The sequence below is a fragment of the Providencia sp. PROV261 genome (assembly GCF_028477945.1).
GTDB classification, from domain to species: domain Bacteria; phylum Pseudomonadota; class Gammaproteobacteria; order Enterobacterales; family Enterobacteriaceae; genus Providencia; species Providencia stuartii.
In genome coordinates, this window is sequence record NZ_JAMPMC010000005.1 from 230687 (window position 1) to 317996 (window position 87310).

The window sequence follows — 87310 nt, forward strand, 5'->3', positions numbered from 1 at the left end:
CATTAAACACACCGGCAGGTAGCCCTGCTTCTGTGTAAATTTCCGCTAATTTGAGTGCGGTCAATGAGGTCACTTCACTTGGCTTAAAGATCATGGCATTACCTGCGGCTAAAGCAGGAGCAGATTTCCAAAGTGCGATTTGGATAGGGTAGTTCCAAGCACCGATACCAGCGACAACACCTAACGGCTCACGGCGCGTATAGGCAAATGAACTATCGCGTAATGGGATCTGTTCGCCTTCTAAAGCGGGGATCAAACCGGCGTAGTATTCGAGAACATCCGCCCCCGTCACAATATCCACATAACGCGTCTCTGAAAGTGGCTTGCCAGTATCTAATGTTTCTAACTGAGCCAACTCGTCATTACGTTCACGTAAAATATCAACTGCTCGACGTAAGATGCGTGAACGCTCTATTGCCGTCATTGATGCCCATATCTTTTGCCCTTGTTTGGCACTTTCCACCGCCCAATCGATGTCTTCATGTGTCGCCGATTGTAAACGAGCGATCACTTCACCGTTCGCTGGGTTAATTGCATCAAACTGCCCACATTCCGGTTGTGAGCTATCTACATAACCACCATGAATATAAAGTTTATGTAATTGTGGTTCGTGCATAATATCTCCCTCCTATTAAAACGTTTCTTTTGGTTTAGCTATCCCGCGACCGACTGAGCTGCATATCGATATACTCATTCGTGATGGTCAACGCATCCTGTAATGGAAAAGCTTCATTACTCAATGCACTACGTAACCATAACCCATCAATTAACGCCGCCAGCCCTTTTGCGGCCATACGCGCGGCGTGCTTATCGAGTACTCGAGCAAACTCATACGTTAGGTTGGAATACAATCGCCTATCATTCACTTGCTGCAACCGATTTAAATTCGGTTGATGCATGCTACTTGCCCAAAAGGCTAACCATGTTTTCATCGCCGCCTCACTGATTTGCGAAGAATCAAAGTTACCTTCAACGATGGCTTGAATGCGCTGTTTAGGTTGGGCATGACTCAGCATTCTTAAACGCATTGCCACGGCGATCCCAAGTTGGTACTGAATATGACGCATGGTGGCTTCTAACAGACCATTTTTATCGCGGAAGTAATGGCTGATGATCCCTGTTGATACACCCGCCTTTCGAGCAATTAACGCGATACTGGCCTCTTGCATGCCCACTTCATTAATCACTTCAAGTGTGGCTTGAATTAACTGCTGCTTACGTATCGATTGCATTCCTATTTTCGGCATAACCTCTAGACCCAAAAAAATACAGTGAACCCTGTTATTAAACTTTTTTTTAATTGAACATTCAATCAATATTAACTATATTTTATCACAATTGTTTTACAAAATTAGGAGAAAGATAGATGTAAAAAAACAACTCTTTGCAATTAATTCAATTAATTAGCAAAGAATGTAACTTTTAACTTTTGAATAAATAAAATTGTGGAAACTGCCGATGACAACTCAAAATAGTCCAAAAAATCAGCAGAAAGACAAATTAAACTCTGTGGTTTTTTTCACTTCTGCTGGTCTAATACTAGCATTTTCATTTTTCACCATACTCATGACAGAAACCGCCAACCAATGGATCGTCGCAACACTCGGATGGGTATCAAAAACGTTTGGTTGGTACTACTTGTTAGCCGCAACACTGTATATTGTCTTTGTGATATTTGTGGCGACATCACGCTTTGGTAATATCAAATTAGGGCCGGAGCAATCAAAACCTGAATTTAGCGTATTAAGTTGGTCTGCCATGCTGTTTGCAGCAGGGATCGGTATCGACCTAATGTTTTTCTCTGTTGCCGAGCCTGTCACGCAATATATGCTGCCACCCACTGGCGAAGGGGAAACATTAGAAGCAGCTCGTCAGTCGATGGTGTGGACTCTCTTCCACTATGGCCTGACGGGCTGGTCTATGTATGCGCTGATGGGGATTGCGCTCGGTTACTTTAGTTACCGATATAATTTGCCTTTAACCATTCGCTCTGCCCTTTACCCTATTTTTGGTAAACGTATCTATGGGCCAATCGGCCATACTGTCGATGTTGCCGCCGTTATTGGTACAATTTTTGGTATTGCGACCACATTAGGTATCGGTGTGGTACAGCTTAACTATGGTTTAAAAGTCCTGTTTGATCTCCCCCAAGGGCTTGGCGTACAAGGTGGCCTGATTTTACTTTCGGTCATTATGGCCGTTATTTCCGCCACATCTGGGGTTAATAAAGGGATCCGTATCTTATCCGAACTGAATGTTTTGCTCGCATTAGGGCTGATTTTATTCATTTTGTTTGTTGGTGATACGGAATTTTTACTCAATGCGTTAGTGCTTAACGTGGGTGATTACATTAATCGCTTTATGGGAATGACGCTTAACAGCTTTGCTTTTGATAGACCAACAGATTGGATGAATAGCTGGACGCTATTTTTCTGGGCTTGGTGGGTTGCATGGTCGCCGTTTGTGGGCTTATTTCTCGCACGAATTTCCCGTGGACGGACAATTCGCCAGTTTGTCATTGGCACGCTGATTATCCCTTTCGTGTTCACTCTACTTTGGTTATCTATTTTTGGTAACAGCGCCTTATACGAAATCATTCATGGCAACAAAGAATTGGCAGAAACGGTGCTTGCCGCCCCTGAAAAAGGCTTTTACTCCTTACTAGAGCTCTATCCCGGGTTTGGTTTGACCGCATCGGTGGCAACGATCACTGGCCTACTATTTTATGTGACCTCTGCGGATTCTGGGTCACTCGTACTCGGGAATTTCACCTCAAACCTAAGCGATATCAATAATGATGCGCCTAACTGGTTACGTATTTTCTGGTCAGTGGCGATTGGTTTATTAACCCTAGGTATGTTGATGACCGATGGGGTTGCCGCACTACAAAATACGACCGTGATCATGGGGTTACCTTTTAGTTTTGTGATCTTTTTTATTATGGCGGGGCTGTATAAATCGCTAAAAGTCGAAGATTTCAGGCGCGTCAGTTCACTCACCACCAATGCACCAGCGCCTTTATATGGCAATGGTAAGTTAAATTGGAAACAGCGGTTGGGCCGTGTGATGAACTTCCCCGGTACCACTTACACTCAACGTATGTTGGATCTAGTGTGTACGCCTGCCATGCAAGAAGTGGCAAAAGAGCTATCACTACGCGGCGCTAATGTGGAATTTAATATTCTGCCCCCTGCCGAAGATGAGCGTTTAAATCACCTAGAGCTCGTGGTTGATTTAGGGGAAGAACAGAACTTTATCTATCAAATTTGGCCGCAACGTTACTCTGTTCCCGCCTTTACCTACCGAGCACGTTCAGGTAAATCCCATTACTATCGCCTAGAAACTTTCCTTTGGGAGGGAACACAAAGCAATGATTTAATGGATTACACCAAAGAACAGGTGATCAGTGATATTTTAGATCAATATGAAAAACATCTTAATTTCATTCACTTAAGCAGAGAAGCGCCAGGGGCAACATTAACCTTTCCTGAAACTAATTAATCGTTTTACTGCAAAGGGGCCATTAGGCCCCTTTTTAAGATGCAACAATACACGTGTTTTTGAAATAAATTTCATGACAAGTGATTAATCTGTTCATCATTTGACCAATAAATATGGCGTATTTTGTTCATTAATGGCGCGATGCCAGATGGCTAAAATTCCCCCTATTCAAGGAGAAATGATGATGAACAAGACACTATTTGCCCCTTATTTGGATGTGACCGTTGATGCGATTTGGAATGACCCGCTTTCTCCTAACGGCAAACCAAACCCTAAATATAGCCAAGCTGCAATTAGTCACAGCGTTGATGGTGTTTACTTGGCTTTTTTAACCGCTGATCCTAATAATAATGCCGCATGGGGAGCATATTCGAGTATGCCTATCGCTTGGGCTAAGCCATTTTGTGATGCGTTAATTGAAGCCAATATCAAAGTGATTGTGTCATTCGGAGGTGCGGCTAACTATGATGTCTCTGCAAGGCAGACTGTTGACCAATTGATTGCAACTTACCAAGAAGTCATTGATATACTTGGTGCCTCACAACTGGATTTTGATTTTGAAAATGATTTATACGATGCCGATAAAACCTTTACCGCACTATCAACCATCGTGAAAAATAACCCTGATATCACCTTGAGCCTAACGTTACCTGTTATGCCATATGGCCTTGTCGAAAAAGGGTTAGCGCTAGTACAAAAATCGGTTAACGCAGGTTTAAAAATGAAAGTGAATGGTATGGCGATGGATTATGGTCAAGGAACGGATAAAAATATGGGGCAGGCCGCCGTAGATGTGGCAACCAGTCTAAAAAATCAATTAAAAACCTACTACCCTACACTGACAGATGCTGAGCTGTATGATTTAGTACAAGTCACACCGATGATCGGCCTTAATGATGATAGGTCTATGTTTAATTTTAACGATATCAATACATTAAGTAATTTTGCAAAAACTAATGGTGTGAACTTAATTTCAATGTGGAGCTTAACCCGCGATAGGGTCGGCGTCGGCGAGTCCGCATCAGCCTCTTATTCAGGTAACCCCGAGCAAACCAAAGATTTTGAATACACGGAACGCTTCACTAACGCACTGAAATAACGGCCCAAGGTGAGGCGATACATTGCCTCACCTTATTTTCCTGCTTGTTCAATCATGTGTTTAAGCTGTTGCGGATCATGCAACCATGCTGGCTCACTAGTGCATCCCATCGTGGTGAAAGAGCGATGACAGACATCATTACCCCAACTATCCCACGCATCATTTTGTTGTTTTTGAGCAAGTAAATCTTCATAGCTGCGCTCCTCTTCAGCGACTTTCTTGTTTGGATCAAACATGAAGCGTTGCTGCTGCTTGATAGCATCAATACCTTGATAATCTTCATCATACACACGGTCAGCAGGCGCTTTTTCTGTGAAGGTATAATCCGTTGCTATGGCTTGGGGAGACATAATAAATAGGCTAAATATCAATAAATTTTTAAGCATCATCATATTTTCATTACAAAATAATGCCAAAATTATAAATATGACAAATGAGATGGCGAGTTTTATCAGTAAAAACTCGCGTGATTGGTCTTTTTATCCGCAAATAAGTGATAGTTTAATCAAGCGTCAAACGATTGATTTAATTAAACTTTAATATCAAATAGTCAATCATATAAAGCTCAATGAAAAATAACTGGTTTAAACCCTGACTATGACGGATAAGCGTGGTATCCCATTTTTTCTGAAATCTGACGTCCGGCAGCCTTGAGCAAACGGATATAATATTCCAACTGCTGTTCATCAAAACGAATTGTAGGAAAGGAGATTGATAGTCCTGCTATCACATGCCCTAAGCGGTCATAAATAGGTACGGCAATGCAACGTAACCCTAACTCTTGCTCTTCCCTATCCTCTGCATAATGTTGCTCTCGCACCACCGCTAATTCAGCCATTAACGCCTCAATACTCAATAATGTTGTATCGGTTTTTTTGACGAATTCAATCTGCGCTAAAATACCTGTTACTGTTGCTTCATCCTGCCATGCTAAAAGCACCTTACCGATCGCAGTACAATACAATGGATTACGCCGTCCAACCCGTGAGTACATGCGCAAGTTGTAGCTAGAATCAATTTTATGAATATAAATAATCGCATTATCATCAAAAGCACCAAGGTGCAGCGCTTCATGGGTTAACTGTCCAATATGGCGCATCTCCTTATCAGCAATTTCAATTAAATCAACATACTCTAGAGATTTAGCCCCCAACTCGAATAGTTTAAGCGTCAATGAATATTTATCCGCTTCCCCTTCCTGTGCCACATAACCTAATTGTTTCATGGTTTGCAAGAAACGATAGGTAGTCGCTTTTGACATCAGCAGTCGTTGTGAAAGCTCAGACACACCAATCTCTTTTTGTTCTCCTAATGCATTGAGAATACTGAATACTTTTACTACTGACGAAACGGCATCCGTTTGCGTGACCTTATCCACCATTCACCTTCCTATTTATTCAAATCAATATGATAGCCATATCAGATGGTTTGATGTGCTGACTTTATGTTTACTCAACAGCATAAAGATCACTTTCATGAAAAACAAGAACGGTGATTTGATATTTTTAAAACGTCGTTTCATTTTTATTTGAACTTGTCTAAAAAATAGGTTTTAATGCTGTTAGCTAATGAGGTTTGACTCAATTCGGTTATAAAAAATAAAAACGATAGGTGGTAAAAATGGCTACAGCTTTGCAAGTTGCCGTGATTGGCGAATGTATGGTTGAGTTACAAAAATCAGGGGAATTATTTAAGCAGACTTTTGGCGGAGACACCTTAAATAGTGCACTCTACCTTGCACGTTTAACCCACAAACAAGGTGTTGTCACTCGCTATTTAACGGGGCTTGGTCAAGACCCCTTTAGCCAACAAATGCGAGAAAGTTGGCAAGCCGAAGGGATCAATACCGACCATGTCGTGATCGCCGAAAAACACCTTCCCGGTATGTATTTAATTGAAACATCAGAGGATGGCGAGCGCCGTTTTTTTTATTGGCGTGATAACTCAGCGGCCAAATTTTGGTTGAATGAGCAAACCGCCGAGCGAACTCAACAATTACTCAATCAACAGCAATATATCTATCTAAGTGGGATTAGCTTAGCCATTTTACCTGAAGCCGCTCGCCAATTACTGTTTACACTGTTAGCAACGGCTCGCCAATCAGGTGCTAAGGTCATTTTTGACAATAATTATCGCCCTGCATTATGGCCTTCTGTCGAGGCGGCACAGCAAGCCTACCAACAAATGTTATCACTGACTGATATTGCATTTTTAACTTTTGATGATGAGCAACTGCTGTATGGTGATCAGCAAGAAAGCCAATCCATTGCACGTGCACAGCAGCAGGGTGTTGAAGAGATCGTTATTAAACGCGGAGCAAAACCCTGCTATATCATCATTCACGATCAACAATTCGAAGTGGCTGCGAATAAAGTGACTCACGTCATTGATACCACCGCCGCTGGCGATTCTTTCAGTGCAGGCTATCTTGCCTGTCGAATTCTAGGTGGCTCTCCTGAAGAAGCGGCTCGCACAGGCCATTTACTTGCAGGAACCGTGATCCAACACCGAGGCGCCATTATTCCGCGTGAAGCGATGCCTATCATAGAGCTAAACAATATCAAAGGGATCTAAACATGAATCAATTAATCGAAAAACTAAAAAAAATCAGTGTGGTGCCAGTAATCACAATCAACAAGGCGGAACATGGCGCGCCTCTCGCACAAGCGCTAATGGAAAATGGTCTACCTTGTGCTGAGGTCACCTTTCGCACTCCCGCCGCAGTACAAGCGATTAAAAATATGCGAGCAGCATACCCCGAAATCCTTATTGGGGCGGGCACGGTATTGACCACGCAACAGGTTGATCAAGCCATTGACGCTGGCGTGGATTTTATCGTAAGTCCAGGTTTTAACCCTAAAATCGTCGCTTATTGCCAACAAAAAAATGTCATTATTATCCCTGGGCTCAATAACCCAAGCTTAGTTGAGCAGGCATTAGAATTTAATTTAACCACAGTGAAGTTTTTCCCAGCAGAAGCTTCTGGTGGCGTAGCGATGCTAAAAGCAATGAGCGCGGTTTATCCTGTTAACTTTATGCCAACGGGTGGGATCAACCCCAAAAATATCAAAGAATATAAAGCACTACCATCTGTATTAGTTTGTGGTGGCTCGTGGATGGTGCCTAATGAGCTGATCGATAATGAAAATTGGCAAGCTTTAGGCCAATTAATTGCTGACGCTGCGAGCCTTTAACCAACGCCTCTGGCGCTCTTTACACTATCTTAAGTCAAGAGCGCCAACTTATAGAAGCGTAGCGATAATACGCAATAAATTACAGTCACATTATTGATACTCTCATCCTTTAGCTAGCCACTTCCCTGTCTGCTCTTTTAATCGTAAATAGCCTACGACTCCGTTAATGATTTTAAGCGACCGCGTAAACGTTTTATGGCTTGGCTATGGAGCTGACTGACTCGCGACTCTCCGACCTCCAAAACCGCACCAATTTCTTTTAAGTTCAATTCTTCTTGATAATAGAGGGTAAGTACCAGTTTCTCCCGCTCTGGTAACTGCTCAATTGCCTCAATGATTTGTGCGCGTAGATTAGACTCCATCAGTAAACTTAATGGATTGCCTCCATCACTTTCATCAATAGCAGGCTCACAGCTTTCGCCATGAATTTCATGCCATTCATCATAGGAATAAAGTTGACTGTTGTTGGTATCAAGTAAGGCTTGACGGTATTCTGTAACGTCAATATTGAGTGCTTGGGCAATTTCACTTTCCGTCGCACTGCGACTCAATGATTGCTCTAATTCTCCAATGACTTTAGCCATTTCACGAGCCTGTCTGCGCACACTACGCGGTGCCCAATCTCGGCTGCGCAATTCATCTAGCATGGAGCCGCGAATACGCTGCACTGCATAAGTGGCAAATGATGCTCCTTGAGAAGCATCGAAGCGCTCTAACGCATGCAATAACCCGATACCGCCAGCTTGAATAAGATCATCAATATCGACGCTCGCAGGCAATCTCACTTGTAATTTTAGGGCCTCATGTCGTATTAAGGGATAATAACGCTCCCATAGGCTATTTTTATTAATTACACCTTCGGCAGTATACAAATCACTCACAACCGGAATCACCCTTTAAAACTTATATAAAGGTATTCATTATGCTAGCTGCACAATAATTCAATCCGTAGAGTAATGAGGTAAATTAGTGCTATTTATCCTAACCTAAATAAATTTAGCGAAGACAATTACACTGTGAGTATATAATGTGATGCCTGAATGATAAACAAAAAGGCCAGAACAACGTCTGGCCTTCAATCACTGATATTAATCCGTGACGAATTAACGTAACAGGCTCAGAACACCTTGTGGAACTTGGTTTGCTTGTGCCAGAACTGAAGTACCTGCTTGTTGCAGGATTTGACCACGGCTCATGTTAGACACTTCTGTTGCAAAGTCAGCGTCTTGGATACGGCTACGTGCTGCACTCAAGTTGTTGACTGAGTTGTTCAGGTTATTGATAGTAGATTGCATACGGTTTTGGAATGCACCCAGTTTAGAACGGTATGAATCCACATTTTTCAGTGCAGTATCTAAAGTATCTAATGCGTCAGATTTTGCAGCAGTACCACCACCTAGACCAGTGATCTCAGCACCTTTCACATACTGAACCGTACCTGATGCTGTTGAATCATCTTTAGTTGCCTTAAACCATTTATTTTCTTTAGTATCATGAATAAAGAATTGGTCAGTACCTGACGTATCCTTATACACTTTGTATTCAGCTACAGACTTTGGTGTTGCTTCTGCTAAATCAACAGCCACATTTTTAGTATCCAAAATAACCTCAGTGCCTTTACTTGCTGGCTCTTTTGGACCAGCTGCAGCCGCAGAAACCTTCTCAACTTTGTCTTTAAAATCTTTGATACCTAATGTATCAAGATCCATTTTTTGCATTTCCATGCTGATAGTTTGACCATCTTTCGCACCCACTTGGTAAGAAACAGTGTCACCATTTAGAATTTGTGTTCCGTTAAATTCAGTGTGTTGATAGATACGGTCGATTTCATCCAGACGTTGTTGTACTTCATCACGAATTGAAGTGATATCGCTGTCAGAGTTACTGCCGTTAGCTGCTTGAACAGTCAGTTCACGGATACGTTGCAAGTTTTCGTTGATTTCGTTAACTGCGCCTTCAGCAACTTGCGCCATTGAAATACCGTCGCTCGCATTACGAGAAGCTTGGGTCAAACCTTTGATGTTAGCAGTGAAACGGTTAGCAATCGCTTGACCTGCTGCGTCGTCTTTTGCGCTATTGATACGTGAACCTGAAGATAGACGCTCAATTGCAGTACCCAGTACGCTTTGTGAACGGTTTAGGTTGTTCTGAGTTGTCAGAGACAGGATGTTAGTGTTGATAACCTGTGCCATAATATATGTCCTTGTTATTCCGTAATAATAAAGTTAGCCAATCTGTTAGGCTTTACAGTTTGTTGCCAGCAATACCATTATCGGCGGCATAAAAAAGGGCTTTAGGGATTTCGACAAAAATTTTTTATCTCAAAGCGAGAAACCCAGCTACCGCCCCGCTCCAAGCGGTAAATTATTTTGTCAAAATAAATTTATAAACCGCAAATTTTAAATTATTGATTATCAATAGAGATAAATACCCTGTTTTGTAGGGTCAACTCCTGCCATCATTATTTATCGACTTAGTCTAAGATTTCCGTTCTTCTCGCCGATAACCCTGTAAATGAGAATAATTTTTTAGGAGAGAACAATGGCTGGTATATCGACACTCGGTATCGGGGCAAACTTAGACTTAAATAACCAAATGGACCAACTTGAAGCGATGGAAAAACGTCGCCTTGAGCCATTAACGGCACAAAAAGCCAGCTATGATGCACAGATTAGCGCTTTTGGTAAGATGCAGTCATCTCTAGAAAAATTAAAAAAAGCGGCGGAAGATCTTAAAAAATACAATGATATCAGCACCACCAAAGTGAACGGTGAATATAAAAGCTTCGACGTTAAAACAGATGGCAAGGCCGTAGCTGGAGTTCATGATGTCCTAGTCACTCAACTTGCGAAAGCACAAACTATTGCGACTAAAGGCCATGATGATAATAAAAAATTATTAGGTAACGGTAACGCAGAGCGAACTATCACTATCACTCAGCCTGCTGAAGAAGATCCCATTATTATCAAACTTGATAATGAACACACCTCTTTGGTTGAAATCGCTGATGCTATCAATAAAACAGATAAAACGGTTACCGCCGCGGTGATCAAAGATAAAAGTAATCGTTATCATCTTGTCGTTACCTCCAAAAAAGAAGGTACTGAACACCGTATTAATATCAAAGTTGAAGGTGATGACGAGCTCGCTAAAATACTGAATGTTGAGTCTGAACTAGACAGTGGTGGAAATGTCGTTTTAAAAGATAAAGAAAACATTGGCATGGAGCAAAAAGTTCCCCCGCAAAATGCCTTGCTAAATATTGATGGTTTTGAACTTGAATCACAAAGCAATGAAGCAAAAGATCTCTTTCCTGGACTCACTTTGACATTGAAAAAAGAGAGTGAAGACAAAAAACCTGACCATTTGATCATTTCTGAAGATATTGAGCCCGCTAAAGCAAAAATTAAAGCGTGGGTAGACGCCTATAACGAATTCCAGAATTTAGCCAAAGAATTGACCAAATATACGCCAACAACGAAAGGAACCGCCCCAGATAAAACCAATGGTCCACTTATCGGTGATTCGACATTACGCACAATTCAAAGCCAATTACGTACTCAAATACGTTCAGCACAAGATAGTGGTGAAATTAATTTATTAAATAAAATGGGGATCACACAAAAAGTTGATGGCACATTAGAGATAGAAGATAAAAAGTTCGAAAAAGCGTTAAAAGAGAATCCTGGTAGCGTCAAAAGTTTCTTTATGGGGGATGGTAAAGAGACAGGCTTTGCAACCGAGAACTTTAATTTCTTAAAAGATACCCTCGATGCCCGCGAAGGCACACTGCATAACGCGACTGATGGCGTACAAAAGAAAAAGAAAAGCCTTGATAAGCGTATTGAACAAACTAATAAGCAGATTGAAAACACCATGGATTTATACCGCCGCCAATTCCAAAATTTAGATAAAATGATGAATTCACTCAATAGCACCAGTAACTCATTAGGCAGACTGTTAGGTTAATAATTATGTATCAGCAAAAAGCAAAACAAGCCTACCAACAAGTCGATTTGGAAAGTGAAATTGCCAATGCGACCCCATACCAACTGATTAGCATTCTCTATCGAGGGGCGTTAAGCGCCCTCAAACGTGCTGAAATTTTTATGCAACAAAATAATATCGCTGCAAAAGGCAAAGAACTTTCTAAAGCAATCGATATTATTGACACAGGTTTGAAACAGGCGCTCAACCATGAGGCCGGAGGTGAAATCGCCGATAATCTTGCAAGTCTTTATGACTATATGATCATGCGCCTATTAAATGCTAATCTTGAAAATAATGTGGCTTATATCCAAGAAGTTTACCAATTACTCTCCGATATCGCGTCAGCTTGGCAACAGATCGGGGCAAATGTGGATGAAAGATAACCAGGTGAATAATAAAAAACCTACCGATTTATATGAAATCTATCGTGATGTCTTAGCATTAAGTGAAAATTTAGTCGCACTCGCAGAAGCACAACAGTGGGAACAGTTAGTTGCCCACGAAACAGAATATGTTTATGCCGTCGAAAATTTAACGCAGCTAACTCATGAGTTTGAAGCACACCAACCCATCACCGATGAGTTGGTTAGGTTATTACATCAAATTATTGAGAACGAGCAGATCACGAAAACGCATTTACAACAGCACTTAGATTTTTTAAGTAAAGAAATGAAGCAACTGGACCAAAAACGAGCACTCAATAATAGCTACGGCCAATTTAATGAGCCAGATACGCCAATAACAATAAAACCCATTGAATAGCCATGTGTGTCAGGCGGCCTACCTGACACTTATGGATCGATTACTGTCTTAAACGCTGCTGTTTCTTTAGTTTTTTCAACAGCATATTGCGTTTTAAAGTCGATAAATGATCAAGAAAAACCTTTCCATGCAAATGGTCAATTTCATGCTGCATTACAATCGCCAAAAATTCATCAGAATCGGTGATAAACGCCTTCCCGTCTCTATCTAGCGCCTTAACTTTTACGCGCTTAAAACGTGCCACATCAGCATAAATTTCAGGCACGGATAAACAACCTTCTTGGTAGCTCGTTTCCCCTTCGCTTTCAATAATTTCAGGGTTAACAAATACCATAGGCTGATCACGGTTTTCAGAAATATCAATCACCATCACCGATAATGTTGCGCCAATTTGCGTCGCTGCTAAGCCAATACCATTATCGGTGCTGTACATGGTATCCAATAAATCATCAATTAATGGCTGTACTGCCGCAATGTCGGTGACTGGGTCACATTTAACGCGTAACCGCTCATCGGGTATCTCAATAATAGCTCTTACTGCCATATCTCAAAAATCCTATCTGTCATACTCTTTATTCAAACTATTACGCATTATCGTCTTTTTAAATTGACGATAAGATGCAAAAAATGGCATTACCCACTAGCTAAAAAAATCACATCAAGATCAACTAGGTTAACCTAAAAATAAAACACCCTATAATTTCACAGAAAAATAACATGTTATCTAGAAAAAAACACTAAAAATAATAGCCGTTTATTTTTATTGCTACATCGTTTATCGTCGCCCCATCGCAGCTTAGCAACCCTAACTATGCTAAGGTTTTAACCATATGATTAATTAATAATATAAATTAATAAAAATCGTTATCTCAGAAAATACATTCAAAATGCTAATATTTTAATCTCCGTTATTTATGATAATAGTAAAATTAAAATATCATGGCATATTGCTTTTATTTTATCATTTATAAAGTGTATAAAACCGCGCTTAATTCATACCAAATCACTTTTTACGATATCATTGAGAGTAATATTAGAATATTCAAAAGTGGCCATTAACTCTAATATAAATTAATGCCTCTTTTTGAATGTAATAAAAGCAAAAATTAGAGGCGTTTATTTCATTAATAAGGATATCAACATGAAAAAAACGTTATTGGCGAGTTCAATGGCGGTATTAGCACTTTCACATTCAGCACAGGCGGCCCCCCTATTTCCGAGCGCAACAGAGGTTGCCTTCGATGTCGCTGAGTCACTAGCTGAGTTCCAAAAAGCCGCTGAATTATTCAAACATTACAGGGCAGAACAAGCAAAAAATATCGAAATACCTACCCTAGAAGAGTTAGTGTATCAACAACTCATCAAACAAGATAAAAAAGTGACGCCGACGATCACGGAGATTGATGAAAAGATCCAACAGTCGATTAATATTAACAATGATTATATTGATAACCGATTGATTGAGCATCACCGTGATTTAGACAATAAGCTTGAGTTACTCGATTCACAACACAGTACAATCCAAGCTGAAAATCAAAATAGGTTTGCCCATTTCCAGCAAAATTTCGATAACACACAAGCCTTCAATAAAGTACGTTTTACCCAGCTAGATAAAAAAATCACTAAAATGGAAAAACAGGCCAACTCAGGTATCGCTTCTGTGGCGGCTATGTCTAATATCCCTTATTCGTTAAATACACGTTTTAGTGCTGGCATTGGCTTGGGTCATTACCGTAATGGCAATGCTATTGCTGCTGGAGCACAATACCAATTAAAAAAGGATCTGAATCTGCGTAGCTCTATCGCATGGAATAATGCCGATAGTGCGATTGTTGGTGCAGGTATCGCCATTGGTTGGTAACTCATCATTTTTGATGATACTTATGCTTAAGTAAAAAATATCCTCCGGCGTAGCCGGAGGTTTTTAATATGCGCCGATAAGGCTTTGTTACCTGCCGCGCCCTAACAGGCGCACAACGGCTCTGACATTCTTCTACTCACATAACTTTCTTAAAATACTGCCTACCGCTCTACGTTTTTCACCGTGAAAAACTTGTCTTCCATATTTGGGTGCAAATTCCATCGTGTATGCGCTAAGCTCTTTTCGTCTCCCATTGGAACCCCCTTTTGATTTCTTGTTTGACTCTTGCCGTTGCCAGACCACAAGATGTTTTAACAAATCAAAAGGGGGTTTTATATCTTATTCAAAGCTGAAAGCTTTACGGCCCCCCAGCCTAGCTGGGGTTTTCTATATACAATGAACTGTTTCCATTTACTGAGCGCCTTCTCAACTTTCTGCTTCAATTGAAAGTAAAAAGAAACAGTTAAAATATTTATTTATCCACCCCAAAAATGTTCAAAACAATTTAATCAACAGAGTAGTTGTCTAAAAAACACGTAAATTAATCCCTCAACCCAATATATGATGACATAGCTTATCTTTAATTTATTAATGTAGCGTTCCATTTAAGTTTTTCACTCGCGGAGCCAATACCTCTGTGCCTTCTTTTGCAAGGTATAATTGACCCAATATCTAGCTCTATGACTTTTGTGCTCCAACAAAGTAATAAAAGAAAGAGACTCTAGAGCATACACAAGTATGTAACGAGGGCGAGCGTCGCCAACACACGAGGGTGCAAACAGTGGCAAGCTAGCGCTATAACATTAGTGTTCCGACAAAATAGCAAAGGCAAGAAACCCTAGGAGCATACATAAGCATGTCACTAGGGCGAACGAGTGTGGACAATACCGTTAGGTGAAAAAGGTGACGAGCGAGGGCGACTGCTAAACAGGAATCGACATCACCTCTTGGTACGCCGCAACCAACTTATTACGCACTTGGATCCCCATTTGTAGGCTCAAGCTGGCTTTTTGCATATCCACCATAACATCATTTAACGAGACATTACTTTTACCTAATGTAAAGTCTTCTATCTGTTTTGCCGATTGGTTTCTCACGGTATTGATTTGATTAACCGCTGAAACCAGATGATCGGCAAATCCAACGGGTTCAACCACCGGTTTTTGATGGTTTGCGGCCTGTAATGCCGTTGTCTGTAGCTGCGACAACACCCCTTCAATTGCTTGGATTGTCATTTTCTTCTCTTCAATGTCTGTGCGAACAACCATCGCTGTTTTATATAGCTGCATACCCTAACACAGCCTTTTTAACTTGAAGCCGATAAATAACACCAAAATGATAGGCTGATTCCGTCATTAGATTTATCAGAGTCATCAATAATAGCAGCGTAAAAAAGTGACGTTACGAAGAGGGAATAACATTGTTTCGCCAAAAGTGTTTTCATCTGTTGATTCTGCAAGGCAGGGAATATCTATGAGTGCCGCATCGAAAGAGACGGGAGAAGCTTCAAAAGGGTTTGCATCTATTGCAACACGCTTCAAAGCATCCCCAAAAATCCCATTAATGATTGCTGGCGCCGCAGCGATTGCCGTCGTTGTCGCCCTACTTCTTTGGCTACGCAGTCCGGATTATCGTGTATTGTTAAGCAATCTCAGCGCAAAAGATGGCGGTGATATTGTCAGCCAATTAACCCAAATGAACGTACCGTATCAAATTGCGGATAACGGCAGTGCAATTTTAGTACCCGCCGAAAAAGTTCATGAACTTCGTCTGAAATTGGCACAATCAGGATTACCTAAAGGTGGCAATACAGGCTTTGAACTATTAGATAAAGAGCAGTTTGGGATTAGCCAATTTAGTGAGCAAGTTAACTATCAACGTGCATTAGAAGGTGAATTATCGCGCACGATTGAATCACTCAGTCCTGTTCAAAATGCACGAGTGCATTTAGCTATCCCCAAACCGACATTATTTGTCCGTGAACAGAAACTCCCCACCGCTTCGGTGACCGTCGGCTTATTGCCCGGACGCATGCTAGACGAAGGACAAATCACGGCAATTGTCCATATGGTATCAAGCAGTGTCTCTGGCCTAACGGCAGCTAACGTGACCATCGTTGATCAAACGGGTCGCTTGCTCACAAATAATGATAATAGCCAACAATCTGCCAACAATGCGCAAATTAAAATGACCAAAGAGATGGAATCCCATCTAAAACAGCGCATTGAAGACATCATTTCGCCTTTAGTGGGGCGCGCTAATGTGCATGCCCAAGTCACGGCACAAATGGATTTTTCGAAGGTTGAACAAACCTCCGAAGAGTATAAGCCTAATCAAACGCCAAATAGCGCAGCCGTACGCTCTCGCCAAAATAGCCAAAGCTCGCAAAACAATACCAGTGGTGTAGGTGGTGTGCCAGGTGCGCTATCTAATCAGCCACCAAGTGCGCCAAGTGCCCCTATTTCTACCGATAATAAAGGTGCAAATTCGGCACAAAATAGCCCTTCTAATAATGGCTCTAGCCTTTCACAAAGTGATGAAACCACAAACTACGAAGTCGATCGCAAAATTAGCCATACCCAACGTCAAATTGGCGTTATCGACAGACTATCCGTAGCTGTGATCATCAACTATTTACCGCAAGATGGTGAAGATGGCACACAACAGATGAAACCATTATCACCAGAAATGATGCAGCAAATTGAGTCGTTAACCCGTGAAGCAATGGGCTATTCCAGCACGCGCGGCGATTCACTGAGTATCACTAACTCATTGTTTACCAACGATACTGTCGTTGAAGAACAACCATCCATGCTTGAAAACCCTCAGTTTATCGCTCAAGTGTTGGATTACGGCAAAATCATCTTGATAGCCATCATTGCTTGGTTGATGTGGCGTTTCGGCGTCAAACCACAATGGGTGAAATATCGTCAAACTCAACAAGCCCAATCGGCGGCAGAAGTGTTTGTGGCGGCTCAGCCTAAAACCCCTCTCGTGGTCGATGAAGAAATTAATGAAGATATGGACGAACAAACCCGTCGTCGCTTAACTCGCCAACGTGTGAGTGCAGAGATCCAAAGTCAGCGTATTCGTGAAATGGCTGAAAAAGATCCACAAGTCGTGGCAATGGTTATCCGTCAGTGGTTAGGAAAAGCACAATAATGTTAAGTGGAACCGAAAAAAGTGCCGTGATGCTAATGACTCTCGGCGAAGATCAGGCCGCTGAGGTCTTTAAGCATTTGAACCCAAAAGAAGTGCAGCAATTAAGTATGGCTGTTTCAAACATGCGCCAAATCTCTAACAATGAGTTAGCAGAAGTGCTCACTGAGTTTGAAGAATCAGCGATTCAATTTGCGGCATTAAATATCAATACCAATGATTATCTCCGTTCGGTACTGGTTAAAGCGCTGGGTGAAGAGCGCGCAGCTAGCCTACTTGAAGATATTTTCGATAAGCAAGAGAGCACATCAGGTATTGAAAGTCTTAACTATATGGAGCCACAAACTGTGGCCGATATTATTCGTGATGAGCATCCACAAATTATCGCAACCATATTAGTTCACCTTAAGCGTAACCTTGCGGCCGATGTTTTAGAGCTGTTCGAAGAGCGTCAACGCAATGACATTATGTTGCGTATCGCAACCTTTGGTGGTGTGCAACCTGCTGCTTTAGCAGAGCTGACGGAAGTCCTCAATAATCTGCTTGATGGACAAAATCTCAAACGCAGCAAAATGGGTGGCGTAAGAACAGCGGCTGAAATTATTAACTTAATGAAAAATCAGCAAGAAGAAAGCGTTATCAACGCAATGCGCGATTACGATGGTGAATTGGCACAACGCATTATTGATGAAATGTTCCTATTTGAAAACCTTATCGAAGTCGACAATCGCAGTATTCAACGCATCCTACAAGAGATCTCCAACGACTCTCTGGTTATTGCGCTCAAAGGCTGCAATCAAGCTCTACGCGACCACTTCCTCAACAATATGGCTGTTCGTGCGGCTGAAATTGTGCGCGATGATTTGGAATCCCGTTCACCAGTACGCATGTCTCAAGTGGAAAACGAGCAGAAAGCTATTCTTATGGTTGTCCGTCGCCTAGCAGAAAAAGGCGAGATCACCATCGGTGGTGGAGACGATGTCTATGTCTAAATCCCCGATTAATCCAGAAGCATGGCAACCTTGGCAGTTGCGCGAACTGAATCAATGGGATCTCAACGCCTCCGGTGTCTCTTCACCGGAGGAACTCCCTGAGCCAACCAAACCAGCAGTACCGTGTCTTGAACCCCAAGAGGTACTCGAACAAATTAATATTCTTGATAACTTAAAAGAAGAAGCTCAACGAACAGGTTTCCAACAAGGTTATGAGCTAGGTAAAAAAGAAGGCTATCAAGCTGGTTTTGAACAAGGTCAACGAGAAGGTACAGAGCAAGGCCGCCAGCAAGCACTGGCTCAAGAGCAACCAATTATTGATACATGGCAAAAGCTGCTATCTGAATTTCATTATTCATTAGATAGTTTCGATACGGTGATCACCACTAAGCTTTTACAAATTGCTTTAACTGCCGCAAAACAAGTGCTCGGTCAATCCACCATTTGTGATGGCACGGCCTTGCTGGAAGAGATCAGCCATTTGTTACAGCAAAAACCGCTGTTTTCTGGGCAACCTGAACTACACGTTAACCCAGCTCACACAGCATTGATCGAGCAACATTTAGGCTCGCTGCTGAATTTGAATGGCTGGCGCTTAGTTGGCGATCCGAAGCTGCATCTTGGTGGTTGTCGTGTCGTCGCTGAAGATGGCGAAATCGATATGACAGTGGCAACGCGCTGGCAAGAGCTATGCCGCCTCTACGCGCCGGAGACACTCTCATGACCGTACGAATGAGTCGCTGGATTGCTGCACTTGAAGGTTTTGAATCCCGAATGAAAGGGATCCCAATGATACGCCGCTATGGACGACTGACAAAAATAACCGGGTTAGTCATGGAGGCAGAAGGGATCAAGATGCCATTAGGCGCCACCTGCTTTGTCGAACGAGCCATTAACGATCGCCATGACGAAGTGGTTTGTGAAGTTGTCGGTTTTAATGGCCCACGCATGCTACTGATGCCACTTGCTGACCTAGAAGGGATTGCGCCGGGCGCGCGCGTCTATGCACAAACTAACGGTGATGATGGACAAACCAGTCGTTTGTTGCCATTAGGGGATGAACTATTAGGACGCATTCTTGATGCGCAAGGTACACCGCTCGATGGAAAAGGCCCATTAGACGCCAAGCAACGGGCGCCATTGATCACGCCTCCTATTAACCCATTAGAACGCACGCCTATCCATAGTGTTTTGGATGTGGGCGTACGCGCCATTAACGCCTTACTGACCGTTGGGCGAGGCCAACGCATGGGGCTATTTGCAGGTTCAGGGGTCGGAAAAAGTGTTTTACTCGGCATGATGGCGCGTTTCACTCAGGCTGACATTATTGTGGTTGGCTTGATTGGTGAGCGTGGTCGTGAGGTCAAAGATTTTATCGAAAATATTTTAGGGGCCGAGGGCTTAAAACGTGCCGTTGTGGTTGCGGCACCTGCCGATGTTTCGCCACTATTACGTATGCAAGGGGCTTCTTATGCGACACGGATTGCCGAGTACTTCCGTGACCTAGGAAAAAACGTATTGCTGATCATGGATTCCCTCACCCGTTACAGTATGGCTCAACGAGAAATTGCCTTAGCCATCGGTGAACCTCCTGCAACAAAAGGCTATCCACCTTCTGTTTTTGCCAAATTACCTGCATTAGTCGAACGGGCGGGTAACGGCAAAAATGGTGGCTCTATTACCGCTTTTTATACCGTATTAACCGAAGGGGATGACCAACAGGATCCTATCGCAGATTCTGCCCGCGCCATTCTCGATGGGCATATCGTGCTATCAAGATCACTGGCGGAATCAGGCCACTATCCGGCTATCGATATTGAGGCATCAATCAGCCGAGCGATGACAGAGTTAATTGATAAACAACATTATCGCCAAATCCAACGCTTCAAGCAGCTCACCTCCAGTTATCAACGCAACCGCGATCTGATTAATGTGGGTGCGTATGCAACAGGCAGTGATCCGCTGTTAGATATGGCAATCCAATATTACCCCCGTATGTCGAAGTTTTTACAACAAGACATTGATGAGCGCTGCGATTATCAAAGTGCTTGCGAACAATTGGTGCATGCTGTTCCAAATGAGTAATGAGGGTTAAATGAGTAAAAACAATGCGTTAGATACATTATTGAGTTTAGCCGTTGAGGCCTCTGAAGAAGCCGCAAAGGTGTTGGCCCAAGTTCGACAAACGCAGGTACAAATGACTCAACAACTCAATATGTTAGAGAACTATCAGGCTGAATATCGGCAAAAATTAAACCAAACACTACACAGTGGGATAGATGCTGATAAATGGCAAAACTACCAGCAGTTTTTAGTCACATTAGAACTCACCATTGAGCAACAGCAGCAACAGCTTTCATTATGGGAGCAACGTGTTAGCGAAGCTAACCGCCATTGGCAAGAAAAACAGCAACGCGTCAATGCATTCGACACTTTAATTCAACGTGCTGAGCAAACTAAAAACCAACGTTTAAACCGCCTAGAGCAAAAGCAGATGGATGAATATGCTCAGCGCGCAATGTTACGGAGAAATCAATAAATGGACGTCAATAATACAGGCTCTCCAGCCATTACGGCAGCAAATGGCGCTAAAAACGGCCATACGCAGCCAAATCAATCACGTGCTGATGATAACCAAGAGGTGGTGGTGCCTTTTCAAGCCGTGTTGGAAAGCCAGCAACCCACGCCACAAAAAGCGTCTACGTCTGAACCAACGATGGACAAGCAGGCTAATCAAAAGCCTACAAGTGCTGATGAGCGTTTAACAACCAAAGGCCATGAGCCATCCACGGGAAAAGAAAAGGAACAAGCAGAGCAGGCAATTGAGCAACTAAATTATAGCCGCCACTTACGCAACGGTAGCGAGCAACCTGCTTTACAATCGCAATTATTGGCGCAATCAGACGCTGTTGAGCAAGTGTGGTTAGCTAACCTGAAAAATGCCGTTGATCAGCAAACCCTGTCGTCAGCAACAACAAAATTTGCTGATGGTCAGCGAGCGGCTTTAGTGCCATTTGCCCAAAAAACTCAACCTTTAAATGACTCGTTGGTGGCGATGGCAACAATGGATGAGCCAATTGACCTAAGTGCTCAAATGCAATTAGCCGGCGAAGAAGAATCGCCATCATTAGGGGCTTTCATTAAAAATGAGCGAGAGCCGCGTAAAGATCAACCACTTTTCTCACTCAATGAAGGCCGCGAGAGCTTAACCAAAAACTTATCCTCAGACTTTATGCCATTAAATAAAAAACTGGCGGATAAAGAGGCACCAAGCTCCATCGTACCTACCTTTGCGACGGCAGATAACGGCGCCCTAATTAAAGGGGCATTTACCCCGACAACGGGCAGTGATGCCATTCAAATGGCACCTTCATCACCCACTCAAACGGTCAGCTTAACGCCGCTGCCTAACAGTTCTCAAATAATTTCGACGAATGTGCCCGTTATCCCCATGCAGCCGGGAGTACCATTAGGCAGTGAAGCCTGGCAACAGCAATTGAACCAACATATGCTGTTTTTCTCACGCCAAGGGGTCTCACATGCACAAATTCGCTTACATCCGGAAGAGCTTGGCTCGTTAAATGTTCACCTACGCATTGAAGATAACCAAGCCGTTATGCATTTTGTGTCGCCTCACAGTCAAGTACGTGCCGCGATGGAAACCATGATGCCAATCTTACGTAATGCGTTACAAGAAAGTGGCATCCATTTGGCTCAAGGCTCGGTTGGGCAAGATAACTTTAGTGGTCAATCGAATGCGGATACGCACTCAGAGCAAGGTCACGAAAAAAATCTGTATGGCGGACAAACGCTTAGCAGCGTGACAAGTACTGAGATGGCGGCAGTGTCACCGACGACTTCCACCATTCGCACACGAGGTGGGATCGATACATTCGCTTAATTTTCAAACGAGAGGTGGTGATTTCGTAATTAAAGCGCCGAGTTACCCCCTTTTTGTTTCGTTTTTCCCCCCTTTAGTCTGGCTCAATCAAGCCATAATGCTAAAGATAACAAAGTAAAAAACCCCGAGGTGGGTTTGGTCTTCATAAATAGGAATTTTGCTAACATGTCGTCTTCAAGCAATACATCTAAGAATTCAAACAAAGGGTTGCTCGTGCTGTTCGCCCTTCTCGCCATTGCCGGTGCGGGTTTTGGTGGTTATACATGGTGGACAACGCAACAGACGGCAAATTCAGTTAATGAGGAAGAGAAATCACCTAAGCTATCCCAACCTATTTTTATGGATTTAGAACCTTTTACCGTCAACCTTCCGGGGCTGAACGAATCCCCCGATCGGGTTCTGTATATCAATATCACGTTACGATTAGCAAATGAGAAATCACGCAAGCAACTACATGATTTTCTACCTGAAGTCCGTAGCCGTTTGTTGTTATTGCTATCAGAGCAGAAGCCGAAAGCACTCAGTACTCATGACGGTAAATTGCAATTAATGCAAGCCATTAAAAAAACTTTGTCTCCAACTGTGATCCCCGGCGAAAACGATCAGGAGATCACCGACGTGTTATTTACGACATTTATTTTGCGGTAATTCAGATGAGCGATAATATTTTATCTCAGGCTGAAATCGATGCGTTGCTCAATGATGACGCACCATCGTCAAATGAATCAGCGACACAACCTAAAGACAAAGAGCAGGTTCGCCCTTACGACCCGAATACCCAACGTCGTGTTATTCGGGAGCGGATGCAATCACTCGAAATTATTAACGAGCGGTTTGCACGCCAATTCCGTATGGGGTTGTTTAATATGTTACGCCGTAGCCCTGACATTACTGTTGGTGGCATAAAAATCGAGCCTTATCATGAATTTGCTCGTAACTTACCTGTTCCTACAAACTTGAACCTTATTCATATGCCACCGTTACGCGGCACGGCATTATTCACATTCGAACCTGCGCTGGTGTATATCGCGGTCGATAACTTATTTGGTGGCGATGGACGTTTTCCTGTTCGCTCAGAAGGCAAGGAATTTACCAATACCGAGCAGCGCATTATTCATCGTATGCTGAAATTGGCTTTAAGCGCTTACCGTGATGCTTGGAGGCCTATCGCTGATATTGATGTGGAATATGTTCGTTCCGAAATGCAGGTGAAGTTTACCAATATTACGACATCGCCTAATGACATCGTGGTCACGACACCTTTCTTAGTCGAGATAGGAAATACCATTGGTGAATTCAGTATCTGTATCCCTATTGCCATGATTGAACCGTTACGTGAACGGTTGATTAACCCACCTGTGGAGCAAGGGCATCAAGAAAATGAAGCTTGGGTGAGTAATTTAGTCACCCAAGTCAAGCGCTCAGAGTTAGAGCTAGTCGCAAATTTTGTCGATATTCCACTGCGGATATCTCGCTTACTGCAATTGCAAAAAGGGGATGTTATCCCTATTGAGAAGCCAGATCGCCTCATCGTTAGTGTTGATGGCGTGCCTGTGTTGACCAGTCAATACGGAACCCAAAATGGCCAATATGCATTGCGTGTAGAACATTTGATTAACCCTGTTTTAAACACTCTAGATGAGGAAAGTACCAATGAGTGAGGCGAAGAATTCTCCTGATGCATCAACCAATCACGACAGTGAGGACTTATGGGCTGAGGCACTGGAGCAACAAAAGAAAGCGGAATCCGCCTCTGCCGGTGCACAGGCGTTTGCAAATCTTGATGGGCAAAATGCACTCAATCAGCTTTCTGATATCAATCTTATTATGGATATCCCCGTTCGCCTCTCTGTCGAACTGGGGCGCACAAAAATGACGATTAAAAAGCTATTAAGTTTGTCACAAGGCTCTGTCGTTTCTCTCGATGGATTAGCCGGTGAGCCATTGGATATTCTCATTAATGGTTACTTAATTGCACAAGGTGAAGTTGTAGTCGTTTCTGATAATTACGGTATCCGTATCACGGACATCATTACACCTTCAGAGCGTATGCGCCGTTTAAGTCGTTAATAAGACAGCGGAGACTAGACTGAAATGAAAACAACACCTTTTATCAGCCAGACCGAACAACCTAGCAGCCAAATATCCCCTGCGATTAGCAATAGCGATAGTTTAGTGCAAGTTTCAGGGGCGTTAGGTGGCATCATTTTGTTGATATTGGCCGGTGCTTGGCTAGTGAAAAAACTTGGTTTTGCGCCTAGAAATTTAGGTAAACCCTCATTAATAAAAGTCAAATCGAGTTGCTCACTAGGCAATAAAGAGCGTGTTGTTGTGGTTGAAATGAATAACGAATGGCTGGTGCTTGGTGTCACGGCACAATCTGTTAATTTACTCCATCAATGCCCAGCTAAAAATGAAACTGCACTCACTTCAGTGACTGAGCCACTCACATTTCAGTCTATCCTAAAGAAAAAACAAGATGCCGCCAACCATGCGGCTTCAAATCTCTCTAATTATAACTAACTGGAAGCGCTCATGTTTTCTGTGAAATCCCCAGCAATGATCGCTTCTTTATTATTGATGCTGCCTATGCAAGCTCTAGCATCATTACCGCCTGTAATCAGTCGAACATTACCCGATGGTGGGCAAAGTTGGTCGTTACCTGTCCAAACCTTACTTTTTCTAACATTGCTGGGTTTTATCCCTGCACTGTTATTGATGATGACAAGTTTTACGCGCATTATCATTGTGCTAGGTTTGCTGCGTAATGCGCTTGGAACCCCTTCTGCACCACCAAACCAAGTATTATTAGGCCTTGCGTTATTTCTCACATTTTTTGTGATGTCGCCTGTTGCCGACCAAGCCTATCGTGAAGCTTATCAGCCATTTAGTGAAGATAAAATCAGTTTAGAAACCGCTTTAGAACGCGGCACAGCCCCCTTTCGTACTTTTATGTTAGGGCAAACTCGAGAAAGTGATTTGGCTCTTTTTGCACGCATTGCCAAAGTCGGTGAGATCCAAGAGGCAAAAGATGTTCCAATGCGGATTTTAGTACCTGCATTTATCACTAGCGAACTAAAAACCGCATTCCAAATTGGTTTCACTATTTTCATTCCATTTCTGATCATTGACTTAGTAGTTGCCAGTGTCTTGATGGCGCTTGGGATGATGATGGTGCCACCCGCCACTGTCTCTTTACCGTTCAAATTAATGCTTTTTGTTCTGGTTGATGGATGGCAATTATTACTTGGCTCTTTATCACAAAGCTTTTTTAATTAAGGGATCACAATGACACCCGAATCGGTTATGGCACTGGGCACTGAAGCAATGAAAATTGCCTTAATGTTAGCGGCCCCACTATTATTGGCGGCACTCGTTGCAGGGTTGACGATCAGTTTGTTGCAGGCTGCAACCCAAGTGAATGAGATGACGCTGTCATTTATCCCTAAAATTTTGTCGGTCATCGCGGTAATTATTATTGCAGGGCCTTGGATGCTCAACCTATTACTGGATTATATGCGTACGCTATTCAGTAATCTGCCCTTTATTATTGGCTAATCATGTTAACGATTACCAGTGAGACACTCACACTCTGGTTAAGCCAAGGTTTCTATCCTTTTATACGCCTTTTAGCGCTGTTTGGTACAGCGCCCTTTTTTAATGAAAAGCAATCCATTACTAAGGTACGAGTTATCTTAGCGTTTTTTATAATCTTAATAGTTTCTCCGCAACTTCCTGTCGTTAACATTCCCTTATTTTCAGCGATGGGGTTATGGGTCATCGTACAACAGATCGTGATTGGCGTGGCTATTGGACTGACCATGCAGATGGCATTTGCGGCTGTGCGCCATGCCGGTGAAGTGATTGGTTTACAGATGGGGTTATCTTTTGCAACGTTCTTCGACCCAACCGGTGGGCCAAATATGCCTATTTTGGGGCGTATTCTAAATTTAATTATGTTGCTGCTTTTTCTCTCATTTGATGGGCATTTATGGTTAATTTATATTCTTATTCACTCATTTGAATTGATCCCAATTCAAGTTTCCCCTCTTAGTCGAGATGGCTTTTGGTCATTGGCTCAATTTGCGAGTAGCATTTTTATTAATGGATTGATGTTGGCATTACCATTTATCACGCTGTTTCTGATACTTAACCTTGCTCTCGGTATTCTTAACCGAATGACTCCGCAGTTATCGGTGTTTGTGGTCGGTTTTCCACTGACTCTAACTATCGGTATCAGTATGCTTGGGTTAATTATTTCGATTCTTCCTCGTTACAGTGAACGACTGATTCATCAAGCTTTTGAGCAGCTATCCTTGATGTTTGGGTTACTTGGAGGGTGATTCAGAAGATGCGAATTATTGAAATATTCATGGTCATAAATAATTAAGTAGGATAGAAACATCCTACTTATGTTCTTTTATTGAGTTATCAAAAAATACATTTTCAAAAGAATGATAACATTATCCGCAATAACATCTCTTTTAAATAAAATATTATAAAAATTTCAATCATCATAATTATCCCTCGTTTTATACACTGCACCAGACAAGGGAAAATAGTAACAGTAAAATTACCGAGGTATTATTCACAAAAAATAACACACAGAGATAAAAATCATAATTGAATTTTAACTAGTCTTAAATACTATTAAGACAATAAAAATCTAATAATGGTTATTCTAAAAGCTGCTCATATAGCAGTGAACATATATAAATAACAGTAAAATTACCGATTTCTAAGCTGACCTACGTCAGTAACTATGTTATTCCCCAATAATTCAACCTAAGCATCAAAATGTATATTTATGGCTATCTCAGTCTATTCTCTAATTTAGTATTAAAAACAAAAAAGTAAAATCTTTATTTAAAAAAAACTCATCAGAGAATTATCATAATTTGTTAATCTATATTTAGGATATATTTAATTTTCAAACCACCTATACAACAATATAGGTAGCCTACTGACTTGTAATCAAAAAAAGTGAAGCGACAGCGTCTCCTTGTCTCCGAGGTCAGTTATCGATGATGGATTTTTAGCCCATTAACTTAGCTAAGCCTGATTAGGTTGGGCTTCTTTTGACGGTACATAAAATATCCCTAGTCCATTGATTGATGCTCTTATCAGGTACACGTTGTAATCTTTCGATACTACGGCGTGATTCAGAGATAGAGCCGAAAAACGCTAATGGCAATATTGAGGTGTTTCGAGTTAATTCGAAAAAAGAGCTCTGCTTAAAAGGTGGAATTTTGCCCTATCCTATTTATGAGCGGCTGTCCGAGGTTGACCAAGGGGCTATTGTTGATAATAAACGCTTAGGCCGCACATTAGAATTGATAAAATTGGTTCAGGATAAATGGTAATACGCGTTCTCAAGGTGTTCCTCCGGATAATGGGCCATCTAACGGACGGAAAAGAAGCCTAAACGCATACTCAATCATGATGATATACTTGAAGCCTTAACTCAACTTCAAACTCGCACTGAGGAAATATTTGTTTTATTTCAGTAGGATGCTTATCTCAGAACTCAATTGATAATCGTTATCAAATTGGTCATAAAGATGAAGTCTAAGTGATTGGGGCTAACTAATATGGTTCTTTTCGTGAGCAAAGTACCTCATATAAACCAGTTGTATTTACAAAGTCGATTAATAAATCCTCGCCTTTATTATCGGTGACTTTGGACGAAAATAAAGAATTAGAAGCTACCTTTGTATTTTATAGAACAAGCCAAAATGGCCACCTTGAAAAATATTATAAAATCAAGTAGATGTTTCATTTTTCTAAGCTGCCTATGCGGCAGTGAACTTTGCAATCAACTTATTGGTTTCAATGATACTTTTCTAAGCTGCCTATACGGCAGTGAACCTAATTCGCCCTTCGCTCATTTTCCATTTCTTTTTCTAAGCTGCCTATGCGGCAGTGAACTACAACGCTGTGCAAGGCTTCTAGTTGCAATCTTTCTAAGCTGCCTATGCGGCAGTGAACATAGCACTGGTGTCTTTTTAGGGATAGGGGTATTTCTAAGCTGCCTATGCGGCAGTGAACCATCAAGGTGGGCTGTGGTGAGTTGATTAATATTTCTAAGCTGCCTATGCGGCAGTGAACGCTGCGATTAGATGGGAGTCTGCTTTCTGATTTTTCTAAGCTGCCTATGCGGCAGTGAACATATCTTTTAAGCTTTTTGTTGATTCAGTGATTTTCTAAGCTGCCTATGCGGCAGTGAACTGCTGAAACTCTCGCTTCAGTGATGAAGCATTTTTCTAAGCTGCCTATGCGGCAGTGAACGTCAGACAAGTAACCATCGAACCTGGTCATGCGTTTCTAAGCTGCCTATGCGGCAGTGAACTTGCCATTTGTGGCAGCTTAAAAATTAGTTACTTTCTAAGCTGCCTATGCGGCAGTGAACTATAGCGTATCAAATAAAAAATAAGTCACAACAAACAGTTAAAGCTATTTTTATCAAAATACCTTCTTTTTTACAGCCTGCTGCAACTTATTGTTTTTATGTTTAATTTTTAAAGAGCAAAAAAACAAGGGTAAAAAAGGTCAAAAATGTGGAACGGTGGCAACCTCTTCGCCTTTCCCCATAGACTGACTTAACCCATAACAATTAAACGTGCCTGCCTTTGCTTCCTTCGCAGCAACACACCGAATAAAGAGTGGAAATGGACGATGCCCATCGCCTTCTGTTTTAGACTTTGTTTGCTGACTTTCCATCCAAATAAAAGGTAAACGACTACGCGTTTGAGGCTCTTTTATTGCGCTTAAACAGACCTCAATAGGCTGCCCTGATTTTACTGAATACAGTTGAGCTTTCTTATACCTATCCAGTTCAAGACGCTTTGCACCTTTTACATGTTGACGCACATAACTAATTGGCGTGGCATGCTCTGGCACCGCTTGAATCGACTTAATATGCACATAATCCGCTAGCCTCATTAGCCAGTGACTGATATTTAACTGAGTCAGCGTTTTTTCAGTCTTTGCGAGCAAACGCAATTTTTTTCCTAACCGGAAGCCAACACTTCCATATTCAGGAAATGCAACCGCAACTTCGCTATCACCGGCCTCAGACTTATTTTCTACCAACGCAATATGTATTTGCTGATAGACCTTTTGCCATAAAAAGTCCAACGGTATCGTCGAATCAGGCAGTAATGTGATCTCCTGATAATAGTCCATAGTTCACCTTATTTGTCACTTTCCCCAAAGACACCACCACGCACCAAGACCGCCATAACATAGTGTTCATCTTCGAGTCGTGCCAATTTTTCACCACGAGCCCATTTATCAAAATGCGTATAAAAGTCCTGTTTATCGCTAGGAGTTCGATATGCACGACCAAGGTTAGTCACGGCCCCATAAGGTTCAATAGCAATTGCCCCCGCACTATTAACTTCATCGTTATAATCAGGATACCAAGTATCGATAGCGCGTAGAGCATTGCCTATTTTTTGTGAATGCATCGCCGCATGACCGTTCACATGATAAAGGATCTTACTTTTATCACCTTTACCTTTATCCAATACCAACTCTTCACTAGGATAAACTTCCTGAGACTGCCCGAGTTGGGCATAGGTGGTAATTTCAAGAAGCAGTGCCCCTTCACTGTTTGCCAGTGCAGCAGCAATTTTAGCACCTAACTCATTCACTTTATCATCTTGCTTTTCAAAACTACGAATGCTGTATTGTGTCGCATCAAATGTCCATTGCTGCTCTTGCCCTTTATTTAATACTTTCACTTCAACTTCAATTTTTTCAGCGCCCACGCGGTTGCGCCATAAGAAGCGTGCATTAGCAATATTATGCGCATAACGGCGACCAAGCTCACGGAAACCTTCCCTAGCAATATATTCTTTTGCCGCTTTAGTATAACTTTCTTTAAAAGAGGCATTATTACAAGCAGATGGCGTCTCTACACCCCCCAAAATTTTGAGTGTAAATTGATGCTTTAACGTATCTTGTTGAGTGCCTAATGCACAAGCATCAACTGTTTGTAAGTTGGCTTTTTCTACTTCAGCGTTCAATTTTAATGGGTCGTTTTTAACCGGACCTTTTAAACGATTTGAAATGGTACCTCGGACTGACTTTTCTTGTAGCACGAGCGGTGTACATTGTGATTTATGATCCCAACTCGTACCATAAAAATAACCATCTGAAGGAACTAATTTTTTTTCAAATGCCAGTACTGATGCTACATCATTATTCTTCGCCATTGTTACTCTCCGCTCGTAAAATATTTTGATTCAACTTGTTGGCATAAATAGAGACTATTTTCTAAGTTATTACTGTATTTCCATAATATTTCATTGGGATGGCCTATCTTATTGACCATGACAAATTGACCAAGCGTCACAAGACTTTCCGCAAACCGATGGGGAACGTTTGGGTCTCGTTGATTTTTAGCCTGACCTAATGGGGAAATACCTTGGTAACCTGTCGCTATTGGTACAATCCAGCCCGCTGTTTTACGCTGAACTTTCCACTCATAGTGTTTGTTTTTTGATTCATTTTGACTGTCTACTTCAACGCATTGATTATGGACAGTCACATAGTCTAAAAGCGCATCCATGGCATCTTGACCATCTTCCATTGCAGATACCATTAAGTCTCTACGCTCAATCAAAGCGTAGCCGGGCATTAAACTATTGAATAAGCTACGTCTATATTTCCCCATATCATCATTGGCAGGCAAATAATGCATCTGAGGCAGATCCACAGACAAAATATCGCCACCAGCCAGTTTCATCATTGGGATTAGCTCATAAATCCAGTCAACGATTGATTTATCCGTTAACACATTACCGTACTCATCATTTCTATCTGAAAATTCAATCAGTAATGAAACGTCTAAATGACACCGGGCTTCTTCAATAAACGCTGAACGGTTACCCTCTTTATCGAGTGGGTTACCCGTACCGACGATTGAACTTACAAAATCACTAGGACCTTTATACGTTTGTAAATTACATTCGTGGCTGATAACCGCGATTGACTCGAGTTGTAATTCTAAAAAGCCTATCTTTCTTAATTTAAGCTCTAGCGCATGCATAAACCCTAGCCATGCTGTCATGGCAGGAAAACCGATAGTGAATGGACTTGATAGTGCATTAGCATTATGAACTTTCAGATGTGAGAGCTTTATTAGATTCATTGAATTGTTCATCTCAATAATTCCTTATATCTCGCAACAACATCAACAATGGCATTAAACTCATCGTTACCTAAAAATAATGCTTTTTTGCCATTAACTACCTTGTAGCCTGCAATAAATTGACGAGCAATTTCTGGAATTAATATTTCGAGCCAGTCATCCGTATTATCTCGTTGTTCTTGATTATCTGGAAATAACCATGTTTTTTGATAGTTGGAAATCTTATTTGGTAATGTGATATTTTCCTGTTCCAAAGCACGGCGAACTTTCCACATCATGACGATAATATAATCCACATATTCTTGAATTCGGTTATCTCGGTATTCAATAAAGCGGTTACCTCGTTTATCTTTCGGTAAGTTAATTAATCCATGGAAAGCTTGAAATGTTTCCTTGGTGTGCCATGGATTTATCGCGTCAGTAAAAAAATTCGTTTTTGGTAAACGTGTTTCTCGAATATTCAACACTGGGGGCAAAGAAAGCAATAAATGGGCTTTCCCTGCATTTTGATTATTTAAAACTGAAATATTTTGTGGTTTAGTGCCACCAAAACCAATGGTTGTGAGCCCATAAATCTCTTTAAAACCTACCTCGCTATATTCCCCTTTACGTTTTAGATCACGTAATGTCTTAGTCTGTTCAGAAAAACGAATATCATCAATGCGGCGGCGCATTTCAAACAACAATCCTGAAGGGGTTAAAATAGACAATAAGTGATAGTCTTCGTCATCAAGCCACACCGGAAAATAGACTTGTTTGATTTTTGAACTCGTCACCACCGAATCATCCGTTGCGCTCATTGCCAAAAAACCATTTCTTATCTCTTGATAAGACTCGTTATTCAGAGTTAATAACGTTTTTGCAAGTTGCGTTTCCGCTTCAATATGCGCTAATAACGTTGCCCCATCTTGCATCTGTAATGTAAGAAATTTATAGACATCTAATGCCGCTGCATTACCTAATGCATCAGGCTCTACAGCAACATTGCTTGAGCGTAAAAAGCCATCATTCGCTTGCTTTGCATTAGCGATAATTGCACTAACATAGCCATTTTTATTTTTACGTGCGCTAGGATGGCTAAAGGTACACGGGTGAGTCGAAAGCGATATTTGCCCTGCTCGTTTTGCCGCATTCGGTAACCATTGCGATAAAGCAAAAGTATCTTCACACTGTTGCTCTATTTGATGCACTTCTGCTTCACTCATAGAAGCTTTTAGATTCTTTTTAAGCCAGCCTTCTTTGCGCTCAGCAAAAAAGGCTTCTATTGCTGGATCTAACATATTTTGGCCCTTGTGACTTAACTTATCTATTAATCTAGCTTATACACAGATAGCTCCCCACTTATCTCAAGCTATATCCTATTTCCCCATCTGATAAACATCACGTTCAAAAATAAGTAGAAATACTCCTTTTTTGCTAAGTGATGCAAACTACCTTTTTATTGGGTATACCCCCATCTGGTCATCATAACGATATCCATCATGTACATTTAAACATTTTAAAAACGTTATCTCGCCATAAAACCGTGAAAGTGAAGTGATTTGCTCTGCTTCCTCTGTCTGGGATTCGAGAGATTTCGCATAATCCCGAACTAACCAAAGCCTCTTTTTCATTGACTCAGGGAACTCTATGAAATGAATTCCATTCTGAGCCCCCACATTAACCCAACCATTTTCGCGATGATATTCACTAAATTGCATTTCCCCTCTTGGTAAGATTTCCAACACCAATCGAAAAGAAGGGGCGCCACTACGAAAAGATGCTATCTGTTGAGATATTGCTGTCATCCACCAATTACCATGGGTATAACCCCAAATATGAGATGCTGCATTACTGGGTATTGTTTGATGATTTGAACGTCGAGTGGTTCTTCTTGATGATGTTGCTGAATTTTCTGCCCGTTTAGGCGGGAAAATATGCTCAATTTTAAATGTATACTTTATAGCTGCATGCTCTAAACAGGCCAAATTAGTGTGTTTTTTACTTTCATAATTTGCTTGCTTTTGTATTCGAGGGATCGCATCAACTGATTTGTTCAATTGTTGTTCATCAACCAGTTCGTAAAGATCATGAGTCGATAACCCTAAATTAATATATCTATTTTCATAGCCGGGTCGAGAAAATGGATTATCATTGCCTTCTTCAAACCCTTTTAAGTTGTATTGCAATAACGCCATATTAGGTTGTGCCACTTCCCCTTCTCGATGACGACGAACACGCCCAGCGATTTGAATAATAGAACGCCAGGATGAAGGCTCTACCACCGCCCAATCAAAATCATGATCGCGCCCTACTTCTTCTACTGGTGTAGCAACTAGAATAAATATCAGATGCTTAGCTTTCCCCTCTGCACTGACTTGTGCGAGATGTTGGCGAATGATCACATCATTTAGCGCATCAGGTTCTTCTCCTGATTTTTCCTTACGTTTTAAAACACTATCTAAATGTTGTTCCTGTTCATGCCGTAGCAATAGAACTTGCTGGCTATGGTAAGCCATAGTGCGGATCTCAACCTCATCAGGGCACTCACACTCAAGTAAGAAACGCGTTAGATCAATACAAGGTAAAATATTGGCAACACGGATTACGCCAAATGAAACTTGGATACCCGTGCGTTTATCAAGAAAAGCATGGTAATGATGTTGGGTTAATACAGCATTGAGGATGTGATTAAAATAACATTGCTGACTCTCTTGCGTATTATCCTTTGGTGTAGGAACTATTAATGCCTTACGGCGTGCAGGTTGCTGCCCTAACACTTTGGCTCTTTTATCAATAAACTTGCCATGGTACTGCTGATAAAAGTAAGGGGTATTTTCATCATTAGCCACAAGCGTAGCAGCTAGCGTTGAAGATTTACATTTCTCTTTTACGGGGTCATATTCCCCCTCATCAATCCACATACAACCAATCTCTAAAGACTGTTGACGGCTTTTTGCATGAGCATGCCACCCAGATTGATAAGCGTGAAAGTAAGCTAAAGCAGTATCTGGGGTTATTGTAGCGGAAGAGATCATCACTTTACGCCCAAGTAACCCAACCATATGGATCAGACGCGCGATGGCTGCCGAGTCAGCCTCAATAAAGTCATCGACCTCATCAATCACAAGATCTGAAGACATTAAACGTAAACAAGGCAGAATATAACGGCCGCCACGAATGGTTTCAGTAGCCCCTATAATATGGTCGATAGTACAAGCTAATACAGGAGCATAGAGTAAAGCCCTATCTTTCTCCCTTGTCAGTACGGTGGATAATACTTCTTCTGGCAGAATACCTAACCATTTATTCTCATCCCATCTGAGCATTTCTTCATTTTCATCAAATAACATTTCTTGTGATTCAGAGCCAGTTTGGTGAGGCTTCAAATCATTTGATTCGCTATTAGTCTGATGTGAAGAGGTGTCATTCGAGGCTTCTGATGCATTTTCATTCTCTTTTGCATTCTGATGCAATTGAGCCACCGCTTTAGAGCCAATTAAAACCGCAAGATCCCTTTCGCCTAGCCCAATCTTGTTTTGATCTTTATACTCATCCCCTGTTTGTAACGTTAATGTGCGTAACCCTAACGCTAAAATATAACGTAGACTCTGTTTATCTTCAGATAATGCTTGCATGATTTTGGCATTAGCCCGCGTTTTACCGCAGCCAGTACTCGCCATATTGACAATAAAATAACCTTTAATGTCATCATTACGCTCTTTGCGGTATTGATAAATTGAATTAACCGCATCTTCTTGCCAACTAAATTTCCCTGTGCTGTTTTTATCATATGCAAGCTTTGGAACATCACTAGCAAACGGCGGTTCACTTTCAAAATAAGGTAATGTTTCTGCAATATCTCGAGCAGTTTCAGCGACCTTGACGAGATGTTCATCAAGTTTCTGTTTAAATGTAACTTGCGGAATATTGTTAATATTGCGGATTTTGTGTGTGTTGGCATAAAGTGCAATATCACTGTGCCATTGTGGGTCATTCCCTTGAGATGAGTAATTATGATCTCCTAGCATTAAGCAAAGGCGAGCATAGTGAGCGATAACTCGCCAACTCCCATCTGCCATTGCTTGTTGGAACAAAGGGAGTTGATTTTTTAAATCAGTTGCCGCTTGTTGAACGGCTTGGACCCACGCTTTGGAGTTACTCAATAAGCCATTAGGGAATTCAAAACACATCTTGATGCGTTGTTGAAATTGAGCATCGTCATTCCCGTTTCTATAGCCCCAACTTTGTTTTATCTTAGCCAATAATTGAGTATGCAAATTAATGGCTTTGTCCTGCCAATTACAAAGCTCTTGCTCATCTAAGAAAGGTAACTTATGGTGAGTTAAAATTAGCCAAGTCAACAACGCTGCCGCATCGGGTAATTCAGCGAGTGGATTTGATGCTAAACAATTATCGTTTACGCATTGCTGTAGCTGTGATTCATCCCATTCTTGGTGAATGAGCGCATCAAGCCATTTTTCCTCACTCCCTTCCGCTGAATGGATTTTAACCAATGAACTAAACAATATTGAGGACACCCACTCATGCCGAACAGGGTCACCTTTAAAAGGCATTTTAACGGCTGGATTCAGTTTATCTTGAAATAAGCGGGATGCTTTCCCCCAGTCATGGAATAAGGCTGCTAACCTAGCAACAGCGGCAATTAAAGAGAGATATTTCCAATCATTTTCAAACTCGCTGCCTAAAAATGATTTTTCAGTACGGTTCACCGGAACATGCCCCTGTGAATTAAATTTATTGCGATTCCCGACGACCCATAAGAGTTGAGAGCGTGATCGAGAGCGTATCCAATGACAGCTTACAGCAGTATTGCGACTGGCGCTTTGCCTCAGCATTTTTTTGACTGTTTGTAAGCCGTCTTCAGTGATGAGGGTTTGCCATGTGTTATCACCAATACGGTTAGCAAATGCATCCAATACACGTCGTGTTCTTTTTAGTGCATGTTTTTCACATTGCGAAACAAAAGTGACCATCATAATTTAGGCTCCTGAATTTGTTGCTCTGAGCCGGTTTGTAACGCAATCGTTTTAACGGTATCAAAAAGAAAGTCTAAGGCGTGATTATCGATGAAAGATTGTAAGATTTGCTGGCGGAACTCTTGCTCTGAGGCTCCCTCTTTAGCGCAAATAAAGGACCAAGGGAGAACGATGGCATCTTTAATTAAATCTGCGACATCAAATACCAGCGCGCCGCGTCGGGTTTTGCCATGCATAACCGCAAAACCGTGAGGGATCCCGAGTACCCATAAGCAACTCGCTGCCAAACCATATGCCAAATAATTACCGTGGTTTAAAAAGGCATTCGCTTTATCCATGGCTTGATGTTGACGTGTGAAATTTTTTTGCCCCGTGTTATTTGCTGCATATTTATAAAGTGCCTTCGTTAATTGGGCTTCTGTGAGTAATAGCGTCTGAGGGTCATCCGCCGCCTCAGTTCGTGTATGAAAGGTTTCTAAGGCATTTTGGATCAACGTATCATTATAAATAAACCCTTCATTCTGCAATTCTCGGGAGCTTTGCCAAGTCTTCTGTAAATAGCTGATGCGAGATCGTTGTAACGTTTTAGCGGCAGCTAAACGCTTTTTATCATCGAACCAAAAACGCATCCAACCTTGCAAATATTCGGTTGGCCGATATTCACTTTGTGGTGTTAACCATTCTACTTCCGTTGACATATATAAAGGTGTGCCACCGCCACCACAAAAACCAACCAGTACCCCAGCCTGTGAAAGCATTCTCATCGCAGCTTGAGTAATAGAGGTGCCAGTGCCTAATAGCAAAACTGTTGTATTCGCAATGGGAATATTGAAATAGAGGTTTTCATTTTTCGCTTCGGTGAAGTAGAGAACTCGACCATCTTTTTGCATAACGCGGCAATGCTCTAAATAGTACATATTAGCGCGCTTGGAATGAAGGATAGTTTTTAAATCAGCGGGAGAAAAGTCATCCATGTTGAATTAGCCTTCCATTGACTTGGTTAAATCATATGACTATTTAAATACAGTTTAACTTAAGTGTTGTCTATAGCTATTCATTGTTTGTAAAGAGTACATGGTGATTTTGGGAAGCTGATCGCAAAGCGTTTTATCAAAAATAACTTATTGCTTGTTTTAGCGTTATATCATTGTACGAACGATGATGACTATCAGGCGATGGGGATTCAGTTAAGCCGAAGTATTGATAATGCAAATGTCAGTCCAATCATCTTTTTTACGGGTAAAAATCAACGGTTGTTAGGTGATGTTTCGATGCTAAAACCGCTTGAGGAAAAGGTGAGCTGACGTTCGTTCTATCTATTATTTTATCCGATTCATGTATAACGGATAGAATCATAGTATTACGAACCTACAACTATAATACTTTCAGCATCAATGCCATTCATTTTCTGGAAGAAAATAAATAACATACGGCTCCGCCCTCTGGCTATTTTCTTCGGCTGAACGCTCATCAGGAGAAAAACAAAAGCCTACCGCCCTCGTTTGACTCGGTTGGTCAAATCGTTTCTTGCCACAAAACAAGTTTGTGCCTTTTAGCGATTTCGCATCGTTTTACCTGTTAGTTTGCATGATGTTAAAAGCGTACTCAGAATCCCGCAAAACCGTTCTAAACTTTCAACGTATATTTGGATGTTTTATAGGGTGAACTGAAGTTTTAGAGGCTAACTTCATATTTTATCGAACAAGTCAGAATGGCTAGCTTGAAAGCATTATGGGGTAAAACTTACAGGAGTATCATTGGTTGATATCTCAGACATATTTCCGGATTCAATAAAAGATAATGACTCTATATGCCATATCAACGAATTCAAATGAAATATGAGTCGATATCACGACGCCATTTAATAGCGAATACATCAAAAGATATATATATTACTTACACATATCTTTTGATATCACATACTCTGTTGGTGCAAATATAGAGCTTTTATAACACTCAGTATAACCTTTTGATGTTAAATTAAATTTGATTTCAAAAGAAAAGAATAAACTAACAAAAACGCCAATTATAACTATACCAGCTAAATAGTTAGCCGCTTTTATAATTTTTTTTGTTGGCTTTTTTTTAAACGCCAAAATAAATCCAAAATATGAAAAATATAAGACTATTGGTGCTCCAAAGCCGAATAGTCCCGTTAAAAACGAAAATAATATTCTATCTTTCATTAAAAAGTAATCAAGATAATGAGATGCTGATACATAAATTCCGTATAATGCCAATAAAAACAATACAATAGAAGATATTAACAACTTTATGTCCGGATTAGAAACCACGACTGCGTAACCCCCAAGTAGTGAACATTTGTTGTGGATGCCCTAATGGTACAGGTTTATTTGGCCTTTTAGATTTCAAAGCTTTAATAATTGATTCACTGATACCAAATTCATCATCCAGTTTATATAAAGCATATGAAATCAATGCACCTGTTACAATACCTCCTGTCACTGCCGTTGTTATTTAAGCAGCGATAGCGAATTTTGTCATATCCATGATTACTGTCCACTCCCCATTAATTAAGACACACCAATTTAGAGTTTTCTAACTGTTTACGATATACCTCTGGAGGGAGGTGATTTAAGCTTTCGTGCGTTCAATTTTGGTTATAATCTTATTGCCAAAACCACACCATTTCACGTAGTTGGCTTAATGACCCAAATAAATATGCATTTAGAAATTCACGGCGGAATGAGCCATTAAAACGTTCGATAAGGCCATTTTGTTGTGGCTTACCGGGTTGAATATGACATAGCTCAATCTGATTATTTGTACAATAATTCAATAGGTTGGTTGAAATAAGCTCAGGTTCATTATCCACGCGTATTTGTTTCGGCACTCCTCTATCGACTTTTAAGCGTTCAAGCACTCTAATAACCCGTTCAGCTGGCAACGATGTATCCACTTCAATCGCCAAACATTCACGTGTTCCTTCATCAATAATATTCAATATTCTGAAACGCTTACCACAATATAAACTGTCATGCACAAAATCCAATGCCGATTGAACATTCGGGACTTTTTCAATCAATAAGAGGTTTTTTTCTCGTTTCGGCAGTATTTTTTCACTCGCCGTTTCAGGTTTAACCCCAAACGGCAATAAACGCGATAAACTCGTTTATGATTAAAGGGATAGCCTTGAAATCTTAACCGAAATAGCATTTCCAAAATCCTGATTGTGGCGATTTAGCTAAAACTGATTGAATAGCATCAATCACTGCACGATCTCTTTCATGCCAATTTAGCGGTCGACGATAAAATGTTGCCCGAGGTAATGATGTTAATTTACAAGCTTTAATGACTGATAAACCTGCCTCTTTTAAAGCCTGATTTTCAAGGCTGACTTCCGAAAATAGTTTTTTAAGTTTCGCGTTTTCAACTTCAAGCTTTTTTTAATCGTTTAACATCATTGGGTTCCATACCACCGTACTTTGATTTCCAATTAATGGGATGAACTACCTCCCCTCCCTCAGAGGTTAACTGAACAAAATATACTCAGCAGGAGTATTATCATGAATGTTATCTATCTCGGTATTGATTTGGCTAAAAATGTTTTTCAACTTTGTGGATTAAATCAGTCGGGTAAACCGGTTTATAAAAAACGCCCTGATCGTAAAACGTTACTACAGACCGTCGCGAATATTCTGGCTTGCCTGATTGGTGTGGAAGCCTCCACGGGCGCATTTTACTGGCAGCGTGAGTTCGAAAAACTGGGACATAAGGTAAAAGTGCTCAGTCCCCAGTATGTAAAACCCTTTGCTCGCGGGCAAAAAAATGACGGTAATGATGCACAGGCTATCGCAATTGCTCTGATGCAGCCAACAATGCAGTTCGTCCCCCCAAAAAGTCCGGAACAGCAGGATATTCAAGCCCTGCACCGGACAAGACAGCGTATTGTTAATCACCGCACTGCGACAGTCTGTCAAATCAGAGGACCACTGCTTGACCGTGGAATAACAATCGGTACGGCAGTCTCAAGGGTTCGTCACGCTATTCCGCTGATTCTGGAGGACACAGAAAATGGTTTTAGTACCAGAATGCGCAGGACGATAGCAGAACTCTATGATCTTTTTAACGATCTTGGTCGTCGTATAAACTTTTTTGATAAAGAAATTGATACTGTTTTCCGACAATCTGAAGCCTGTCAGCGGATTGCCAAAGTTAAAGGTATTGGCCCTAAAACAGCAACTGCAGTTGTTGCTGCGATTGGCAAAGGAACTGAATTCAAAAATGGTCGTCATTTCGCTGCCTAGTTAGGACTTGTACCAAGACAGCACTCCAGTGGCGACAAATGTCTTCCACTTTCATCCCTGAACCAGCGAGTTTTAAGATATTAATAATTTGAGTTTCAGTAAAATGAGCTTTTTTCATCATGACCTCTGCAATTTTTAGGGCAGAAAATCTAATTATAGCTGTCTCATTTTAGGGGAAGTGGACAAGTACTTTATGGTTACTATCAAGATCCGTTTTAACGAAAATAAGAAAAACCATTTACCAATCAGCACATTAGAAGCATTGAAAAATGAAGTAACAAAAAGATTAAGCGCTAAGTATTCTGATCTTAGGGTCGATATTAACTGGGGTACTCAAGATAATATATCTATTGATGGTCTTGGGTAGAATGAGAAGAAAACGTATATTGAAGAAACGCTGGAAGAGATATTCAATGATGGTGATTGGCTTCCTGAAACCCAAGAAGCCAAAGTGGAATATTTTAATAAGTAATATCTTAAATATTCAACCTAATTGTTTACAGATAATTACTCAATCCCTATACTTCTTGACTCTTTACTCTCAAATTTCAGTTAAGGATTAACTAATGAATTGGTATTTGGAAGTTATAAAAAATAATTATGCCAACTTTAATGGTAGAGCTAGACGTAAAGAATATTGGATATTTAGTTTAATCAATTTCATAATCATTATCCCTTTGTATCTTGTAGTTTTAGCCTCTACAAACGACTATACTGGAGATATAAATGGTTTGGGGATCGTAGCTCTAGTCCTCCTGATGATTTATTGCGTAGCTATTTTAATACCTAGCCTTGCAGTAACTGTTAGGCGCTTACATGACATAGATAAGTCAGGTTGGTGGTATTTGCTCACATTTATACCTTTTGGTGGTCTTGTCATTTTTGTGTTTACATGCCTTGATGGAACCCCAGGTAACAACCGATTTGGCTCAAACCCTAAAGAATAAATATACACATGCGCCAACTACTCGAGATGGCGCATTAATTTTTATTGTCCTCTATCTGTGATGCAGCTTCAAGCTTAGCATCTCTCTTTGCTGCTTCTTTTGCTAATCGCTCTGCTTCTGCTTATCGCTGATTGTAGATTAAATTACTTGGCATTTCGATAAGCATATCAATCCAACGTGAATCAGGAACGTCGCAGGGTTCGTAGTTTTCGTAGTAAATTGACTTACTTTCTTCATCAATTTGCTTAATGCGTTTGTTTTGGAAACGTTCATTTCTAAGCTGCCTATACGGCAGTGAACACATTGCCTGATTCCGTGCTGTTGTTGCTACTTTTCTAAGCTGCCTATACGGCAGTGAACGGCAAGACCAAGGTGGCGGGAATGGTGGTGATTTTCTAAGCTGCCTATACGGCAGTGAACAAACAATAGGAACGGTTTTATTGACTATCGGTTTTCTAAGCTGCCTATACGGCAGTGAACACACTGCTCACGTCCAATCAGCAAGCGTTGCTTTTCTAAGCTGCCTATACGGCAGTGAACATCTAGCAGTTCATTTTCAGTTTTTACGCTAGTTTCTAAGCTGCCTATACGGCAGTGAACATGTCAATTGATTCTGATGACTTCTTGGTTATTTTCTAAGCTGCCTATACGGCAGTGAACAAAGAGACAAGGATGAGCCTTGCATCTCGTGTTTTCTAAGCTGCCTATACGGCAGTGAACTTGTTAAGCGTGGTAGGTCGTGTTCGAATGCTTTTCTAAGCTGCCTATACGGCAGTGAACGCAACCATCATCACGTATCACTACGTTACTTTTTTCTAAGCTGCCTATACGGCAGTGAACTTCCGTCGACATGAACGCCATTGCATACCGCTTTTCTAAGCTGCCTATACGGCAGTGAACCATCATCAGTAGTCGATTCTGTATCTGTTGTGTTTCTAAGCTGCCTATACGGCAGTGAACAATTAGCTTACCAAACAAAATCCCTAAATAACAATTCGTTAGCCTATTTTTTAGAAAAATACCTTCTTTTTTATGACGCTTAGTAACTTATTGTTTTATTGGCTAATTTTTTAAAGAGCAAAAACAAAGGGTAAAATAAAGAGTAAATCATCTTAAGAGAAATGCAATATAGGATAAGAGAAAAGAAAATAATTGTAGGGAAAAATAACGATACGGTAATTGCGCCAGCCTCAAATGAGTTGAGACTGGCACACGTCTTAACGACCACCAAATAATGACATGCTATTTAAATCTTTAAAAATATCTTGCGATGCTTGGAACATAGCCATTTCTTTATAATAGTCTGTTGTGACTCCAGTCCAATTTGTATCCAACAACTCACTTATGCGCTGACTATTTTGAATACTTCTTGTATCTGCTAGAAAGTTTAACTGATCAATTTCTTGTAGTTGCAACCCCTGCTTCGACTCAATATTTGAGATTTTATCTAGCGCTGATTTAACCGCTGTATTGGCGCTATCTAATGCTTTTTGAGCTGCCTCTTTTTCGCTTTGTGTTGCTTGGTCTTGAGGCGTTTTCAGCACAGCAATGCCTTCATTTAACGCTTTGAAAACATTCACGACATTATTGCTATCCGTTGCAAACACTTGTGCGCCAGTAAAGTAAGTGGTCATTTCGCGATCGCTGGATACATTCTGCATAATCGCTTTATCGCCGCCTTTGTAAATCACATCGCCCGCAGCATTCACCTCAAATGGTGGTTTGTCAGATTTATAACCTGCAAAAATATAGCGACCATTACCATCTGTCGTATTGCCTAACGCTACCAGCTGATCTTTCAAACCGCTTAATTGCTCCGCAAGAGACATTCTGTCACTATCACTCAAGCTACCTTGGTTTGAAGCTTGAATAATTGTTGTATCAATCTGAGTGGTAACCTCTGTCATCTGGGTCAACACGCTCATCTGTAGCAGCATGCCTGTTTTGGCAAAACCTCGACTTGCCACATATTGCTGGTTGCGGTTTTCAGATTGATTAACACGCACCGCCTGCGATGAAGCTTGGGGGTCATCCGACGGCTTGCTGACACGCTTACCGGATGCCAGTTGGCTACCCGCATCCATCCAACGCGCTTGAGCATTATTCATATCTTGCAAGCGCTGGTGATAAATCATATTCGTACTTAAACGCATAATAGAATCCTTTTAAATGACTAGAATTTAGAACGCTCTCATTAGGGCATTAAAGAGGTCATCTACAGTTTTTAACACTTGCGCATTCGCATTAAAAAACTGTTGGATTTTTTGCATTTGAATGCTTTCTTCGTTCATATTGACGCCCGAAACTGCTTGCTCTTGCTGATAGAAACTTTCTGTCATTTTGTTTTGTGTTTCAGAGTCAATCTGTGCTTGCTTGGTTTGGTTACCCACATCATTGACGATAGTGGCGTAATAATCGGAAAACGTTGATGTGCCCCCAATTAATTTTTGGTCTTGAAGCTTAACCAGCTCTTTTAGGTTATCATTATCACCAGGTCCGCTCCCTTTCTCACCCGCCGCCGCAAAATTTGCCGCATCGCTTATCAAAGATTGCATGCCATTGATGACGCCATTAACTGGTTTGACTAAAAACGAATCACCACTTTGGGCATTGTTTTGGGTAATTTTCAGCTCGATACCATCAAACTTCAATGTATCTGGGGTTGAGCGATCAACGGTAACGGCAAAGCCTTCAGGTAGTCGAGTGACATTCCACTCTTTACCATCAAAACGCATCTCATAATTATTGCCAGTGACTTGAGAGACGTCGCTATAGTTAAAATCAAATTCTGCTTTACCGCGGTTAAAGGTATTACTGACTACATTACCTTTGCCGATTTCGAAAAAGTCCTTACCCGGATTACCATTGGCATCAAAGCCTTTCTTATGTACTTCGTTGAATTTACTTGCGAAGACCAAGGCCAATTTATTGAGTTTTTGGTATGCAGGATCAATGACCTCTTTGCGAGAGCGTAATACACCGCTGAGCTCACCACCACGAAACGCATCGTCTGCAATTTCGCGCACTTGACCATTAGCACCAACAAAACCAATACTAAAGCGGCTGTCATCCTGTGAGGAAGGAACGGCCTCAAGGCGGTTCGCATTTTCTCCAGTCACCAACGGTAAACCATTTGCAAAAGTGACGTTGTAGTTTCCATTTTGCTCAATCACTTTTACGCCAATCAATGAGTTGATCTCACTGACTAGGCGATCACGTACGTCCAGCAAATCATTAGGCTCTGAGCCGCTCACAGAGCGCACCCGCGCTATCTGTTGGTTCAAACCAGCGATTTTCTCTGCGTAGGTATTGATGTCTTTCACCTTAGTTTCAATTTGGCGATTAACATCACGCTCCATTTCTTGTAATCGTCTATCTGCTTCCTTGAACTGCCCTACCAGTGCATTTGATTTACCTAAAAAAACATCGATTAATGTTTTATCACTCGCATCACTGCTTGCGGCATCAAGCGCTGTAAAAAAACTCCCAATATTGCTCGAAATATCTTCAATATCATTAGTGAGTAAGTCATCGACTTGGCTGCTGTTTTTCGCATAAGCTTCATACTCACCACTACGAGCGCGTGATTGACCATATTGCTGGTTAATAAACTCATCAAACTCACGGCGAACATGGCTAAAATAGGTGCCGTTACCAAAATAACCGTTAGGTGTCATTGTGCCGGGATTCTCCCCGAAAACAGCACTTTGGCGATGATAGTAACCCACACCTGCGTTAGCTAAGTTATTTGAAATCACACTTAACCCACCCTGTGCGGCATTCACACCACTAAGTGCATTATTCATTACATTGTTCAGCATAAGCTTTTCCTTTATCTGCTGCTTATCGCCATGGTTCATCGATAATAACCGTCGCAATATCAACCCGAACTTTTTATTTATATTTCAAATAATTCGAGGTGCAGTTAGGTAACAAATCACTGTATCCTTGCAGCACCAATAAGCATCATCAATCGTGCTGTCACTTGAAATATGACGAATATAGTTAGTTATCGGAAAGATGCCGCAAATGTTTAGTGTTTACGGCACCTTTCAAGATGAAAATTTAAAAAATATCACTCAGATCGACGGTATAGGCTTGAACCGCTCGTGACGCCGCTTTGTCTGCCGTCTGATAGCCACGAATTTGATTGATCAGCGTAATTAATTTATCGGCATAATTAGGGTCTGTCGCATAACCTGCTTGGTGTAAGCGACGCGCCGCTACCTCAGGGGATTGCGCGTGTTTAACATCACGATAGCGTGGGTTCTCAGTCAATAAATTAATGTAATCGGCTATCGCTTCTTCATATGAGCCATACACACGGAAATCGTCTCGCATTTTGATGCTTTTGCCATTAATCACTTCCGTTGTCATAATATTGGTTACTGGTCCTTGCCAACTTTTACCCGCTTTAATACCAAACAGGTTATGGCTGGTTTTGCCTTCCGCCGTTAAAATTTCTCGACGTCCCCAACCACTTTCTAATGCCGCCTGAGCAAGGACCAAAAGGTGCGATATACCACTTTTCTGGCTGGCAACTTTTGCAGGCTCTATTAGTCGACTAATAAAGTTTTGACTATTTAAAGAGAGGGATTTGACCTTCTGCATGGATGACGATAGAGCATCTCCTAACGGAGCAAAACGACGGACAATCTGCGCCATTGCTTGGTTAGGTAGAGAATCTATCAATCGATCATCCATGTTAAAGGGCTTCACTGGTACGTCTTCTGAAGATGTATCACCTTGCATTTGAGTTAGCTGCTGATACATCATTTCACCAAAGCCTAACCCTTTTTGTGACAGGTCTTGCGCAATTTGCTGATCATACATACTGGTTAGCATACGCGTCTGATCGGAGGAAAAAAGACCATCTTGCGGTAGTGCATCACGCATGCTTTTTAACATCATTTGTACAAACGTCGCTTCTAATTGCTGGGTGACTTGACGCAACCCTTTATCTGGCGAATCAGTTAAGTCACGCTTTAAATGGCTGAGCGACTGCAAATCAAATGCGGCACCTTGCATTAATTGCATATCATTCATCAGATGATCTCCAGCTTAGCGCGCAAGCATCCAGCGCTTTCCATGGCCTGTAAAATCGACATTAAGTCGGTTGGCGTCGCCCCTAAAGTATTAAGTGCTTGTATCACTTGGTTAAGTTGTACGCTGGCATTGACTTTTTGTAATGCGCCGCCTTGCTCCCTCACCCCAATATTCGTATTACGGGTAACAACGGTTTGCCCGCCTGCAAAAGGCGTGTTCGGCTGACTGACCTGAGTTTGCCTCTCTACCATCACCGATAAACTGCCGTGTGCTACCGCACAGCTTTCTAATGTTACACTGCGATTGATCACAACTGAGCCTGTTCGTGAATTTAAGATCACTTTGGCTTCGGCAATTGGCGTACGTACATTCAATTCTTGAATTTGTGCAAGAAAACGCACCTGATCACTATTGTTCATTGGCACACGTAGCTGAACTGTGCGTGAATCTAATGGTGTTGCGGTGCCTGCACCACGTAATCGGTTAATTGCATCACTAATATCTTGCGCTAATGTGAAGCTATCATCGTTCAGTTGTAAGTTAATGATGCCATTTTGACCAAAGCTAGTAGGTAGCTCACGCTCAATGGTCGCCCCTCCAGTGATCCGCCCACCAGCTAATTGATTGACTTTAATACTGCTTCCCCCCGCACTTGCGCCAGCTCCACCAACTAAAATGTTGCCTTGTGCCATGGCATAAACCTGCCCATCAACGCCTTTAAGTGGGGTCATTAGCAAAGTACCACCTCGTAAGCTTTTCGCATTCCCCATCGAGGAGACCACCACATCCACGGCTTGTCCTGCGCGAGCAAAAGGCGGCAATTTCGCGGTAACCATCACGGCTGCCACGTTTTTCAACTGCATGTTAGTGCCAGGTGGCACGGTGATCCCCATTTGAGATAACATATTGCTCAAGCTTTGAGTGGTAAAGGGTGTTTGCATGGTTTGGTCACCGGTGCCATCCAGCCCTACTACCAATCCATAACCAATTAACGCGTTGTCACGTATACCCTGCACTGTTGTCAAATCCTTGATACGTTCGCTATATGCCGATGTAGCAAATAGACAAAGCAGCGTTAGCAGAAGAGTCACTAATTTATTCATTCGATTATCTCTATGGGTTTACAGCTCAATTTCTACCTAAATTAATAAGGCGAAACGTTTAAGAAAAAGCGTTGCAACCAGCCCATGGTTTGCGATTCATTAATATAACCATCACCAACATATTCAATACGCGCATCCGCCACTTGTGTGGAGCTGACATTGTTATCTGCGCCTATTGTGCGAGGGTTTACCACGCCCGAAAAACGAATCGACTCCGTTCCTTGATTAATCGCTATCCGTTTTTCGCCCACTACATGCAAGTTACCGTTAGCTAAGAGTTGATCGACCGTGACGGTTATGGTGCCTCTAAAGGTATTGTTGGCATTGGCCCCGCCTTTCCCTGAAAAATCACTACTGCCTTTCACATCCAGCTCTGTATTACTGCCGCCCAGCCAACCTTGCATAAAACCAGGCAAGATTGCAGCTAAGAACCCCGTTTTACCGCTGCGATTTGCATTCGCGGATGAGTTCTTACTGGCGCTCACATTCTCTTGCAAATTAATGGTTAAAATATCGCCTACATTGCGAGGTCGCCTATCTTCAAACAGTGGTTGGTAGCCGTAATAGGCGGGCTGAGCACTTTGAAAAATAGCGCCATTGGGTGCGGGGGCTGTGGGTGCTGTCGGTAATGCACTTGTTTGAGTATCCACCAGAGGACGAGGTTTGACATAAGCACAACCACTTGTGGCTAATACCAAAGCAATCACCAAAACCTTACTCGGTGAAAAGAATGAATCGCCCTTAATTTCAGGGGTAAAACCGTTTTTCGTCATCATGGTACTCTTTTGCTGCTGTGTCTGTTTTATCATCACATCAAATGCCTAGTTATCACCAAATGACAACTTACCTTCTCGGGCAAATTGTCATTTGGGATCAGGCCGCGCGTTATGCCATCAAATTACAGTTGCGTTAAGCGTTGTAGCATCTGGTCGGAAGCTGAAACCGCTTTACTGTTAATTTCATAGGCGCGTTGGGTTTGGATCATATTCACCAATTCCTCAGCCACATTGACGTTCGAGGTTTCAAGCATATGCTGATACAGCAAACCAGCACCATTCGTGCCCGGCGCGCTTTCATTTGGCGCTCCTGAGCTAGCGGTTTCCATGTACAGGTTCTCACCCATACTTTCCAAGCCCGCATCATTAATAAATGTTGTTAGCGTAATTTGCCCAATTTGCTGTGGTTGGTTATCCCCATAGACCGTGATTGAGACCGTACCATCACGTGCGATGGTGAGGCTATTGGCATTATCAGGGATGGTGATGGCAGGTACGATTTGGTAACCACTCGAAGTGACTAGCTGACCATCTTGGTTTGGCTGCAAAGCACCGTCGCGTGTATATGCATCCGTACCATCGGGCAACTGCACATGTAGGAAACCTTGTCCTTTGATAGCAATGTCGGTGGTGTTTCCGGTTTTATTCAACGCACCTTGGCTATGAATACGCATTGTCGCCACAGGGCGTGACCCTGTACCCAGTTGTAAACCTGATGGTAAAGAGGTCTGCTCAGAGCTCATTGCCCCCGGTTGACGAATATTTTGATACAGTAAATCTTCAAATACTGCACGTTGACGTTTGAAACCATTTGTACTGACGTTTGCCAAGTTGTTGGAAATAACATCAAGGTTGGTTTGTTGGGTATCAAGCCCAGTTTTAGCAATCCATAATGAACGGATCATCGTTATTCCTTACTGAAAATTAGCTAACGGCAAGCAGTTGGTTGGCTTTTTGTGCATTTTCATCGGCACTACGAACCACTTTCATCTGCATTTCAAAATACCTAGCGTTGGCAATCATCGACACCATTGCTTCTGCGGCATTGACATTACTGCCTTCAATCACCCCAGATGTCACGGAAGCTCGCTCACTTTGTGCAAGCCCATTACCATTCGCCGCCGCGGCTTGTGGTGATAGATGAAATAAGCCATCTTCACCGCGAATTAAATCTTGCGGCTGAGCTTCAACCACTTTTAAGCGCCCTATCTGCCCTAACATTGTTGGCGGGTCGGTCGCCAATAAGGCCGTCACTGTGCCATCTTCACCGATGGTCAGTTCCGCATTCGGCGGCACATTGATCGGGCCACCATCTCCTTGTAGACGGCGCTCACCAATCACCAATTCACCGTCAGGTGAAATTTGAATGTTACCGTTACGGGTATAAGCTTCACTACCATCTGCAAGTTCAACGGCTAGAAAGTGTTTGTCGTTTAATGCCACATCCATTGGCCTGCCCGTATAGTTGAGCGGCCCTTGGCTCATATCCGCTCCGGGCGTTGAAGCAACCACCAACGTTCGTGTTTGCTCGCTATCTCCATGAATAGGAACAGCCCGCATCGCCGCTAATTGCGCTTTAAAACCCGATGTGGAAACATTCGCAATGTTATTAGAAACAATCGCTTGGTTTTCAAGCGCATGTCGTGCGCCTCCCATTGCGGTATAAATGACATGATCCATAGCCACCCTCTACACTTAGCGTAAGTTAACCATCGTTTGCAGCATCTGATCTTGGGTTTTGATCGTCTGTGCGTTCGATTGGTAGTTACGTTGCATCACAATCATGTTGATCAGCTCTTGGCTCATATCTACGTTGGAAGATTCCAGCGCACCGCTCGTTAGCTTACCGAATTGACCGACGCCCGGTACGCCATCCATCGGGTTACCAGAGGCATTAGACGGTGCCCAAACGTTACCACCTTGTGATACTAAGCCATTCGGGTTAGCGAATGCTGAAAGTGCCACTTGCCCAACAACACGTTTTTGTTGGTTTGAGTAATTCGCCACGATCAAGCCGTTATCTTCGACTTTGAAATTGGTGTACTCACCTGCCGGATAACCGTTAACATCAATCGCACTCACCGATGATTCGCTGACTTTTTGCTGGCGTGTTTTATTTAGGTCAATCTGCAACGTACCGTTATTGGCACCATTTAGACCTTGATAATCAAACGCAAAAACGGCATTAGTTGGGCTATTTAGGCGGCCATTTCCATCAAACTCCATATCTCCTAATTTCTTAGCCACTTTATCGCCAGCATCTTTTGCATAAGCCGTCCATTTGTTATCGTCTGTTTTGACAAAGTAAACGGAGATTTCATGGGTATTACCTTGGCTATCAAATGCGGTCATGGTGGTACTGAAGTTATAGCTGCCAGTATCATCTGGGTTATTGATATCAAAAGGTTTGGATTTAACTTTGTCTTCAGAATTCAGGTTGATAGTCAGTTTTGCCAAATCAGAGGCTTGAGCATCCATCATATCTGTTGGGATATTTAGCCCTTGAGGAACACCACCACTTTGAACGACCACATTACCATTCTCATCCAAACCAGCCGGATAACCTGTCACTGTCATTCCTTGGTTGTTGACGAGGTTGCCGCTTTTATCGCGAATAAATTGCCCATCACGGCTATAAAAAATATCACCGTTTTGGTCTTGCACACGGAAAAAACCATTTCCTGAAATGGCCACATCCGTCGGTCTGTCAGTACGAGTGATTGGGCCATCTTTAAAGTTTTGGGTTACCGCGGCAACGTTAACCCCCAGACCTACACCTGAACCGGCAAACATATCGGCAAAAGAGGTGGTTGCACCTTTAAAACCATTAGTTGCGGAGTTGGCAATATTATTACCAATCGAATCAAGCCCCGCTGAGGCAGCATTTAAGCCACTAACTGCTTGTGAAAAAGACATGTTTTCTCCATGACGGTTGGGGAAATAAAATTAAGATGATGGATAGACTTTAAAAATGCTGCTAAGCGGCACACTTTGTCCTATACCAACATCCAATAAAGGAGCATCTGTACCCGGCGTGACACCATTAACTCGGGTATATCCCAATTTGGTGACTTCAATTTCTGCGCCGTTACTGACAGCCCTTACATCAAAGAAGTATTTGCTGTTCGTATCAGCAACGAGTTTTCCATTGTCATCGCGCCCATCCCACGACATGTCATAAATGTCAGGTTTCACTTCTGTGTCGTAAGAGATGGTACGAATAATGGCTCTATTTTTATCGCGTATCGTGATCTCAACGCTGTCAGCCATTTTGGGAAGGAAGAAACCAAACGGCGATGAGATATAATCCCCTTGGGACGCATCATCATCTCCGCCATTGTCATTGGCTGCGGACAACGCACGGCTAGTTTCATCATCAGGTAATGGATTTGTTGGTTTAGAAATAGCCGTATTATCACTGTCATTTTGCGTTTTTAATGGCGCAAGAACGATTTCATTACGCGGTATCAAAACCCCTTTTCCGACCAATTGAGTCGCTTGCAATGATTGACCAGAACCAATTTGGCTTGAAATTCCGCTGACTTTGTCACTCAGCTTATTCATACTTTCAAGGGTCGCGATTTGTGCAAGTTGGCTGGTCAACTCTGCGTTTTCCATCGGCTTAGTGGGGTCTTGATTTTGCATCTGCGTCACAATCATTTTTAAAAACGTGTCACGCATATCATCCGTTTGACTCTTATTTTTATTTGGAATATTACTTTTCAGCGGCTCTGGGCCTGCTGTGGTGTTATCCAAAGAGTCATACATGGTGGCTGCTATGCCCATTTAGCTTCCTCGTTACTGGCCTATGGTTAAGGTTTTCTGAAGCAGCGTTTTAGCTGTATTCATCACTTCTAAGTTTGCTTGGTAGCTACGCGATGCCGAAATGGTATTGATCATTTCACCGACCATATCGACGTTAGGCATACGCACGTACCCCTTCTCATCCGCCAATGGGTGACCGGGTTTGTATTCCATACGTGGTGGCGTGGGATCTTCAATCAACTGGCTCACACGAACACCGCCAACGCCATTACGGCCTTGAGGCGTCATTTGGAAAACTACCTGTTTAGCACGAAACGGTTCGCCATCAGGGCCTACAACACTTTCCGCGTTCGCCATATTGCTAGCGCTCACGTTAAGACGCTGTGATTGCGCGGTCAGTGCGGATGCTGAAATATCAAAAATACTGAGTAACGCCATTTTTATTACCCCTGCTGTAACACGGCCAACATACTTTTGACGCGGCTATTAATAAAAGTGAGATCTGCTTGGTACTTCAATGTGTTATCTGCGAATTGACTGCGCTCTATATCCATATCGACGGTATTACCGTCCATTGAGGTTTGATATGGAACACGATATTTAAGATCCAATTCGGGCTGTTTCATGTTTCGACCTTCGATATGGCCTTTTGATGTCACCGCCAAAGCAACGCCTTTACCTTTTACAACGCCATTTTTCATGGCTTGCTGTAACTGGCGGCTAAAATCAATATCACGCGCCTGATACCCCGGTGTATCCGCATTAGCAATATTTGCAGCCAAAATAGTTTGCCTTGCCTCGCGTATTGATAACGCCTGTTGCTGAAAAGCAAATGTGGCATTTAATTTATCAATCATGTTCAACCCCAATAAATTTTGCTTATCTCTCTCTTATCGTTATCACGATAAAATAAGCACCAATGCGTCACGCCATTCGCTAACTGTAATTTTCAAAGAATAGCAATGCAGAAAACGCTGAAATTTAAAATTCGACGCGCTTATATTAGCCGTATAACAAAAAATCTAATGGCAAGATAAAGGCAAAATTATTGACCTATTTGGCCCATTCATTATTGATGAGATGCGTAAACTGCGAGCAATTAGAAAAGTATCTTTTGATGAGGAGGCAACTCAATGAATGGTTTTCATACAACGCTATTTGGCTCGTTAATTTTACTAACGACAACAGCGCAAGCCTCTTTACCGCAAGACATTAATAACTATTTTCGTAAAATACACACCAAGCCGAATCAAGTCTCTATTGAGATAAAAACACCTATAGAACGTTGGCCTAGTTGTGAAAAGCCCCAAATTCTTCCTCCTGTCGGTAATCGTAATATGGGAAATGTTTCATTACCGGTGCAATGCGGTAAGAAAAAACAGTTTATTCAGTTAACTGTTAATGTCACCGGACAGTATTATGTGGCAACACGTAATATCGCTCGTGGGGAAAAAATTGAATTTGTCGATATTGGCACCCAAAAGGGGTTACTCCATAAGCTACCTACAGGGGCTGCCACCGATAAAGTGGCAATACGCGGCAGCATCGCATTGCGTGATATCAATGCAGGTCAAACATTGACACAATCTATGATGCGTCGACCTTGGGCCGTTAAAGCAGGACAAAACGTTTATGTCTTTGCAAATGGCCATAATTTTTCGGTTAAATATGAAGGACGAGCCATCAACAATGCCGCCACCGGGGAAAACACGCGTGTTCGATTAATCAACGGTCAGGTTGTTAATGGAGAAGCCTTAGAAAATGGCAGTGTGCGGGTAGCGCTAAAGTAGCGAATTTTGATTGAGACTCAATAAGATAATCGATATTATGCGCCTACTCATATCAAAGGGTATCATTATCATTCTCAAGCATTAGAATAGTCTTAAAGATAAGCATTAGATTAAAGAATTGGTAATTAACGCCGATATTCCATTTATAAAAATACTGGAACAGGAAAAACACTATGGCTATCGAGCAAACATCTGCAATTTCAGCGCTAACGCAAGTGACAAACCGTGACCCACAGGATCCCACGGCGCCCCTTCGTGAGAAAAAAGTATCAGCGACTGAATCCGTTAAAGAAAGTACTTTTTCACCAAGTGAACTAAAAAAGAAGTTATTGCAACCTCAAGCCAGTGATATCAACAGTGAAAAAGTTGAACGAATTAAACAGGCCATTAAAGATGGTACATTGCAAATGAATACCGAGAAAGTTGCCGACGGTATTTTACGTGATGCCCATGAATTCATGCTATCAATGAAGTAAGACAATGAATATGAATGATGATTTGTTGACGTTGCTAGAACAACAGCTCACTCATTTACAATCACTGCAAATAGTGATGAAAAATGAGGAGTTACTGTTAGGCTACCATCGTGTTCCCCCATCACCGTTTCAAGAAGCCACCGAGCAAAAGCGTTATTTGGTTGCCGCTATTGGACATGGTGAAACACATCGTCTACGCCTTGAGCAAGAAATGGGAATTGTGGCGCCCTACGATGAAAACCCTGCGCTTCATAGCCTGTGGGGTGAAATCAAAGCGCTGACAACAACATTAAAAGAGTTAAATTACCGTAACCACCAAATGTTGCAGTTACATATTGAACTGAATAACCAGCGTCTTGCTTTTGTCAAAAAACATAATAACCAATCAACTTATGGTGCAGACGGTTTAGAAGAAAAGCGTCCAGTATTAGGTAAGAAAATTTCTATTTAGGCGACGGTGATAAACAAGATCACCGTTCTGTTCGGTAACGTGCAGTCATGCGCTTGTAAGCCATATTGAATATACTCTTTATCTTCTCTTGTTTTTCGACTAAATAAATCACGCCATTTTTATGTCTATAAAAGAAAAGTGGTCACCTATATCCACTATCGCATTAAGTGAACATAGGTGACCGTTATACGAAATGATTAGCTAGCGCTATTCAATATCAGCCTGCCTTTTGTAACCTTAATGAAGTGCTAGCGTAGTTTTATTACCAAGGCAATTTAGCACTCAAACAAGATGAGGCTCTGATTTTTATTCCTGTCATTTTAAGCCAAAAAGCGTAATAACCACAGAAAGTGTGAATTAAACGCTTCATGCCTCCACTACGCTATTAAATCGCCCAAAACAGTAAGTTAAAAAAGATAACCCGCTCTCTTATGCATCAAAGCAGTTGTATAACAACTGCTTTGATATCCGTATCAGGAATGCGTTGACGCTTTGCTTGTACATGATAAAAAGCGCTTCTTACGGCATCGCCCATAAGGCGAGACTTTAACTGTTACTTCTGCAATTTTAAGCAAAATAACGTAATAACTACAGAAAAGTGTGAATTAAGCATTTCATGCTTCCAATACGCTATTAAATCGCCCAAAACGTTAAGTTAAAAAAGATAACCCGCTCTCTTATGCATCAAAGCAGTTGTATAACAACTGCTTTGATATCCGTATCAGGAATGCGTTGACGCTTTGCTTGTGCATGATAAAAAGCGCTTCTTACGGCAAAAGCGATAAAACCTCATTCCTATACTCAGCAACTTAGTTACCACTGATCATCGATGTCATGCGAATTTTCCGGCGATCGTTTAGCTCAAGATTCGACATTACCACCAGTTCAGGTAAGCTTCTGCGTAAAAAGCGAGATAAGATCAAACGTAGTCCATGATTGACCAATAATACCGTCGGTGCGCCCATCGCCTCTTGGTGCTTCACGGCCTCTTCGGCTTGCGTCTGAATAAATTGCGCAAGGTTTGGCTCTAAGCCACCACCATTTTTGGCCGCTTGTAATAAAATCTGCTCAAGCCCCGCATCTAGACCAATGACTTGTATTTCATCCGCATTGCCGAACCATTGCTGAGTGATTGCCCGCCCTAATGCGATACGTACCTGTGATGTTAGATAATCCGTATCTTTTTGCTCACCATTTTCACCCGCCATTTCTGCAAGTGTTTCGATGATTGTGCGCATATCACGGATCACAACATCTTCCATTAATAGATTCTGTAATACCCGATGCAATGTGGTCAAAGAAATGGTATCCGGTATTAAATCATCAGCCAGCTTCGGCATCTCTTTCTTCACTCGGTCATAAAGCATTTGTGCTTCTTGGCGACCAAACAATGTGCTCGAGTTTTGTAGCAAGATCTGATTAAAGTGCGTAGCAACGGCAGTGCTTGCTGAAACCACGGTATACCCTTGGATTTGCGCTTGTTCACGCAAATCATCATCAATCCAAACGGCAGGTAGGCCAAAGGCAGGCTCTTTGGTTGCATCTCCGGGTAGCGTACCTGCGGCATTACCTGGGTCAATCGCCAAGCTTCTTCCTGGTTGCGCCTCACCATGTCCGACAACCGCACCTTTAATAAGGATACGATATTCACAAGGCGCTAACTCTAAGTTGTCACAAATATGCACTACAGGTGGCAAGTAACCTACCTCTTGCGCAAATTTCTTGCGTAAGCCACGAATTCGTCCAAGTAATTCACCTTGTTGGTCATTATCTACCAGTGGAATTAAGCGATAGCCCACCTCCATGGCAAGTAAATCTTCAAGCTGAACATCATCCCAAGTGGCTTCAACGACCTTATTTGCCTCTTGGAACTGTTTCATTTGCCCATCATCTGCCTGACTTTCTGGCTGTTTAGCTTTGCGAATCAAATACCAGCCTAGCCCTGCTAATGCGGCAGTAAACAGTAAAAATACAAAGTTTGGCATACCTGGGATTAAACCGATTAACCCCAACACACCGGCACTTAGCCACATCACCCGTGGGTTATTAAATAGCTGAGTGACCATCTGCTCACCGACATCTTCATCGGTTGCGACTCTGGTCACAATCACCCCTGCCGCCGTTGAGATAATCAAAGCTGGGATCTGAGCGACTAAGCCATCACCAATCGTTAGCAAAGTATATGCACTCGTGGCATCGCCCAATGTCATATTATGTTGGCCAACACCAATAATTAGCCCACCGACAACGTTGATCACCATAATCATGATCCCCGCGATGGCATCCCCACGCACAAATTTACTTGCACCATCCATTGAGCCATAAAAATCGGCTTCTTGGGTCACTTCAGCACGGCGCTTTTTGGCTTCATCATCATTGATAATGCCAGCATTTAAGTCCGCATCAATTGCCATCTGTTTACCTGGCATACCATCAAGGACAAAGCGTGCGCCTACTTCGGCAATACGCCCCGCACCTTTGGTGATCACCATAAAGTTAATTAACACTAAAATGATGAAAACCACTATCCCTATGGCAAAGTTTCCCCCCACCAAAAAGTGACCAAAGGCTTCAACAACACGCCCAGCCGCATCAGGCCCAGTATGCCCCTCCAGCAGAATAATGCGCGTTGACGCAATATTTAGTGATAGACGTAATAGTGTGGCAAACAGCAAAATGGTTGGGAAGGCTGCAAAATCAAGGGTACGCTTAGTGAACATTGCCACTAATAGCACCATGATCGATAAAGCGATATTAAAGGTAAACAGTAAATCTAAGATAAAAGCCGGTAATGGCAGTACCATCATCGACAAGATCAGCAAGATGAGAACAGGCCCAGCAAGAATTTGCCATTGCGTTCCCTGTAAGTTTTTAGGCAATTTTAATAATGCAGCCAAATTAGCCATCGCGATTGTTTTCTCCAGCAAAATCCAGCGCCGGTGGCACTGGTAAATTTTTCGGTTTTCTTGGTTTTAATCCACCCTCACGCCGCCAGCGACGTAGCTGGTAAACCCATGCTAAAACTTCTGCCACCGCAGCATATAGCGCTACAGGAATGCTTTGCCCGATTTCGGCATGGCGATACAGTGCACGCGCTAATGGGGGAGCTTCTAATTGTAAAATTCGATGTTCTTGGCCAATTTCTTTAATGCGTTGAGCTATCACGCCTGCGCCTTTAGCGAGCACTTTCGGTGCTCCCATACGTTTATCATCATATTTCAGTGCAACCGCATAATGAGTTGGGTTCGTCACTATCACATCCGCTTGAGGTACATCAGCCATCATACGATTCCGCGCAATTGCACGCTGCTGTTGGCGGATTTTGGCTTTTATCTGAGGGTCACCTTCTTGTTGTTTAAACTCATCTTTAATTTCTTGGCGACTCATGCGTAATTTCTTCAAATGTGAACGAAATTGATAAAAAACATCAAATGCCACCATTGGGATCAGCAAAAATACGATTAGGTATCCAGCAAAAATCACTTTATGCATTGCATTCCCTAAAGCGGTTACGGGAGATTCAGTCACAAGATGCAAAAGTGATGACCAGTTTTGCCAGAGAAAAATAGCTGCCCCTAGCCCGACAAAGAGCGATTTCAAAATGGCTTTAAATAATTCAGAAAGCGCATTCATCGAAAAAATTCGTTTTAATCCACTGATAGGATTAAGTTTTTTCAAATCAAATTTAATTAATTTGCTATTAAATAATAACCCTCCAACCAGCGACGATGCAGAGATCCCAACTAACGCCAATCCACCAATAACAGGTAATAAAGCAAATAGTGCTTCGCCCACCATGCGCCCAAAGTAGCTCACCATTAACAAGGTGTTTTGTATGTAATGCCCATCGAAAATAAAACCTTGACGAAAAATTTGCCGTAGTTCATCAGCAAGATGCCCACCACTGAGCCACAGGAGACTGACCCCTGCTAACATCATCATGAGTGAACTGAGTTCTTTTGAGCGAACTATCTGCCCATCATCTTTCGCCTTCTGTTTTTTATGGGGCGTGGGTTCTTCTGTTTTTTCTACATCACTTTCATCGGACACGCCGTTTCCTTGCTCGTCAGCAGATTAGAAGTTTGTGCTATAGCATGACAGAGTGTAAAAAAATCAATGCAAGAAAATAGACGAAGTTCACAAGGGTTATTTGCCAATTGAGTAAGATGACATCCGTTTTGCGAACCGTTACGTAACGCCTAGTAATAACACCACGCCGAGGTGGCGGTAGGGGAAAAGATAGGTTATTTTTCCCTGAGAATGAGTCAGAAATAAATACACTAAATCCTATTTTGTTAGGTAATTTCAAAGGGTAAGCTACCTACCCACTCTTTAGCTTAAAGGTCATAAATATATGGATAGTTGTCATCTCGTCGCCCCAGATGTTTCAGCAGAGAATGCAGAAAAAGAAGCGGAACGCATGCTGAACTGGCTCAAGCAACAAGGGATTATCGACCCTGATTACCAACTCATAGAAGATGATGAGGTGATATATCGCCCCACCCCTGAGTATAAACAGCCTATCCTCTATATTATTGATGACAAAATTGTGCCCACTCAGTTACCGGAACATATATTAAAAAACTATCTCACCATTACCACTCAACGTACCGTATTTCATGCAGGTGGAAATGGTCTTGGTATCTACTGCCCTGTTTGTAAAAACGAACAAAGCAACCAAAGTGAAGATTGGAGCGATGCTGTAACTGCATGGTATGAAGGTAATCCGCATGATTTGTCATGTGTTAATTGTGATTATCGTGCGCCAATTGGCGACTGGCATTATGACCCAACCTGGGCATTTGGCGAGCTTGGTTTTAGCTTTCATAGCTGGGATATGAGTAATGCGTTTATTCAACAATTTACCAAAGCATTTGGGGGGAGAATCATTGATGTCTATCAGCATGACTGAGCATCACCGCCTTATTACACTGATTAATTTGCAATTCGCTCTTGACCCCCTGCTTTTTGGCAAGGGGGGAACTTCAACAAAGATTTAAAAACCTAGCTCGTCTAATAAATCATCAACTTGTGATTGTGATGCCATCACATTGACACCTTCCTTGTTAATTTGCGGGCCATTTAGCAAACTGTCATTTTGTTGCTTCACTCGCATCTCTGGTGGCGTATTTTCCATAAGCAGTGCCAACAGCTGTTTTTCTGCCTCTTCAACCACTTCCATCATTTTTTTAATCACTTGCCCAGTTAAATCTTGAAAATCCTGAGCCATCATAATTTCAAGCAACTCGGCTTTCGTCGTACAGCTGTCATTAATCACACGCCCCAAAAAAGCATGGGTTGATTGATGGAGTTCAGGTGTGATTTGATTCGTATTCACCCCTTCCCATTGCTGTTGTAGTTTGATTGCCTCATCATGCATTTCTACTTGAAGTGGCTTGATTATATCAATACCGTTTAGGGTTTTTTCTGCCGCTTGAGCCGTCATTTGGGCGATATAACGCAAACGATCTTTACCATCAGGAATGCTAGCCACCGCCTGCTGAACACTCTTTTCTAAACCGAGTTCACGCATGCTTTCGCGTAGCGTTCTCATCAAGGTGCCAATCCGCGTAATGACCTGTTTTAAATCTTCATTACCTGTAGGATTGCTCGTCGTTACTATTTGCTCTGTCATCACACTCTCCTTTTACAGGTTCGTTTATTGCAATCCCATTTTTTCAAAGACTTTATTCAGTTTCTCTTCCAATATAGCCGCGGTAAATGGCTTCACGACATAACCACTCGCGCCCGCTTGTGCCGCCGCAATGATATTTTCTTTTTTCGCTTCTGCCGTTACCATCAAAACAGGAATGTGCTTCAACGCTTCGTCGCCACGGATCGTTTTCAGTAGTTCTAAACCATCCATGTTTGGCATGTTCCAATCTGCTACGACGAAATCGATATGGCCCGCACGAATTTTTTCTAATGCATCAACGCCATCTTCTGCTTCTTCTATTTTATTAAAACCAAGTTCTTTTAATAAGTTACGGACAATACGTCTCATTGTGGAAAAATCATCAACAACCAAAAAACTGAGATCTTTAGCGGCCATAACCACTCCTTCAAAAATACAATAGTAAATTCTGTAACCGCTAAGCGGAAACAGATGAAAGTCGAGCCAAAACGCTTGGGGCAATTTTGGCGATATCCTGAATTTCGTCCACGGCATCCAGCTCAATAGCGGCACGTGGCATGCCAAATACCACGCAACTACTTTCATTTTGTGCGTAAGTCACCGCACCTTGTTGGCGCAAGTTGAGCATACCTTTGGCCCCATCCATCCCCATTCCGGTCAATAGAATGCCAACACATTTACGCCCCACACATTTCGCAACAGAATCAAATAACACATCGACAGAAGGACGATGGCGATTAACCGGCTCGGTTTGTTGCAAACGAATCTGATACCCTCGCCCGTTATCAACCACCAGCATGTGAGAGTCACCCGGCGCAATATAGGCATAGCCCTTTTGCAAAGGCTCATTGTGCTCCGCTTCTTTTACCGTCAATGAGCATAACTTGTTTAGCCTTTCTGCAAACGAACGCGTAAAACCCGCAGGCATGTGCTGAGTGATCACGACTGGCGGACATTCGCGAGGCAACATTTCTAAAAATTGACGGATGGCTTCTGTTCCTCCCGTCGAAGCGCCCACGGCAATCACTCTGCTATGGCAAACATAAGCAGATAATGGCTTAGCGATATTGGCTGGCTCTGGAGTTGCTTTTTCTGTGCGCGCAAAACGGTTTCGATGTGTTATTTTCGACATGGCGGCAGCACGAATTTTTTCACCAATCACATCTCGATAGCTCATCATCGTTTCACGAATACCAATCTGTGGTTTGGTAACAAAATCAACCGCGCCCAGCTCTAATGCTTTTAATGTGACCTCTGAGCCTTTAGAAGTTAATGTTGATACCATCACGACAGGTAATGGGTGTAAACGCATCAATTTCTCTAAAAAATCAATTCCATCCATACGTGGCATTTCAACATCGAGCGTTAACACATCGGGTTCATGTTGTTTAATTAAGTCACGAGCTACATAAGGATCAGGCGCTGTGTCAACTACCATCATATCGGAGTGACTGTTAATGATTTCACGCATGATTTGACGCATTAGTGCTGAGTCATCGACACAAAGCACTTTAATTTTTTTCATCACCCCCTCCTCGCCGGTTGTAGGCTGTAGACGGTTTGTCCTTTAATTACAAATCGTTGTGATAATTGAGATAAATTTTCTGAATGGCCGATAAATAACAGTCCATCCGGTTTGAGTAACGGTGCAAATCGTTCTAATAATTTGATCTGCGTGTCTTTATCGAAATAGATCATGACATTACGACAAAAGATTGCATCGAAACGGTGTTGAAGCTGCCAATCGCTATCACTGAGATTTAAATAACGAAATTCAATCATCTGCCTAAGCGTTTGTTTCACTCGCGCATAGCCTTCAAAGTCGCCAACGCCTTTCATAAAATAGCGTTGACGTTGCAACGCGCTGAGGGCTTTTAACTCCTCGATACGATAAACACCTTGTTTTGCTTTACTTAACACTTCCGTATCAATATCACTCGCAATAACTTTGGCATTCACCGCTTGTGAACCGAGCACATCACTTAATGTCATCGCAATGGAGTAAGGCTCTTCACCGGTAGAAGAGGCCGCACACCAAATATTGATATTGCTACTTTTACGAGAGCGTACAAAGTCAGCCAATGTCACGAAATGGTGAGGCTCTCGGAAGAAGGCGGTTAAATTTGTCGTCAACGCATTGACAAATGCTTGCCACTCTGGGTGTAAAGGCTCGCGCTCCAGCATACGTAGGTATTCAGAAAAATTATTGACGTTACAATCACGTAGTCGTTTTAGCAGCCTGTTATACACCATGCTTTTTTTATTCATGGTAAGAACGATGCCTGATTTTTTATGAATAAACCGGCAAACCCGACCAAACTCTTCATCGGTCAATGGTTCTATTTGTGGTGCAAAAAGCATCGTACTTTGTCCTATTTGATAAAAACCCAGAAGCAGCCGGTTATCGGCTGCTTAGTCTTAACAATAATAACTAGCTAACCTGTGCGGCTTTTGTTTCTGACACTTCAAAAAAGGCAACTGTATCGACTAAGTTATTTGCCTGATCTTCCAAGGCAGCTGTTGCACTTGTAGATTGCTCCACTAACGCAGCGTTTTGTTGCGTCACTAAATCCATTTGGCTCACTGCGGTTGCGACCTGTTCGATACCACGACTTTGCTCATTAGAGGCAGAGGCGATATTGCCCATCAATTCGGTGACCTGATTAACTGCTGCCACTAATTCATTCATGGTTTGTCCGGCCTCATTAACTAATTGAGATCCTTGATTAACACGACCCACAGATTCATCAATTAGTGTTTTGATCTCTTTTGCCGCTTCTGCGCTACGCTGAGCTAAAGCGCGTACTTCCCCTGCCACCACGGAGAAGCCTCGACCTTGCTCTCCGGCTCTTGCCGCTTCTACTGCCGCGTTTAAAGCCAAAATATTTGTTTGGAAAGCAATGCCATCGATTACGCTAATAATGGCGCTAATTTTTTGCGAGCTATGTGAAATTTCCGTCATGGTATCAATAACATCAACGGTAATATCGCCGCCTTTTGTTGCTGTTTTTGATGCTGATATTGCTAGCTCACTGGCTTGACGTGCGTTATCTGCGTTTTGTTTCACCGTCGCCGTGAGTTGCTCCATGCTAGCCGCTGTTTCTTCTAGCGACGCAGCTTGCTGTTCGGTGCGAGATGATAAATTATTATTACCCAACGCAATTTCACGAATACCGGTATACATTTGGTCGGTATTGGTACGTAAATTAATGACGGAGGTCGCCAGTGATTCTTGCATTAATTTTAGTTGCTCAAAGACCTCACCAATTTCGTCACGTGTCGTCACTCGAATATCTTGGTTCAACTTACCTTTCGCCAATTTCATAAAGTGATCGCTCATGCTCATCAATGGATAAATGAGTTTTCGTTTCATCCAAAAATGGGCTAAGCCAGAAACCGCTAAAATAATAAAAGTCACCGCAAAGAACATGAACCATGCCACTTTGTTATAAAAATTGGCGGAATCTAATGAGTTTTGGCTATCGGTATTCAATAAATTCAGGTATTGATCGATAACTGCGGCCATCTGTTCTTGATGTTGTTGTGCAGGTAATGCGACATAACCAGGAATATCATTTTTATCAATTAACGCTCTTAACTCTTTTAAAATAGCTAGAAACGCTTGATATTTTTCGTCAATAACCGCGATGTTTTCGTGTTCACTCAATAATGGCTGAGCTTTAAATTTTTCGTAGTCGTCAGCAGCTTGTTGTAAAAATTGCTCAAAAACCGCTTTTGCGTTATTAATACTCGCGGTATCCGAGTCCACTTTCATATGCACGACAATTTGAGTCAATGTGCTACGAGCCTGCATCAAATCTTCATAAGTTGTTTCGAGTAAATCACGTTTTTTCGAACCAAGATCGATACGCTCTAAAGAGGAGAGCTCACTTGACACTATCCCTAATGAGAGTGCGCTCGACACAATTTGCATCCCACAAAACATCACGAGAAGCAGATATAAACTGACTGAAATCCGTATACTCTTACCAAACATATTTTATCCCCACATACGCCAGCCAAGATTTCCATGCGTTACAGTCACTATCGCAGTGATGCACAGAAACGCTGCCAGGTGTAAAACTTGGCAGCGCTAAGCTGAGCTGAGTCTTTAGAAAGTTTCCCAATTGTCATCATCTTGATGATTTTTCGATGATATTTTATTTAGATCCGGTGTCTTCACGACATTTGAAATGGTTCTTGCCGCAGGCTCAGTTGTTTGTAACTCTTTTTGTTTCATTGCAGGCAAACGGAAAATAGAGATTAACTGAGCAAGTTTTGCGACTTGTTCTTCCAAGACATTTGCCGCAACCGCTGACTGTTCAACCAATGACGCGTTTTGCTGTGTGACTTTATCCATCTCTTCAACAGCAATGCTGACTTGTGAAATGCCTTTGCTTTGTTCATCTGAGGCCAACGCAATATGCGACATGATGTCGGTAACACGGGTCACTGACTCGACAATTTTAGTCATTGTCTCACCTGCATCTTCTGCTTGGCGCGCGCCTGTATCCGTTCTTGATACAGAATCTTCGATGAGTGCTTTGATCTCTTTGGCAGCATTTGCACTACGTTGTGCCAGATTACGCACTTCATCGGCAACAACTGCAAACCCACGACCATGCTCCCCAGCGCGAGCAGCTTCAACCGCCGCATTTAGGGCTAATATGTTGGTTTGGAAAGCAATACTATCAATGACAGCCGTGATATCTGAGATTTTTTGCGAGCTTTCTGCAATATTCAGCATGGTATTTACCACGTTGGATACCACTTTCCCGCCCTCTTTCGCAATCGCTGAAGCTTGGCTTGCATATTCGCTTGCTTGGTGAGCGTATTCTGTATTTTGCTTAACCGTCGCCGTCAACTCGCTCATACTTGCCGCGGTTTCTTCTAAACAAGCCACCTGTTGTTGAGTGCGAGCAGAGAGATCATTATTACCCGCAGCAATTTCGCTGGTGCCTTGATAAATAGTCTCACTACCATCTCGAACGCCGCGTACGGTGTTGATCAGCTCTTTTTGCATATGCTCTACGCCACGCGCTAATTCACCAATTTCATTTGTTGCTTTAGTATCAACACTTGGGGTCAAATCACCCGCAGCAAAAGTGGTAATTCGTTGAATTAAAGCTCTTAATGGTTCAATGATGCCTTTGCGTACATAGCGATAACTAAAGAAGCCAATCAGTGCTAATACGATTGATAAAACAATAATCATATAAAGTGATTCGCGATAATTTGCTTCTGCACGTTTCACTTCACTTTGGAAATCTTCCGAAATATCCGCAAAGTAAGCATTAAACTGTTCTTCAAATTTAATTTGATACCCAGATGTACGGTGAGCATAGAATTCATCTAACTGCCCTTTTTGAGCATATTTTCCTAGCTGGATCAGAGCGTCCCGATAAGTTTCATAGGTGGAAAAAAGCTGTTCAAATTTCGTTTTATCATGGCTCGTTTCTGCCATCAGGTTGATATATCGCTGATAAGCAGCATCTGCGGCTTTGAAATTACGCTCTGCCGCTTTAATTAAATCTTCGGCAGAAGCATCATCTTGGTAGGTACGCCCTTCCAATAAAAAAGCATTGACCGAGCGATTTAAATTAGAGCGAGCTTGTAATAAATTAACCCAACTTTCGGTTAATACTTGTCTTTGGCGTTGGAGCGAATTCAAATATTTAATACTGTCACTATTATCCCCAAGTTTATTGAACATCAAACCGCTGGATATTAATTGCAACAGAATAAAGATAACAATGACGGACAAAAGTCCTGATACGATTTTAATTCGGCTATGCATGATGTTTTACTAACATAATGTTATTGTAATTTGGATATCGGTCATAAGGCTAAAAACTTTAGCCATAGTAGATAGAATATTTGAGGCCAAGTTATTACTCGGCCATGTTGTCAATCAGTGCCATCTCATCACTGGTTAAAAGCTTTTCTATATCCACTAAAATCAGCATTCTTTCACCGACTGTACCTAGCCCTGTCAGGTACTTAGTAGATAATGTCACCGCAAAATCAGGCGGAGCTGCAATTTGTTCTTCGTTTAAAACCAATACATCGGAAACACCATCAACAACAATTCCAACAACACGATCTTTTAAATTCACCACAATAACGACGGTATTATCGTTATAAGTGACATTTTGATGAGAGAATTTCACACGCAGGTCAATAATAGGGATAATCACACCTCTTAAATTGGTCACCCCTTTAATAAAGTCTGGTGTATTGGCAATACGAGTCACTTGTTCGTAACCTCGGATTTCCTGTACTTTTAATATTTCAATGCCATATTCTTCTTCACCTAAAGTAAAAATGAGATAACCTTCCCCATTTTTTTCTTCATCAAGTTTATTTAAATCATCATCCAACATTGACATGGTGTTTAGCCTCTATTTAGTGCATAACGGGTTGTGCAATTTGCTGCTTCTTTTTGAGCAGAATGCTGTTATTCATTTGTTGTAGCTCGGCAACATCTAAAATCAGAGCGACCGAGCCATCCCCCATAATGGTGGCGGCGGAAATACCGGGGATTTTTCGGTAATTACTTTCAATATTTTTAACAACGACCTGCTGTTGCCCAATTAACTTATCAACCAACAGTGCAAAACGGTGTCCGGCATGTTGAATAATCAGCACAATACTGTTGGTTAAATCACGCTCTGCGCCTGTGATGCTAAACACTTGATGCAACTCAACTAATGGCAAATACTCACCACGAACCAATAACATTTTTTCCTCACCAGCAAGGCGATAAATATCTTCTTGGCGTGGTTGCAACGTACTGATAATGGCACTTAAAGGAACAATAAAAACATCCTCTGCAACTTTAACCGACATACCATCGAGGATAGCCAATGTGAGAGGCAGCAAAATGCGAATAATGGTTCCTTTTCCTTCGGTAAAACCAATCTGAATACGGCCCCCCATATCTTGAATATTGCGTTTCACCACATCCATGCCAACGCCGCGTCCAGAAACATCGGTGACCACTTCGGCTGTAGAAAAACCAGGCGCCATAATTAACATGGCTATCTCTTCATTACTCATGCCATCATGAACATTCATGCCTTGGGAGCGTGCTTTCGCCAAAATGCGTTCACGGTTAAGCCCCGCCCCATCGTCACGAACTTCAATACAGATGTTGCCACTTTGATGTGATGCAGATAAGGTCAAAGTCCCTGTTTCCGGTTTACCATTTGCCACACGAACTTCTGGTTTCTCGATACCATGATCGAGGCTATTACGTACAAGATGGTTAAGTGGATCTACAATCCGTTCAATCAAGCTCTTATCAAGCTCTGTTGCACTTCCTTCCACCTTCAGCTCTATTTTTTTGTTAAGCTTAGTGGCGATATCTCGCACCATTCGAGGGAAACGACTAAATACATAATCCATTGGCATCATGCGGATCGACATAACAGACTCTTGCAACGCTCGCGAGTTGCGCTCTAGCTGCACAATCGAACTCAATAAGTCACCGTATTCGTTATGGTCAAGCTGCTGGCTATGTTGTGTCAGCATGGATTGAATGATCACCAGCTCGCCGACTAAATTAATCAGTTGGTCCACTTTTTCCACGGCAACACGAATACTACTGGAATCCGCTTTCGCTTTTGCCGGAGGCGCCTTACGAGCTGTTGCCGTAGGTTTCGATTTCGTCGTCTCTTCAGCGTCTGTTTGTGGAGCCTTAGGTTTCATCGCCGCTTCAGCTACTGCCGTGGTAGCAACATCTTCGGCAGGTGACTTGGCAGCTGGCGGTAAATGGGCTAAACAAGTTTGAGCATCAACCACTTGATGTGTAATTTGTGATTCATCGACCACAAAACAGAGCACCCCACAAATATCGTCAATCACGGTATTTGTTCCAAGCCAAGCTTTTAAGCTATCTGCCGTTTTTTCGGTGTCATAAAGTGTGCCAAATAAAGCCAATTCTTCTGCTAATAAATCGACTTCATTGGCTTTTAGCTGACTTAGCGTGATAACAAAATAATGGGTATATTCATCACTTGCCGCTGCTTCAGTTACCGTCGGCTGCTCAATCGGAGTCGGTGCTTGGATCGGAAGTGCCTCAGTGACCACTTCTTCTGCTTTTTGTTCAACACGGCCAAGCACCTCACAAATATGTTTAAATGCCTCTTCATCAGGTAACGAGTCATTTTTATAAGCTTCAAGTTGTGATGCCATCACATCTTTAGCGTCTAAAAAAACATCAATAATATCTGGCGTTAAAGTCAGTTCATCGTGACGTGCTTTATCGAGCAGGTTTTCCAATGTATGCGTGGTGTTTTGCAACTGTGTGAAACCAAAGGTCGCAGCGCCCCCTTTTATTGAATGGGCACTACGGAAAATGGCATTTAACTGTTCGCTATCTGGGTCGAAAGGATCGAGCTCAAGTAAATGTTGTTCCATATCCCTAAGTAGCTCATCAGCTTCATCGAAAAACGTTTGATAAAACTCGGTAATATCCATGGTTCTTATCCAATTTAGCTTAGGTTTCACTTAACGTTGTAAGTCTGTTTTTAAGTGTCACAACGAAAATTAATTTGAAGGCGTTAATACTGCTGCTGAATGAGTTGCCCCATCCGCCTTTTTTTCTGCATTCTCTATTGATGATGCCTCAGCGTCTTGCTGCGGTTTGTTCAATAGTTCATTCAGTGGCGTTGCACCATCGTATTCATGCAAGATCTGTTCAGTCTCAGTTTCATTTAATACAATAATGCTAATACGGCGATTGACTGGCGCTAATCCATTGTTTTTATCCAGATGAATACTGGAAGCCATCCCTACAACACGTAAAATTTTGTCTTGGTTTAATCCCCCAGCGATAAGTTCACGACGCGAAGCATTTGCCCTATCAGCTGATAATTCCCAGTTGTTATAGTTGGCTCCATTCGCATACGGCAGATCATCGGTATGACCTGATATGCTAATTTTGTTTGGAACATCATTGAGTAAAGGTGCTATGGCACGCAAAATGTCGCGCATATGTGGCTCAACATAGGCAGAGCCCACCATAAACATTGGGCGATTTTCACTATCAACAATTTGGATGCGTAAGCCATCATCAATCATGTCGATCAGTAGATGAGGCTTCAGTTCATTTAACCGTGGGTCTTTTAGAATCGCTTGCTCAAGCGATTGCTTTAGTTTTTCAAACCGATAATTGGATTGATCTTCTATTTTGTTATTCGGCTCAGGTAAGATATCCCCATCACGAAACACGATATCTTTCCCCCCGCCCGGAATTGGATTGGTGGCATCACCACTTTTAGTGCCTGAATTAATGGCTGTTTTTAATGGGGTACGAAAATATTCGGCAATCTGTGTCAATTCTTGTGGGCTAGATATGGAAATTAGCCACATCACTAAAAAGAACGCCATCATCGCCGTCATAAAGTCTGCATAGGCAATTTTCCAAGAGCCACCATGTCCATTTTGATGGCTTGCAACGCGCTTTTTGACTCGAATAATATGGGCGTTATTTCCTCTCATTGGCTCATTACTCCTCGCTCTGTGCTTGTGAACGATGACTAATTTTGACTTCGCGAACCTTATCTTCTAGTTCCATGAATGAAGGGCGATCAGCGCTGTACAAGACTTTACGACCAAATTCGACAGCAATTTGAGGGGCATACCCTTGTAACGCGGAAAGGAATGTCACTTTTATACATTCCAACATTTTTAATTGTTCATTGGTGCGTAAACGAATCAATGCAGCCAGCGGTAAAATAAACCCATAAGCCACTAAAATACCAAGGAAAGTACCAACCATCGCATGCGCAATTAATGCGCCTAGTTCACCCGCAGGGCGATCGGCTGATCCCAATGCGTTAACCACACCCAGTACGGCGGCAACGATACCAAAAGCCGGCATTGAATCCCCAACCATATTTAAACCAGAGGCAGGCACCTCACTTTCTTGGCGAAAAGTCTCAAGCTCTTCATCCATCAAGGCTTCAATTTCATGACTTTGTAGATTGCTTGTTACCATTAGGCGTAAATAATCCACAACAAACATCAGCGTTGTTTTATCTTTTAATACACGGGGATATTGCGAGAAAATTTCACTCTCTTGAGGGTTTTCAATGTCTTTTTCAAGCGCCAGTAAACCTTCTTGACGTGATTTATTTAATAACTGAAATAGCAATGCCATCAAATCCATGGACATCGCTTTGTTGTATGAAGAACGGCGGAACACGCGGGGTAACACTTTGCATAAGGCGATAATCGACTTACCACTGTTACCAACAACGAATGCACCGAAACCGGCACCTAGAATAATGACAAATTCAGCAGGTTGGTAAAGTGCCCCTAAGTGGCCACCAAGCATCAGATAGCCGCCGATGACTGTACCTGTAACAATGATATATCCGATGAGTATTAACACAATATTCCCTTCAACTCAGTTATGTAACAGATGGCAGTTAAAGGGAATATTAGGAAGGACAGATAATTTATTATCTGTTTACCACATCAATCCAATTACATTACCGCTTTAGTAATGCCATCCTGTCGATATACCGTAATATCGGCGAGATGTTCGGAAAGTTTACGTTTTTTTATTGCCCGTGATGGCGGCTGGCATAAACTGCAAGTAAAACTATTTTCTGGTATATGAGCATAAGTAATAAATGAGCCATGACAGCAGCTACACACCGAGCTTTGCAACATGCCACTCTCAACGAAACGAACTAGTGTCCATGCGCGTGTTAAAGCTAATAATGGTTCTTCTGATTGCGGTGCGCATTGTTCCAAATATAGACGATAAGCTTTCACAATGGCATCAACACCCTTGCAGTGCCCTGTGTTAATTAAAAACTGATAAGCGTTATAAAACATGGAAGAGTGAATATTTTGTTCCCAAGTCATAAACCAATCAGTTGAAAACGGAAGCATACCCTTTGGTGGTGGGCATCCTCTTAACTCTTTATATAAACGGATTAATCTACCTCGGCTAATTTGGGTCTCACTTTCTAACATTTGGAGACGAGCGCCTAAAGAAATCAGTTCCATCGCAAGGCGAATATCGCTAGCTTCTTTAACAATACTTTTTTCAGTAGTGCTACTCATCATTTTCTCGCTGTTTCATTGTCATGTGCCTTGTGCGTTTGCAACAAGTGAGTTGAAAGTAATATACCTGTATGAATTTGTTGTAATTCATCCACCCTTGAGTCACGTGTTAACTTCTCTATCGTGTCACTATTTTCAAATCTAAATTGGCAGATAAGCTGGTTTGTTTCTGCTAATTTAACTAATTGAGGCAAGGAAAGATCTGCTAATGTAGTCGCCATTGATTCAGAAATACCAAGACGAAACATCGCGGAGGCCTTTTCTTGAGAGATAAGTTTTTGAGCAAGCAGCAGATAGGAAAGATTAATATCGTATATATGCTTCAGAAAATCAGTCGTTGAGGTCATTTTTTTTCCTTTTAAATATTATCTACATCTGTGTGCAAATAGGACAAACATGAAGTTTAAACGTACCGCTATAACCTAATTTTTAATAATAAGAAAAATATACTAGGCGACAGTCTCCATTACCGATTCATGCCACTCATTAAGCGAATACCTATTAAGGAGTATAAAATACGTGAAAGTTAAAACTTAAATTAAATCTATTTCCTAAATACTTACAAAAAATAATGAACCAACTAAAATCTTTATCAAATGTAGGAATTTGCCGATATCAATTTTAGTCGTTATTTATTATGCACCACAAAATTAACTATTCAAGATGCTGATGTTTCTTTTTACCCTATTAGAACGATAATCCGTCGATTCATAAACAATTCTTCATTATAACTATATCTTCTACTTCCATATCTCAAATAACCACGACATATAAGTTTGACATAACCTAAATTACAACACCTTAGATAACCTTTCTACTCATATTTGTTTAAAAGTCAACTAAAAAGACCAAGCATAATAGACAAAGCAGGATATTGATCTATATCAAAGAAAGTTATTGGGAAACTCTTATCTATTTTAGGTAAACGTTCAAATTGAATGAGAAACAGATTTAATTTTATCCATTAAATTTCAATTAATTCAATAAAGTAAATATTATTCATTCAAAATTCCTCAACCTCAATTGTTTGTTTTTTATACTGTAATTCAAATGATGCATTATAAATCCCACTTAATATTTAATAAGTTTCATTAATCAATTAAATGATATTGATTATTATTTACTCTTTCGCTTTACTGGTAATTTTTTCTTAACAAAATACAATTTATTTTTTCAAAAACCGCTATTTTTTTATCTGAGAAATAGCAATATCAATTAATGTTTAAAGAGAAATTCATTATTTACCTCATTTATTCTTTATTGGTTGGGCAATAATTTTACTTTTGGCAATTTGTCATTGGCGTCTATTTTTTTTAATAAAATGATCAACCTACATTTCCAACGTCGCAAATAGTGAGATCAAGAAAATAAATTATTCGGGTTATAAACATTATTTTTCTATTAATTTATTGTTTCAATATTTAGAGATTTAGTTGCATAAAAACATAAAAATTCAAGCATTATCTGATTACTAATTTTCTTTCAGAAAGGTAAAATTTTACTCCCTTTTAGGTAACAATTAGTAACATTAAGTTATAGTTTATAGCTGATACTATCTATTTTTATTTTAACAAATTGACTATTTTCAATAATCGATATAAGTAAAATTTCTTAGCAACTGCAAAATGGATCCAGCTATCTCCTCTTTTCATTTCAAAATTTCATTTCAAAAATCAAATAGGATCTAATAGCCAATTTGTTGAATTTATGAGCAAAAATAGAATCTCAAAAATGAGATAAACATCACAATTAGTTTCATACTTTCTGAAAGTTTTCCAATTAATGGGATAGTTTCAAATAATGCCGCTGAATAGAGCTTCATCAGGTTATATAAACTGTTTTAAAAGTAATCACTTAGCTCTTTTCTATCTCACTAGCTTAAAAATTTTTTTTCATTGCCTACCCACCTTGATAAAAAGGCGATAAAGCGCCGAAAAAACCGCCTTAAAACGATAAAAAAGTCCTTGCTTTGACTTTGCTTACAACATTAAACAATTGATTAACTTTATGATAACAAAAATAACAATCGCGACTATTCGAAGATAGTGAGCTATTTTCCATCCCAAAAAAATACCAATATTATCAATAAATTAAATCATTCCTCATATATTAACCATCTCAATAACAAAAAATAACAGATAATAATATTGCTTTTATTCTTTTTATGATGAATTAATTTATACGTTTGCGCTGTCAGAAAGTAAAAATTCAAGATTAATATAACGATAATCCCTACACGAGGTTCCTATGATACCGACAGTGAAGAACGTATTTCTTCTAACTATTGGCTCCTATTCAATGTCATCCAGTCTTAATGCAGCAAACTTAGCAACAACCACTTTTCAAGTTTTAATGACGGTAACCAGCTCCTGCCAAGTGAGTGTTAATTCTGATATCAACTTAGGCTCCGTCAGTTTAAACACTAGCAATCCATCGTCGAAAACCACATTGAGTGTGACCTGCTCGAAAAACATTCCTTTTAGCATTGGGTTGTCACCTTCGGCGCTGAATAGTGGTACGGATGATGGCACAGGCACTTTATCTTCAGTGACTAATTCAATAAGCAACACCGATAAAATTCCTTATCAGCTCAAACAATCATCTGCAACAGGAAGTCATTGGGGAAATACCGCAACATCGTTAACGCAAGGAAATGGAATTTCCGGAACGGGCAATGGAGAGGTGCAAAATTTTACAGTTTATGCGGTAGTGACAAACACTAATTTCACGCCAGATACCTATTCTGACGTTGTCACTGTTAACGTCAATTATTAAGGCTTCGTCATTTCAAAATCACTATAAGGAAGATCAAACGAATGGCATGCAGACTTTCACCATTATTTATCTGTTCATTCATCTGGTTATTCTACTCAAGCCAGCTTTATGGAGGTGGGTTACAAGTCACACCTGTCACACTGACATTTAATCCCCAACAGAATTCCGCAGGAATTTGGCTAAGTAATAATGGAAAAGAGCCGATACAAGCGCAAGTGAGGACATTTCTCTGGTATCAAAAAAATTCAAGCAATGAGCTAGTGGCTACCAGAGACATTATTATCAGTCCTCCTATGATCAAACTGAACCCCAATGAACAACAATTAGTCAGAGTGATCCGGAACAACAATATAATGGGGAGTGAAGAACTAGCCTATCGCCTTTCAATAAATGAGTTGCCTACCGGGCAGAATAGCAGCAATAAATTACAATTTGTTTTGCATTATTCACTGCCTATTTTTGTACAACCCTTAAATATGCCAAGTGCTACCGTTTTCTTAGAATGGCAGCTCATAAAACATCCATCTAAAAACACCCTGATTGTACATAACAATGGCAATAGCCATGCCCAACTATCCAATATTCACTTCATTGACTGCAAAGGAAAACATACGATCATCAATTCCGGCTTGTTAGGATACGTATTGCCGCGCTCAACGATGCAATGGGAAGTAACACTGCCCGAAGTTTGCTCCAAACCAAACAATACAATAAAAGCTTTGATCAATGGTGAACAGCAAACCTACCCTATTTAATATTTGTTACCTGCATTTATTAGCAGAAATTTCCCTGCTATTTGCTGCTTTTTATCCTATTTTGGTTACCGCTCAGCTAAATGCTTACCCTACTTCCTTTGAACATTTGATTGATGATACTTCATCGCTACCCGGCACTGAGCTTTATCTTGAGGTCATCATTAATCAAACGCATTTTGGTATTGCTCGCTTTGGTTATCAAGATGACACACTGTGGGTAAGTGCTGAAACATTAAAACAATTACATTTCAATCTCCCCACACAACATAAAAGCCTTATCGGCTTGCATGAACTAACCGAGATTAGTTATCGCTATCATGCCGATCAGCAGAGATTGATTATTGACGCCCCACTTTCATTATTAACTCTTAACGCTACCACTATTGACTTAATAGCGTCAGAACAAGTGCAAGCTCACGCCTCAAAAGGCGCTTTATTAAATTATGATTTGCATCTAGCGAAAAATATCACCAATTCATTAAGCAGTTTTTCTGAATTACGATTATTTAATCCATTTGGCCTATTGAGTACGACACAGCAAAGCCACAATACACTGGGACACCCTGAATTATCCTCCTCATTGACGCGCATAGATACTGCTTGGCGCTCCTCATTTGAAGACAAACACCTATTTTTGAATTTAGGGGATACCGTCACTCGTGCTTTAACATGGTCACGCGCCACACGGATTGCAGGGTTACAAATAGCTACTGATTTTTCCTTACAGCCATATATGCCAACTGCACCATTGACGACTTTTTATGGTTCGGCAACGGTGCCATCAAACGTGGAATTATATATTGATGGTATTAAACGCTATAGAGGTGAAGTGCCAATCGGTCATTTTGCATTAAATAGCTTACCGACGGTCAGTGGTGAAGGAAAAGCGCAAATTGTGTTAACTGATTCATTAGGTAGAGCCACGACTCAGAATATTTCATTTTATAATGACCAAACATTATTACGTGAGGGGCTTGTTGATTGGTCAGCTGAAATTGGCTTTATACGTGAAAATTATGCTATTCGCTCATTTGATTATGCTAGCAAGCCCGTTATAAGCACAACGGTTCGTTATGGGGAAAATAATTATTTAACAACCGGCACTCATGCCGAATTGGCAACCGATTTGTTCAATTTGGGGATTGAAAGTCATTGGATACCACAAATAGGAGGAGGAACACTTTCAACCGCTATCGCGATAAGCACTGACTCTCGCACTCCAGGTTGGCTCTATTATGCGGGTTATCATTGGGCTAATAATCTCATTAATTTCAGCGCCTCAACCACCATAACCACACCTCAGTATCATGATATTGCAACAAATTATTCTGCGCCACCATTGGCGTTTAATGGTAATGCTGTTTTTGGCTATAATTCGGAATATCTTGGTAGTTTTAGTCTGTCCTATTTTGGCTTTCGCCCCCATAATGACCCGACAATAGGTTATTTGGGTGCTCATTGGTACAAACCCATTAACGATACGCTATCTATTAGCGCCAGTATTAATAAAAAACTTACCGATGATAAAGAAAGCATTATATACCTAGCGGCCACAATGCTACTCGGGAATAAGCAAAGCATTCGCATCACGAGCCAAAAAAATCAGAATGCTCAAACGTACCAGATAAATGCAAACCAATCGGCCCCTTCAGAGGGAGGGTTAGGCTGGAATATTACGGCAAGCAAGCAGGATAGTGAAAATAATCACCAAATCGATATTAATTATTTTACCGATAAAATACATCTTAGCTCAGGGTTTAATAATCTAAACCAAACCCACTCACAGTATATTGGTGCAAGTGGTGCTATCGTCGCGGCTAATAATCACTTTTTTATTTCAAAGCCAATTATGAATAGCTTCGCCATTGTATCAACAAATGGTATCGGCAACCTTCCTATTCGATTAGAAAATAGCGTTATCGGTACAACAAATCATGATGGGTTACTTTTAATTCCTTCACTTAATAGTTACCAGCGAAATGTGCTAACGTTAGATCCAACTCATCTACCTGCCAATATTCAAGTTAAACAGACCCAAATAGACGTTATCCCCAAATATCATTCAGGTGTTCTCGCTAAATTTGATTTAATTAAAACGCACCCTGCATTAGTGATCCTCGCTGACCCAAATGGTGTGCTATTACCTGAGGGAAGCCAAGTTGCATTAAATGGCCAAAAAGAGAATTTAGTGACAGTGGGATACGATGGCATAGCCTATTTCGATATCTTAAAAACTGACAACCATCTGCTGATCCATTACCCCAAAGGAGAATGTACTGTCACATTTACCTATCCAAAAACCGATGAGCTTATTCCTCAGATTGGCCCATTACACTGCCATCCTGAGTCATCCCCTTATTTAGATTAAAATCCGTCAAACAAGGATCAAATGATGTCTACTCACATTACTAACAAATACAAAACGCTGAGCTTATTATTCACTTTCTTTGCAATATTTCTCAATCAACCTCGCCCCGCTTATGGCTTAACTTGCTCCATTTTAAATATCGACACACTTAATTTCGGCAACATCATGCCCTTAACTAATAATACTGCAACTACCTCACTCACTATTCACTATAGTTGTACGAAGGAGTTACTCGATACGTTTCTTGGCGCCACACTATGTTTAAATATAGGTAATTCCAGTACCTCTAGCCAAATCGTTTCTCGGCAAATGTCCCCCATTGGAATAAATGCCCCCATAAGCTATCAGTTATATCAAAATGCAAATTATAGTCTTATTTGGGGGAGCCAATATATTTCTGACACTAGCCCTGTCATAATCAAACTGAATATCGGTCAAGGGTCAACGCCAACAACAGGTTCGGTGACCGTTTATGCCCAATTATCGCTCAATCCATCAACCGTGATCCCTGCCACTTATATTGATACCTATACCTCATTGACTGCTAGCTCAACTTTAAATATCGGTCTGCTCAGTACGCCAAATAGTTGCGGTTCCATTATTGGCCCCACTTTTCCTTTTACTGTGACAACCACAGTTAATAAGCAATGCATTGTTTCCACCAGCGGCGATATTCATCTCGGTAATGTCAAAAGCCAGACAACCAACACCACAGCTAATGGTAATATTTCTGTTACCTGTACAAATACAACCCCTTTTAGTATTGGTTTACTACCTTCAAATAATAATTTGCAAGGTGCAGGTTTCTTGCAAAGTCCAACAACAACCGATCAAATACCTTATCAATTTAGCTCAACACCAGGACCCAATGGGATAATATGGGGTAACAATCTCGTTAATTTGGTTTCTGATATAGGCTCTGGTATCGCTAAGCTCTACCCCGTGTATGTCACTGTTCCTTCTGCTAACTACCAACCCGGAAATTACAGCGATACCGTGACAGTTAATGTCAGCTATTAGTTTTATGGCAAAACAGAGTTAGTTAGACATCATCAAGATATTCCTATTTTGATAAGAGCTTAGAGTTTGTTCTAATTCATTTTCCCATATCATATGCTTTAAAATTCATTAAGTAATAAATAAGGTGTGAAAATAAAATATAAAATTCATCAATATCTTTTAATTAAGGCAATCGCCCTATGAGTACAAAATTCCACGCTGGGAATGATCTTTGAAGATTTGCTTATTAAACAATGTATTTAACTATTTGTTATTATAGATAAAAACTAAAACAACCAGAATAATTATTTTATAGGATATACTTTTTTAGCATTAAAATTTACAACTAACAGACTTTGTCCTCTACTTAACAAGCATTCTAAGTGTAAGATTTTTTATCATTGTAAAACAATGAGTTAAAGAAATTAAACGTTAGGAATTTTCTGGAACGTTTTTTCGCTCAATGTACATAGATTTTTTCTAATATTTTCGATAGTTAAGCGTTTTTCATCAAAATAACGAACAAAAACGAAAACATTTTATACTACTTAAATACTAAAAATGGCAAAACGAAAGCAATAAATATCGATATGACAATTATTTTACGCTGAGTCACTTATCCTAGGCCGTTCGGATTATTCCGATACATTTACATCCCCACCCTCGGCATATATTATTTTTCCTAACCGAAATCACCATGCGCATTGGCTGATATTAATGATATTGAGCAAGGAATATATTGCTCTTATTGCAATAAACCATCGTTATTAATCACCTGACTTATTATTATAGCTCAGGATAATAAAAGGACATATTATGCCAACTCCATGTTATATCTCTATCGAAGGAAAAACGCAGGGCAACATCACTGCGGGAGCATTTACCCCTGAATCGGTCGGTAACATCTATGTAGAAGGTCATGAAGACCAAATGCTGGTACAAGAGTTTTCCCACATTGTGACCGTACCAACTGACCCACAATCCGGTCAGCCTTCAGGCCAACGTGCTCACAAGCCATTCCGTTTTACTGTGGCATTAAACAAAGCGGTACCACTGCTGTATAACGCACTGGCGTCCGGTGAAATGCTGCCAAAAGTGGAACTGAAATGGTACCGCACGTCTGTTGAAGGGAAGCAAGAGCACTTCTTCACCACCACACTGACCGATGCGACTATCGTCAACATCGATTGCCAAATGCCACACTGCCAAGATCCGGCCAAAGCGGATTATACGCAGCTGCTCGAAGTGTCACTCTCTTACCGTAAGGTGGACTGGGAGCACACCGTAGCAGGCACTTCTGGTGCTGATGACTGGCGCGCACCGCTGGAAGCGTAATCGCTTCACTCGACGAGCCTACATAGGCTCGTCTTTCTCTATTTAATGTCATGACGCCTACCCGTTAATTCGGAGCCTATTTATGTTCTCAAAAGACCCCAAAAAACCATCTATAGATCCGATAGCCTCGATTCAAGACGAAGTCATCAATCAAGCTAAAGATGCCTTAATTTCTCAAGCGTCCGCCAAAACTCAACAAGCCATTAATGCGGCGCAAACAGCGTTATCTGTAGCCTCTAATATGACCTCACGCCTTAATGGTGTTTCTGCTGCACTCACACCCGGCGGTGGGTTTACTGGTGGACTACAAGGAGCAATATCTTCAGAAACAGGCGCTTATAGTGAGATGGCTGATAAAGCACAATCCACACTTCTCAGTGCTCTAGGACTCAACCCTGATCCAAGTGGATTAGTATTTACCTGTGAAATCGGATTATTACCTCCGGGAACATTACAAGTTACCGATTTTTCATTAACGGAAGGGCTTTCTTCACTCTTTAGCTTGAGCATTAATGCCGTCAGCCTACTCCCAGTGATAGATTTCCAAGAACATCTTGGTCAAGTTTCATCACTTACCGTCAAACGTGACGGTAAAGTTGTGCGTACCGTAAAAGGTATTCTTGCAGGGGCTGCTCAAGGTAATACCGATGGAGTGAAAACGTGGTATCATTTTGATATTCGTCCTGAAATGTGGATCATGACCCTCAACCAAGACAGTCGTATTTTCCAAGACCAAAACGCCCCCACCATTTTAAAAACCTTATTAGACGAAGCGCACGTCAAATCAGACTGTCTTTTTTACCGTGAAGCTTTACATCCGGTACGGACCTACACCACACAAAAACGGGAATCCGCTTATGACTTTTGGTGTCGCTTAGCCTTTGAAGAAGGGATTAACTTCTGGTTTGAAGATGAAGAGATGTTCTATAGCGATGAACATATGGGAATGACCGCGGGGATCCACCTCACCTACAACCCACAAGCCGATACCGATATAACGGATAGCACCGTTTCAACATGGCAATACGGTGAATATCTATGCTCAGATGAGACGATCCAAAAAGATAATAATTATGTTCGACCTTCCTACCCTCTGATGCATAAAGGGAAATTAGAAAAAGGTGGGCAACATAGTGTGTTTGAAAGTTATGGTCGTTTCCAATTAGATGCGGAAGGCGAACCTTTAACAAAGGTCCGATTTGAGCAATTACGTAGCGGTAGTCGCATGGGGAATGCCACGACTAACTGTTTTGCCTTACGTCCGGGAAAAATTTTCACCTTACAAAATCACCCAAATGCGCTGATGAATGACAGTTGGCAAGTCATCACTGTCACTCACCATGGCGTACAACCACTCGCCGATAACGGGGGTGGTGACGGAACTCAACTAAGTAATAGCGTTACATTTATACCTGGCCGTGAAGAATGGCGCCCGCCTCATCATTACAAACCAACTGCCGATGGTGATGAATTAGCCACCGTAGTTGGTCCTCCAGGAGAAGAAATTTACGTCAACGAATATGGTGCCGTTAAAGTCCATTTCCATTGGGATCGCTATGGTAAGCCTGATCATGGCGCCTCCTGTTGGGTGCGTGTTGCTATGGGATGGAGTGGCAATGGCTACGGTTTTTCTGCCGTACCTCGTATTGGCACTATTGTGCAGATAAGCTACTTAAACGGGGATATTGACCGCCCCATTATCACGGGATGTACCTACGATGGGCGTAATGCACCACCAATAAAATTTCCTGAAAATAAAACGCGTACGACCTTCCGTACGAAAACCCATAAAGGAAAAGGTTTTAACGAGCTACGTTTTGAAGATGAGGATGGCAAGCAGGAAGTGTTTATTCATGCCCAAAAGGACATGAATACGAAAGTGCTCAATGACCGTACTACCCATGTATTACATGACCATATGGAAGTGGTTGATAACGACCAAGCGATGCTGGTGAAAGGCAATCGCACTGAAAGCATTAATAAAGACAATACAGAGACTGTTGGGCAAAGTAAAACTATCAATGTTACCAATCAGTTATCCATTAATGTCGGTGATGTCATTGAACTCCGCTGTGGAGCCAGCGTGTTGCGGATGGATAGTGCAGGCCATGTCACAATTAATGGACATAAGTTTAATTTTGAAGCATCCGGACCTGTACAAATTACCGGTAAAGATGTGGACTTAAACTAGAGGATAAGAAATGGAATTTCGTAATCTTACGCCTTTTTCAGTTCTTAATTATAAAATGCTCAATGTGGAAGATATTGAGCACCATGTAATTGCTATGAAGGTTGGGTACGCTCTGGTCCCAACAGAAAATAAAGGGGAATATGTTCCTTCTTTACTGACTGATTTAAATTTTGAGTTTGAAGATCAATTTATTAGTAAACCAAACAGTTCATCTGTTCTCGTAGAAAGTGACTTAGCCCCCTTCAAACCTCATTGTGATGTACTAATCAATGGCATAGCGTATGCACCAGACAACACGCCCGCTGAATCCATTACTGTCTCTTTTACCATGACAAGCCGAGATAATAAGGTACTAATTGAAAAATCCCTACGCTGTTTTGGGGCTCGTCAGTTTGTACTCGATGAAAAGTCAGGTGAATGGAAGTTAACTTCTCCTTCTCCCATACGGCAATTGCCGATTGATTATCGTTATGCATTTGGTGGTGAATGTAAGGTCTATGAAAATGAAAAACTGGCTAAGCCTATTCCCGATGAAGCGTTATTTCCTGAGGCGCTACGTGCTGAGCATCCTGAAAAGGATTTCGCACCGATAGCACACAGTACCTATGAATACAATCCGCTAGGACAAGGATTTATCACACCATGGTATCAACAATCTAAAGAAATCACTGTACTTCCTGCTCCACAAATCGAATCATTAGAATATCCAATCACCACTGAATGGTTGACGTCACAATTAAATAATGAGTTGCAACAAAATCCTGTCGCTGGATTTGGGGCGATTGGTCGAGCATGGTTGCCTCGGCGCTTGCTTGCTGGAACCTATGATGAAACTTGGTTAAACCAACGTCATCCTTATCTCCCCAGTGATTTTGATTTTGGTTATTGGAACTGTGCACCAATCGACCAACAAATTACTTACCCAAAAACTGATTTTTCACTAATACTCAAAAATTTAACACCAAGTGGTGAACTCAACACAACATTACCGGGACATCGGCCTTTTGTTTTATTGCGCATGTTAAATGGCCTTTTTATCCCTCTACATCTCAATTTAGATACGCTGTTAATTGATACTGAGAAATTACAACTGTCCTTAACCTATCGCTTAATGTTTGAAGCTGATTTACCTATACGTGTATGTGAAGCACGATTTGAAATGGATCCAAATGCCCCATTAGTTCGTCTTGCTGAAACTCAAGAGGAGTTGAACCATGGCTGATAATTATTTAGCTCGCCAACAAGGTGAATGGTTGGTGATTAGCTTAACCCCTGATGTCTGTAAAACGCCTATGGGTTCATCAACACCGCCAATTCCATACCCTGTTATTGCAAAATTAGAAACTGCAGCCTCTGTCGTGCCATCCGTCAAAGCCAATGGTCATCCCGTTGTTGTTTACGATCAAAGCTATATTCCAACCACTTTAGGTGATGCGCCAGGAGTAGCTAATGGTGTGAAAAGTGGTACTGTCGGCGGCAAATGCTATCCCATCGAGCATTCAAAGAGTGTTCGAGTAGGAAAAAAACCTATATTGCGTCATGACGATAAATTTTGGATGAATGGGAAATAGGGATAATAAATGTCTAATCACCAAGATAATGTAGATGCAATGCTCGTAATTGGTTCGAGCCCACTAGCTAAGCCATACCCACCATTTGAGCAAGTCAAAGATAAAGTTGCTGATTGGAGGTTATACAGTAATGCCAGATTTGATGACACTAGCGAACGCCTTATTTATATCGAATTTGACGATAGCTCATATAATATAATTTCAACAGGAAAATATTCACATGAAGAATATGAAATTTTTCGCCAGCAAAACCCTTCACTCAATTTACCTGAATTAAATTCGGATGAGAAAGGTTACCCTGAATCTGGGTTTATTAGCAGCCGAGAGGACGAAATTAAGAAACATTCCAACATTTCTGCAAATGGTAATACTCAAGGTGTCATTACACACCAAGCAAAACCTTCCTCTGCCCCTGTAGAAAATGCTAATCCCATTGTTAAGACAGAAACACCCGCAGAAAAAAAATGTCAACACGGCATCCAGTCTCTTTATTGACAGCTGAAGAGGCTGAAAATGTCCGTCAGTGGGCTGAAGAACGAAAACAAGATTTAACCAAATGGGCAACTCAAACTAGTCACGAAGTATCAGCAGCTATTGACTCTCCTTTTGAAGGATTAAGCGGTGCTCTCAAAGAAACATGGAATGTGGTACCTGATGTACTCGACCTAGCTTATACTGGAGCTCAAATTATTGAAATTACAGGGAGTGTTCTTGGCTCAAAAATTGCTGGACTATTCAATGCTAAGTGGCAAAAGCAACTGGAAGATCATGCTCAGTTAGTTCGAGATCAATTTGGTGAATCTCCATTTGATGCTATTCGATTTACAGAATTGTCAGATGCAGAAAAAGGCGGTGCATTTCTGATGATGTTCACCCCAGTTGGTTTGGTAAAAAAAGCTGGAAAAAAATTGGGGAAAGAGCTCACTCAAGAAGCGGCTGAGATTATCGGCAAGACTTCGCGAAAAACATCTAATGAAGTAGCAGATATTGCTAATAAAGCACCATCTTCTGGCGGAACAGTTAAACCAAATACGAACTCGCCATCAAATAAAACCTCCGATACTCCATCAACTAAAGTCAACGAAGACACAAAAAAAACCCAAAAAAATCAAGATGGAAAAGGAAACGATACTGATAAAGTAAATACCTGTGGTGACCCCGTCGATATAGTGAGAGGCGATCTCATTCAAGCATGGTCAGTCATTAATATTCCGGGTCTATTACCTATCGAACTAACGCGAACCTATTACTCTACTCAATCCCCCAATGGTATTTTTGGAAAGAAATGGGCAGATAACTGGTCAATGTATCTGCTAATCAATGACAACACAATAGACTTTCAAGACCCTGAGGGGAGCTTATATACTTTTACCGCTCCTAACGATGAAGTGCGCTCCCGAAACTTACGAGCTCCACATTATCTACTATTGGGTAATAAACAAACAGGGCTACAAATACAAGATAATCGCCGTCAACGTATCTATCACTTTGATACATTATCTTTATCTTGTCGTCGATTAGTTAAAATCACTAATTTGCAAGGAATTGCACTACACTTTCATTACGATGATAAACAGCAACTCAGCCACATTTTACGTGATGATGGTTTTTTGGTTCGACTCCATTATCAACACAACCAACTAACTCATATCAATTATGAGCATGCTCAGCAAATACAACGGTTAGTTACGTGTCAATATGATAATCATGGTTATTTAAGTGAATGTGATGCTTTCCAACAAAACCACTTATGGCACACTTATACACCTGAAGGTTGGATGACCTCATGGCGAGATACAGATCAAACAGAACTCACTATTTGTTATGATAAACAAGGACGGGTCATTCAAACTCATTCAGATAGTGGGTATTGGTGCGATCGTTTCTTATATGATGACACATTACAGATTAACACTTATATAGACGGTGAAGGAGGTCATTACCGCTATTATTACAATGAAGATCAATTGGTCGTGCGTACCCTTGACCCTTTAGGTCGAGAAACTCGCACACAGTGGCGTGATTTTCAAAAGATCAGTGAAACCAATGATACTGGTGAGACTACACACTATATCTACCATGTCGATGGGTTACTGGCACAGATTCACCTACCAGATAAACGTAAAGTGGGTTATGAATATAATGATAATGGACAACTCACTCGTTACATTGCCCCAACAGGCGACGAATGGCAGCTAAGCTATGATACGCAAGGAAACCTAATAGCCATCATCGACCCACAAGGCCAAATACAAACTTACGAATATAGCCAACACGGCGAACTGCTCAAAGCCATTTCTCCCGATGGTGCACAGTGGCAATATGAATACAACGCCGCACATCAACTGATTAAGAGCACTAACCCATACCAAAATAGCACTGAATATCAGTTTGATGAACTCGGTCGCTTACAAGCTTATACCGATGCACTCAAGCACACTACCCGCTACCGTTATAGTCAAGAGCATGACGGCGTTAACGGCAGTGTCAGCGATGTATTATTACCTGATGGCACCCATCAACACATTGAATATGACAGCGAGCGCCGCGTTGTTGCGGTCACCGACGGTGAAGGTCGCACTACCCGCTATCGGTATGGCCCGTTTGATTTGCTCATGGCAATGGTACGCCCCGATGGCAGCGAAATTCATTTTGAATATGACGCATTAACTCGTCTGAAAAAAGTGATAAGCTCACTCGGTGAAACATATACCTATGAGCGTGATGCGGCTGGGCAAATCATTCGAGAAACCGATTTTACTGGACGCGTACTTGAATATCGTTACGACCGCTTAGGCCGACGCATTGCCACTCGTTACCCCGATAACCACGAGCTTCGCTGGCGCTATGCCTCCTCGGGAGTCATCATTGAACAAAGTGAATGGGTCGACGATGGCATTAACACGCAATGCCTCTCCACCACCACCTATGAATACGATACCCATTTACGCCTCGTTAAAGCCACTAACCCCGATTCGGTGGTCGAGTTCGAATACAATGCCCACGGCCAGTTAACCTGCGAACGCATTAATGGCCGTGAGGTACACCATCAATGGGATGAAGCTACACATACCCTCACCCAAACGCGCTTTGGTGAACGTGAACTCCATTACGCTTTCGGTCAATTGGGGGAATTAACTTCCCTACAAGTGGGTCAGCATGCCCCCTTACGCTTTAGCTACAATGCCGTGGGGCAAGAATATTTACGCCGCAGTGACGCCGGCTTTGTGAACTCCAGTCACTACAATGCAGCCGGTTTATTAGCACACCAACGCGCTGGACGCGGCTCCGAGAACTTCTTACGTGCCATGCAAGAAGCGCCGCATCTGCCTCCGGTCTGTACCGATGTGCACCGGTCATTCCACTATGACCGCGCCCATAA

At 41.6% G+C, this 87310-nt stretch carries 78 protein-coding genes, 4 pseudogenes and 2 CRISPR repeat arrays (1 of these 84 only partly in view); of the genes and pseudogenes, 39 read left to right on the forward strand and 43 right to left on the reverse strand.

Features of this window, described 5'->3' with window-relative positions:
• Positions 1–616 carry the 5' end (the start) of a betaine-aldehyde dehydrogenase gene (betB, locus tag PR675_RS03835; protein ID WP_004918726.1) on the reverse strand. Its footprint begins 863 nt before the window's first position, so the window shows 616 of its 1479 coding nt (coding positions 1–616); it begins with the start codon at positions 614–616; the stop codon falls past the left edge of the window.
• 34 nt (positions 617–650) lie between these two features.
• On the reverse strand, positions 651–1247 hold the full coding sequence (gene betI / locus PR675_RS03840; RefSeq protein ID WP_004918724.1) for a transcriptional regulator BetI: 597 nt from the start codon (positions 1245–1247) through the stop codon (positions 651–653).
• Positions 1248–1458: 211 nt separating this feature from the next.
• Between betI and PR675_RS03845 the strand changes: the two genes are divergently transcribed.
• Both PR675_RS03845 and PR675_RS03850 read left to right on the forward strand, forming a co-directional pair.
• The gene (locus PR675_RS03845) at positions 1459–3501 is read left to right on the forward strand and encodes a choline transporter (protein WP_004918722.1); all 2043 of its coding nucleotides are present in this window, start codon (positions 1459–1461) and stop codon (positions 3499–3501) included.
• 181 nt (positions 3502–3682) lie between these two features.
• On the forward strand, positions 3683–4600 hold the full coding sequence (locus tag PR675_RS03850; protein WP_158002582.1) for a chitinase: 918 nt from the start codon (positions 3683–3685) through the stop codon (positions 4598–4600).
• A 32-nt stretch (positions 4601–4632) separates the two neighbouring features.
• On the opposite strand, the gene PR675_RS03855 is transcribed toward PR675_RS03850, so the two are convergent.
• Together PR675_RS03855 and kdgR are read right to left on the reverse strand one after the other, a co-directional pair.
• Positions 4633–4989, reverse strand: a complete 357-nt coding sequence (locus PR675_RS03855; RefSeq protein ID WP_014658084.1) for a hypothetical protein — start codon at positions 4987–4989, stop codon at positions 4633–4635.
• 206 nt (positions 4990–5195) lie between these two features.
• The gene (gene kdgR / locus PR675_RS03860; RefSeq protein WP_040133018.1) at positions 5196–5981 is read right to left on the reverse strand and encodes a DNA-binding transcriptional regulator KdgR; all 786 of its coding nucleotides are present in this window, start codon (positions 5979–5981) and stop codon (positions 5196–5198) included.
• Positions 5982–6220: 239 nt separating this feature from the next.
• Between kdgR and PR675_RS03865 the strand changes: the two genes are divergently transcribed.
• Together PR675_RS03865 and PR675_RS03870 are read left to right on the forward strand one after the other, a co-directional pair.
• On the forward strand, positions 6221–7174 hold the full coding sequence (locus tag PR675_RS03865; RefSeq protein WP_060561344.1) for a sugar kinase: 954 nt from the start codon (positions 6221–6223) through the stop codon (positions 7172–7174).
• Between the two features lie 2 nt (positions 7175–7176).
• Positions 7177–7794, forward strand: coding sequence for a bifunctional 4-hydroxy-2-oxoglutarate aldolase/2-dehydro-3-deoxy-phosphogluconate aldolase (locus tag PR675_RS03870; RefSeq protein WP_014658082.1), 618 nt, complete (start codon positions 7177–7179; stop codon positions 7792–7794).
• A 152-nt stretch (positions 7795–7946) separates the two neighbouring features.
• On the opposite strand, the gene PR675_RS03875 is transcribed toward PR675_RS03870, so the two are convergent.
• On the reverse strand, positions 7947–8675 hold the full coding sequence (locus PR675_RS03875; RefSeq protein WP_042116490.1) for an RNA polymerase sigma factor FliA: 729 nt from the start codon (positions 8673–8675) through the stop codon (positions 7947–7949).
• A gap of 222 nt (positions 8676–8897) precedes the next feature.
• A complete protein-coding gene (locus PR675_RS03880) occupies positions 8898–9986 on the reverse strand; it encodes a FliC/FljB family flagellin (protein ID WP_014658080.1) in 1089 nt (362 codons plus the stop codon).
• Positions 9987–10335: 349 nt separating this feature from the next.
• Between PR675_RS03880 and fliD the strand changes: the two genes are divergently transcribed.
• From fliD to fliT, 3 genes are read left to right on the forward strand one after another with little or no spacing between them, the layout of a single operon-like run.
• Positions 10336–11763, forward strand: coding sequence for a flagellar filament capping protein FliD (fliD, locus tag PR675_RS03885; protein WP_004918704.1), 1428 nt, complete (start codon positions 10336–10338; stop codon positions 11761–11763).
• Between the two features lie 5 nt (positions 11764–11768).
• Positions 11769–12167, forward strand: a complete 399-nt coding sequence (fliS, locus tag PR675_RS03890) for a flagellar export chaperone FliS (RefSeq protein ID WP_004918702.1) — start codon at positions 11769–11771, stop codon at positions 12165–12167.
• Positions 12157–12546 carry a flagellar protein FliT gene (gene fliT / locus PR675_RS03895; protein ID WP_004918700.1) on the forward strand — a complete coding sequence of 130 codons (390 nt, stop codon included), beginning with the start codon at positions 12157–12159 and terminating at the stop codon, positions 12544–12546. Before fliS ends, fliT begins: the two co-directional genes overlap by 11 nt.
• A 40-nt stretch (positions 12547–12586) precedes the next feature.
• Here the strand turns inward: fliT and def are convergent, their stop codons facing one another.
• Positions 12587–13090 carry a peptide deformylase gene (gene def / locus PR675_RS03900; RefSeq protein WP_060561345.1) on the reverse strand — a complete coding sequence of 168 codons (504 nt, stop codon included), beginning with the start codon at positions 13088–13090 and terminating at the stop codon, positions 12587–12589.
• Positions 13091–13687: 597 nt separating this feature from the next.
• On the opposite strand from def, the gene PR675_RS03905 reads away from it, so the two are divergent.
• Positions 13688–14407, forward strand: coding sequence for a YadA-like family protein (locus PR675_RS03905; protein ID WP_060561346.1), 720 nt, complete (start codon positions 13688–13690; stop codon positions 14405–14407).
• A gap of 135 nt (positions 14408–14542) precedes the next feature.
• Here PR675_RS03905 and PR675_RS03910 read toward each other — a convergent pair.
• Together PR675_RS03910 and fliE are read right to left on the reverse strand one after the other, a co-directional pair.
• Positions 14543–14661: pseudogene (locus PR675_RS03910) on the reverse strand (IS200/IS605 family transposase); the annotation flags it as partial.
• Positions 14662–15330: 669 nt separating this feature from the next.
• The gene (gene fliE, locus PR675_RS03915) at positions 15331–15642 is read right to left on the reverse strand and encodes a flagellar hook-basal body complex protein FliE (RefSeq protein ID WP_014658077.1); all 312 of its coding nucleotides are present in this window, start codon (positions 15640–15642) and stop codon (positions 15331–15333) included.
• 238 nt (positions 15643–15880) lie between these two features.
• On the opposite strand from fliE, the gene fliF reads away from it, so the two are divergent.
• The 14 genes and pseudogenes from fliF to PR675_RS03990 all read left to right on the forward strand — a co-directional run.
• Positions 15881–17569, forward strand: a complete 1689-nt coding sequence (gene fliF / locus PR675_RS03920) for a flagellar basal-body MS-ring/collar protein FliF (RefSeq protein ID WP_060561347.1) — start codon at positions 15881–15883, stop codon at positions 17567–17569.
• Entirely contained in the window at positions 17566–18558 is a 993-nt protein-coding gene (fliG, locus tag PR675_RS03925) for a flagellar motor switch protein FliG (protein ID WP_036944176.1), read from the forward strand. Before fliF ends, fliG begins: the two co-directional genes overlap by 4 nt.
• Positions 18551–19282 (forward strand): flagellar assembly protein FliH, encoded by a 732-nt coding sequence (gene fliH, locus PR675_RS03930; RefSeq protein ID WP_014658075.1) that lies wholly within the window; start codon positions 18551–18553, stop codon positions 19280–19282. Before fliG ends, fliH begins: the two co-directional genes overlap by 8 nt.
• Positions 19279–20643 (forward strand): flagellar protein export ATPase FliI, encoded by a 1365-nt coding sequence (fliI, locus tag PR675_RS03935; RefSeq protein ID WP_004918680.1) that lies wholly within the window; start codon positions 19279–19281, stop codon positions 20641–20643. The genes fliH and fliI overlap by 4 nt, the downstream gene beginning before the upstream one ends.
• 10 nt (positions 20644–20653) lie before the next feature.
• On the forward strand, positions 20654–21097 hold the full coding sequence (gene fliJ / locus PR675_RS03940; RefSeq protein ID WP_004918676.1) for a flagellar export protein FliJ: 444 nt from the start codon (positions 20654–20656) through the stop codon (positions 21095–21097).
• Positions 21098–22459 carry a flagellar hook-length control protein FliK gene (locus PR675_RS03945; protein ID WP_060561348.1) on the forward strand — a complete coding sequence of 454 codons (1362 nt, stop codon included), beginning with the start codon at positions 21098–21100 and terminating at the stop codon, positions 22457–22459.
• A 165-nt stretch (positions 22460–22624) separates the two neighbouring features.
• Entirely contained in the window at positions 22625–23107 is a 483-nt protein-coding gene (fliL, locus tag PR675_RS03950; RefSeq protein ID WP_004918672.1) for a flagellar basal body-associated protein FliL, read from the forward strand.
• A 5-nt stretch (positions 23108–23112) separates the two neighbouring features.
• Positions 23113–24120, forward strand: coding sequence for a flagellar motor switch protein FliM (gene fliM / locus PR675_RS03955; protein ID WP_004918669.1), 1008 nt, complete (start codon positions 23113–23115; stop codon positions 24118–24120).
• On the forward strand, positions 24113–24529 hold the full coding sequence (gene fliN / locus PR675_RS03960) for a flagellar motor switch protein FliN (protein ID WP_004918665.1): 417 nt from the start codon (positions 24113–24115) through the stop codon (positions 24527–24529). The genes fliM and fliN overlap by 8 nt, the downstream gene beginning before the upstream one ends.
• 24 nt (positions 24530–24553) lie before the next feature.
• Positions 24554–24982, forward strand: coding sequence for a flagellar biosynthetic protein FliO (fliO, locus tag PR675_RS03965; protein WP_004918662.1), 429 nt, complete (start codon positions 24554–24556; stop codon positions 24980–24982).
• A 12-nt stretch (positions 24983–24994) separates the two neighbouring features.
• Complete coding sequence (gene fliP, locus PR675_RS03970; RefSeq protein WP_014658072.1) at positions 24995–25738, forward strand: flagellar type III secretion system pore protein FliP; 744 nt, start codon at positions 24995–24997, stop codon at positions 25736–25738.
• A 9-nt stretch (positions 25739–25747) separates the two neighbouring features.
• A complete protein-coding gene (gene fliQ, locus PR675_RS03975; RefSeq protein ID WP_004918656.1) occupies positions 25748–26017 on the forward strand; it encodes a flagellar biosynthesis protein FliQ in 270 nt (89 codons plus the stop codon).
• Positions 26018–26019: 2 nt separating this feature from the next.
• On the forward strand, positions 26020–26802 hold the full coding sequence (gene fliR, locus PR675_RS03980) for a flagellar biosynthetic protein FliR (RefSeq protein WP_004918654.1): 783 nt from the start codon (positions 26020–26022) through the stop codon (positions 26800–26802).
• Positions 26803–28076: 1274 nt separating this feature from the next.
• Positions 28077–28229: pseudogene (locus PR675_RS03990) on the forward strand (type VI secretion system tube protein Hcp); the annotation flags it as partial.
• Positions 28230–28239: 10 nt separating this feature from the next.
• A CRISPR array of direct repeats spans positions 28240–28868; the repeat unit is 28 nt; unit sequence TTTCTAAGCTGCCTATGCGGCAGTGAAC.
• Positions 28869–29008: 140 nt separating this feature from the next.
• Here the strand turns inward: PR675_RS03990 and cas6f are convergent.
• The 8 genes and pseudogenes from cas6f to PR675_RS04030 form a co-directional block, all read right to left on the reverse strand.
• On the reverse strand, positions 29009–29644 hold the full coding sequence (cas6f, locus tag PR675_RS03995; RefSeq protein ID WP_004918644.1) for a type I-F CRISPR-associated endoribonuclease Cas6/Csy4: 636 nt from the start codon (positions 29642–29644) through the stop codon (positions 29009–29011).
• 8 nt (positions 29645–29652) lie between these two features.
• Positions 29653–30678, reverse strand: a complete 1026-nt coding sequence (gene csy3, locus PR675_RS04000) for a type I-F CRISPR-associated protein Csy3 (protein WP_272582682.1) — start codon at positions 30676–30678, stop codon at positions 29653–29655.
• A 2-nt stretch (positions 30679–30680) separates the two neighbouring features.
• Positions 30681–31628, reverse strand: coding sequence for a type I-F CRISPR-associated protein Csy2 (gene csy2, locus PR675_RS04005; RefSeq protein ID WP_060561350.1), 948 nt, complete (start codon positions 31626–31628; stop codon positions 30681–30683).
• Complete coding sequence (locus tag PR675_RS04010; RefSeq protein ID WP_004918641.1) at positions 31625–32896, reverse strand: type I-F CRISPR-associated protein Csy1; 1272 nt, start codon at positions 32894–32896, stop codon at positions 31625–31627. Before PR675_RS04010 ends, csy2 begins: the two co-directional genes overlap by 4 nt.
• Before the next feature lie 150 nt (positions 32897–33046).
• On the reverse strand, positions 33047–36595 hold the full coding sequence (gene cas3f, locus PR675_RS04015) for a type I-F CRISPR-associated helicase Cas3f (RefSeq protein WP_060561351.1): 3549 nt from the start codon (positions 36593–36595) through the stop codon (positions 33047–33049).
• On the reverse strand, positions 36592–37569 hold the full coding sequence (gene cas1f / locus PR675_RS04020; protein WP_004918636.1) for a type I-F CRISPR-associated endonuclease Cas1f: 978 nt from the start codon (positions 37567–37569) through the stop codon (positions 36592–36594). Before cas1f ends, cas3f begins: the two co-directional genes overlap by 4 nt.
• 918 nt (positions 37570–38487) lie before the next feature.
• Positions 38488–38889, reverse strand: a complete 402-nt coding sequence (locus PR675_RS04025; RefSeq protein ID WP_227698413.1) for a DUF1240 domain-containing protein — start codon at positions 38887–38889, stop codon at positions 38488–38490.
• Between the two features lie 236 nt (positions 38890–39125).
• Positions 39126–40054 (reverse strand): annotated as a pseudogene (locus PR675_RS04030) (IS3 family transposase); the annotation flags it as partial.
• Positions 40055–40122: 68 nt separating this feature from the next.
• Between PR675_RS04030 and PR675_RS04035 the strand changes: the two are divergent.
• Positions 40123–40860, forward strand: a pseudogene (locus PR675_RS04035) (IS110 family transposase); the annotation flags it as partial.
• On the opposite strand, the gene PR675_RS04040 reads toward PR675_RS04035, so the two are convergent.
• Positions 40835–40981: a hypothetical protein gene (locus PR675_RS04040; RefSeq protein WP_272582683.1), complete on the reverse strand. Its 147-nt coding sequence runs from the start codon at positions 40979–40981 to the stop codon at positions 40835–40837. The pseudogene PR675_RS04035 and the gene PR675_RS04040 sit on opposite strands and share 26 nt — an antisense overlap.
• Positions 40982–41056: 75 nt before the next feature.
• On the opposite strand from PR675_RS04040, the gene PR675_RS04045 reads away from it, so the two are divergent.
• Positions 41057–41230: a DinI-like family protein gene (locus PR675_RS04045; RefSeq protein WP_088499376.1), complete on the forward strand. Its 174-nt coding sequence runs from the start codon at positions 41057–41059 to the stop codon at positions 41228–41230.
• 199 nt (positions 41231–41429) lie between these two features.
• The gene (locus PR675_RS04050) at positions 41430–41810 is read left to right on the forward strand and encodes a DUF805 domain-containing protein (RefSeq protein ID WP_004918626.1); all 381 of its coding nucleotides are present in this window, start codon (positions 41430–41432) and stop codon (positions 41808–41810) included.
• A 272-nt stretch (positions 41811–42082) separates the two neighbouring features.
• Positions 42083–42770: a CRISPR direct-repeat array (repeat unit 28 nt; unit sequence TTTCTAAGCTGCCTATACGGCAGTGAAC).
• Positions 42771–43027: 257 nt separating this feature from the next.
• Here the strand turns inward: PR675_RS04050 and flgL are convergent.
• The 11 genes from flgL to flgB all read right to left on the reverse strand — a co-directional run bounded on the left by flgL (position 43028) and on the right by flgB (position 53357).
• Positions 43028–43963, reverse strand: a complete 936-nt coding sequence (flgL, locus tag PR675_RS04055) for a flagellar hook-associated protein FlgL (RefSeq protein WP_272582684.1) — start codon at positions 43961–43963, stop codon at positions 43028–43030.
• 27 nt (positions 43964–43990) lie between these two features.
• Positions 43991–45631, reverse strand: a complete 1641-nt coding sequence (gene flgK / locus PR675_RS04060) for a flagellar hook-associated protein FlgK (RefSeq protein WP_014658062.1) — start codon at positions 45629–45631, stop codon at positions 43991–43993.
• Positions 45632–45875: 244 nt separating this feature from the next.
• Positions 45876–46856 (reverse strand): flagellar assembly peptidoglycan hydrolase FlgJ, encoded by a 981-nt coding sequence (gene flgJ / locus PR675_RS04065; protein ID WP_272582685.1) that lies wholly within the window; start codon positions 46854–46856, stop codon positions 45876–45878.
• On the reverse strand, positions 46856–47959 hold the full coding sequence (locus tag PR675_RS04070) for a flagellar basal body P-ring protein FlgI (RefSeq protein ID WP_272582686.1): 1104 nt from the start codon (positions 47957–47959) through the stop codon (positions 46856–46858). Before PR675_RS04070 ends, flgJ begins: the two co-directional genes overlap by 1 nt.
• Before the next feature lie 41 nt (positions 47960–48000).
• Complete coding sequence (locus PR675_RS04075) at positions 48001–48768, reverse strand: flagellar basal body L-ring protein FlgH (RefSeq protein WP_004918615.1); 768 nt, start codon at positions 48766–48768, stop codon at positions 48001–48003.
• An 89-nt stretch (positions 48769–48857) separates the two neighbouring features.
• A complete protein-coding gene (gene flgG / locus PR675_RS04080; protein WP_004918612.1) occupies positions 48858–49640 on the reverse strand; it encodes a flagellar basal-body rod protein FlgG in 783 nt (260 codons plus the stop codon).
• 19 nt (positions 49641–49659) lie between these two features.
• Complete coding sequence (locus PR675_RS04085) at positions 49660–50415, reverse strand: flagellar basal body rod protein FlgF (protein WP_004918610.1); 756 nt, start codon at positions 50413–50415, stop codon at positions 49660–49662.
• Positions 50416–50430: 15 nt separating this feature from the next.
• Positions 50431–51651 carry a flagellar hook protein FlgE gene (gene flgE / locus PR675_RS04090; RefSeq protein ID WP_004918608.1) on the reverse strand — a complete coding sequence of 407 codons (1221 nt, stop codon included), beginning with the start codon at positions 51649–51651 and terminating at the stop codon, positions 50431–50433.
• A gap of 30 nt (positions 51652–51681) precedes the next feature.
• Positions 51682–52521, reverse strand: a complete 840-nt coding sequence (locus PR675_RS04095; RefSeq protein WP_061064158.1) for a flagellar hook assembly protein FlgD — start codon at positions 52519–52521, stop codon at positions 51682–51684.
• 12 nt (positions 52522–52533) lie between these two features.
• Positions 52534–52938 (reverse strand): flagellar basal body rod protein FlgC, encoded by a 405-nt coding sequence (gene flgC / locus PR675_RS04100; RefSeq protein WP_004918605.1) that lies wholly within the window; start codon positions 52936–52938, stop codon positions 52534–52536.
• Positions 52939–52943: 5 nt separating this feature from the next.
• Positions 52944–53357, reverse strand: a complete 414-nt coding sequence (gene flgB, locus PR675_RS04105) for a flagellar basal body rod protein FlgB (RefSeq protein ID WP_004918603.1) — start codon at positions 53355–53357, stop codon at positions 52944–52946.
• A gap of 276 nt (positions 53358–53633) precedes the next feature.
• Between flgB and flgA the strand changes: the two genes are divergently transcribed.
• The 3 genes from flgA (at position 53634) to PR675_RS04120 (ending at position 55217) form a co-directional block, all read left to right on the forward strand.
• Positions 53634–54290 carry a flagellar basal body P-ring formation chaperone FlgA gene (gene flgA / locus PR675_RS04110; RefSeq protein ID WP_053110748.1) on the forward strand — a complete coding sequence of 219 codons (657 nt, stop codon included), beginning with the start codon at positions 53634–53636 and terminating at the stop codon, positions 54288–54290.
• A gap of 173 nt (positions 54291–54463) precedes the next feature.
• Positions 54464–54766: a flagellar biosynthesis anti-sigma factor FlgM gene (gene flgM, locus PR675_RS04115; RefSeq protein ID WP_004918599.1), complete on the forward strand. Its 303-nt coding sequence runs from the start codon at positions 54464–54466 to the stop codon at positions 54764–54766.
• Positions 54767–54776: 10 nt separating this feature from the next.
• Positions 54777–55217, forward strand: a complete 441-nt coding sequence (locus tag PR675_RS04120) for a flagella synthesis protein FlgN (protein WP_169342339.1) — start codon at positions 54777–54779, stop codon at positions 55215–55217.
• A gap of 809 nt (positions 55218–56026) precedes the next feature.
• On the opposite strand, the gene flhA is transcribed toward PR675_RS04120, so the two are convergent.
• Together flhA and flhB are read right to left on the reverse strand one after the other, a co-directional pair.
• Complete coding sequence (flhA, locus tag PR675_RS04125; protein ID WP_121874881.1) at positions 56027–58123, reverse strand: flagellar biosynthesis protein FlhA; 2097 nt, start codon at positions 58121–58123, stop codon at positions 56027–56029.
• The gene (gene flhB / locus PR675_RS04130) at positions 58116–59267 is read right to left on the reverse strand and encodes a flagellar biosynthesis protein FlhB (protein ID WP_004918591.1); all 1152 of its coding nucleotides are present in this window, start codon (positions 59265–59267) and stop codon (positions 58116–58118) included. The genes flhA and flhB overlap by 8 nt, the downstream gene beginning before the upstream one ends.
• A 304-nt stretch (positions 59268–59571) precedes the next feature.
• Here flhB and PR675_RS04135 point away from each other — a divergent pair, with 304 nt between their 5' ends.
• The gene (locus tag PR675_RS04135; protein WP_121874882.1) at positions 59572–60129 is read left to right on the forward strand and encodes a hypothetical protein; all 558 of its coding nucleotides are present in this window, start codon (positions 59572–59574) and stop codon (positions 60127–60129) included.
• Between the two features lie 84 nt (positions 60130–60213).
• Here PR675_RS04135 and PR675_RS04140 read toward each other — a convergent pair whose 3' ends face one another.
• From PR675_RS04140 to flhD, 12 genes are all read right to left on the reverse strand, one after another.
• Positions 60214–60852, reverse strand: a complete 639-nt coding sequence (locus PR675_RS04140; RefSeq protein WP_004918584.1) for a protein phosphatase CheZ — start codon at positions 60850–60852, stop codon at positions 60214–60216.
• A 24-nt stretch (positions 60853–60876) separates the two neighbouring features.
• Positions 60877–61269 (reverse strand): chemotaxis response regulator CheY, encoded by a 393-nt coding sequence (cheY, locus tag PR675_RS04145; RefSeq protein ID WP_004918582.1) that lies wholly within the window; start codon positions 61267–61269, stop codon positions 60877–60879.
• Between the two features lie 40 nt (positions 61270–61309).
• Positions 61310–62377 (reverse strand): protein-glutamate methylesterase/protein-glutamine glutaminase, encoded by a 1068-nt coding sequence (locus PR675_RS04150; RefSeq protein ID WP_014658053.1) that lies wholly within the window; start codon positions 62375–62377, stop codon positions 61310–61312.
• Complete coding sequence (locus PR675_RS04155; protein ID WP_004918579.1) at positions 62377–63213, reverse strand: chemotaxis protein-glutamate O-methyltransferase; 837 nt, start codon at positions 63211–63213, stop codon at positions 62377–62379. The genes PR675_RS04150 and PR675_RS04155 overlap by 1 nt, the downstream gene beginning before the upstream one ends.
• A gap of 70 nt (positions 63214–63283) precedes the next feature.
• Entirely contained in the window at positions 63284–64849 is a 1566-nt protein-coding gene (locus PR675_RS04160) for a methyl-accepting chemotaxis protein (protein WP_121874883.1), read from the reverse strand.
• A 114-nt stretch (positions 64850–64963) separates the two neighbouring features.
• Positions 64964–66649 (reverse strand): methyl-accepting chemotaxis protein, encoded by a 1686-nt coding sequence (locus tag PR675_RS04165; RefSeq protein ID WP_014658052.1) that lies wholly within the window; start codon positions 66647–66649, stop codon positions 64964–64966.
• Positions 66650–66743: 94 nt separating this feature from the next.
• Entirely contained in the window at positions 66744–67241 is a 498-nt protein-coding gene (gene cheW, locus PR675_RS04170; protein ID WP_014658051.1) for a chemotaxis protein CheW, read from the reverse strand.
• 16 nt (positions 67242–67257) lie between these two features.
• Positions 67258–69333, reverse strand: coding sequence for a chemotaxis protein CheA (gene cheA, locus PR675_RS04175; protein ID WP_036943737.1), 2076 nt, complete (start codon positions 69331–69333; stop codon positions 67258–67260).
• 69 nt (positions 69334–69402) lie between these two features.
• Positions 69403–70356: a flagellar motor protein MotB gene (motB, locus tag PR675_RS04180; RefSeq protein WP_004918569.1), complete on the reverse strand. Its 954-nt coding sequence runs from the start codon at positions 70354–70356 to the stop codon at positions 69403–69405.
• A 7-nt stretch (positions 70357–70363) separates the two neighbouring features.
• Positions 70364–71251, reverse strand: a complete 888-nt coding sequence (motA, locus tag PR675_RS04185) for a flagellar motor stator protein MotA (RefSeq protein ID WP_004918567.1) — start codon at positions 71249–71251, stop codon at positions 70364–70366.
• 95 nt (positions 71252–71346) lie between these two features.
• Positions 71347–71934 carry a flagellar transcriptional regulator FlhC gene (gene flhC / locus PR675_RS04190; protein WP_040133449.1) on the reverse strand — a complete coding sequence of 196 codons (588 nt, stop codon included), beginning with the start codon at positions 71932–71934 and terminating at the stop codon, positions 71347–71349.
• Positions 71934–72281, reverse strand: coding sequence for a flagellar transcriptional regulator FlhD (gene flhD / locus PR675_RS04195; protein WP_004918564.1), 348 nt, complete (start codon positions 72279–72281; stop codon positions 71934–71936). Before flhD ends, flhC begins: the two co-directional genes overlap by 1 nt.
• Before the next feature lie 1900 nt (positions 72282–74181).
• On the opposite strand from flhD, the gene PR675_RS04200 reads away from it, so the two are divergent.
• The 10 genes from PR675_RS04200 to PR675_RS04245 form a co-directional block, all read left to right on the forward strand.
• Complete coding sequence (locus PR675_RS04200) at positions 74182–74709, forward strand: Csu type fimbrial protein (RefSeq protein ID WP_223854747.1); 528 nt, start codon at positions 74182–74184, stop codon at positions 74707–74709.
• 41 nt (positions 74710–74750) lie between these two features.
• Positions 74751–75464: a fimbrial biogenesis chaperone gene (locus tag PR675_RS04205; protein WP_004918561.1), complete on the forward strand. Its 714-nt coding sequence runs from the start codon at positions 74751–74753 to the stop codon at positions 75462–75464.
• A complete protein-coding gene (locus PR675_RS04210) occupies positions 75436–77832 on the forward strand; it encodes a fimbria/pilus outer membrane usher protein (protein WP_272582687.1) in 2397 nt (798 codons plus the stop codon). Before PR675_RS04205 ends, PR675_RS04210 begins: the two co-directional genes overlap by 29 nt.
• Before the next feature lie 24 nt (positions 77833–77856).
• Positions 77857–78852 carry a Csu type fimbrial protein gene (locus PR675_RS04215; protein WP_272582688.1) on the forward strand — a complete coding sequence of 332 codons (996 nt, stop codon included), beginning with the start codon at positions 77857–77859 and terminating at the stop codon, positions 78850–78852.
• 795 nt (positions 78853–79647) lie between these two features.
• Positions 79648–80166, forward strand: a complete 519-nt coding sequence (locus PR675_RS04220; RefSeq protein ID WP_004918557.1) for an Hcp family type VI secretion system effector — start codon at positions 79648–79650, stop codon at positions 80164–80166.
• Between the two features lie 82 nt (positions 80167–80248).
• Positions 80249–82357 carry a type VI secretion system Vgr family protein gene (locus PR675_RS04225; protein ID WP_004918555.1) on the forward strand — a complete coding sequence of 703 codons (2109 nt, stop codon included), beginning with the start codon at positions 80249–80251 and terminating at the stop codon, positions 82355–82357.
• Positions 82358–82367: 10 nt separating this feature from the next.
• Complete coding sequence (locus PR675_RS04230; RefSeq protein WP_004918554.1) at positions 82368–83579, forward strand: DUF2169 family type VI secretion system accessory protein; 1212 nt, start codon at positions 82368–82370, stop codon at positions 83577–83579.
• A complete protein-coding gene (locus PR675_RS04235) occupies positions 83572–83928 on the forward strand; it encodes a DUF4150 domain-containing protein (protein WP_102781069.1) in 357 nt (118 codons plus the stop codon). Before PR675_RS04230 ends, PR675_RS04235 begins: the two co-directional genes overlap by 8 nt.
• Positions 83929–83937: 9 nt before the next feature.
• Positions 83938–84423: a hypothetical protein gene (locus PR675_RS04240; protein ID WP_272582689.1), complete on the forward strand. Its 486-nt coding sequence runs from the start codon at positions 83938–83940 to the stop codon at positions 84421–84423.
• On the forward strand, positions 84393–87310 hold a 2918-nt coding region (locus PR675_RS04245), incomplete at its 3' end, for a DUF6531 domain-containing protein (RefSeq protein WP_272582690.1). The genes PR675_RS04240 and PR675_RS04245, both read left to right, overlap by 31 nt.

Bases quoted from the DNA above. Each gene is read 5' to 3' on its own strand.
- PR675_RS04215 (WP_272582688.1), top strand. From the start codon at position 77,857: ATGTCTACTCACATTACTAACAAATACAAAACGCTGAGCTTATTATTC.
- fliO (WP_004918662.1), top strand. From the start codon at position 24,554: ATGAAAACAACACCTTTTATCAGCCAGACCGAACAACCTAGCAGCCAA.
- fliT (WP_004918700.1), top strand. From the start codon at position 12,157: ATGAAAGATAACCAGGTGAATAATAAAAAACCTACCGATTTATATGAA.
- fliM (WP_004918669.1), top strand. From the start codon at position 23,113: ATGAGCGATAATATTTTATCTCAGGCTGAAATCGATGCGTTGCTCAAT.
- PR675_RS04135 (WP_121874882.1), top strand. From the start codon at position 59,572: ATGGATAGTTGTCATCTCGTCGCCCCAGATGTTTCAGCAGAGAATGCA.
- flgG (WP_004918612.1), bottom strand. From the start codon at position 49,640: ATGATCCGTTCATTATGGATTGCTAAAACTGGGCTTGATACCCAACAA.
- PR675_RS04200 (WP_223854747.1), top strand. From the start codon at position 74,182: ATGATACCGACAGTGAAGAACGTATTTCTTCTAACTATTGGCTCCTAT.
- PR675_RS03855 (WP_014658084.1), bottom strand. From the start codon at position 4,989: ATGATGCTTAAAAATTTATTGATATTTAGCCTATTTATTATGTCTCCC.
- PR675_RS03870 (WP_014658082.1), top strand. From the start codon at position 7,177: ATGAATCAATTAATCGAAAAACTAAAAAAAATCAGTGTGGTGCCAGTA.
- PR675_RS04230 (WP_004918554.1), top strand. From the start codon at position 82,368: ATGGAATTTCGTAATCTTACGCCTTTTTCAGTTCTTAATTATAAAATG.
- flhD (WP_004918564.1), bottom strand. From the start codon at position 72,281: ATGACCTCAACGACTGATTTTCTGAAGCATATATACGATATTAATCTT.
- PR675_RS04210 (WP_272582687.1), top strand. From the start codon at position 75,436: ATGGTGAACAGCAAACCTACCCTATTTAATATTTGTTACCTGCATTTA.
- motB (WP_004918569.1), bottom strand. From the start codon at position 70,356: ATGAGAGGAAATAACGCCCATATTATTCGAGTCAAAAAGCGCGTTGCA.
- fliE (WP_014658077.1), bottom strand. From the start codon at position 15,642: ATGACAATCCAAGCAATTGAAGGGGTGTTGTCGCAGCTACAGACAACG.
- cheY (WP_004918582.1), bottom strand. From the start codon at position 61,269: ATGGCCGCTAAAGATCTCAGTTTTTTGGTTGTTGATGATTTTTCCACA.
- flgL (WP_272582684.1), bottom strand. From the start codon at position 43,963: ATGCGTTTAAGTACGAATATGATTTATCACCAGCGCTTGCAAGATATG.
- PR675_RS04165 (WP_014658052.1), bottom strand. From the start codon at position 66,649: ATGCATAGCCGAATTAAAATCGTATCAGGACTTTTGTCCGTCATTGTT.
- flgB (WP_004918603.1), bottom strand. From the start codon at position 53,357: ATGATTGATAAATTAAATGCCACATTTGCTTTTCAGCAACAGGCGTTA.
- PR675_RS03880 (WP_014658080.1), bottom strand. From the start codon at position 9,986: ATGGCACAGGTTATCAACACTAACATCCTGTCTCTGACAACTCAGAAC.
- PR675_RS04045 (WP_088499376.1), top strand. From the start codon at position 41,057: ATGGTTACTATCAAGATCCGTTTTAACGAAAATAAGAAAAACCATTTA.
- flgA (WP_053110748.1), top strand. From the start codon at position 53,634: ATGAATGGTTTTCATACAACGCTATTTGGCTCGTTAATTTTACTAACG.
- PR675_RS03845 (WP_004918722.1), top strand. From the start codon at position 1,459: ATGACAACTCAAAATAGTCCAAAAAATCAGCAGAAAGACAAATTAAAC.
- PR675_RS04085 (WP_004918610.1), bottom strand. From the start codon at position 50,415: ATGGATCATGTCATTTATACCGCAATGGGAGGCGCACGACATGCGCTT.
- fliS (WP_004918702.1), top strand. From the start codon at position 11,769: ATGTATCAGCAAAAAGCAAAACAAGCCTACCAACAAGTCGATTTGGAA.
- fliP (WP_014658072.1), top strand. From the start codon at position 24,995: ATGTTTTCTGTGAAATCCCCAGCAATGATCGCTTCTTTATTATTGATG.
- flgJ (WP_272582685.1), bottom strand. From the start codon at position 46,856: ATGAATGATATGCAATTAATGCAAGGTGCCGCATTTGATTTGCAGTCG.
- betI (WP_004918724.1), bottom strand. From the start codon at position 1,247: ATGCCGAAAATAGGAATGCAATCGATACGTAAGCAGCAGTTAATTCAA.
- PR675_RS04070 (WP_272582686.1), bottom strand. From the start codon at position 47,959: ATGAATAAATTAGTGACTCTTCTGCTAACGCTGCTTTGTCTATTTGCT.
- csy3 (WP_272582682.1), bottom strand. From the start codon at position 30,678: ATGGCGAAGAATAATGATGTAGCATCAGTACTGGCATTTGAAAAAAAA.
- PR675_RS04150 (WP_014658053.1), bottom strand. From the start codon at position 62,377: ATGAAAAAAATTAAAGTGCTTTGTGTCGATGACTCAGCACTAATGCGT.
- flhA (WP_121874881.1), bottom strand. From the start codon at position 58,123: ATGGCTAATTTGGCTGCATTATTAAAATTGCCTAAAAACTTACAGGGA.
- PR675_RS04075 (WP_004918615.1), bottom strand. From the start codon at position 48,768: ATGATAAAACAGACACAGCAGCAAAAGAGTACCATGATGACGAAAAAC.
- def (WP_060561345.1), bottom strand. From the start codon at position 13,090: ATGGCAGTAAGAGCTATTATTGAGATACCCGATGAGCGGTTACGCGTT.
- flgE (WP_004918608.1), bottom strand. From the start codon at position 51,651: ATGTCTTTTTCACAAGCAGTTAGTGGCTTAAATGCTGCCTCAGCGGGG.
- PR675_RS03905 (WP_060561346.1), top strand. From the start codon at position 13,688: ATGAAAAAAACGTTATTGGCGAGTTCAATGGCGGTATTAGCACTTTCA.
- PR675_RS04205 (WP_004918561.1), top strand. From the start codon at position 74,751: ATGGCATGCAGACTTTCACCATTATTTATCTGTTCATTCATCTGGTTA.
- fliF (WP_060561347.1), top strand. From the start codon at position 15,881: ATGAGTGCCGCATCGAAAGAGACGGGAGAAGCTTCAAAAGGGTTTGCA.
- PR675_RS04040 (WP_272582683.1), bottom strand. From the start codon at position 40,981: ATGAAAAAAGCTCATTTTACTGAAACTCAAATTATTAATATCTTAAAA.
- PR675_RS03945 (WP_060561348.1), top strand. From the start codon at position 21,098: ATGGACGTCAATAATACAGGCTCTCCAGCCATTACGGCAGCAAATGGC.
- csy2 (WP_060561350.1), bottom strand. From the start codon at position 31,628: ATGAACAATTCAATGAATCTAATAAAGCTCTCACATCTGAAAGTTCAT.
- cas3f (WP_060561351.1), bottom strand. From the start codon at position 36,595: ATGATGGTCACTTTTGTTTCGCAATGTGAAAAACATGCACTAAAAAGA.
- PR675_RS03850 (WP_158002582.1), top strand. From the start codon at position 3,683: ATGATGAACAAGACACTATTTGCCCCTTATTTGGATGTGACCGTTGAT.
- flgC (WP_004918605.1), bottom strand. From the start codon at position 52,938: ATGGCGTTACTCAGTATTTTTGATATTTCAGCATCCGCACTGACCGCG.
- PR675_RS04010 (WP_004918641.1), bottom strand. From the start codon at position 32,896: ATGTTAGATCCAGCAATAGAAGCCTTTTTTGCTGAGCGCAAAGAAGGC.
- cas6f (WP_004918644.1), bottom strand. From the start codon at position 29,644: ATGGACTATTATCAGGAGATCACATTACTGCCTGATTCGACGATACCG.
- flgM (WP_004918599.1), top strand. From the start codon at position 54,464: ATGGCTATCGAGCAAACATCTGCAATTTCAGCGCTAACGCAAGTGACA.
- fliI (WP_004918680.1), top strand. From the start codon at position 19,279: ATGACCGTACGAATGAGTCGCTGGATTGCTGCACTTGAAGGTTTTGAA.
- PR675_RS04050 (WP_004918626.1), top strand. From the start codon at position 41,430: ATGAATTGGTATTTGGAAGTTATAAAAAATAATTATGCCAACTTTAAT.
- PR675_RS04235 (WP_102781069.1), top strand. From the start codon at position 83,572: ATGGCTGATAATTATTTAGCTCGCCAACAAGGTGAATGGTTGGTGATT.
- PR675_RS04120 (WP_169342339.1), top strand. From the start codon at position 54,777: ATGAATGATGATTTGTTGACGTTGCTAGAACAACAGCTCACTCATTTA.
- fliL (WP_004918672.1), top strand. From the start codon at position 22,625: ATGTCGTCTTCAAGCAATACATCTAAGAATTCAAACAAAGGGTTGCTC.
- cheA (WP_036943737.1), bottom strand. From the start codon at position 69,333: ATGGATATTACCGAGTTTTATCAAACGTTTTTCGATGAAGCTGATGAG.
- fliQ (WP_004918656.1), top strand. From the start codon at position 25,748: ATGACACCCGAATCGGTTATGGCACTGGGCACTGAAGCAATGAAAATT.
- fliD (WP_004918704.1), top strand. From the start codon at position 10,336: ATGGCTGGTATATCGACACTCGGTATCGGGGCAAACTTAGACTTAAAT.
- kdgR (WP_040133018.1), bottom strand. From the start codon at position 5,981: ATGGTGGATAAGGTCACGCAAACGGATGCCGTTTCGTCAGTAGTAAAA.
- PR675_RS03865 (WP_060561344.1), top strand. From the start codon at position 6,221: ATGGCTACAGCTTTGCAAGTTGCCGTGATTGGCGAATGTATGGTTGAG.
- flhC (WP_040133449.1), bottom strand. From the start codon at position 71,934: ATGAGTAGCACTACTGAAAAAAGTATTGTTAAAGAAGCTAGCGATATT.
- PR675_RS04220 (WP_004918557.1), top strand. From the start codon at position 79,648: ATGCCAACTCCATGTTATATCTCTATCGAAGGAAAAACGCAGGGCAAC.
- fliJ (WP_004918676.1), top strand. From the start codon at position 20,654: ATGAGTAAAAACAATGCGTTAGATACATTATTGAGTTTAGCCGTTGAG.
- fliN (WP_004918665.1), top strand. From the start codon at position 24,113: ATGAGTGAGGCGAAGAATTCTCCTGATGCATCAACCAATCACGACAGT.
- PR675_RS04225 (WP_004918555.1), top strand. From the start codon at position 80,249: ATGTTCTCAAAAGACCCCAAAAAACCATCTATAGATCCGATAGCCTCG.
- PR675_RS04240 (WP_272582689.1), top strand. From the start codon at position 83,938: ATGTCTAATCACCAAGATAATGTAGATGCAATGCTCGTAATTGGTTCG.
- cheW (WP_014658051.1), bottom strand. From the start codon at position 67,241: ATGTCAATGTTGGATGATGATTTAAATAAACTTGATGAAGAAAAAAAT.
- fliR (WP_004918654.1), top strand. From the start codon at position 26,020: ATGTTAACGATTACCAGTGAGACACTCACACTCTGGTTAAGCCAAGGT.
- PR675_RS04095 (WP_061064158.1), bottom strand. From the start codon at position 52,521: ATGGGCATAGCAGCCACCATGTATGACTCTTTGGATAACACCACAGCA.
- PR675_RS04140 (WP_004918584.1), bottom strand. From the start codon at position 60,852: ATGACAGAGCAAATAGTAACGACGAGCAATCCTACAGGTAATGAAGAT.
- fliH (WP_014658075.1), top strand. From the start codon at position 18,551: ATGTCTAAATCCCCGATTAATCCAGAAGCATGGCAACCTTGGCAGTTG.
- cas1f (WP_004918636.1), bottom strand. From the start codon at position 37,569: ATGGATGACTTTTCTCCCGCTGATTTAAAAACTATCCTTCATTCCAAG.
- PR675_RS04155 (WP_004918579.1), bottom strand. From the start codon at position 63,213: ATGCTTTTTGCACCACAAATAGAACCATTGACCGATGAAGAGTTTGGT.
- flgK (WP_014658062.1), bottom strand. From the start codon at position 45,631: ATGCTGAACAATGTAATGAATAATGCACTTAGTGGTGTGAATGCCGCA.
- PR675_RS04160 (WP_121874883.1), bottom strand. From the start codon at position 64,849: ATGTTTGGTAAGAGTATACGGATTTCAGTCAGTTTATATCTGCTTCTC.